Below are 115343 nucleotides of genomic sequence, written 5' to 3' on the forward strand. Positions count from 1 at the left end.
CCGAGCCGCGGGTCGGTCCACGGGATGTTGGAGGCCGCGCGCGCCGCAGTACGCTGGGCCGCTGCCTCGAAAAGCGGGTTGTGGTTGGAGGAATCCGTTTCGCCGGCCCCGGCCCAGTCCTGGTATCTGGACACACTCTCCACGCCCGCGGAGACTATCGCGTGCGCTTCCCCCGATCTGATGGCGTGGAAGGCCATCCGCAGGGTTTGCAGGCTCGAGGCGCAGAAGCGGTTAATGGTGGCTGCAGGCACGCGGTCCAGCCCTGCAAGGACGGCTACCACCCGTGCCATGTTGGATCCGGCCTCGCCGCTGGGTTCGGCGCAGCCCAGCAGGATGTCGTCCAGGCCTTGCCCCTCCCCGGCGGGATCGAAGGCCGGAATTTTCGCGAGTGCAGCCTGCACCATGGCGGTGGCCAGGTCATCCGGACGTTCGTCTTTGAGGGACCCTTTGAAGGCCCGGCCAATAGGGCTTCTGGCAGTGGAAACGATGACAGCCTCAGTCATGGCCCCAGCTTACGCCCGGCATCCGCTGGGACGCCGGGCGATGGCAGCACAGGCTCAGGCCAGGCGAAGGGCTCCGGCGGCCGGGGTGACGGTGAAGATGTCCGGTGCTGTGAAGCCCGCCTCCGCGAAAGAACGCACGACGGCGTCACGCACCTGCTGCTCTTGGCCCACCGGGGTCAACGCGATGGCAGAGCCGCCGAAGCCGCCGCCGGTCATGCGCGCACCGATGGCGCCGTTGGCCCGGGAGATGTCCACGGCGAGGTCGAGTTCCGGGCAGGAGATCTCAAAGTCGTCGCGCATGGAAACATGGCTGGCGTCCAGCAAGGAGCCAATCGCGGCAGGGCCCCGAGCGGCCAGGGTTTCCACCGTCTGGAGGACGCGATCGTTTTCCGTGACGACGTGGCGGACCCGCCGGAGGGTCGTTTCGTCCAGCAGCCCGGAGGCTTCCTCCAAACGGTCCACGCCGACGTCGCGCAGGGCTTTGACGCCCAGAATCTCGGCACCCAACTCACAGGACGCGCGGCGGGAGGCGTAGCCGCCGTCGGCGTGCGAGTGCGACACCTTGGTGTCGATGACCAACAGGACCAGCCCGGACGCTTCTGCGTCGAACGGGACCAGCTCCACGTGCTGGTCGCGGCAGTCAAGGAACACGGCGTGCCCCTTGGCGCCCCGCAAGGACGCGGACTGGTCCATGATGCCGGTGGGTGCGCCAACGAACACGTTTTCGGCGCGCTGGGTTGCCAGCACCAGGTCCTCGGCAGCCAGGCCGGCACCAGTCAACTCATTGAGGGCGGAAATGACGGCGCACTCGATCGCGTGGGAGGAAGACAAGCCTGCCCCCGAGGGGACATCGGAATCGAGCAGAAGGTCGAAGCCGGGCACCTTGATGCCACGTTCTTTCAGCGCCCAAGCCACGCCCAGCGGGTAACGGGACCATCCCTCGCCGGATCCGGATCCGGGTTCGGAGTCCTCGAGATCGGCCTCCACTACGCCGTGCCCACCGAACGTGGACAGCATGCGCACCTTCGAGTCGTCGCGGACCCGCAGTGCCACCTTTGCTGTCTTGTCGATGGCGAAGGGCAGCACAAAGCCTTCGTTGTAATCCGTGTGCTCGCCGATCAGGTTGACGCGGCCAGGTGCCTGCCAGACGCCGTCGGGGGCTGTCCCGAACGTCTCCTGGAAGCGGGCGGCGAGGACGCCGGTATCGGTGGTGGTGGTCATGCTCGTGTGCCTTCCAGGGTCTTGTTCGAAGCCGGCGCTGCGGCGACGTTGCGGAGCCGCTCTGCCACAGCTTCGGGCGTGGTGTCGTTAATGAACGCTCCCATGGCGGCCTCGGAGCCAGCCAGATACTTGAGCTTATCCGCAGCGCGACGGGGTGAGGTCAGCTGCAGGTGCAGCTGGCCGGCCGGGCGAAGGGCGGGATCCAACGGGGCCTGGTGCCAGGCGGAGATGTACGGCATGGGTGTGGGGTAGAGGGCATCGAGCCGCTTCAACAAGTCCAGGTAGACGTGCGAGAGCTCATCCCGTTCTTCACCCGTCAGCGCCGCAAGATCGGGGACGCTGCGATGCGGAACGAGGTGGACCTCCAAGGGCCAACGTGCCGCGAAGGGTACATAGGCGCTGAAGTGCGCGGCCTCAAGGACCATGCGGCTTCCGTCCTCGTGTTCAGCCTTGAGGAGCGAGGCGCCGAGCGTTTCCTTCGCATCGACGTCGTCGTAGTATTTCCGCGCGACCGCGCCGAGCTGGGCTGCGCGCGGAGTCACGTAGGGGTACGCGTAGATTTGGCCGTGCGGGTGGTGCAGGGTGACTCCAATGTCCGCGCCGCGGTTCTCGAAAGGAAACACCTGCTTGATGCCGGGCAGGGCGCTCAATGTTTCAGTCCTTTGTGCCCACGCTTCAATGACCGTACGCGCGCGCGTTTCTCCCAGCTCGGCGAAAGAACCGGTGTGCTGAGGTGTGAAGGCAACTACCTCGCAGCGACCGTAGGCCGCGCCCTTGAGGCTGTGGCCGGAGTGCCCGGGTGCAGGAAGCGGGGGGATATCACCCAAGGCCGGGCCCAAGGAAGGGAAGCGGTTCTCGAACACCACCACGTCATAGTCCGCGGCCGGGATTTCGGAAGGGTTAGCAGCTGTGGTGGGGCAGATGGGGCACTGGTCTGCAGGGGGAAGGTGCGTGCGGGTCTGGCGATGGGCAGCTACCGCTACCCAGTCACCGGACAAAGCGTCATAGCGCACCTCGCCGGGCTCTCCACGGGCGGGAAGCTCGCGGTGGTCCACTAAGGAATCCGGTGTTCGCTCCGGAGTTCCGGGGTCGTCGAAGTAGATCAGCTCTCGGCTGTCCGCGAGGCGGGTGCTGGTGATGCGGCTCATGGGTACATCATTCCACAAGTGACCAAAAACGCATAGTTTCTAACAAAAGCTAACATTCGGCTCTCGGGGGCATCCGACCATGAAGTACGGTATTGCCATGCCTGCCTCCCCTTCGCCTGCCGATACCGCCCACCAGTCCGAGTCCCGCCGCTTCGCCACGGGCCGCCAGTTCGAACTCCGCAGGGAAGACGCGCTCGCCGTCATCACCGAGCTTGCGGCCGGCCTGCGACTCTACTCCCGCGGCGGAGTCCAGTTGACTGAAAGCTACGGAGATGACGACATTCCGCCCGGCGCCACGGGCATCACCTTGGCACCGTGGGCAAACCGGGTGGAGGACGGCACCTGGTACCTGGAAGGGAAAAAGCAGCAACTCGATATCACCGAGGCCTCACGCAACAACGCCAGCCACGGTCTGCTGCGCAATACTGGCTACGCGCTGGTGGACGAGTCCGAGTTTTCCGTAACCCTCGAAGCCACAGTCTTCCCCCAACACGGCTACCCGTTCCTGGTGCGGCACCAGGTGCGCTACGAACTGGATCAAGGCCTGGACCTTCGTGTTTCACAAACGTTGATCAACGACTCCCAAGCCACGGCCCCCTTCGTCTTGGGCGCTCACCCTTACCTGCGCATCGGCGACGTAGCCCCGGAGGACTTGGTCCTCACCACCAAGGCTGCAACCCGGCTGGTAGCGGACGAGCGCCTGATCCCTCGCAGCACCGCTCCCGCGGAGGGTGAATACGACTTCTCCGGTGGCGCCGTCGTGGGCAGCTTGCTGGTGGACGTCGCCCTGACCGATTTGGCGTTCGACGGCGGCATTGCCCGCCATACGCTCACGGCACCGGATGGCCGCAGCGTGAGCCTTGAGCAGGACGAGAGCTGCCAGTTCGTCCACGTCTTTGTCACGGACACTTTCCCGGGCCGTACCAAAGCCGTGGCGATCGAACCCATGACAGGACCGGCCAATGCCTTCAACAGCGGGGATGGCCTCCGTTGGTTGGCGCCTGGCGAGGCATTCACCATGAGCTGGGGAATCACGGCATCGCTCTAGCTCCTTCGTCCCGGAAGAGCCTGGGAATGACACGGAAGTGCTCGGAATCGTCTCGGAAGTGAGAGCCGGTTTCCCATACGGCGCGCCCTACGGAATTATGGGTTCATGACGCCAACACCGGACGCCACAACACGTTCAGACCGCCAAATTGCCGAAGACATCCCCTATGGGGTGCGCATTGCTGCAGCCTGGTCCTGGCGGGCAGGCCTGATCCTGCTCATGATCGGCGCCCTTGTCTGGCTGCTGGGCAAGGTCAGCTTCCTCATCATCCCGGTGATGGTTGCCGCGCTCTTGGCCGGCCTGCTGCACCCGGTAGTGAAGTGGCTGCGCAACCGCAAGATCCCCAACGGGGGAGCAGTTGCCATCACCGTGCTTGGCTTCATTGGCGTGATCGGCGGAGCGCTTGCGCTGGTGGGCAGGCAACTGGTCACCGGCTTTGGTGCGCTCTGGCAGGAGGCGCTGGCCGGCATCCAACAAATCCAGACCTGGTTGGCCGACGGTCCGCTGCACCTCACCGCAGACCAGATTGACCAGTACATTTCCGACGGCGCGGATGCGCTCCAGAACAACAGCAGCAGCATCCTCAGCGGTGCGCTGTCCTTCGGAAGCACCGCCGGCCACTTCGCGGCTGGCCTTGTCCTGGCTTTGTTCATCCTCATCTTCTTCCTCCTGGAGGGGTCACGGATCTGGGCTTTCATGGTCCGGCTCCTGCCCAGGAGCGCACGTCGGGCCACTGATGGTGCCGGACGCCGGGGCTGGACGTCCATGGTCAGCTATGTTCGGATTCAGATGTTCGTGGCGTTTGTGGATGCCGTGGGCATTGGCGTCGGTGCGGCCATCATCCAGGTTCCCTTGGCTCTTCCCCTGGCTGTCCTGGTATTCATCGGCTCGTTCATCCCGGTGGTGGGCGCCCTGGTGACCGGTGCCATCGCAGTGCTGCTCGCCCTGGTGGCCAACGGGCCCATCAACGCGCTGATCATGCTGGCCATCGTTCTGGTGGTCCAACAGCTTGAAAGCCACATCCTGCAGCCGCTGGTGATGGGCAAGGCCGTGGCGCTGCACCCGGTGGCCGTGATCTTGTCCGTTGCCGCGGGTTCGTACCTCGCCGGCATCCCCGGGGCCCTGTTCGCGGTCCCGTTGCTCGCCGTAGTAAACACGGCAGTTCGCTACATTGCGGGCCGGACGTGGGAACATGATGAAGGATTGGGCGGCGTGGAACTCCAGTCGGCAGCCGCTTCGGCGGGGCCGGACGGCGACGCAAACTTCAAGGAGGTCCACCTCCCGCGGCCCGAATCCCGCCTCGGCAAAGGCGTCGCCGGTAAGACCAAGGCTTCGGGGAGCACCTCTGTTGAGGAGCCTGAAGCCGACACCAACAAAGGAGAATAGTCAGTGAATACCCTCGAAACCCTGCCCGTCACGCTGGACGATGTCCTCAAGGCGCAGGAGCTGCTCGAGGGCATTATTACCAAGACTCCTGTGGAGTCGTCCCGTGCGCTGGGCAGCCTCGTGGGCGGCAACGTCTTTTTCAAGTGTGAGAACCTGCAGCGTGCAGGTTCCTTCAAGGTCCGCGGCGCCTATGTTCGTATGGCGCGGTTGACGGACGAAGAAAAGAAACGCGGCGTAGTAGCGGCCTCCGCCGGTAACCACGCCCAAGGCGTGGCAGTGGCTGCCAAGAGCCTGGGCATCAACGCCCGCATCTACATGCCCCTCGGCGTGGCCCTGCCAAAGCTGGCGGCCACCAGGAGCCACGGCGCTGAAGTCGTGCTGCACGGCCATAACGTGGATGAGGCCCTGGCTGAAGCGCAGCGCTACGCCAATGAGACAGGCGCTGTCTTTGTGCACCCCTTTGACAATGTGGATGTTGTTGCGGGGCAGGGCACTATCGGGCTTGAAATCCTGGATCAGATCCCCAACGTGGACACCATCCTCATGGGCGTTGGCGGCGGCGGACTGCTGGCGGGTGTAGCTGTGGCCATCAAGGCCAGGGCCAAGGAACTCGGCCGCGAGATCAGGGTCATCGGCGTGCAGGCAGAAAACGCCGCCGCATACCCTCCTTCCCTCGCTGCTGATGCCTTGGTGCCGCTGAAGAAGGTCTCCACCATGGCTGATGGCATCGCGGTAGGACGTCCCGGGCAGTTGCCCTTCAGCATCATCCGGGAGCTTGTTGACGACGTGGTTACCGTGAGCGAGGATTCGCTCGCCCGGGCGCTGATCTTCCTCCTCGAGCGCGCCAAGATGGTGGTTGAGCCGGCCGGGGCCGTGGGAGTAGCCGCGCTCATGGACGGCAAGATCGAAAACCCGGGGAACACCGCCGTCGTGCTGTCCGGCGGCAACATCGATCCCATGCTGATGCTCAAAGTCATCCAGCGCGGTCTTTCTGCTGCCGGCCGCTTCATGACGGTCCGGATGATGCTGGATGACCGTCCGGGTTCGCTGGCCACCATTGCCCGCATCATCGCTGAAAACGATGCCAACGTCACCGGCCTGGACCACACCCGTTTGGGCGGTTCCATCAGCATGGGTGACGTCTCCATCACTATCAACCTGGAAACCAAAGGCCACGAACACGGCGAGCAGGTTCTCGGTGCACTGCGGGCCGAGGGCTTCCAGCCGATCGTGGTGCACTGACGGAAGGGGCGCCCATGGTGCTTGGAATGCCTGAGGGCTCTAAAGAAGAGGCAAGGGAATCGCTCGCCGGACGGGCGAAAGGCGGGCTGCTCTTCATGGGTGGATTCGTCATCCTGCTCTACGTCATCGAGATCCTCAATACCCTGATGCGCCACGGACTCAATTCGACCTTTGGCCTGCGCCCGCGCTCCATGGACGGCGTGCTGGACATCCTGACGTTTCCGCTGCTGCACGCAAACCTGAACCATCTGCTGTCCAACACCCTGCCGTTGATCATCTTCGGCTTCCTGGTGTTCCTGTCCGGCATCCGGGTGTTCATCACGGCGTTGGCCTTCAGTTGGCTCGGATCGGGGCTTGCGGTGTGGCTGATTGGCGGGGGAGGGGTGACGGTAGGAGCGTCCGGACTGGTGTTTGGGTTCTTCGCCTTCCTGCTGGTCCGGGGATTCTTCAACCGAAACTGGTGGCAGATCCTGCTCTCCGTGGTTCTGTTCATGGCCTACGGCAGCATCCTCTTCGGTGTGCTGCCCACGGTACTTGGCTACGTCTCCTGGCAGGCCCACCTCGGCGGGGCCGTGGGCGGCGTCGTCGCTGCCATCCTGCTCCGTCCCAAGCCCAAACCCACCCCCTAACCCAACTAGGTCGCAGTTCAGGTCGTTCTGAGCGCTGAGAACGACCTGAACTGCTACCCAGTTGGGTGGGCACACGAAAAACGCCGGCCCGCCCCCAAAGGGGTGGACCGGCGTCGTGATGTCAGGCCGGTGAGCCGCTGCTTAGGCGACGTAGGGCTTGGCAGAGACGATCTCCACCGGGATTTCCTTGCCGTTAGGGGCGACGTAGCTCAAGCTGTCGCCTTCCTTGTGGCCGATGATTGCGGCGCCCAAGGGCGACTTTTCACTGAAGACGTCAAGATCGGAATCTCCGGCGATTTCGCGGGAGCCCAGCAGGAACGTCTCTTCATCGCCGGCAATGCGGGCAACAACCAGCATGCCGGGCTCAACGATTCCGTCATCGGCAGGAGCCTCGCCCACCTGGGCATCACGCAGGAGTGCGGTGAGCTGGCGGATGCGGGCCTCGATTTTGCCCTGCTCTTCCTTGGCGGCGTGGTATCCGCCGTTTTCCTTAAGGTCGCCTTCCTGGCGGGCAGCTTCGATCTTCTGGACGATTTCCGCCCGGCCAGCGCCGGAAAGGTGGTCCAGCTCAGCCTGCAAGCGGTCGAAAGCTTCCTGGGTGAGCCAAGCCGCAGTGGCGCTATTGGTGGTAGACACGGATTTCTCCTCTAGATCTGACAATGCAAAAGACCCCGCCGAGTTGGCCACTCGTGAATCTCAGTAACCAACTTAACGGGGTGAAGGTTTCATCCATTGTAGTAAATCCTTTGGACGAACCCAAACCGGTTGAGGCTTAGCTCACATGAAAGTTATTTGCCGCTGTCCACGATCCAGCAGTTGTCCACCACTCCGGAGACAGCCGGGGACTCGGTCCTTAGGACGGTTCGCTGCATGGTGGTGCTGCCGCCGTCGGGATCATCCTGAGGATCGTTGGGCCCGATCTCCACAACCTTCCATCCCACCACCGCGAACTTCGAATCCAAGGCCTTGATGGCACATTTGGCTGTGGCCCCCGGGTACTTTGTGACCTGGTAGTCAACCTCTGCCTGGGTGTCATCCACGGTGCTGTACCCGATGTCCTTGAACGTGACGGGAGCCTGGGCGGAGCCCGTAGCCACATAAGCGGCGAACCCTATTCCCAGGACCAGGGCGACGATGACAATGTTCCGCTTGGTCTTGCGCTTCATGGCGCGCTTTTTACCGCCGTAACGATTGGCTAGGCTGGTGCTTGCCGGTACTTGGGTGGCCGATAGGTCCTCTGAAGTCACCCGTCCAGTTTAGTGCCGATCCCGGCGCCCCATCACCGCCCCCACAGCTCGATCCATGAAAGAGGAGCCGTCACGTGACAGCGTCCAGCAGTTCCGACCAGCAGCTTCGCCTGCTCGCCGTCCATGCCCACCCGGATGATGAGTCCAGCAAGGGGGCAGCAACCATGGCGATGTACGCCGCTGCCGGAGTGGACGTCATGGTTGCCACCTGCACGGACGGCTCGCGGGGCGACATTCAGAACCCCGCCATGGAAGACGCCCCCCATCCCAAACGGGACATGGCAGGCGCCCGCCGCATTGAGATGGCCGACGCGGCGGCTGTTCTGGGAATCCAGCAGCGCTGGCTGGGCTTTGTGGACTCGGGCCTTCCTGAAGGCGACCCCCTTCCGCCGCTGCCGCCAGGCTGCTTCGCCCTGCAGCCGCTTGAGCGCGCCGCTGCGCCCCTGGTCCGGCTGGTCCGTGCTTTCAAGCCGCACGTCATCCTTAGCTATGACGAAAACGGTGGTTACCCGCACCCGGACCACATCATGGCCCACAAGGTTGCGGTGGAAGCTTTTGACGCCGCAGGCGATCCTGAGCGCTATCCCGGCATGGGTGAACCATGGACGCCCAGCAAGCTCTACTATGACCGCGCCTTCAGTCCGGACCGCTTCCGTGCGCTGCATTTTGCGTTGGAAGAGGCCGGGCTGCAGTCCCCGTACGCCGAGCGGCTGGCTGCGTGGTTGGAAACCGATGCGGAAGGTCACACTGCACCCGCGGCGGGGCATCAGACCACCACTCAGGTTGATTGCGGTGAATACTTTGAAGCCCGGGATGACGCACTGCGTGCGCATCGGACCCAGATCGACCCCCTCGGCTTCTTCTTCGCAGTGTCACCGGATCTGCAGCGCACCGCGTGGCCGTGGGAGGACTACACCCTGATCACGTCCAGGGTCCCTTCCGAACTGCCGGAAAAGGACCTGTTCGCGGGGATAAGATAGGAAAGCCGTTAGTTTCTATCGCTCGTAGAAATTAGCGTGCGGCCAGTCGGCTTACCGGCCACGCGCTGCCAGCCGGCACGCATCAGCTCCCACAGAAGGTTTGAAAGTGCATCACTTGATTCTTGCCCTGACCGTCACTCCGTCGCCCGACCCCACGGGCACGCTGCGGCCCGGCCTGTCCGAGGATCAGGTGACGCCCGGTACGTGGGGCTTCGTCCTCACGGCCTTCATCGTGATTCTGACCACGTTCCTGATTGTGGACATGGTTCGCAGGATTCGACGTGTCCGCTACCGCGCGCAGGTGGAGGAAGCGCGCCTGGCTGCTGAAGCCGGCGACGAAGCTGGGGAAGGTCATTCCACTGAAGAGGGAGCCCGCTGAATCTGGCGGGAAGGCGCGGCCTAGCTCAGCACTGCCACCATGATCGCCACGAAGTGCGCGGCAAACGCCAGCACTGTGAAGGCATGGAAGAGCTCATGGAAGCCGAAGTGCTGGACGCTGAAGTTCGGCTTCTTGAGGGCGTAGAACACCGCACCTGCGATATATAGCGCGCCGCCGACGCAGATGAGTATTGCTGCCGGAGCGTTGGCCGTGAAGAACTGGGGCAGGTAGAACAGCGCTCCGCAGCCCAGCGCGATGTACACCGGCACATAAAGCCACCGCGGAGCGTGTGTCCACAGAACCCGGAAGAGAACGCCGACGATGGCTCCGGACCACACCAGCCATAGCAAGGTCACGGCCTGTGGGCGATCCAGCAATGACCATGCCAAGGGTGTGTAGCTGCCGGCAATCACCAGCATGATGTTGGTGTGGTCCAGCCGTTTGAGCAGCATCCTGACCTTGGGTGACCAGTTACCGCGATGATAAACGGCGCTGACTCCAAACAGCAGAAAGCCCGTTACGGCATAAATGGCTGAGGTGATCTTGCGGTCCGGGGTAGGCGCAACAGTCACCAGGACGATCCCTGCCGCGAGTGCAAAAGGAGCGGCGACGGCGTGGATCCAGCCACGCCAGAGGGGCTTGGTTTCGAGGAGCTCAGCCATGGGACAAGAATAACTTACGTTTCGGTAAGTTACCCCTCGGTAACAAATAGTGGGCTGAATTTGACCGGCGACTGCACCGGCCCGGCAGTTCGGGACGGTAGCCTTGGATGTGCGCCGTCGTCGTACAAGCAAGGAAGTCAGGTGAGAGTCCGGTGGAGCTGCCCGGTTTGCTCTATGGCTTCTATGAGCGCAAGCTGCTGCGCTCCCTCAAGCAAGACAGAATCCCGCGCCACATCGGCGTCATGGTGGACGGAAACCGTCGGTGGGCCCGGCAGTTCAATGCCCCCACCAGTCAAGGGCACCAAGCAGGCGCGGACAAGATCCACGAATTCCTCGGCTGGTGCCAGGAACTCGGCGTCAAAGTAGTAACCCTCTACATGCTCTCCACGGACAATATGAGCCGATCCGGCGAAGAACTGGACCTCCTCATGGGCATCATCGCGAACACCATGGACCGGCTCGACGAAGACGTGGACGTTTCCGTTCACGCCATGGGCGCGCCGGAACTCCTGCCTGACTACCTCGCTGAGCGACTCAACAAACTGACTGCCCGCACCCCGATTCACGAAAAAATCCATGTGAACGTGGCCGTGGGCTACGGCGGCCGCCGTGAAATCGTCGACGCCGTCCGGGAACTTCTGCACGACGCCGAGGCCAAAGGGCGCACCATGTCCGAAGTGGCAGATGAACTTTCGGTGGACGACATCTCCAGGTTCCTTTACACCCGTGGCCAGCCCGACCCGGACCTCGTCATCCGCACATCAGGCGAGCAACGGCTCTCAGGCTTCCTCATGTGGCAAAGCGCCTACAGCGAGTTCTACTTCTGCGAAGCCCTCTGGCCTGCCTTCCGAAAAGTTGACTTCCTCCGTGCACTCAGGGACTACGCCGGACGCCAGCGGCGATTCGGCGCGTAAGCGACCTCGGTTAACCAAAATTTAACGATCCGGACATGCGACTTGCCGGGCGCAGATTGCGGAAATGAATGTGCTGAGGATTACGTTAATCCCATCAGCAGGCAAAACCGCCCGCTGATCGGGGAGGCCAGTACATGGAGCGGACTATCGCAACAGTTACATGGGAGGCCACGCCCGGCCTTCCGGCCGAGCCGCTTCACCATTAGGCCGGGCGAACTGCCCGGGGCTGGAGTCGATGTGGCTATTTCTGAGCAACTGCCCGCAATGGTTTCCGACGGGGAAAGTGCAGCTACCTCTCGCACCAAGCGGGTCTCACAAAAAGGGCGGACTGCACCATCCGCTACAGGCCGCAGCTACGTGATTGATACGTCCGTCCTGCTATCCGATCCACACGCACTGTTGCGCTTCGCCGAACACGAGGTGATCGTCCCCATCGTGGTGATCAGCGAACTGGAAGGAAAACGCCACGATCCCGAACTGGGCTACTTCGCCCGAAAAGCCCTGAGGCTCCTGGACGACCTCAGAATCGAACACGGAGGACTGGACCACTCCATCCCCATCGGGAAAGACGGCGGGATGCTCAGGGTGGAAATGAACCACATTTCCCCGGACGTGCTTCCCGCAGGATTCCGTGGCGGCGACAATGACAGCCGCATCCTGGCTGTCGCCAAGAACCTGGCCAACGAAGGCCACAACGTCACCGTCGTGTCCAAAGACCTCCCCATGCGCGTCAAAGCCTCCGCCATGGGGCTCCAAGCAGACGAGTACCGCAACGAACTCGTCAAGGACTCCGGCTGGACCGGCATGGCCGAAGTGGATGCAACCGAAGAGGAAATCACCACCCTCTACGGCCACGAGCCCGCCTTCATCCCCGCAGCTGCAGAACTGCCCGTCAACACCGGCCTTGTTCTCCTCTCCAACCGCGGCTCCGCACTGGGAAGGGTTGGGGCAGACAAGCAAGTCCGGCTCGTCAAGGGCGACCGGGACGTGTTCGGACTCCACGGACGCTCAGCGGAACAACGGCTGGCCATCGACCTCCTCATGGACCCGGCGGTGGGCATCGTCTCCATCGGCGGGCGGGCTGGTACGGGCAAGTCCGCGCTTGCCCTCTGTGCGGGCCTGGAAGCCGTCCTGGAACGCCAGGAACACCGCAAAGTAGTAGTGTTCCGCCCCCTTTACGCAGTGGGCGGCCAGGAACTCGGCTACCTCCCCGGCTCCGAATCGGAAAAAATGAACCCCTGGGCGCAGGCCGTGTTCGACACCCTGGGTGCGCTGGTAAGCCAGGAAGTCGTTGAAGAAGTCATGGATCGGGGCATGCTCGAAGTCCTGCCGCTGACCCACATCCGCGGCCGATCGCTCCACGACGCCTTCGTGATCGTGGACGAAGCACAGTCACTCGAGAAAAACGTCCTCCTCACCGTCATGAGCCGCATCGGACAAAACTCCAAAATCGTCCTCACCCACGACGTCGCCCAGCGCGACAACCTCCGCGTGGGACGGCACGACGGCGTCGCCGCCGTAGTGGAGACCCTCAAGGGCCACCCGCTGTTCGGGCACATCACGCTGACCCGGTCCGAGAGGTCGCCGATTGCTGCCCTGGTGACGGAGTTGCTCGAAGGGGCTGAAATCTAACCCCCATCGACGGGGTGCCCGCCTATGGCGAAGGCCAGGCATCCTCTGCGTGCTAGCTCGTTCCTCGCTTTTGACGCACGCTGCCGGATGACTGGCCTTCGCCTTTCAGCCGCCCGCCGGAAGTTTTTAGATTCCGAGATAGGAGGAAAGGGCTTCGTGGCCTTGGACTTTTAAGGTCCAGTCGGGGCGTTTGAAGGTGGTGGGGGTGAGGCGGACTCTTTGGACCTCTTCCACCTTTTCGCCCCAGCCGTCGCGGAAGATGCCGTTGGGTTCGTAGCCGAGGCTGGTGGACACGCCCAGGGACTGTTGGTTCCAGATGGCGGCCTCGGACTCGGCCACTTCCGCGCCCAGGTAATCGAACGCGTAACTCACGACGGCGGCCCGCATCTCCTTGCCGAAGCCTTGGCCTTGCGCGGACTGCTTGAGCCAGGATCCCGTCCCCACGGTTTTCAGCGTCGTGAAGTTCTTGGCGCCGAGGTCCTGGACGCCCAGAAAGTCGTCGTCGTGCCAGATGGCCAAGAGCAGGGTCCAGGACGCAGGCGTGAAATTCGCCCGGCAGCGCCAGTACCACTGGGCCATATTCGGTGCGAGTTCCTCGTCCGGGAGTTCCGCCCACGGCATGCTGAACGGGCTCTTACCTGGTGGGTGGACGCCGGAACGCGCCGCCGCTACGGCTGACGGGATGTCTTCGTCAAGAACGGGACGGATGGTCAGCCTCGGAGTGCTGAGGCTGAGACCGAACGGGGGCCACATTTCTGCCAGCGATGTCATCGCCGTAGCTTAGCGCGGAACACTCCGATGCTCAGGCGGCGGGGCCGATATCCCACGGGATGTGGCGGCGGACATCGGTGAGATTCATCGACTCTGCCAGGAAAAGGTCATCCAGCATGTACTCGTCCACGGCCAGGATCTTGAGCCAGTGGCCTTTGCCTGAGGAGTCGCCGTCCAGGCTTTGGCTGGCCACGCAAACCCCTGTGCCGGCGTCGACCCTGATCAGTGTCCGGCCCGGGTAGATCAGCGGTTCCTGCGGGTCTGAGGGGAAGTACGTCCGGCTTGGCGTGACGATTGTTTCCAAGGCCACGCGTCCCTCATGGTCCACTTCACGCGGTTGCTCAAGGAAGACAGGGTTTGTATCCGGGAACTCCAACGGGACCGGTGCCTTGCCGGCAAGTTCCACTGGATCGAGTGCGGCGGCGAGGCGACCGTTGCCAAAGGAAGGCTCCCCGTACTCCGCTTCGGGGCGTCGGCGGACCAGACCGGCGTCGTCATATACCGGGGTGACCAAGTGCGCCGGAAGCAGCCACGAACGGCGGGTGGAGCTGACGTAGAGATCATCCCGGGAATCGTTGATGCCGGTGGTGCTGTGCAGAAGCTGGCCGTCCGGGGTCTCGAGGCGGAGTGCACCGGGGCGCCTGAGCCATGCCCGGACGATCGTGGCGCCGGAAGCGGGCCGCTCGAGGTACTCGAAGCGGAGGGTGGTCCACTTCCACGGCGAAGAACGGCAAAGATTGCGGAATGTGGAGGACAAGTCAAAACCTGGTCCACTTGCACTGTATCGCCCCATATCCACAGTTTACCCACGCGTTCAAGCAGGTTCGGTGGCCAAAGTTGGATAGCATCCGAAGGTGATCCGACGACTTTCAGACCTCTGGACCGGCAGCCCGCTGGGCTTTTGGCTGGTGCTGGCAGCCTGCCTGTACTTCGTGGCCATGGCCGTGCGGCTGACAGTGATAGATGTCCGGAGCCACCTGCTGCCTAACCGCATCGTGTTTCCGTCGTATGCGGTGGCCGGTGTTCTTTTGCTGGCTGCCGCGATTGTGGCTTCATTCGGTGAATCGGCCACGGAGCACACGGCTGCGGCTGTGCTCTTTGGGGTACCCGGGCTGGGCGTTGTTGCCGGCGGCGCCGTGCTCTGGTTGTTCTACTTCGTGCTGCGTCTCATCCACCCTCCCGGGATGGGCTTCGGCGATGTGAAACTGGCGGGCGTGTTGGGCCTCTACTTGGGCTATCTGGGGTGGAGCCACGTCTTTGCCGGAACGTTCGCGGCCTTCCTGTTGGGAGGGCTGTGGAGTTTGGGTATCCTGATTGCCCGCCGTGGCACGCTGCGCTCGGCCATCCCGTTTGGCCCCTTCATGCTGGCCGGAGCGGCGGCCGCGATGGCTATGGTGCCCGCATGAAACTTCCGACCAATGCCAACTGCGGCCAAATTGCAACGCTCCGCATATTCTCGGTGTTCACCGGGCTGCGTCATGCTTAGCCCAGCGACTCACACGCAACCATTGAACTGAAGGAAAACTGACCATGGGTGCACCCGATTTCGTGCTCAAATTACGGGAAAAGATCGGCAACGATCCCCTCTGGCTGCCGGCTGTGCGGGGAGTGGTGTTCGATGATGAAGGCAGGGTCTTGTTGGGCCAGCGTGCCGACAATGGTCACTGGACACTCATCACCGGGATGCTTGAGCCGGGGGAGCACCCAGCACCTGGCCTGGTGCGGGAAATCTTTGAGGAAACGGCGGTGGTGGCCGAGACCGAGCGCATCATCGGCGTCGGCGTTGTAGGGCCGGTGACCTTCCCCAACGGCGACGTGTGCGACTTCCTGGATATCACGTTCCGGTGCAGATACATCTCGGGAGAGGCGCAGGTTAATGATGACGAATCCTTGGCCGTCGGGTGGTTCGCGCTGGAGGACCTCCCGGAGATGAGTGCCGGAAACCTTGAAGCCATCAGGCTTGCCACGGAGCCCGAAGGCCCCGTGGCGTACCAGACAGAGGACTAGCGCTACTGACGCCCCGCGTCAGCACGGTCCTTGTCCAAGCCACTTGGCGCCGCCAGATCAGCGTCCAGGCGCGCAGTCTCAAGCCGCTCGGCCTCAAGCCTGTCAGCTTCCTCGCCACCTACGGCCTCACCGCGTGCCACCATGCCGGCGGTATCGGAGAGGGGGATTTGCTTCAAGGTGATGGCCAGGATCAGTGCGATGGCGATGAACGGAACCAGGTACCAGAAGACAGGGGCCAGGGAGTTGGCGTACGCGTTGACGATCGCATCACGCAACTGTTCGGGCATCTGGGCCAAGGCCTGGGGATCCAGCGTGCTGGTGGACTGCGAAGCCTGCTCGGTGGAAGCGCCGGCACCGGTGAAGGCCTCGGTGAGTGACTCGGCCAGTCGGTTGGTGAAGATTGCCCCGAACACGGCCACACCCAGCGATGCACCTACTTCGCGGAAGTAGTTGTTGGTACTGGTGGCCGTACCAATCTGGTCGGCGGGGACCGAGTTCTGCACCACCAGGACGATGACCTGCATGATCAGGCCCAGGCCGGCGCCGAAGATGAAGAGCTGTACGCAGATCACCCAGATGGGGGTGGCTGCCGTCAGGGTGGTCAGCCACAGCATGGCCGCGATGGTCAGAGAGGCACCCAGGATGGGGAACATCTTGTACTTGCCGGTCTTGGAAATGCGGATACCGGAGTAGATGGATGTGCCCATCAGGCCAACCATCATGGGCAGCATCAGCAGTCCGGACTCGGCAGCGGAGGTTCCCGAGGACATCTGCAGGAACGTGGGAACGAAGGCGATGGCTGCGAACATGCCCAGGCCCAGGGTGAAACCGATGGCCGTTGCGTTGATGAAGATCGGGTTCTTGAACAGGCTCAGGGGAATGATGGGGTCCTCTGCGCGCCGTTCGGTCATCACAAAGAGAACCGCAGCCAGGACCATACCTGCGCCAAAGGCCCACGTAAGGGGCGAATCCCAGCCTTCGTCCTCCTTGCCGCCGAAGTCAGTGAAGAAGATGAGGCAGGTGGTGGCAGCGGAGAGGAACAGGACACCAAGGATGTCGATCTTCTTCTCGGCCTTCTTGTTCGGCAGTGTCAGGGTGAACCAGGCAGTGATGAAGGCCGCGATGCCAATGGGGATGTTGATGTAGAAAGCCCATTCCCAAGTGAGGTGATCTACGAAGAATCCACCCAGCAGAGGCCCGGCCACGGCGGACAGGCCAAAGATGGCGCCCAGGGGGCCCATGTACTTGCCGCGCTCCTTGGCTGGAACGATGTCCGCGATGATTGCCTGCGACAAGATCATGAGACCACCGCCGCCCAGGCCCTGGATGGCCCGGAAAATCACAAAGCCCCAGAAATCGGTGGCGAACGCGCAACCCACGGAAGCCAGGGTGAACAGGGCGATGGCCACGAGGAACAGATTGCGGCGCCCCAGGATGTCACCGAATTTGCCGTAAATCGGCATCACGATGGTGGTGGCAAGGAGGTACGCCGTGGTGATCCACGCTTGGTGCTCCACGCCGCCCAACTTGCCCACGATGGTGGGCATGGCGGTGGAGACAATGGTTTGGTCGAGGCTGGACAGGAGCATGCCTGCGATCAGCGCCGAGAAGATGATCCAGATGCGTTTCTGGGTCAGCAGCAGTGGCTCTGCCGCTTTGGATAATGTGCTCATGCGGGGTCCTTCGAGGTTTCAAGGGGGTTGGGGCCCAGCTGGTGGCTCGTGGCCAGCGGTTGGGCGAAGAGTTTGCGTGCGGCGCTGAGGTTCTGCTCCAGAATCCCGCGGTACGGGCGGGTGTTGTCCTCCGAGAAGAATTGCTGGGCTGTCTTCTTGGAGACAGCCCCGAACAACACGGTGGCGGTCATGACTTCGGGGTGATCTGGTTGCAGTCCTTCACGGGCTGCAACCAGTTCCGCGAATTGGCGTTCGCGGGCTTCACCTTCAAGAGTGAGCCGCGCCAGGAGCTGTGGCTCGGCCGTGACGGCTGCAATGAACTGCCTCACCTCGGTGCGGCTGATGGATGAACGCTCCATCAGGGTCACTGTGAGGACATGCAGAGCAGCAAGGAGAGACCCGGAAATGCTGTCCGGCGTCCGGGAAGGATTCTGGTTGAATTCTTCCAGCGCATCCGCCGGCAGCTCGTCGGAAAACGAGCCGATCACGGCGTCTTCCTTGGAATGGAAGTAGTTGAAGAAGGTCCGGCGTGAAATCCCCGCCGCTTCGCAGACCTCCTCAACCGTAAAACCGTTGAGGCCATGCGCAGCGGTCATGGAACGCGCGACGGCGGTAATCGCCGTTCGCGTGGCAGCCCGTTTGCGCTCGCGGAGGCCGCCGTCGATATTTGCACTATTGCTCACAAAGTAAAGTTTTGCACTCTAGCTAAGAAAGTGCAAAAAGATGGCGATGTGCCGTTGCTCATAGTCCGGGTACGACGACGGCCGGTACCTTTCGTGGGAAAGGTACCGGCCGTCGTCGTACTGTGAGTATTAGACCAGAGGTCAGGCCTTGTGGGCCGGGGACGTCATGGTGGTGACGTCCAGGGCCTTATCCAGATCGGCTTCGGAAACCTGGCCTTCGCCTTCACCGACGAAGCCGAGCTTCTCGGTGGCCTGGCGGATGGTCAGGCCCTCCCTGACAGCGATCTTGGCGATCTTTGCCGCGTTTTCGTAACCGATGTACTTGTTCAGCGGCGTCACAATGGACGGGGAAGCCTCGGCCAGGAAGCGGGCACGCTCCACGTTGGCGGTGATGCCATCGATCATCTTGTCGGCCATGACGCGGCTGGTGTTGGCCAGCAGGCGGATGGACTCAAGAAGGTTGGCGGCCATGACGGGGATGCCGACGTTCAGTTCGAAGGCGCCATTGGTGCCGGACCAGGCGATGGCGGTGTCGTTGCCGATCACCTGGGCGCAAACCATGATGGATGCTTCGCAGATGACCGGGTTGACCTTGCCCGGCATGATCGAGGAGCCCGGCTGAAGGTCGGGGATGGCGATTTCGCCGAGACCCGTGTTGGGGCCCGAGCCCATCCAGCGGAGGTCGTTGTTGATCTTCATGAAGGAGATCGCAATGTTACGCAGCTGGCTGGAGCCTTCGATGAGGCCGTCGCGGTTTGCCTGGGCTTCGAAGTGGTCGCGGGCCTCGGTCAGCGGGAGGCCGGTGTCGGCTGCGAGCAGTTCGATGACGCGCTCCGGGAACCCTGCCGGGGTGTTGATGCCCGTGCCCACGGCGGTGCCGCCGAGGGGGACCTCAGCAACGCGGGGGAGTGCTGCGTTGATACGCTCGATGCCGTAACGGACCTGCGCTGCGTAGCCGCCGAATTCCTGGCCCAATGTGACGGGGGTGGCGTCCATGAGGTGCGTGCGGCCGGACTTGACGACGTCCTTGAACTCGGCGGACTTGCGGTCCAAGGATGCTGCCAGGTACTCCAAGGCCGGGATCAGATCGTTGATCAGGGCCGAGGTAGCGGCAACGTGCACGGACGTGGGGAAGACGTCGTTGGAGGACTGTGAGGCGTTCACGTGGTCATTCGGGTGGACAACTTTGTCACTCCCGGCAGCGGCCAGGGCGCGCGATGCGAGCTCTGCGATGACCTCGTTGGTGTTCATGTTGGAGGACGTACCCGAGCCGGTCTGGAAGACGTCAATCGGGAAGTCGCCGTCGTACTTTCCGGTTGCAACCTCATCGGCAGCTGCGGCGATAGCCTCGGCGAGCTCACCATCGAGCACCCCCAGTTCGGCGTTCGCCAGTGCGGCTGCCTTCTTCACGCGGGCCAGGGCCTCGATGTGGGTGCGCTCAAGCGTCTTGCCGGAGATCGGGAAGTTCTCCACAGCACGCTGCGTCTGGGCGCGGTACAGGGCGTTCACGGGGACGCGAACTTCGCCCATCGTGTCATGTTCAATACGGAACTCAGTGGTGGAAGTCATGGGGCTAGCTTATGGCGCTTGGGCGCCGCACAGAAAACCCGAAGGGGAGTGCTACGTGCTCCGGCGCCAGGGCCGGAGCACGGCTTCCTAGAGCTTGCCGATCCCGGAAACGAGGGCCGCGCGGCCTTCATCGAGCTTGTAGGACAGGCCGATGACGGCAACCCGGCCGTCGTCGATGGCGTCCGAAATCACACGGGAGCTGTCAGCAAGACGGGCTGCGGTCTGCTTGACGTGCTCCACCACCATGTCGTTGACGTCGTCCTGGTTGTTGCGCCTCGCCGTCAGGACCGACGGGGTGATGCGCTCCACGAGATCGCGGATGAAGCCCGGAGGCATTTCACCGGTTTCCACAGCGGCCTTGGTAGCCTTCACGGCGCCGCAGCTGTCATGGCCGAGGATCACGATCAAGGGAACTCGGAGTTCGCTGATGCTGTATTCGAGCGAACCCAGGACGGCATCGTCAATGACTTGGCCGGCGGTGCGCACCACGAAGGCGTCACCCAATCCCAGGTCAAAGATGATCTCTGCAGCGAGCCGGGAATCCGAGCAGCCAAAGATCACGGCAAAGGGATTCTGGTTCTCAATAAGGGAAGAGCGTCGCGAAGCGTCCTGGTTGGGGTGCAGGGATTCGCCGGAAACAAAGCGTTCGTTGCCCTCGCGGAGACGGCGCCACGCCAGGGCTGGAGTCAGGTAAGTAGGCACGAGCCTTACTTTACGACGCGGACACCGCAGTCCGTGAAACTGTTGCGCGTTGTGGGGCCTACTTTGCGGGGTTCGGCGGGGTTTTAGCGCGAAGAGCGGGCCCCGCAACGCCCTGCGTTGTGGGGCCTACTGTGCGGAAGGAGTGGCGGTAGCCGGCGGCGCCTGTTCTGCGGACTTCACGACGGCGGCCGCCAGGGTTGCGAACTCATCGAGCTTTGCCGTGCCACTCAGGACGATGGTGGTGCCGCGGTACTCCAAGACCATGCTGCGTTTTTCCTTGCCGGAATCCCTCAGCTCCCACTCCTGGCCGCCCGCGCTGCGGGTACCCGTGACAGGAAGGTTCTCCGTCTGCTGCAAAACCCACGTGGGGTTCGCCTGGTTGGTCTGGGTCAGGCCAATGAAGTTCTCCTTGGGAGTCAGGAAACCGATCTCCCACGTAGGCACGCCGCTTCCCGAGCCGGACTCCCAGCGGGCGTAATTGGGTTTGAATGTGTCGCCCGTATCCGGGGTGACCGGTGTGAATCCTGCCACACCTGTGGCGTTTCGGGCGATGGCCGCGACGTCAACATCAGGCCGGAAACCCTCACCCTTGGGCGCCGGGTTCATCAAAACAATGGGGAGGAAAGCCAGGACACAGACCAGCAGCGCAATGACCATGCCGATGACCGAAGCGTTGGCCCGCTTGGCAGCTTTCGCCGCAATGACGGGTTTATAGGGGGCATCCGTGGCTGCCTGGGCTTGGTTGGGGTTGGCCGCTGCAGCCTCAGATGGGTTATCGGCTGCGGGCTTGTCCTGCGTTTCACTCACCCCTCCATGATCCCTTATCCCGGCAGGGAACACACATCCGCCAACCTCACCGCAGAGATTGGAGGCTGTGGTCATCCAACGACTCCTGGAGCACGTGGCGACTATGATCGTTCATAGAGGAACCCCGGGTTGCCCCGTGCAACCATGTCCGGTCCCGTGAATCGTCACTCGAAGAAGAGGTTCAAGTGTCTCCTGCACCAATGACCCAGCAGTATTCCACGATTTCGCCGTCGCTCGCCGTCGGCATCGACGAACCCGACCGCAACCTTGCGCTTGAACTCGTCCGTGTCACCGAGGCCGCGGCTATTGCCGGTGGCCACTGGGTAGGATTCGGTGACAAAAACAAGGCAGACGGCGCCGCCGTCGACGCCATGCGTTCGTTCCTTCACACCGTCCACTTCAACGGCGTCGTGGTCATCGGTGAAGGCGAAAAAGATGAAGCCCCCATGCTGTTCAACGGCGAGCAGGTTGGTGACGGCACCGGTCCCGAGTGCGACGTCGCCGTCGACCCCATCGACGGAACCCGTCTGACCGCCCTCGGCATCAACAACGCCCTCGCAGTGCTGGCAGTTGCTGAGCGCGGATCCATGTTCGACCCCTCCGCAGTGTTCTACATGGAGAAGCTCGTCACCGGCCCCGAAGCCGCCGACATGGTGGATCTGCGCCTGCCCGTCAAGCAGAACCTGCACCTCATCGCCAAGGCCAAGGGCGTCAAGGTCAACCAGCTCAACGTCATGATCCTGGACCGCGACCGCCACCGCCCCCTCGTGGAAGAAATCCGCGAGGCCGGTGCCCGCACCAAGTTCATCATGGACGGCGACGTCGCAGGCGCCATCGCCGCAGCACGCACCGGCACCGGCGTTGACGCTCTCATGGGCATCGGCGGCACCCCGGAAGGCATCGTTGCAGCCTGTGCCATCAAGTCACTCGGCGGTGTCATCCAAGGCCGCCTGTGGCCGACGTCGGACGAAGAGAAGCAGAAGGCCATCGACGCCGGACACGACCTCGACCGCGTCCTGTCCACCAACGACCTCGTCACCTCGGACAACTGCTACTTCGCAGCAACCGGCATCACCGACGGCGACCTCCTCCACGGCGTGCGTTACCAGAAGGACCGCGTCATGACGCAGTCCATCGTGATGCGCTCCAAGTCCGGGACGGTCCGCTTCGTCGAGGCTGAGCACCACGCATCCAAGTGGGAGACGTACGCGCGCAAGGCGTAACCCCTCCGTTGCTGTCGCGTCTTTGACGCGAAAAGCGCCCCATCGCTCTGCGGCTATCTCCTCGTACCTCGTCGATTTGATGCCGCCCCCGCGATGGGGCGCTTTTCGCTGTCTGGATGCGTTGAGGGCGCCGCTTCCGGCTTCGCGCTGTTAAAGGGTGGGTAGGGCAGAGCGAGGGGTGTTCCGTCATCACTCACTTTGACTTTGGAACCCTGCCGACACGCCGCGAGCCACGGCGTGTCGGGGCGTGGGCGGGCTCAAAGTGGGTGGTGGCGGTACGGGCGTCGGGAGCGGTGGTGAATCAGCGGAGCTTGTCCCGGAGGCTTCTCGCTAGTTGGTAGGCGCCGTAGCGGAGCTTGTTGACCGGGAGGTCCCAGGTGCCGGGGTAGGAGACTTCGCGGCCGCCGAAGGACTTCTTGAAGGCGGTGAAGCCCGCCCATTTGTGGTCCGGCTGGTCCTCGGGAGCGGTGGTGAATCAGCGGAGCTTGTCCCGGAGGCTTCTCGCTAGTTGGTAGGCGCCGTAGCGGAGCTTGTTGACCGGGAGGTCCCAGGTGCCGGGGTAGGAGACTTCGCGGCCGCCGAAGGACTTCTTGAAGGCGGTGAAGCCCGCCCATTTGTGGTCCGGCTGGTCCTCGGGAGCGGTGGTGAATCAGCGGAGCTTGTCCCGGAGGCTTCTCGCTAGTTGGTAGGCGCCGTAGCGGAGCTTGTTGACCGGGAGGTCCCAGGTGCCGGGGTAGGAGACTTCGCGGCCGCCGAAGGACTTCTTGAAGGCGGTGAAGCCCGCCCATTTGTGGTCCGGCTGGTCCTCGGGAGCGGTGGTGAATCAGCGGAGCTTGTCCCGGAGGCTTCTCGCTAGTTGGTAGGCGCCGTAGCGGAGCTTGTTGACCGGGAGGTCCCAGGTGCCGGGGTAGGAGACTTCGCGGCCGCCGAAGGACTTCTTGAAGGCCGTGAAGCCCGCCCATTTGTGGTCCGGCTGGTCCTCGGGAGCCACGCCCCAGAGGTCCACGTGCTTGAGGCCCTTCTCCTTGGCATCGGCCATCAGGGTCACCAAGAGGGGGATGCCGGCGCTGAGCTTGCGGTGGGTGTCGTCCAAGGCCGCGTGGGCGTACACACGGGTGTCCGCGGAGTCGTAGGCGAAAGCAGCGGCGATCGCTTCGCCCTCAAGCTCAGCGATGAACAGTGTGCCTGCGCCCGAGGGGAGCAACGACGCCGCCACTTTCGTGAGGTACTCGTCGCTTTGGGGCTTGAAGCCGTTCCGGGCAGCTGTCAGGTGCAGGAAGTGCAGGAGAATGTTGATGTCCGCCGGATCCTGGGACGCACGGAACGTCACACCCTTTTTGTGGATGTTCCGGTAGAGGTTTCTGTTGGTCGGTTTCATGCCGGCCAGGACGTCCTTGAAGTCTCCTTCAAGATCCACAATCCAGCTCAGCTCAGGTTGCTGGTTGACCGGTGCCGGGCGCAAGCCTCGCGCGCGGAGGAGAGTGCCGGCGTCGGACGCTCCGAAACCTGCCGCGGCAGGCTCCATCCGAACGAAAACCGCACGCTCCTGCTTGGCCAGGGCCACCAACGCCGCAGTGGCGGCGTCGAACGCTTCCACAGACTCGGCCACGGGGCCGTAGGGCGCATAAATGACCTTGCCGGCCGGGTTCTTCTCCTCAATGGCAAGGAAACTCCAGCCGGGTCCGGATTGCTCGTGGACACGGCGTCCCAAGGAGCGCTGGACAGCCGCCCACGCGGGCGTTTGCAGGAAAAACTCCATGGATCAGTTCCCCAGGCCCGTGGTCACTGCGAACGCAACACTGACGTCCGTGGCGCCCTGCACGGGGTGCACATTGACGGGGGCTTCGATGTCCGGGATGAACGCGGCGGCGCCCCGCTCAAGCCGGAGGTCGCTTTTGGGAGAATCGAGCAACACCGAACCGGAAACCACCACGACGACGGCCGGCCCGGATTGTGCCAAGGGCACCGGCTCGGCGCCCGGGCCAAGCTCAATACGCTGGAGCTGGAATTCCTTGAATGGCGGGCGGTACAGTTCCTGCCCGAATTCCGTCCCGCTGAGCTGGACACGCGGCACTCCCAGAGCTTCGAAGCGCACAGTCCGGAGCAGCTCAGGAACGTCCAAGTGTTTGGTGGTGAGGCCCCCGCGCAGCACGTTGTCCGAGGAAGCCATGACCTCCACACCCAAGCCGTGGAGGTAGGCATGGATATTACCGGCCGGCAGATATACAGCCTCGCCGGGCTCCAAGGACAGGTGGTTGAGAAGGAGTGAGATGAGGACGCCGGGATCGCCGGGGAAGGCCTCATTGATGTCCAGCATCGCAGCGAGGACCTCACGGTGCGGTTCCAACGGCGCGCCGGCAGAGAAGACGGCCACTACTTCGTTGATCGCGTCGGAAACCTGGCTTCCGCCCTCGATCAGGCGGCTGAAAGCCGCTTTCAGGGCAGCGGATTCGTCGCGCACAGCAAGGTCCGAAATGACGTTGGTGATCACCGGCGGAACAGCGACGGCAGCGGAATCAAGGGCACGGGCCAAGTGCTCGAAGACTGCTTTTGACCCTGCGGGAGGACGGAAACCACACATAGCCTTGAACGGAGTCAGGGCAAAGATCATCTCCGGCTTGTGGTTATCGTCCCGGTAATTGCGTTCTGCGGCGTCCGCAGGGATGCCGGCAGCGTTCTCGCGGGCAAAGCCCTCCCTCGCCTGGTCCAGGCTCGGGTGCACCTGCAGTGACAGAGGCTGGGCTGCAGCCAGGAGTTTGGTGAGGAACGGCAGCCGGGGACCGAACTCGGCGATGCTTTCCGAGCCCAGGCAGCGCACGGGATCCGCGGCGATCAAGGCGTCCAGTGGCTGAGTCACCCCGTTGGGATGGACGGCTGTGGAGGGGGAGTCCGGGTGGGCTCCGATCCACATTTCGGCCTCGGGACCACCCGGCGCCGGCCGCCCCAGCAACTCGGCGATCGCCGTCGTCGAACCCCACGCATAGGGTCGCAAAACATTCTCAATCTGGTACACGAAACAAAGTCCTTATCGTCGCGCTGAACGTGAGGGCGGAAGGCAGCTTAGAGCGGTGCGCACTGTCCGTTGGTGGCCACAAGGTCCCGGATGCCTTGCTCGTCGCCTTGGGCCTTGAGGCCGTTCAGCAACTCGATGGTGATGGGAGTCCCGTCAGGTGTCGTGGTCACGGGGGTGAAGTCGGCCGACGGCGACGGCAACTGACCTGCCGTTACGGACCCGGCCAGCGGACCCGCAGCCATGACGGCCCCGGTCGCTGCACCGTCATAGGAGACGACGGCGTCACTCGCCTTGGGAGTATTGGAGGACGCCAATGTTTCTTGGACCTTGGAGTGGATCAGGTCAAAGTCCGGCACTGTGGAGAAGGACGCCTCAAAGTCCGGGGGGCCAATAGTGAGGCGCTTGACCGGCTGGTTCTTGGACTTCAAGGCAAGGTCCATGAAGCTGCCCAGCTGGTTGGAGGAAATGTTGGAGTCAACCACCTTGGTGCCGGCGTTGGCGATGTCCTCGAACTTGGTGAGGAGGGTGGCGGGGTCCAACTGCTTGAGCATGGCCTGCTGCACGCACTGCTGGCGCGCAATGCGGGCGTAGTCATCCACGAATTCGCGGGAGCGTCCGTACCAGAGGGCCTGGAAGCCGTTCAGGTGCTGATCACCTGCCGCAATCCAGCCATCAGGCATGCCGTGAATTCCGTTGGCCTCGTCAGTGACAGGGCCACTGATGGGTACCCAGCCTCCGGCTTTGATACGGATCCCGCCCATGGCATCGATGAGTTTGGCGAAGCCGTCCATATCCACCAGGACATATGCCTGGACGGTGATGCCCAAGGTGCCGGAGACAGCTTCGAGCGTGGCCTGCGCACCAGGATCGGCAACTCCCGGGTAGAGGTCCTTGTAATTGTTGGTGACCTCGGTGTTGACGGCGTTGATGAGGCACTCGTCGCCGCAGTTGTAGCCGTCCGGGTAGATCTTGCGCATGGGCGAGCCCTCGCTGAACTGCGCATTCTGAAGGTTGCGGGGGACGGAGATGATGGCACTCTCGCCCGTTTTCGCATCAACGCTGATGACGGAGAGGCTGTCCGGGCGGCGGCCGGTCCGATCGTCTCCGGCGTCGCCGCCCATCATGAGGAAGTTGTACCGCCCGTCCACGGGATCAATGGCGGGACCGGCATTGAAGATGCTGCCGATAGCATTCCGGCTCACGTTCAGGACGTAAGCAAGGTAGCCCAGGGATCCGCTGCCGATGACCGTGCTAACTGCCAGGACCACGGCGATGATGGGGCGCATTCCCGGTGCCAGGAGTGCTGGCCTGATGATCCGCAGAGTATTGAGGAAGAGGAAAGCCCAACCCAAAGCCAGGGCCACCAGGATCACGATGATGAACAACGAGCCCACAGGGTGCGTGGCGAGGCTGAGCAGCAAGCTTCGATTCACCAAAGCAATGAACAGCGTGAGCAGGGCGAGGGCCCAGACCGTGATGGTGACGCGCAAGGCAATGCGGCCAAGTTTGCGGTCGCCGGCAACGATTTGGGCGCTGCCGGGAACAAGCAGGGTGAGGAGGACCAGCACAAAGGCGCGTTTGGTCCGCACCGGAGCGCTGGCGCCGGAGGGATAGCGGACGGGATCAGTCAGGGCGGCGCCGGGCTGACTCGGGGTTTTGTGCATGGTCATCAACCGCTGCCTTCCTAGCGGGGGCTCCGGGCGGATGCGTTGGCGGGGGAGAAGACCTCTTCCACTTTGTGGCGGAGGTTTTCGCCCTTCTTGGTGGCGACGTCGTTCAGTTCCTGCGCGAAGGTGAGGAGGTCCGCGCGGAGCTTGGCCGCGAGTTCATCGGTTCCCGATGCCAGCATGCGAACAGCGAGGAGTCCCGCGTTGCGGGCACCGGCGATGGACACCGTGGCCACGGGAACACCGGCAGGCATCTGCACGATGGACAACAGGGAGTCCATGCCGTCCAAGGTCTTGAGGGGAACCGGGACACCGATGACCGGAAGGGGCGTCACGGAAGCCAGCATGCCGGGGAGGTGGGCTGCACCGCCGGCGCCGGCGATGATGACGCGCAGGCCACGTTCGTGTGCCGTTTGTCCGTATCGGATCATCTCGGTAGGCATGCGGTGGGCTGAGACCACGTCCGCCTCAAAAGGGATGCCGAACTCAGCCAAGGCGTCCGCCGCGGCTTCCATGACGGGCCAATCGGAATCGGAGCCCATCACGAGTCCAACGAGCGGGGCTGTTGTTTCCGAAGTCATACGGTCTCCTCAAGGGTGGTCTGTTCCGGTTTGCGGCCGTCACGAATGATGTTGGCCACCGCGGTAGCGCGCTGGCGGACGGAGTCGACATCGGAAACCGAGCTGCCAACGAGGTTCACGTGGCCAATCTTGCGGCCTGGGCGGACGGACTTGCCGTAGGAGTGCACTTTCGCCGCGGGCTCGAAGGCCAAGGCCATGGGGAAGGCTTTGAAGAGATCCTGGTTGTCGCCGCCCAGGAAGTTCTTCATGACCACTACCGGGGCCAAGGCATCGGTAGCGCCCAACGGAAGGTCCAGGACAGCACGCAGGTGCTGCTCGAACTGGCTGGTGATGGAGCCGTCCTGCGTCCAGTGGCCGGTGTTGTGCGGGCGCATGGCAAGTTCGTTGATGAGGAAGCCCATTCCGACGCCGGGCGTTTCGAAGAGTTCTGCAGCCATGACACCCGTGACGCCGAGCTCGTTGGCAATGCGGAGTGCCGCCTCTTCCGCCGCGGCAGCCACCTCAACGGAAATGTTTTGGGCGGGTGCGATCACTTCGTCGCAAACGCCGTCCACCTGGATGGTGTGCACCACGGGCCAGGCGCGGGATTCGCCACTGGGACGCCGTGCCACAAGGGCCGAGAGTTCGCGGCTGAAATCAACCTTTGCTTCGGCAAGCAGGGGGCTCATGGCCTGGAACCAGTCGGCAGTGTCCAAGGCCTCGTCCGCGGAGTCAACAATCTTGACTCCCTTACCGTCGTAGCCGCCGCGGGGTGTCTTCAGAACCACGGGCCAGCCGATCCTGTCCCCAAAGGCCACCAGCTCATCAACAGTGTTGACCGCTGACCACTCCGGGTTAGGCAGGCCCAGGCGATCAATGGCGGCACGCATCACCAGTTTGTCCTGGGCGTTCACCAAAGCGTCGGGGCCTGGCTGGACGTTGACTCCGGCATCCAGGAGGGCTTGCAAGTGTTCGGTGGGGACGTGCTCGTGATCGAACGTCATGACGTCCAGGCCCTTGGAGAACTCCAGAAGAGCGTCCAAGTCCTTGTAGTCGCCAATAGGTGCAGTGGCCACTGCAGCTACGGCAGAAACGTCCTCACCCTCGGCCAAAACACGGAGTTCGAAGCCCAGGGCGGTAGCGGGCGGAGCCATCATTCGTGCGAGTTGGCCGCCGCCAACTACGCCAATTACTGGAAAAGTCACAAGGTTCAGCCTACCGAACCGGCGGCAGGATCACTGATTCTGCCGCCCCCGGGGACGGTTTTCTCCGGTCCAATGAGCCAGTATCGGGCTTCTCACAGCCCTCTCAAAGGCGGCATAGGGAAATCGGCGCTAAAATGGGTACGGCCCATCGGCCCACTTTTCAACGGCCATGGAGGGTCATGATCACCACACTTGCAGATCGCATCCGCGGACTCGCCTCACTTTTTTGGCGTGAGGTAGCAAAGTTCGGCGCCGTCGGCGGTGTTGCTTTTGTCATCGACTCGGCAGTTTTCATCTGGCTGTTTTCCGGTCCGATGCACGGCAGCGAAGTGTGGGCCAAGGCCATTGCAACCATTGTCGCGAGCATTTTCTCCTGGGTGGCGAACCGGTTCTGGACGTTCCGGCACCGTAAGCAGGCCAACGTTGTTCGTGAGGCCGTGCTTTTTGCCGTCATGAACCTTGTAGGACTTTTGATTGCGTCCGGCTGTGTGTGGTTTGCCAAGTACATCCTGGATCTCAATGACAAGCCTTCGTTGTTCATCGCAGGTAGCGTTGTTGGCCTCATCCTTGGCACCATCTTCCGGTTCTTCGCCTACCGCTTCTGGGTTTTCAACGAAGAACTGGATGCCGAGCCCGAGTTCTCCCACGACCACGAGATCATCGATCTTCACCACAAGACCAAGGCAGATGCCGGGTCCGGCGCCAATCCTGCCACCGGCGAGCTCCCCTCGGTAAAAAACCTCTAGCGCTTAGGGACGGCTGACGCGCTCGTTCTCGAGCAGGTGCTCGGTCACGTCCAGCTCCGGATGTACCAAGACTACGGAGCCGTCCTCTTTCCAGGCACCCAAAGAGGCTGCGAGGCACTGCTCCAAGCCGTCGGCCGCGCGAACCAGCAGGCGGACGCTTGGCTCCTGAGCGGCTGCAAAAACGTCAATGAGTTCTCCGTGGGGGAGTGCCGCGGTTCCACGGACGGCGGGCAAGCCCGCCCCGGGTTCGTTGTGGGCCATAAAGACGTCGCCGTGCGAACGGACTTCAGCCGCGTAGTCCACGACGCCGGATGGCAGCTCTCCCGGCCATCGCATCGCAAGTGCGGCGAGCGGCACGGCGACCACCGCATCGAAGCCGGCCCCCGCGCCGTCGTCGGGCTTGTCTGTTGCCAGAAGATTCGCGGAGGTGGCGTCGAAAACCACCTCCATGCCCAGTTGCCATGCAGCCAAGGCCCAGACGAAGGACTTCCAGTGCGCCGGAAGGTCCAACCGGATGGACATCCCGGGTTCGGCGTCGAGTTCGTCCTGCAGCAGGTTGCTTGTCTTGGCTACCCAGTTGTCCAGCACGCGGCCTGAAAGCTCCACCCGCTCGGAGTCGGGGCCATACCAGGTGAGTCGAGGTGACGTTGAATGACCGGATCGAAGGGCTGTCATCAGGTTCGCTGCCGGGATGCTCATGCGTCCATCTTGCCACGCTGGTTCCGCGGCGTCCTTGGGCTTTGGGCAGTGATTGTGAAATGCGACACACCCCAATATCTCCAGTCGTTGGGGTGCCGGGGGCGTGGCGGTAATTTTCCGCGGAAATTCAATGAAAGTTAACCTGAAGCGATCCGCGGCTTCCATTTCCCGCGGGGACACGCGGCGGCGCGGCAAAAAAGTTGGGCGTGGCGCATCCCACGTTTCTACAGATTCTTGATTATTATCCCGTCGCGGCTTGACTGCCGGGTAGTTACACGCGTGTAATTAGTAATCAACGCCGCTGCACAGATAACCGGAACGTCACCGGGAATCGGAAACACATCCAAGCAGCAGCTGCAAAATCAGGAGGGACGCCATGGGGCAAGCGTTGCGTATCCAGGAAGATGCAGTCGTCGCAGAACATGCGTCGGTGAAATACCGTTCGCGGGAAGTACCGGGGGATTGGTACGTTGACCCGGCGGACCCGGAAGCGGCAGACCGATACAACCAGAATGTGCAGCAGTCTTTGGAGGATCAGGCTACCGCCCTCCTCGCCGCACATGAGGCACTGATTGGTGACCTGCCCGCTGGGCCGGACGAAGATTTGGACGACCCTCCCATGGAGCTGCGTCGCCCCCTCGAAGCACCGGGGCAACCGGTATGGATCGGCCTTCCCCAGGGAGACTTCGATGACGAAGGCGAACTTGGCTGGCAGACTGACGCGCTGTGCGCACAGACCGATCCTGAAGCCTTCTTCCCTGAAAAGGGTGGGTCTACGAGGGATGCCAAGAAGGTCTGCGGAGCGTGCAACGTCCGCTCGCAGTGCTTGGAATATGCTCTCGCCAATGATGAGCGGTTCGGTATTTGGGGCGGACTCTCCGAGCGGGAGCGTCGTCGGCTAAGGAAGCGAGCGGTCTAATTCTCAAGGAAGTGCATGTTACCGCCGTCGTGGTTTCTCACGACGGCGGCAACTATTTGCCCAGAACATTGGCGGCATTGTCGGACCAGACGCGTTCGGCAGATGCCGCCATTGGCGTTGATACAGGCTCCACAGACAACTCGCTTGCATTGCTCAGCGAGGCCCTCGGCCAGAACAATGTGACCTCGTTCCACCATGCAAAGACGGGCTTCGGGGCAGCCGTCCACGCAGGCCTGGAGGCGCTCGCTCCCACAGGAGGTGCAGCAGCTGACAGCAGCGCGAAGATCACTTCTGTCGAATGGATCTGGCTTTTGCATGACGACGCCGCGCCGGCGCCTGATGCGTTGGCAGAACTTCTCCATGCGGTTGAACGCGCGCCCTCTGTAACGGTGGCGGGCTGCAAGCAGCTTGGTTGGGACAACAAGCGGCACCTGGTGGATGTTGGGCTCTCGACGAGCCGCTGGGCTGAACGCCTGACGCTGATCGACGCTGATGAAGTGGATCAAGGGCAATACGATGCCCGGACCGACACCTTTGCCGTGAACTCCGCGGGCATGCTGATCCGCCGCGATGTCTGGGAACTCCTGCAGGGTTTTGACCCCGCACTTCCGGGCAGTGGCGATGACGTCGATTTCTGCTGGCGCAACTGGCTCGCGGGCAATCGCGTGGTCATCGTCCCCAGTGCCCGGATGTTCCATGTGGAACACCGCCCGCATGGTCTGGGCACTTCGTCCGCGGCACGAAAAGCCCAAATCCACCTGCGGCTCAAGAACACCCCCTGGTGGAATGTACCCTTCCAGGCGGTGGGCGCCTTGTTCGGCGCCGTGCTCCGCCTCGTGCTGAGCATTCTGGTCAAAGAACCGGGATATGGCCTTTCACAGTTCTCGGCCACTATCGCTGCCCTTGTCCGGCCCGTTGCCATCGCCAAGGGCCGCCGCGTTGCGGCCAGGACCCGCCGCGTGCACCGCTCAGTGGTTCGTGGACTGCAGACGCCTACGCGGGAGGTACGTGCCAACAGGCGCTCCTTGCTGGAAGCAATCCGCCCCGCCGACGACACTGCTGGCTTCTCCGATCTTCTTGCCCCGGAACCCAGCGGGGATGCTGCCGATGACTTCGCCGCACTAGCCACCAATGAACGCGGCTGGGTGGGTACGGGCGCGGTGGCAGCTGCGCTGGTGGCCCTCGCCGCAGCACTCGTAGGGCTGCTGGGACTGCTCCGCTCAGGCACGGTTGCCGGTGGCGGGCTCCTTCCGCTGTCAGCCTCGCCAGGTGATATTTGGGCCAATGCGTCCACGTGGTGGATCTCCCTGGGCGTTGGTCTGCCCGGACACGGCGATCCGTTCGGCTATGTGCTGTGGCTGCTCTCGCTCTTTGGGGGCGGCGACGCCAACGCTGCGATGGTGTGGCTGCTGATCCTTGCCATGCCGTTGTCCGCGCTGGGTGCGTGGTTCGCATCAGGCGCGCTGACAACCAAACGCCGTTTCCGGTTTGCGGCCGCTTTGGCTTGGTCCGCTGCTCCTGCGCTCCTGATCGCGATCAACGAGGGCCGTGCAGGCGCCTTGGTGGCCCACGTCATGATGCCACTTTTGCTCCTCGCCCTATTGCGCGCCTCAGGATCCGCCGTAGCCCAAGGCCCGGCGTTAGCGGGCAGGCAGCTCAGCCGTCGTCCTGCCCTGATCCTCGGAAAGCCCGGCATCAACGGGACACCATCGTGGACCGCCGCAGCCGCCGCAGGTCTGGCGATGGCCGTGGTGACCGCCTCTGCGCCGTCGTTGTTGGGGCCGGTGGTTGTAGCGGTGGTCCTGGCCGCGGTGGTCCTCGGGCAACGGGGCAAAACACTGTGGTGGTCGCTCCTGCCAACGGTCGCTTTGTTCCTGCCCTATGGAATATCCGTGCTGGACAGGCCGCGCTCCTTGCTCGCCGATCCCGGATTGCCACTGACGTTCGACGCAGCTCCGCTATGGCAGCAGCTGCTCGGCCAACCGTTGGCTTTTAATGTCGACGGCGGTGTAACCGGGTTGGCGGTCTTCGGCGCTGGCCCTGTGCCATGGGCTCTGCTGCTGGCCCTGCTGGTCATCGCACCAGTCCTGGTCCTCGCTGTTGCCGCGTTGTTCCTGCCCGGAAAACGCGCTGCGCTGGCCCGGGTGTTCTGGTTGGTTGCTTTGGCTACGCTTGCGAGCGGTTGGCTGGTGGGCCATGTGGCCACCGGAGTCAACAACAACGTGATCGTAGGCCCGTTTACCGGCCCTGCGGTCTCGGCGTCTGGCATGCTGCTTCTGGGTGCTGCCGTCCTTGGTGCTGAGAAGCTCTTCGCTGCGCCTCGAAAGACACCGAAGGGTTCCCGGCGTCCGCTCCCGCTCAGTCGCGTTGCCTCGACCGTTGCCATGGCGCTCCTGGTTGCGGGCCCCCTTGCAGGCATGGCTGCCTGGGCTGCCCAAAATGTCCTCCAGACCACGCCCACTGCCGGATCAAGTGCTGCGTCCCGGACTGCCGAACAGGCGGCCTCCCTTGGCGCCCGCCGCCACATATGGCCGGTGGAAACGGGAACGTTGCCTGCTACTGCCGTGGATCGCGGACAGGGACCCGAGCGTACGCGAACACTGGTGATCACCAGCGGTGAGGAGGGCGCCTTCTCCTCCTCACTGATGCGCGGAGCCGGTACCACGTTGGACAGCTTGTCAACCATTGCCTCTGCACGGACCATCATCGGTGCACCGGGACGTGAGGAAATCGCTGACGATGATGCTGCCACGGCGTCCCTGCGCCGGGCCGTCGCCACCATCGTGGCGGGTACGGGCGTGGACCCCCGCCCGGATCTTGAACAGCTTGGTGCCGGATTCATCGTCCTGAAGGCAGAAGACAACGCCGCCCAACTGACGGCCAGCAGGATGGACGCCGTCCCTGGACTTGTGGCTGTAGGCCAGACCGACGCCGGGTGGCTGTGGCGGGTGACGCCTCGGAACCAGGAGGCCGCTACGGCCGCCGACACCGCGCACCGGGTTCGCATCCTGGACTCCCAAGGCAACCTTCTGAGTACGCTGCCGTCCGAGGAAGTGTCCGTGGACGCCACTGTGGCAGCGGGGGATGAGGGCCGAAAGATTGTCCTCGCCGAGCGCTCTGATCCCGGGTGGACTGCCTGGTTGGATGGCCGCCAACTGGAGTCCACAACATCCGGCTGGTCGCAGGCCTTCAAGCTGCCGGCCGGCGGGGGTGACCTTGAAATCCGCTACACCAACCCCTGGGCCCTGTGGTTCGGAATATTGCAGGCAGTGGTGATTGGTTTGACGGTCCTGTTGGCCGTGCCGATGCCCGCTCGCCGCAGCCGAACCGGCATGTCGAGGGACGAAGTCTCCCTCCGTAAGGAGTACAGCAGTGTCTGAGGACCAAAAGAACGAGTCCGGCGAAAGCACTGGCGCCCCCGAGCCCAAGAAGCCCCGGAGTTCCGGCAGCCGCAGCTCGAGCAGCCGCAGCTCCAATAAGGGAGTCATCACCGGCGTCCTCTCTGCGGTGGTTATCCTCGCGGCAGGCGGAGGCGCAGTGGCGGCGACGTCAATGGTGCCCCAACCTTCCGGAGGGACCACCATGGACGTCCGCGAAGCCGACGTACCTGCCGGCCGTGCCTTGGGTATTTGTCCAGAACCCGCGAGGCTTGTGAACGGAACCGTCGTGGGTACGGATGCAGACTTCAGTCCGGTGTCCACCACGGCTACCAGTGCACTGAATGCTGTGGTGCTGAGCAACCCGGCTGGAACGGTGCCGGGGAGCAGCGTGGCATCTCTTGGTGGTGGTGCGGTGGCCAAGATCGCAGATTCCCCCACCAGTTCACCGACGCCCACCGTTGGTCCGCCGGTACTAGCAGCCGGCGTCGCATCCATCAGCCCCGTGACTTCGCCCACTGTGGTGGGTGCTGAGGCCGTTGGAAACGAGCAAGCGTCCTTGGCCGGCAACCTGAGCTACTCCGCCACGGACGGCGATCTCCGGGGCCTGGCGTCCACCCAATGCCAGCCACCGGGAAATGACGCTTGGCTGTTGGGCGCAAACACCGCCGTGGGCCGAACTGCTGTTCTGAACGTGAGCAATGCCTCCGAGACCCCAGCCACGGTCAACCTCGAATTGTACGGATACGACGGTCAGATCCAGGCGCCGGGGGCTCGTGGTCTTTTGGTTCCTCCGGGCACTACCCGCTCGGTGAACTTGGCCGGACTCGCGCCAGGCGAATCCCAACTTGCGGTGCACGTGCGCAGTACAGGTGGCCCCGTTGCGGCCACCATCCAGCAGAGTGTGTTGCGTGGAATCGCTGCAGGCGGCGTCGAGTACCTCTCGCCAGGCGCGGGGCCATCGAACCTGCAGGTGATGTCCGGCGTCGACATTCAGGATCCGGCGGGCGTCAAAGCCCTGGCCGCCACGCCAGGTTTCGCGGATGCCGTCCCGGCCCTTCAGATCGCCGTCCCAGGTTCCACTGACGCCGTGGTGCAAGTCAGCCTTTATGGCGCCAACGGGGAGCGCAAGATTCCCAACGGGGGAGTGCTGACGGTCAAAGGCGGGACCGTGGCAACCCTTAACCTCGATGGCGTTCCGGCCGGCAGCTATACCGTCAGGGCCAGCTCGGATGTTTCCTTCCTGGCATCGGCGAGGGTAACCCGCGGTGCCAAAGCGGAAGATGCAACGGATTTTGCGTGGTCGCCGTCGTCGGCCCGTCTCGGTAGCCAGCACTTGGTGGCCGTACCCCGGGAGGGCCAGAGGTTTTTGAGCCTTGGCGTCCCTGAGGGCCGGGGCACGGTCAGCTACGCTCCCGTGACTGCCGACGGAAAAGTGGGCAAGGCCGTTGACGTTGACATGTCCGGAGGGACCACCTCCATGATTGAGCTACCGGAGAAGTCCGGCGGTTCGGTGGTGGCGGGCTACGTGGTTTCTGCTTCGGGTGACCCCGTGTACGGCGCGCTGGTACTGGCCAAGCAGGGGCGCACAGACGTTTCCGTGGTGGCAATTCAGGATGCGGCCGCAGGACTGCAGAAGGTCCCTGTCTCGGTGGGTTACTAGCCGATGCAGATTTATTGGTATCGACGCCGGTAAACCGGGTCAAGCGTCTCAGGAGGCACACCGAGCATCTCGGCCGTGTACTCCACCACCACATCGTGGACGAGGTCCTGGAGTTCCTCCCGGCTGGAAACGCCTTGCGCAACCACCCGACGGTACACCGTGATCATGGGTGCCTCGCCGCGACCACCGGGGGTGTAGGAGCCCAACGGTGCGGCGTTACCCATGGCGACCAGCTGCTCAAGGTTGGGCGGGATTTCGTCCACTGCAAAAAGAACGCCGTCCAGTTGTTTGCCCCACATGTCCTGGAGTCGCTCCGCGGAGTCCAGCACCATGTCATCAAAGCGCTCTGCACGGGTGCGGAATCCGGGGAGATTAGGGAGCATGAGTTCTCCGCGCAGTCCCCGTCCGTGCCGGTTGCGCCGGCGTCGCCGGAATCCCCGCACTTCCGAACCGGCGTGTTCCTGGGCCTGATCGCCATCGGCGTCAGTCCACCGGATAGTGAATCCGGGAACATGTGGCTGTGACTGCATATATCGACTTTAGTCCCGAGGACCCGCCAACGCGACCTCATGTCCTGCACCGCGCCGCGTGGCTTGATACTGCGAAGAGTTGCAGCGTCCATCCTGCGGTGAGTTAGTGAGGCACGGGCGATCAATGCACAATGTCCGTGCCCAATGGCGCTAATCTGGGATGTTGTGGGTGCCATTCGTCAATGTTCAAGATCAGCCTGCCGCCAGTCCGCGGTGGCCACTTTGACGTACGTGTACGCAGAGTCAACCGCAGTGCTGGGGCCTCTGGCCACTTATGCGGAACCACATGCCTATGATCTTTGTTCGCAGCATGCCGAGTCCCTCACGGTTCCGCGGGGCTGGGAAGTCCTGCGTTTGGCCATGCCCACGACGCCGCAGGAGCCAGGCCCGGATGATTTGCTGGCACTTGCCAACGCCGTCCGGGAGGCTGCCTCGGCCACCACCGAGACTCCTGCCCGGCAAAGCCATGCGCAGATGGAGCCGCCCGCCGGTACCGAGGGCACCCGGCGAGGGCATCTGCGTATCCTCCGCGAACCTTCCTGACCCGCCCCTCAGCGCCCGGATTCGCGGGCAGTGGACGCAATTCGTCGTCGGGATCAAAACACATTCTCCGTGCGCGGTAGTCTGGAATCTGCAGATATATCCGCCAGCGGCGCCATGCCGGCGCCACCCAGGGAGCATCATTCATGCCAAAGGTCAGTCCTGAACTGTTGTCCATCCTGCGCTGCCCCGTAACGGGTTCACCGCTGGTCCAAGAGGGCGATGAGTTGGTTTCCACCGATGCCGCTGCGGACGGCGAAAAGCTCCGCTACACCATTGAGGACGGCATCCCGTTGCTCCTGCCACCGGAACTGCTGGCGGCCGCCAACGCGGCAACCTCGGGCCAGCACGATTCCAAGGCCTGACGCGCTTCCTCTCACCACATCCGCACGGTACCCCTAAGGACTTCCATGACTTTTGACTTCAAAGTGGCTGACATCACTCTCGCGGAGGCCGGCCGCCACCAGATCCGTCTTGCCGAGCACGAAATGCCGGGCCTCATGTCGCTCCGCGCGGAGTTCGGTGCCTCGCAGCCGCTCAAGGGTGCACGGATCGCCGGGTCCCTGCACATGACGGTACAAACCGCCGTGCTCATCGAGACCCTCACTGCCTTGGGCGCGGAAGTTCGCTGGGCCTCCTGCAACATCTTCTCCACCCAGGACGAAGCCGCTGCCGCCGTCGTCGTCGGCAAGGGCACCCCGGAGAACCCGCAGGGTGTCCCGGTGTTCGCGTGGAAGGGCGAAACCCTTGAGGAGTACTGGTGGACTGCGGAGCAGATCCTCACCTGGCCCGGCGCTGACGCCAACCCGGAGTTGGGTCCCAACATGATTCTCGACGACGGCGGCGACGCCACGCTGCTGCTGCACAAGGGCGTCGAATTCGAAGCCGCAGGGGCCGTGCCCACCGCCACCGGGGAAGATCCGGAAGAGTACGTCCTCATCCTGGACCTCCTGCGCAGGACCCTTGCCGCTGATCCGCAGAAGTGGACCCGCCTGGCTGCCCGCATCGAAGGTGTCACCGAGGAAACCACCACCGGTGTGCACCGCCTTTACCAGCTCGCGGAGCAGGGCAAGCTGCTGTTCCCGGCCATCAACGTCAACGACTCCGTGACCAAGAGCAAGTTCGATAACAAGTACGGCATCCGGCACTCCCTGCCGGATGGCATCAACAGGGCCACGGACGTCCTCATGGGCGGCAAGGTTGCGGTTGTGTGCGGCTACGGCGACGTCGGCAAGGGCGCCGCTGAAGCGCTGCGCGGTCAGGGCTCACGCGTCATCGTCACCGAGATTGACCCCATTTGTGCGCTCCAGGCTGCGATGGACGGCTACCAGGTGGCCAAGCTGGAGACGGTGCTCGCCCAAGGTGACATCTTCATCACCACCACGGGCAACAAGGACGTCATCATGGCCGAGCACATGCTGGGCATGAAGAACAAAGCAATCGTGGGAAACATCGGCCACTTCGACAACGAGATCGACATCGCCGGGCTGGCCAAGATTCCCGGCGTCAAGAAGGTTGAGATCAAGCCGCAGGTCCACGAGTGGGTGTTCGAGGCAGGCACTGATTCGGAGCGTTCCATCATTGTGCTGTCCGAGGGCAGGTTGCTCAACCTGGGCAACGCTACTGGCCACCCGTCGTTCGTGATGAGCAACTCCTTCGCCAACCAGACCATTGCGCAGATTGAACTCTGGACCAAGAAAGACCAGCCCGCTGGAGAGCGCGAGTACCAGAACCAGGTCTACGTCCTCCCCAAGATCCTTGATGAGAAGGTTGCGCGCCTCCACTTGGATGCTTTGGGCGTTGAGCTGACGGAACTGAGCAAGGATCAGGCTGATTACCTCGATCTTGACGTTGCAGGGCCGTACAAGCCGGAGCACTACCGCTACTAGGCTTCGCTGTTTGCCGGTGCCGGCACTACCCAAATCGATGGCGAAAGGCCGGACGCGCGACCAGCGCGTCCGGCCTTTCGGCTAGAATTGGGTGTTCAGTAATGCTTGCGGGGGACAGGATGACGGGAACCATGACGGAAGTCGCCACACGGAAAAAGGGCAAGATCCTTGCCATCATAGGAGTCTGCGCAGCACTTGTGGTGGGCGGAATCGGCGTGGTCACGGTGCCCGGACTGCTGGCAGGCTCTCCGCAAGGAGCGGCCGTAGCGCCCTCGCCTGCTCCCACTGTGGAGGCCAAACCCGTGGAGTTGGGCATCACCCCGCTGGATGGCGCCGTGGAGTGGAACCCCGTAGTGGGCCCCCAGATCAAGGCGGTCAACGGCACGCTGAAGGATGTCATCCTGACGCCGGTAGGCGGCGGCGAGTCCGTTCAGGGACAGACCAGCCCGGACGGCAGCACCTGGACCACGCTGGAAGTCCTGAAGTTCAAGACACAGTACAGCTTTGCCTTCACCGTAGTGGACACCGCGGGCAAGGAGACCAAGAAGTCCCAGACGTTCACCACGGTTTCGGCCGCCTACGAGGCGGACGCGTCCATTTACCCCCGCAACGGCACCGTAGCGGGCTCCGGGCAGCCCATTGAAATCAACTTCAGCGAGCCCGTTGTAGACAAAGTGGCCATGGAGAAGCGGGTTGCCATCACCGTTTCGTCCGGCCAACCCGTGGCGTGGCACTGGTACTCGGACAAAAAGGTCAGGATCCGTCCTGAGGCCTTCTGGGTTTCCGGCACTACCGTTACCGTGGACATGAAGCTGCTGGGCGTTGACTTTGGCAACAAGATGATCGGCAACGGGGATGTCGTTTCCACGTTTACCACCGGCCCGCAGCGTATTGCCGTAGTGGATGACAAAACCAAGACCATGAATGTTTACTCAGATGGCCAGTTGGTTCACACGGCCCCCGTTTCCTTGGGCGGGGAAGATTGGCTTTCGCCGACCGGGTACGCGGTCATCATGGAGCAGGAACGCCACTCCAACTTCAACGCCGGCACCATTGGGCTCAAACCCGGAGACAAGGGTTACTACCCGCCTCTCGTGGTGGAGTATGCCAACCGACTGACGTGGTCCGGTGTCTATGTGCACCAAGCCCTCGAGGCAGCCTGGAGCTCCATTGGAGTGGCCAATGTCTCCCACGGCTGCGTGGGTCTGCTCCCTGCGGATGCCGCATGGTTCTTCAACAACATGAAGACCGGAGACGTCGTCCAGATCCTCAACACGGGAGCGCCGGCAGTGGAACCGCTGGAAGGCTTCGGGGACTGGAACATCCCCTGGGCGAGCTACGCTCAGCGCTAGGCTTCCTGTTAAGATCGTTGCAGTGATTCTTACCTGCGCGCTTTGACCCCTCTCTCCAGCGCTGACACCACGTCGGCCCTGCTCTTTGTGCTGCCCTCCACGGTGATCACGGGTGTCCCTGAAGGGAACCCGCTCATGGGTTCCCCGGCTCTTTCCCCCGGACCCTTTCTCTTCACCTGGAGCACGCATGACCATTTCACCAAGCCTCAGCCCCGACTGCGGCAACTGTTTTGCCCTGTGCTGTACTGCGCTCGGATTCGCCCGATCCGCTGACTTCGCGATCGACAAGCCTGCCGCTTCGCCGTGCCCGAACATGGCGGACGACTTCTCCTGCACCATCCACCAACGCCTCAGGCCCCGGGGCTTCCGTGGATGCACGGTCTTTGATTGTTTCGGCGCCGGCCAAGTGGTGTCCCAACACACCTTCGCCGGAACCAGTTGGACACAGGACCCGTCCTCCAAGTCCTCGATGTTCGTCGTATTCAAAATAGTCAGGCAACTCCACGAGATGCTCTGGTACCTTGCCGATGCCAGGCAACGGACCTTCGATCCCGAGCTCGCGGCCGCGGCGGAGCAGCTGTCCGAGGCCATAGCCGCCACCGCCCAAGGCGACGCGTCCACGGTCCTGGCCGCCGACGTCGAAACACTCCACGGAGAGGTCCGGGCGCTCCTGATGGAGATCAGCGAAGACGCCCGCGCTTCCTACGGCGCCGACGACCGGCAAACCTTCGACGGCGGCCTCCAGCCAAGTGCCGACCTGATGGGCGCCAACCTTGCGAACCAGCGCCTCTGCGGATCAGATCTCCGTGGCGCATACCTGATCGGAGCAAACCTGAGCGGCAGCGACCTCACCGCCGTGGACCTTCTGGGAGCTGACCTGCGCGGAGCACAACTCCACGGAGCGGATCTCTCCAAGGCGCTTTACCTGACCCAACCCCAGATCAACGCCGCCGAAGGAGACCGCACCACACTCCTACCCCCACAACTCACCAAACCGGATCACTGGTAGTAAAACTTCCCCAGTTAGCGGCTGGTGGACGGCATCCGGCAGCCTGCGTCTAAGCGAAGAATGAGCGAGCAGGCAGAGGATGTCGGCCATCGGCCGATCGCCGGGCCAAGTTTCAGGCTTCAGTGAACGGCAACTTCCTGAGTCGCTCGCCTATGGTGGCGTTCCGCTGTTCGGCTTGGCGCAGTCGGGTGAGTTCGCGGTTGCGCCGTTCCCCGAGGACTGCGCCGATGTAGTCTTCGGGGATGGTGCCGGCCGGCGGGGGAGGGGCCACGTACCGGGCGAGTTCAGATGCGAGCGAGGCCGCCATATTGATGCGCGACGCCGGTGCCATGAGGTAGGCCTGCTGCACGAAAGTTCCGGCTCGCCGGGCGGTGGCATCCGGTACCCTGCCGATGTCCGCCATGGCCACCCATGTTTGCAGGTGGTGCGGGGCCATGGGCATGATGCGGGGTTTTGAGGGAACGCGTTGCCGGAGGGAGTAGGTACCTGCAACGATGTCGCCGAGGCGCTTGGATTTGTCGTTGAAAAGTGCCACGCCGATTGCGAGTCCGCCGAAGGTCATGTAGATCTCCAGGAAGCCGAGGAGCCCGCGGATGAGGGCGTGCCGGAAGCGGATGGACCCGCCGTCGTCGCGGACTATGCGCAGCCCTGTTGCGAGCTTTCCCAGCGAGCGTCCGCGGGTCAGGGTCTCCACAGTGACGGGAACGATGACCACGGAGAACACAACGCTGCTGAGGATCAGCGCTTGGATGGCGGCGTCGTCAAGGTCCCGGGAGGCTGCACTGATGAGGAGGATCAGGAGTATGGCCAGGACCACCTGGGAGATGACATCCAGGATGAGTCCCAGTGCCCGCGCTGCAAAGGAAGCGGGGCGAAGCTCGAGGACCACTGCCTCGCCTGTGATGATTGAACTCATGCCGCCCCCAAGTTTTGCCAATTCCGTGGGCGCTTTGAGTGCCCGCACCAACGAGTCTAGCGGCGGCGGGCTGACCACACGGTGGAGACAGGCGCTAGGGTGGTGCCGTGGACATCGATGCCTTCTCGGCCGTACATGAGGACAAATGGTCCCGGCTTCATTTCCTGGCGCATAAGCGCAGGTTGACGGGTGCCGAGGCGGACGAACTTCTGCGCCTTTACCAGACGGTGTCCGGGCACCTTTCCCTGATCCGTTCCGTGGCGCCGGAGACGGGATTGTCCGCATCCTTGTCTGCAGCTCTGGCCCAGGCACGGACGCGGTTCACCGGGGCCCGCTCGAATTTCATGGAGGATCTGGCGCGGTTTTTCGTCATTTCACTTCCCGCGGCGTTCTTTCGGATCAGGTGGTTGACCCTGTGGTGCGGGGTTGCCTTTGTCCTGGTGGCGGGTGCATATGCTCTGTGGATTGGCACCTCACCGGAGGCGTTGAGGGCGGTGGCCTCCAGTGACGCCAGAGTGCAGCAGTACGTGGAGGAAGACTTCATTGACTACTATTCCGAGAACCCTGCGGCTTCCTTCGCCGGAGCGGTGTGGACAAACAACGCCTGGATCTCCGCCCAGGCCGTCGCCTTCGGCGTCACTGGATTTTGGGTGCCCTACATCCTGTTCTTGAACGCGCAGGGGCTGGGAATCGCGGCGGGGCTCTTCCTTGCAACCGGGAAGATGGACATTTTCTTCAGCTACATCCTTCCGCACGGCCTTATGGAACTCACGGCCGTCTTTATAGCCTGTGCTGCGGGACTCAAGATTTTCTGGGCCATGGTGCGGCCGGGCCCGAGGACGAGGCTGCAGGCTGTGGCCGATGAAGGCCGTTCGCTGATCACCATTGCCATGGGGTTGGTCCTTGTCCTGCTGGTCTCGGGCATCGTGGAAGGCTTTGTCACGCCGAGCCCACTCCCGGTATGGGCCAAGATCACTATTGGCGCGTTGGTTTTGGCTGGCTACTGGGTGTACACCCTGGTCCTTGGCGGGAAGGCAGTCCGCGCGGGCGTCACGGGAGACATGGATGCCAACGACGCCGGATATCGCAGCATCGCAGCGTAGAGCTTACAGTTACGTTTCAATCTGGCCGCAGCCGGGGTGGCACCGCGTGTCTGTGTGAGGCCGGGCGGTAGGCTCGAATGCAGACAAGAGAGCCGGTAGCAAGCAATCGCCGGTGGATGCCTACGGAAGTGAAACCGCTGTGAGCGACAAGAGCCCAAAACCACAAGAACCGGACACGGACGTCCATGAGGACCCCAACGAACCGGCCTTCGACTGGATGAAGCCGAAGACGTCCGGTGGCTCTACCGAGGCCACTCCCGCAGCGAGCACCGGAGCCACGCCTGTGGCAGCAAAATCGGCAGCGACTCCTTCAACTGCGACGCCCGCCAACGGCCAGCCGGAGAGCCGCGCTGACCGCAAAGCTGCTGAGGCCGCTGATACCGGCACTGAAACTCCGTTGTTCGCCGACACCCTTGCGGAGGCGTCCACCACCAAGGCGTCGCCGCACTATTCGGAACCTTTGCCGACGTCGGCTCTTCAGATTCGTCCGCCGGACGACGAAGTGGCGCGACGAAATGCCGAACGAGAGCAGGCAGCAAAAGTGAAGCCGATCGGCCCACGGATTTTCCAGGTGCTGCTGGCTGTTTTCTACCCCGTCATTCTCTTGGTGCTCGCTGTTCGGGCTGTCACCAGTCCGCTGTTCCTGTGGGTGGAATACAACCGTCCGGGTTTCCCCGGCGACGGATATGGCTTCAGCACTGATGACCGCATGACGTACGGTTCGTACGCCGTGGACTACCTCAGCAACTGGGCTGGTCCGCGCTATCTGGGAGGCTTGGTCAACCAGGACGGGGAGAAGCTCTTCACGGACAGCGAAGTCTCCCATATGGCCGACGTGAAGCTGGTCATCCTGTCCTCCTTTGGGGCAGGTCTCCTGCTGATCATCCTCAGCATCATCGCCATCCTGTATCTGCGCAAGCGAAGCAATGGCGGGATCCGGCGAGGTCTGTTTGCCGGTTCAATCGTCACGTTGGTCATCATCATTGGTCTCACAGTCCTGGCTGCCCTGAGCTGGCAGCAGTTCTTCACAGAGTTCCACCGGATCTTCTTTGCCAATGGAACGTGGACCTTCTCGCTGGAAGACACGCTCATCCGGCTCTTCCCGGGCCAGTTCTGGATTGACGCGGGCATCGTGATCGGCGCTCTGGTGTTCTTTGCAGCGACGCTGACGTTCATCTTCACGTGGCCCACCAAGCGGCGTCGTGGCCTTGCGGACAAGCAGGAGGCCGCGGACGAGGATGCAGAGGGTTCGGACGAAACGCCTGAGGATGCCAGCCTGTCCAAGGAACCAACAGACGCTTCACGCTAGTCGAGGCATCGTCCTGCTGGAAGGGCCGCACTTGCGTACTACAGCAGCAGAGGCGGTTTGTGGGACAAAGCGCCTCTGCTCTTTTAGCTGGCTGACGCGGTAAGAAGCCTGATGAGGGTTTCGGGTTTGTCAGCGCTGGCTACGACGGTCTTGCCGTTCTTCATTTCGATATTGATCTCGGGACCGCCGACGAGGTAAGCGACCATGCCGGGCCCCATGTATCGAAATCCGTAGCCGCTGGGACCGGCCGCGTTGTCGGTGGTCACCGTTGCGATGTCATCCCTGGGCAACGTCCGTTTGAAGATGTCGCAGAAGGCGATCATGACGTTGTGCTGGTCGACCTTGACGGTGACTGTCATTAACGCGATGAATGAACCAGCTGTGGTGGTGACCAGCGGTACGAAGAGCACCTCGGGCGTGTTCTTCAGGATGGCCAGAACGAACAGCACAGGGCCGAGCGCAACCATCGCATAACCCACAATCCGCGGTACCAAGGTAGCCCGGACACGTGAATAGTAAAGCGCCGGTGTTGGTAGGCCTGATGGTGTTGCCATGAGTTCCCCCTTGAACGTGTGGTTCGTGAGGGCAACGCTACGGGCCGCACACGGACCCCTAGATAAGGGAACAGCGAATTAGGTGGCGATATGGACCTAATTAGGTGCTGAATTGATAGGGCTAGGTGGTGCTTTAGGGCGGCCTAGGTGGAGCCGCTACTTCTCGTACAGCTTTTCCACTGCCGCTGAGAAGTCGCTGAGCACCGCGGCCCGCTTCAGTTTCAGTGACGGCGTCAGGTGCCCGGACTCGACGCTGAGCTCGGCCGTGATGAAGGCGAACTTCTTGATGGATTCAGCAGCTGAGACGAGCTTGTTGGCCTCGTCCACTGCAGACTGAACGGCTGCCTTCACCCGGTCATCGGACGCGGCTTCCTCGGGGGAGAGGACCCCCACCTTGTTCTCGGCGCACCAGTCCGTGAGCCCCTCAGGGTCCAGGCCGAGCAATGCGGCGACGAACGGCCGGCCATCGCCCACAACCACTGCCTGTCCCACCAAGGGGTGTTCGCGCAGCTTCTCCTCCAAGGGAGCCGGCGCCACGTTCTTGCCTCCGGCGGTTACGAGGAGGTCCTTCTTGCGGCCGGTGATGGTGAGGAAACCGTCGGCGTCGAGTTCGCCCACATCGCCGGTGCGGAAGAACCCGTCAACGAAGGCAGCCCGGGTGGCCTCGTCATTGTTGTGATAGCCCTTGAAGACACCAATGCCCTTGACCAGCACCTCCCCGTCCTGGGCCACTCTGATGGTGGTTCCCGGCAGGGGAATCCCCACGGTGCCGATCCTGGACATGCTGGGTGTATTGACGGTGCAGGGCGCGGTGGTCTCCGTCAACCCATAGCCCTCAAGAACCGGAATGCCCGCTCCGTGGAAAAAGTGGTTATCCCGGAGGCTGAGGGGACTGGCACCGGAAACTGTGTAGCCTACGTCGCCGCCGAACAGTTCCCTTACCTTGGGGTAGAGGAGCTTGTTGAACGTGGAGTGCTTCAGGCCCAGGAGCCAGCCCGGACCTGGCCCCTCGCCACGGGCGGCGAGGTCCACCGCCGTCGAATATTGCACGGCGGTGGCCGAAGCTGCTGTGAAGAGGGCGGACTTACCGCTCATGGCCGCTTTGTGGTTGGCCCCGGCGTAAACCTTCTCGAAAATCCGGGGCACGGCGAGCAGGAAAGTTGGCTTGAAAGATCCCAGGTCTGCCATCAGTCCACTGGCCCCGGCGCTATGACCCAGGGTGATGCCGGCAGTCAGGCAGACAACCTGGACCGCCCGGGCGAGGACGTGCGCCAAGGGCAGGAACATCAGCGTCCGGGCACCTTCCTTCATGAGGAGCTCGGGGAGGAACGGGATGACGTTCCGTGCCACGAGGACAAAGTTGCCGTGGGTGATTTCGCACCCCTTGGGCTTGCCGGTTGTTCCGGAGGTGTAGACGATTGAGGCGACGCTGGCCAGGTTCGCTGCGCTGCGCTGGCGCTCCAGTTCGTTGTCCATGACGCCGATCCCGACGGCGGAGACGCTGGTCAGGTTGGGTGCGTCGCCGTCGTGCTCCATCCGGATGATGGTCACGGGGTCCTCGCCCAGAACGGCGGAGTTCTCCACCAGTGCATGGACGAGATCAGCTTTGCCGGAGTCCTCCACAAAGATGCGCCGGGCTCCCGAATCGGCAAGGATCCATTCGATCTGGCTTGCCGATGACGTCTCATAAATGGGGACGGTGACCCCGCCGGCCATCCAGATGGCGAAGTCCACCAGCGTCCATTCAAAGCTTGAGTGGGACAAAACAGCCACAGGATCGCCGGTGCTGAGCCCGCCCGCGATCAAGCCCTTGGCCAGGGCCGTGACATCGGCAAGGAACCTCGCAGCGGAGACGTTCAGCCAACCGTTCGCCGTCTTGTGCGCGTAAAGATTACCGAACGGATCCTTGTGGCAGCGTTCCAGGAGGAGGTCCGTCACGTTGGAGTTCGGGTCCGCCTCGACCAGAAGTTCCGTGCTTGCTTCCCTCACTGCTTGCCTCCTCCTAGATCCACGACGGCATCCACATTCTCATCCGCCACTCCTGGTAACTGATGACCTCCGCCGTGAGCACCGGATAGAAGAATGCCGTTGCCAGCACCGCCAACACCAGGATGAGGGCCACTATGTAGAGGCCGGATCGTCGCCGCCAGACGGGGTCGCTGCTGCGCCCCAGCACCAACCCCAACACATATGTCAGGCCGAGAACCAGGAACGGTTCGAAGGACACGGCGTAGAAGATGAACATGGTGCGTTCCGGGTACATGAACCACGGAAGGTATCCGGCAGCGACACCCGCAAGGATGGCACCGGCGCGCCAGTCGCGGCGGCCGGCCCACCAGAACAACAGGATCACCAAGGCAATGGTTCCGCCCCACCAGACCACCGGATTTCCCACTGGCAGGATGGCCGAGGAACACGTCTCAACCACGCAGCCGGGAGTGCCCTGTTTGGGGGTCTGGTAGAAAAACGAAGTGGGACGGCCCATGATGAGCCAGGTCCAGGGGCTGGACTCATACGGATGGTCCGAGCTGAGTCCCTGATGGAATTTGTACGCTTCAAGGTGGTAATGCGCCAGCGAGCGTACGGAGTTGGGAAGCCAATCCCAGCCAGGGGCGGGGTTGGTGGCAGCCCACTGCCGGTAGTAGGCGTCCTTCGAGAGGAACCAGCCTGTCCACGTGGCCACGTACGTGACGGCAGCGAGCGGAATGATGGTCACGAATGCGGGGAGGCCGTCCTTGATGATGCCGGCGCTGAACCAGCTCCGGATGCCTGCAATGCGCCGGGCGCTCAGGTCCCACAGCACAGTCATGATCCCGAAGGCAGCCACGAAGAACAGCGCAGACCATTTGGTCCCTACAGCGAGGCCAAGGCAAAGACCTGCAACCAGTCGCCACCACCGCATGCCAAGCCACGGGCCGGCCACCAGCTGGGTGGGTGTTGGGCGGCCTCCTGGCGACGCAGCGGCCTGCGCGGCGAGCCGTGAAGCCAGACGACGGCGGCCGTCGTCGCGGTCCATTAACAAGGCGCCGAAGGCGGCCAGGATCCACAGGGCCAGGAACACGTCCAGCAAGGACGTCCGGGAAAGCACCAGGTGGTGGCCGTCAATGGCCAGCAGGAGACCGGCAACGGCCCCGAGGGTGTGTGAGCGGAACAGCTTCAGTGCGATGAGCGAGACCAGGAAGACCGTCACCGTGCCTGCCAAAGCTGCGCTGAACCGCCAGCCGAAGGGGTTGTCTCCACCGAACAGCCACATCCCGAACGCGATCATCCATTTGCCCACCGGTGGGTGGACAACGTACTCGGGAGTGTTGAGGAGTACATTCGGGTTGCCGGCGATGAAGGAGTCGTTGGCGTTGGCCGGCCAACTGCGTTCATAGCCGCTCACCACATAGGAGTATGCGTCCTTGACGTAGTAGGTTTCGTCGAAAACCAGGCTGTGCGGGGTATCAAGCCGGAAGAAGCGGAGAATGCCGCCCAGGATTGCCGTAAGGGTAGGGATCAGCCAGAACCACAGCCGCAAGGACGCAGGGTAGTCCCGCCAGCTTTGGGTTGCGCCGATCAGACGTTCCTTCAGCGCTTGGACGGTGTACGCCTCGGATGGCCGTGCGATCCAACGGTGCCCTTCCAAACCGCGGCCAGGCGAAACCCGGCCGGTCAAACCGCCGGTGGGCAGCTCACGACCGGGCAGCTCGCGGCCCGGCAGCTCACGACCGGGCAGGAATCCATCGGTGCGGTCATCGGCGGCATCCAGTGGTGTGGCCCCCGTGGAGGCCGCCCTTCGCCGGGCCCGTGACGTGCCCGCGGGTGTCGTTGTGTCCGACTGCCCACTGCCCTCAGCTGCCTCGGTGTCTCCAGGTTCCGGGCTCGCTGGGGACGCTGCCGGCGATCCGGAAGCGGTGGCAGGAACGGGTGACTGGTTCACCCGCCTATGCTACCTTTCCATCCTTGCTGTATCCCTGAACCCCGCGGCTGCATCCTTGAACCCTGCTCGGTATTAGGCTTGACAGGTGGACGAACAACGCGGCACCCCTGACGAAGCTCCCTTCAACGACGACCTGGAAGAGGCTCCTTCTGCTTCAGGCGCGGCCCCCGGCGTGGGCAGGATTGTGCTTGCGGCAACACCCATCGGCAACGTCGGCGACGCTTCAGCGCGTCTGATCGAACTCCTTGGCACCTCTGACATCGTGGCCGCGGAGGACACCCGGCGTTTGCACCGGCTGGTAACAGCCCTCGGTGTCGACGTCACCGGACGCGTCATCAGCTACCACGAGCACAATGAGGTAGCCAAGACTGGTGAGCTGCTGGACCACGTCCGCGCGGGCAAAACCATCCTGATGGTCAGCGACGCCGGAATGCCTGCGGTTTCGGACCCCGGGTTCCGCCTGGTGGAGGGCGCGGTTGCTGCCGGACTAACAGTTACTGCCGTTCCCGGCCCCTCCGCGGTGCTGACGGCGCTGGCGCTGTCAGGTCTGCCGACCGACCGCTTCTGCTTTGAAGGATTCCTGCCGCGAAAGTCGGGGGACCGGAATTCACGTCTGGCAGACCTCTCCGGCGAACGCCGCACCATGGTTTTCTTCGAGGCCCCGCACAGGCTCGAAGTGATGTTGCGGGCGCTGCATGAGCGCTTCGGGGCCGAGCGCCGCGTAGCGGTCTGCCGTGAGCTCACCAAGACCTACGAAGAAGTCATCCGGGGCACCCTGCGTGAACTGCTGGAGTGGGCAGAAAACAACGAGGTCCGCGGGGAGATCGCCGTGGTAGTGGGCGGTGCACCCGAACAGGAACCCGGGAAGCCTGAAGACCACGTCGCCGCGGTCAACGAGCTCATATCCCAAGGCATCCGACTGAAGGAGGCCGTGGCGGCAGTGGCCGAGGAAGCCCGGGTCAGCAAGCGCGAGCTCTACTCGGCGGTGCTCGCAGCGCGGTAACCCCACTGTGCACCTGCACAAATCGGCGGCCGTGAGGCAGTGCGTGAAGGCGTAGACACTGCTTCTCGCGGGGCAGTACCGTGGCAGTAATTCAAGCCACTTCCGGCAACGAACCCCCGTGGTGCAATTCTCCAATGCACCCAAGACGAAGGAGTCGCCATGACTGTCACGGTTGAACGCGAAAGCGAACTGCTGGCTTCCGTCCCTACCGGCCTGCTGATCAACGGTCAGTGGCGTCCGGCTGGTTCCGGAAAGACCTTTGATGTTGAGGACCCGGCAACGGGCAAGGTCCTGCTCACCATCTCCGACGCCGGTGCTGAAGACGGCGCTGCCGCCCTCGACGCCGCTGCTGCCGCGCAGGCCGATTGGGCCCGCACCGCACCGCGCGAACGCGGCGAGATCCTGCGCCGCGCTTTCGAGCTGGTCACCGAGCGTGCCGAAGACTTCGCACTGCTGATGACCCTGGAAATGGGCAAGCCCCTCGCCGAAGCCCGTGGTGAAGTCACCTACGGTGCCGAGTTCCTGCGCTGGTTCTCCGAGGAAGCCGTCCGCGTGTCCGGCCGTTACTCGGCAGCTCCGGATGGCAAGAACCGCCTTCTGGTGCAGAAGAAGCCGGTGGGTCCGTGCCTGCTGATCACCCCGTGGAACTTCCCGCTGGCCATGGCTACCCGCAAGATCGCCCCCGCTGTGGCTGCCGGCTGCACCATGGTCCTCAAGCCCGCCAACCTGACCCCGCTGACCAGCCTGCTGTTCGCCCAGGTCATGCAGGAAGCCGGCCTTCCCGCAGGTGTCCTGAACGTCATCCAGACCTCCACCGCCGGCGCCGTGACGGGCCCGCTGATCAAGGATGACCGTCTCCGTAAGATCTCCTTCACCGGTTCCACCCCGGTGGGCCAGGCCCTGATCCGCGAAGCCGCGGACAAGGTCCTGCGCACCTCCATGGAGCTCGGTGGTAACGCCCCGTTCGTGGTCTTCGAAGACGCCGACCTGGACAAGGCCGTTGAAGGCGCCATCGCCGCGAAGATGCGCAACATGGGCGAGGCCTGCACCGCAGCGAACCGCTTCATTGTGCACGAGTCCATCGCGGACTCCTTCGCGGAGAAGTTCGCCGCCAAGATCGGTGCCCTGACCACCGCCCGCGGTACCGAGCCCGAATCCAAGGTGGGCCCGTTGATCGACGGCAAGGCCCGCGATGGCGTTCACGCCCTGGTGTCCGAAGCTGTAGCAGGAGGTGCCACCGCCGTCACCGGTGGTGCCGCCGTCGAGGGCCCCGGCTACTTCTACCAGCCCACCGTGCTGAAGAACGTTGCCGCCGATGCCCGCATCCTGCAGGAAGAAATCTTCGGACCGGTAGCGCCCATCATCACCTTCTCCACCGAAGATGACGCCGTCCGCCTGGCCAACAACACCGAATACGGCCTGGTTGCCTATGTCTTCACCAAGGACCTCAACCGTGGCCTGCGGATCAGCGAGCGGATCGAGACGGGCATGCTCGGCCTCAACGCCGGCGTGATCTCCAACGCCGCCGCACCGTTCGGTGGCGTCAAGCAGTCCGGCCTGGGCCGCGAAGGCGGTTCCGAAGGCATCGAAGAGTACCTCTACACCCAGTACGTAGGTATCGCGGACCCGTACGCCGACTAGGCAGGACTGGATCCGGTTCGCCGCTCTCGCAACAAGAACGGCTGACAAACACAGGGGCCCGGCCCCGGAACCACAAGTTCCGGCGTCGGGCCCTTTGCTGTCTGTACCCCCATCAGCGGTCCTGAGGCTAGCGACGCTGGGGGAGCAGCCCCTTGAGCCTGCGCCAGGTCGTCGCCATGGCCCGCACTGTCGCCTTGCCCAACCTTCCGACGGCCCGGAACGGGGCGCCGAGTGCGTGGACCCAGCGGCGCATCATGGATGGCGGCAACCAGTCAGCGCGGAAGCGGACCAGCCAGCGGGCGTTGTTGCGCAACGACTCGCGGATGACCGCCACGCGGGTGGCCGCTGCCGGTGCCGAGGCAGCCGAACGGCCGTACCGCTGCCGTTCGAAGTCCGAGGTGAGGGACGCGACTGCCTCATGCGCGGCGTCGTCGAGTCCTCCAGTGAGACCAAGCGCGGAACTGGAGCGCAACCGGGCGGAGAAATGCCGCGGCGTCTCGCTGGGCTTTGACGGTACGCCGTAGTCGGTGGCGAGATCCTGCAACTCCGCCCACGCCAGTTCAGGGGCAGGATCCCTATAGCCGGTGAGTTCGGGATCGTCCGGAGGCTTCTGGTTGAGCCGGCGACGCCGGAGAATCGTTCTGCTCAGCCTCGGCGACCACAGGAAACCGGCAAGCACCAAGACCCCGGCCGCACCGGCACTGATGGCCGGCCACGGGTTCACGGCCGCGGAACCGACGGCGGGCGTCTCCAAGCCGGGGAGCGGCACGGCAGGTGCCGGGGCGGGGGCAGGAGTGGTGAGGACCTCTTTCTCATCGGCATTGGTGCTGAGGTTGCTTGGTACTGAACTCTCCGTAGCGTAATCGGGAGTGAAACCACGGGACGGCGTGGGCTCGAAGGGAACCCAACCCAAGCCCTCGAAATACAACTCAGGCCACGCGTGCGCATCCCGGGCGTCCACCTCATACTCAGGAAAAGAACCCTGCCCCACCAAGGCCACAGACTCGCCCGTGAGTCGGCCGGGCGCGTAACCCACAGCAATCCTGCTGGGGATGCCTTCAGCCCGCGCCATGACCGCCATGGCGGAGGAGAAGTGGACGCAATAGCCGCTCTTCACAGCGAGGAAGTCAGCCAGGACCGAGAGGCCATTGCCGTCATAGCCGTTCTGAACGGGAGCCTGAAGGGAGTAGGTGAACTCGCCCGAACGCAGGTACTTCTGGATGGCCAGCGCCTTGGCGTAGTTGCTGCCAGCGGACGCCGTCACAGTATCGGCCGTTTGCCGCACGATGTCCGGAAGGTTCCCCGGGATCCTCAGAAAGTCTTCTGAAATGCCCTGCGGAACGGCAGTGGCCTGGGACAAGGACTGTGCCGTGATCTTAGGGGCTGCAGAGAAAACCACATACCGTTGCGCACGGGTGGTGGTCTCGGTGCTCATGATGCTCAACGTGGTTGGATCCCAGGTCCACCGTCCGTTCAGGCCGTTCACCGAAGCCGGGGCAAAGGGGGCTGGAAGATAAGGGCTGGAAAACAGGCCCGCATTGACCGAGGTGACTGCGTTGACCACCTCGCCTTGGACCGCATATCCGGTCTCGAGCCTGTCCACGCCCGCCCTGCGCCCGGCTGCTCGATCATCGGGGGCCCAGGTTTCGCCGTCGAAGTTGTCAATGGTCACGGATCTTAGGTACAAGGGAGCGCTGGCACTGGTGGCATACGTGATGCGGCCCGAACCGGTGGGGCTGCGGAGGCTGTTGCCCAGGGTGATCATGGGATTGAGCCCATTGGAAGTTCCCCATGGGCTCAGCCGGGAGCCCTGCGGAAAGGTACCGGTATCGAAGCCGGGAATCACCAGGGGGACGGTCATGGTCAGGGCCAGCGCCAGGCCTCCTGTCACTACCGAGCGCCTGAATTGTCCGGCACCCCGTCCCGAACCGGACTGCAGCCTGGCGTCCGGGGCGAACCAGTGGCTGCACCCGAGGATGAGCAGGTAGCCCACCGCCGCGCCGATGAACCCGGCGATCCCCACGCTTTGGGGTTTGATGGTGGCCGGGACCACCATCACCGCCAGGAGGCCAATGCCGCTGGCGGCCGGCATGGACAACGGAACGGCGAGGGCATCGATCAAGATCACCAGGAGGCCCAGGCAGGCGCACATGACAAAGACGATCCCTGCGTTGGGTGCAACAGGCGCGCTCTCGGACACCACCGTCTCCGCGGCCCGCTTGATAAGGCGTCCGACGGCGGTGAAGGTTCCGCTGGTGGGAATGAATCCCGCCAGGCTTTCCTGACGGCAGAAAATGAAGCTAAGAACACCGGCCAAAGAGGCAAAGGACGCCAGCGTGGCGAGCAGGGGCTGGGCACGGAGCGCCCGGAGCACAGCAAGCGTCAGCGCAACCACCACCACGGTGGTGCTCAGCGGCATGAACCAGGCCCAACCCCGAAGGACGCCATTCAGCGACAAGGCAGCGCCAAGAACAGCCACGGCAATGGATCCCGCCATGGCCCACGGATAGGGCCCGGCTCCCGGGTTTTTCGGGCGGGGTGATGGTCCGGACGGTCGAGGTGCGGACCCGCCGTCGGGTTGGGCCGGCGCGTTGGGGGAGCCGCGGTGGGACGTGGCAGTCATCGGGGCACCGCCGCTCCACGACGGACATCCATGGCCGCATCGGCTGCAGCTACGATCCCGCCCCCATCAAAGGCTGACCAGGCTGCAGTCAAGAGAGTCTTTGAGGTGACAGCGGCCGCTCTCCAGCCTGCCAGGCGCAGAATCTCCAAGACGTCGTCATTGTTCCGTGAAGCATCGGTCACCACCAAGGCGAAGGCATTGGCTCCGTACCCGGCCGCGGGAGCAAGCGCCCGGGCCTCCGCGAGAGTCAGGTTGCCCACCATGGCCAGCAGGGGGCCACGCAGGCGATGCGCCGAAAGTTTGTCCATCAAACGGTCGTTGAAGGGAGAATCCGTGGTCTCTGCTGCTGGAGAGGGGGAGCTTTCTGTGTAGTTTGCGTGCTCGATCCGGTGGTGTTCCGCCCTGATGTGCTTGGGGCCGCTGAGCTCCACGGCAGCCAGTGCCTCGGCGATTGCCTGAAGACCGCCCGCGCCCTGGAACTCCTCAGCATCCGGATCCGTGGCGGACCGCGAACGGTGGAACGCCGGTCCGCCGAATGAGTCAAGGAGCCTCAGGGAGTAATTTCGTTCTGCCAAGTGTGCGGCGATGGACATCGCTGCCGTGACAATCCACTCAAAGTTGGGACTGGTCACCAAATCCGAGTCTTCGTCGCGGCCGCCGAACACGGACCCGTTTCCGGCGGCAAACGCGGAGAACCTCTGGTCAAGGATGAGGGTGGCTTCCGGTGTGGTCACCGACTCTTCCTGACGAACCATGAGCTGGCCATGCCGGGCGGTAGCGGCCCAGTGAACGCGGCGCATAGGGTCACCGTGCCTGTACTCACGGGTCATGATGTCGTCATCGCTGGGATTGGCCCGGATGCGGGTGGCCGTCACGCCATCGTTGCCGCGCGCACCGGCGAGGCCGGTGACGGGAAGTTCGACGGCGGCAGGCGTCACAGTGAGGATGTCGCCGTCGTCAATGGCGTGCCTGCGTAACGACAAGCCGAACGGGTCACTGAACTCAGCCGTGACCGGACCAATCCTGAACTGTCCCCGCTTGCCCGAGCGAAGATGATATTCATAGCGGCTGGTGCCTCCGGACGCTGATCTGGCCGGAAAACGGAAAGCGGGAGGCTCCCCGAAACGAGGAGGCAACTGCTCCTCCATGATGACCTGCCCCGTGGCATACGAAGAACGGGCAACAGCCAGGCGAACAGTGGTGGTGCTTGCGGTCTCCACCGTGGACGGATTGAACTCCCTGTACACCTGGAACTTGGGTTTGAGCACCCTGACACCGGCAAGTGCAACCAAGGGAAGCAGAATCAGCAAAACGGCCAAGGACAGGAGATCGCGCCGGCCCATGACGTAGGCGCACCCCAGCGAGAGCGCCCCGGCTGCCAGGAGACCCCAGCCGCGGTTGGTGAACAAGTGCTTGGGAAGCCGATCCATGAGCGCCATGAGGGCACGTCTCCTAAACGCTGTTCCTGTCCCTGCGCCATGCGCCGGGCGGTTCCTGGGCAACGGGCAGGGAAGCGAAAATGCCCCGGAGAATGCTTTGCGGTGTATCGCCCGAGCTCGCGGCCTTGCGGTCCAGAATGATCCGGTGGGCCAGCACCGACTCTGCCACGTCCACCACGTCATCCGGGAGGACAAAATCCCGGCCATCCAATGCCGCTGTGGCTTTGGCCGCACGCAACAATTGGAGCAAGGACCGTGGGCTCGCACCGAGGCGGAGGCGGGCGCTGTCCCGGGTGGCCCGTCCAATGGCCACCGTGTACTCCTTGATGGCCGTGGAAACGTAGACCTGCTGGACGGTGGCGATCATGGCAGCAACATCGGCGGCCGTCACCACAGGAGTGACCTTCACCAGCGGCGATGACGCCTGGTGGGTTTCCAACATCTCGATCTCGGCATCCTTGTCCGGGTAGCCCATGGAGATTCGCGCCATGAAACGGTCACGCTGGGCTTCAGGGAGCGGATATGTGCCTTCCATTTCGATGGGGTTCTGCGTGGCCACCACCATGAAGGGCGAACCCAGCTGGTACGAGTGGCCGTCCACGGTCACCTGGTGCTCCTCCATGCATTCAAGGAGCGCTGATTGGGTTTTGGCCGAAGCGCGGTTGATTTCATCGCCGATAACAATATTCGCGAACACGGCGCCGGGGCGGAACTCGAATTGCCGGGAAGACTGGTTGTAGATGGACACACCGGTCACATCGGACGGCAGCAAATCCGGGGTGAACTGGATTCGCGACACCGTACAGTCCACACTCCGCGCCAGTGTCTTTGCCAGCAGGGTCTTGCCCACACCCGGGACGTCCTCCAAGAGAAGGTGACCTTGGGCCAGAAGAACAGTCAGAGCAAGCTTTGCCGCATCGGCTTTTCCGTCAATGACCTGATTGATGGAACCCAAGATGCGCTCGCTGGCGTCATGGAACCGCTCCGCGTCCATGACGTGCGGCCTATGCCCGTTGAGTCCCGCGCCATCCCGTGGCAGGGGGCTGTACGCCTCGCCCTGGACGGGAGAGGGTTCAACGGTGACTTGTCGCTTGGACTCCATGAATCGCCCTTCAGCCGTGGCCTAGGCAACAGCAATTTTCGCGTAACGCTGGTGGTGTTGGCCGCTTGTCCGTTCCAGACTACCCAGACAATGGCCGCCGCTGACATAGCGCTCCCGAATTTATGTGACATGTGGAATTCAAGGCGGGCTCGTTTCTCGTTGCCCAAGCAGGACCGCGGTCCGATTAAGGTGGAAGCATGTGCAATTCCCTCGCCCCCGCACCCTACAGGGCGCCAACCGGTGCAACAGAAGAAAAAGAACCGCGGCGGCAATACCCGCCAGCGCCGGAGCCACTCCCCGTAGCGGTCATGGATAACCACACTCACCTGGACTTCAGGCACGGCCTGCTGGAGGTTTCGGTCCGGGATGCGATGGACTCCGCCGAAGCGGTGGGCGTGCAGGGAGCCGTCCAGGTTGGATGCGATCTCGAATCGTCCCGATTCACAGTGCAGGCCGTGGAAGCTGATCCCAGGCTGCTCGGCGCTGTGGCCATCCACCCCAACGATGCCCCCGAATACGCGGCCCGTGGAGAGCTGGAATCCGCGCTCGCCGAGATCGAGGAGCTGGCCGGCCATCCCCGGATCCGGGCCATCGGTGAGACAGGACTGGATTTCTTCCGGACTCATGGCGAGGGACTGGCACATCAGCGGTACTCCTTCCGACGCCACATTGACATCGCGAAACGGCTTGGCCTGACGCTCCAGATTCACGACCGCGACGCCCACGACGACGTCGTGCAGGTGCTGCAGGAAGAGGGTGCTCCGGAAAGGGTGGTCTTCCACTGCTTCTCCGGAGATGAAGAGCTCGCCAGGATCTGCAACCGGAATGGTTGGTACATGTCCTTCGCCGGCACCATGACGTTCAAGAACGCAGGAAATCTCCGTGCCGCCCTGGCCATCGCCGAGCCAAGCAGGATTCTGGTGGAAACGGATTCGCCCTTCCTCACGCCGCATCCCCACCGGGGAAGGCCGAACGCCAGCTACATGGTTCCCTACACGGTCCGGTCCATGGCGGACGTGACAGGAAATGACTTGTCTGAACTTTGTTCGCGATTGGCCGAAAACACTCTGAATGCGTACGGATCTTGGGCTTAAGCGGGCTCATACGACTCCGCCGCCAGGGTCATGCCTGGATACCCGGTATGCATGTTACTTGGTCCGTTTATAACGGATCGGTTACTGTGTTAAACAAATAGCCGGGGTCGGGGAAGGCCTTCGGACGCATGTTCCGGTTCATTCCGGTGCAAACAGTTCAATGTTTTTTGGCGGCGCAGATGCCGGCAGCAAGTGTGGGACCAGGCGTATCGCTTGGCCCCTGCGTTATGCCGTCGGCATTACTTTTGCGCTTTTCCCCGTGCCCGGACGGTCTGAGAGTAATGGGCGATCGTGATCAAGTTCTTCACAACGGATGGCAAGTTCAGCTTCCTCAAAGTAGGTACCCAGTTGCTGGTAGTTGCAGCACTGGTGGTTGGTGTTGTGGCCTTTGTGGGCAACAACAAGACCGTCACCCTCAACGTGGACGGCAAAGTGAGCTCCATCCAGACCTTTGGCGGCACCGTTGACCAAGTGGTCAAGGCAGCCAAAGTCGAGTTGAAGGACGCGGATCGCGTTTCCCCCGCGCTGGACGCGAAGGTCGACAACGGCTCCGTAGTTAACATCAATCTCGCCAAGGCCGTGTCCATCGAGCTCGACGGCGCCCGGAAAACTGTGAACACCACAGCCCCTGACGTTGCTGGACTGGTGAGTGAACTCGGCGTGGCAAGCTCCTCCGAAATCTCCCAGCCCAAGGAAGCCTCCTTGGAAGTGACGGGCTCGTTCGTCTCCATTTCCACTCCCAAGACCATCAGCGTCGTAGCTGACGGCAAGGACACCAGCACCACCACGACGGCGACCGACGTCGCCACCGTGCTCAAGGACACTGGAATCACTGTGGGTACCAACGACCACATCTCCCAGCCCGGCAATGCGCCCATCGTCCAGGACATGGTGATCAAGGTCTCCCGCGTGGACACCAGCAAGACAGCCGAAGCCACAGAAGAAGTTCCCTTCGAAAGCGTCAAGAGCGACAGTGCCGAGCTCTTCAAGGGCGAAGAGAAAGTCACCCAGAAAGGCGTGGCAGGATCCTTGGTCAAGACGTTCAAGCTGGTGCTCGTAGACGGCCGTGAAGCCTCCCGCACCCTCGTATCCAGCAACGTTGCCACGCAGCCGGTGGCCGAGAAGATCAGCGTGGGCACCAAGGCCCGTCCCGTCGCCACTCCCGCACCGAAGGCAGCAGCCGCAGCCCCCGCAGCCAGCGGTCCCACGGGCGCCCCGAACGAAGCCATGTGGGACAGGATCGCGCAGTGCGAATCAGGCGGAAACTGGTCCATCAACACCGGCAACGGGTACTACGGTGGACTGCAGTTCTCCAGCCCCACGTGGCTGGCAAACGGTGGCGGAGCCTACGCTCCCAACGCCAGCCTGGCCAGCAAAGCACAGCAGATTGACATCGCCAACCGCCTCTACGCAAAGAACGGCCTCAGCGACTGGGGCTGCGCCCACGCGGCCTGACTCGGCACAGGCGATACGATACCTAGGTGACTGAACCGAATTCCGAACCCGCCGCCGTCGCGCCTTTGATGGGTGCCACAGATATCCGACGGCTCGCCGAGGAAATCGGTGTACGCCCCACGAAAACCCTGGGGCAGAACTTTGTGATCGACGGCAACACCATTCGCAGGATTGTGTCCGCCGCAAACATCGCCGACGGCGAGACCGTGCTGGAGGTAGGCCCAGGCCTCGGCTCCCTCACGCTCGGCTTGCTGGACGCGGCCAAGGCGGTGGTCGCCGTCGAAATCGACCCCGTGCTTGCGCAAAAGCTGCCGGAGACCGTGCGTGCCTGGCGGCCCGGGGCGGAAGAGAACTTCCACCTGGTGCTCTCCGACGCCATGAAGGTCACCGAACTGCCGCTACCTCCCACCGCTTTGGTGGCCAACCTGCCCTATAACGTGGCCGTGCCGGTGGTGCTTCACCTGCTGCAGCATTTCCCCAGCCTTCAGCACGGCCTGGTCATGGTGCAGGATGAGGTCGCTGACCGCCTTGCCGCCACCCCGGGCTCCAAGATCTACGGTGTCCCGTCGGTCAAGGCCGCTTGGTACGGACACATGCGAAAAGCCGGCGTGATCGGGATGAACGTGTTCTGGCCTGCCCCGAAAATCCACTCCGGCCTGGTGGCCTTCACCCGGCACGAGCCCCCGGTAACGCATGCAACCCGCGAACAGGTCTTCGCCGTCATCGATGCTGCCTTCGCGCAACGGCGCAAGACCCTGCGCGCCGCACTCGCTGGCTGGGCGGGAAGCGCATCCGAAGCTGAGCGGTGCCTTGTAGCCGCCGGTGTTGACCCCACAGCGCGTGGCGAGGTCCTGGACATCAACGCCTACGTCAAGATCGCCGAAGCCCGCCACCCCGTGGACGCATGAACCCGGGCAGCCGTAAACCCAGCAGCCTCCCGTTCGTGGGGGACCGCTTCCATGCCCGCACGGTTCGCGTCAAAGCCCCCGGCAAGGTCAACGTTTCCCTGAGCGTGGGACCGTTGCGCCCGGACGGTTACCACTCTGTTGCCAGCGTGTACCTGGCCGTTTCCCTGTACGAGGAAGTGGCCGCCACCAGCACAGAGGCTGAAGGAATCACCATCAGCATCAGCCCGGACAGCACGCTGGACCTGGACGGAGTGGACATCCCCCTGGACGAGCGTAATCTCGCCTACAAGGCTGCAGCCATCATGGCTGAAATGTCCGAAAAGCCAACGGGTGTGCACTTGGAGATCACCAAACGTGTTCCCGTGGCCGGTGGAATGGGCGGCGGTTCTGCCGATGCCGCAGCCACCCTGTTGGCGTGCGACGCACTCTGGAACAGCGGCCTCTCACGCGAGGAACTCGCGCATCTGGCGGCCGAACTTGGCGCGGACGTTCCGTTTTCGCTCCTGGGCGGCACCGCCGTCGGGCTTGGTGTGGGAGACAAACTCTCGCCCGCACTGGCCAAAGCACAGATGGACTGGGTGCTGGTTTTTGCCGACTATGGTTTGTCCACCCCTGATGTTTTCCGCACGCTGGACGGTCTCAGGGACTCGGAAGCAGTTGAGATTCCTGAACCCGTTGATGTGGACCCCACCATTCTCCAAGCCCTGCGCAACGGAGATCCTGAGACCCTCAGCCGGGTGCTGATCAACGACCTGCAGCGGGCTTCCATTACCCTGGCTCCCGGACTTCGCGACACCATTGGACTGGGTGAAGCGCGCGGCGCGCTGGCCGGGATGGTGTCCGGTTCGGGCCCCACCATCGCGTTGCTGGCCAGGGATTCTGTGTCCGCCAGCGTCCTTGCCGAGGAGTTGACCCACCGCGGTCACACCGCATTGGCTGTTCACGGCCCTGTGCCAGGCGCCCGGATCATCTCCGATACCCTCCTGTAATACGTCTTTAGTACCTCCGCATTCCAGCAGTAGAAAGTAGCACCCATTGGCCCACCTGCTTGGCGGCGAAAACCTCACCGTTTCGTTCGCGACCCGCACTGTCCTCGACGGCGTCACCCTTGGCTTGGAGGACGGCGACCGCATTGGGATGGTGGGCCGCAACGGCGACGGTAAGTCGACCCTCATGCGCCTGCTTGCCCTGCGCTCGACGCCCGACTCCGGACGCGTCACCAAACGCGGTGACGTCAACGTCGGTTACCTGGACCAAGGCGACGTTCTCGACGGCGACCTGACAGTGGGAGCTGCGATCGTCGGCGACCGCGCAGACCACGAATGGGCCGCCAACGCCAAAATCCGCGAAGTCATGGGCGGACTGGTAGGCGACGTTGACTGGCACGCCAACGTCCATGCCCTCTCCGGTGGGCAGAAACGCCGTGTAGCGCTGGCCAAGCTCCTCATCGAAGACCACGACGTCATCATGCTGGACGAACCAACCAACCACCTCGACGTCGAGGGCGTCGCCTGGCTGGCCCGCCACCTGAAAACGCGCTGGCGCGCCAACCAAGGCGCCTTCCTGGTGGTCACCCACGACCGCTGGTTCCTTGACGAAGTCTGCAACTACACCTGGGAAGTCCACGACGCCATGGTGGACATGTTCGACGGCGGGTACGCCGCCTACGTTTTGGCCCGCGCCGAGCGGGACCGGATGGCCTCCGTCGTGGAAAGCAAACGTCAGCAACTGGTCAAGAAGGAATTGGCATGGCTCAGGCGCGGCGCTCCGGCCCGAACCGCCAAACCCAAGTTCCGTATCGAAGCCGCGAACGACCTCATTGCCGACGTGCCGGATCCCCGCGACTCCGTGGCGCTGAGCAAAATGGCTACGGCACGCCTGGGCAAGGACGTGCTGGACCTCGAAAACGTGACGCTGGACTTCCTTGACGGAGCTGAGGGACAGAAGCTGTTCGACAACATTACTCTTCGGCTTGCACCGGGCGAAAGGCTCGGCCTGGTGGGCGTCAACGGGGCCGGAAAGTCCACCCTGCTGAAGCTGCTGAACGGTCAAATCCAGCCCAGCTCAGGCAAGGTCAAACGCGGCAAGACAGTAGTCACCGCCGTGCTCACCCAGGACGTCAAAGAGCTCGACGACGTCTCCGACCTGCGCGTCATCGAGGTCATCGAACGCGAAAAGCGGTCCTTCAACGTGGGCGGCAAGGAATTCACCGCAGGCCAGCTCGTGGAACAACTCGGGTTCACCAAGGAAAAGCAGTGGACCCCTGTTTCGGACCTCTCCGGTGGTGAGCGTCGGCGCCTCCAGCTCCTGCGGCTGCTGGTAGGGGAGCCCAACGTCCTCATGCTCGACGAACCCACCAACGACCTCGATACCGACACCCTTGCCGCCGTCGAAGACGTCCTGGATGGTTGGCCGGGAACGCTGGTGGTGGTCAGCCACGACCGTTACCTGCTGGAGCGTGTCACCGACAACCAAATGGCCTTGCTCGGCGACGGCAAACTCCGTGGCCTGCCCGGCGGCGTGGATCAGTACCTTGAACTGCGTGAAGCCGCACTGGCTTCGGGCGCAGTCCGCAGTGGCCAAAGTGCCCCGACGGCGGCCACGGGTTCCTCCGCGTCAGGTGCCGTTACCTCCGGTGCCAGCGAAGCGGAAAAGCGTGAAGCGCGGAAGGACCTCAACAGGATCGACCGCCAGCTCGGCAAGATCTCCCAGCAGGAAGAAAAGCTCCACACCCAGATGGCTGCGAAGTCCGAATCCGGGGACTTCGACGCTTTAGGGGAGCTCAACGCCAAACTGCGGGAATTGCTTGAGGAAAAAGAGGGCCTGGAGCTGGAATGGCTGGAGGCCGCCGAAACCCTGGGGGAGTAGGGCGGGGCTGGCTACACCGTGCGCGCGCTGGCAGTCGGCACAGCCGCACGCATCCTCCGCGTGCTGGCTCGTTCTTCGCCTTGACGCACGCTTCCGGATGCCTGCCGCCGATTACCAGCGCTCTCTCACATCCCTAGGGTTTCGGGCCAACCCTCGTGCACATCCCTCGGGTTTGGGGCGAACCCTCGTGCACATCCCTCGGGTTTGGGGCGAACCCTCGTGCACATCCCTCGGGTTACTGGGCTGGTTCGTAGCCTATGAGCCAGTGGAGTCCGTGTCGGTCCACTACCCGGCCATCTGATGCGCCCCACGGTTTTGGTGCGAGCGGGTCCACGGTCCGGCCCCCGTCGGCGAGCTTGTCGAACCACTCGTGGAGAACACGTGGTTCGGCTGCTCCCAGCAAAGACAACATGGCGCCTTCCATGGCCACCGATTTTTCGCCACCCGCAGTGTCAGATCCCCCCAGTGAAACCGGCCCACTCAGGACCCCGCGCGATCGCATCGAGCGGCCCGTCAGTCCGGCTGAACTCAGCATAGGTGTACAAGGAAAGTTCCCCGCCGAAAATCTCCGCGTAGAAGCCGAGCGCCTCACGCGCCGTCCCGGGGAAGCTGACATAGAGCTGCGGTGCCGTCATGACTACATCCTACAAATCATCAAGCACGTTGGATGTGAGAGACGGTTGGGCTCAAGGGCGTGGGATGTGAGAGACGGTTGGGCTCAAGCACGTGGGATGTGAGAGACGGTTGGGCTCAAGCACGTGGGATGTGAGAGAGCGTTGTGACGGGCACCCGGCAGCCACACCGCCAATGCGGCCACACCGCGGGAATAGGCCTACTCTTCGCTGCGGAGCCCGGGCTCTTTTTGCAACCCCGTCAGCCCGTTCCACGCCAGGTTCACCAGATGCGCTGCAACGGCCCGCTTGTCCGGAGTGCGGCTGTCGAGCCACCATTGGCCGGTCATGGCCACCATTCCAACGAGCATCTGGGCGTACATGGCTCCATCGGCCGCGCTGAACCCCCTGCGCGCGAACTCGTCGGAGAGCAGGTGTTCCACTCGGGCAGTGACGTGGGAGAGCAGCGTGGAGAAGGCGCCCTCGGGCTGCGAGGGCGGAGCGTCACGCATGAGGATCCGGAATCCGTCCGTGCGGTCTTCGATGTACCCCAAGAGGGCCAGTGCCGCTCTTTCCACCAGCACCCGGGGTTTGGCTTCAGTACTGAGGGCCTCGGTGATGGAGTCCAGGAGAATATGGAACTCAGTCTCCACGACCCGCCGGTAAAGGCCTTCCTTGGATCCGAAGTGCTCGTAGATCACGGGTTTGGAAACACCGGCGGAGGCGGCGATTTCCTCAATGGTGGTGCCGTCCAATCCACGGGCCGCGAAGAGGGCGCGTCCGACGCCGATGAGCTGAGACCTACGCTGCTGACCGGTCATCCGTACCCGCACTGCGGGTACGTTGGTGACGTGCTCCGCGGGCTCGGGCGCGGCCGACGGGCGGGGGAGGTCAGTGCGGTTGCTCACGTGACCATCATGCCCTAATCGGCCTTTGGAGGGGCTGATGCGCAGGCCTGCGGAGGGCGAAAGGGTGAGGCGCGGAGCGAGCTCGGGGCGGTCAAGTCGCGAAGGACGTGGTGGTCATGGCAAACTAGATTCTTGTGTGTGCATCCCGGTGATCCGGGAAACCCTCCGGGCCGCAAGATTCGGGGGACGAAAGCATGCGCGGTCCGCTCTGGTGTAATGGCAGCACCCCGGCCTTTGGAGCCGTGGAGTATAGGTTCGAATCCTATGGGCGGAACGGTCGGAAAATGCGCTCCTTCTCTGTACCTGTAGCGGCTCTCATGGTGCCTGGGTCCATTGTTGGATGGCGGCATTCCGAAGCCGGGTTACCCGGGACATACCGAGCAAGGAGAGCCAGTACGTGAGCCCCGAAACCATCGGTCCCGCGGCGGTGATTGTTCTGGCCGCAGGTGCCGGAACGCGCATGAAGTCGCGGACTCCCAAGATCCTCCACGAAATCGGTGGCCGCTCCATGGTTGGGCACGCACTACTTGCCGCCCGTGCCATCCACCCTCTGAAGCTGGCCTTGGTTGTCCGGCACGAGCGGGACCGTGTGGCCGAGCACGTCTCAGCTCTTGATCCGGAAGCGCTGATTGTTGACCAGGACGAGGTTCCCGGTACCGGCCGCGCAGTGGAAGCTGCGCTCAACGCCTTGGATGCCGACGCCGAGCTTTCCGGCACCGTGGTAGTCACCTACGGCGATGTCCCGCTGCTCACCGGCCAGCTTCTTGGCGAACTGGTGGCAACGCACGAGGCTGAAGGCAACGCTGTTACGGTCCTGACCGCCGTGTTGGACGACGCAACCGGGTACGGCCGTATCCTGCGCGCCGAAGACGGCACCGTCACCGGTATTCGCGAGCATAAGGATGCCAGTGACACCGAGCGCGCCATCCGCGAGGTCAACTCCGGTATCTACGCTTTCGACGCCGCTGTTTTGCGGACCGCACTGACGAAGGTCACCACGGATAACGCGCAGGGCGAGATGTATCTGACTGACGTCCTCGGGTTGGCTCGTGACGCCGGCGGACGGGTGGCCGCCGTCGTGACTGACGACCGTTGGCAGGTTGAGGGTGCCAATGACCGCATCCAGCTGTCCGCGTTGGGTGCCGAACACAACCGCCGCATCATCGAGTCCTGGATGCGCGCAGGGGTAACTGTGGTGGACCCCGCCACCACGTGGATCGACTCCACCGTCACCCTCGAAGAAGACGTCCGCTTGCTGCCCAACACCCAACTGCACGGTGCCACCACTGTGGCGCGCGACGCCGTCGTGGGTCCGGACACCACCCTGACTGACGTCAAGGTGGGTGAGGGCGCCAAGGTGATCCGCACGCACGGCTCCGGCGCCACCATCGGGGCGAAGGCCAGTGTTGGACCGTTCACGTACCTTCGCCCTGGCACGGTCCTTGGCGAGACCGGCAAGATCGGCGCGTTCTACGAAACAAAGAACGTCACCATAGGCCGTGGCTCCAAGCTGTCCCACTTGGGCTACGCCGGCGACGCCGAGATCGGCGAAGACACCAACATCGGTTGCGGCAACATCACCGCCAACTACGACGGCGAGAAGAAGCACCGCACGGTGATCGGCTCGGGCGTCCGCACAGGTTCCAACACGGTCTTCGTGGCTCCTGTGACGGTTGGCGACGGCGCCTACAGCGGCGCCGGTGCCGTCATCCGCAAGGATGTTCCCGCGGGAGCGTTGGCCCTCAGCCTGGCCGCGCAGCGGAACGCTGAAGGTTGGGTCCTGGCCAACCGTCCGGGCACCGACTCCGCAAAGCTGGCTGAGGCCGCGCACGAGTTGACGCCCGCCTCCACATCCTCACAATCCCCGGCAACCACAGAAGAGGGCAAATAGGCATGAGCGAAATTACCGCACACGGCGAGAAGAAACTGATTCTCGCCGCCGGAAGGGCGCATCCGGAGCTGGCGCAGGAAATCGCGAAGGAGCTGGAGACCGAGCTCCTGCCCATCGACGCCTACGACTTCGCCAACGGGGAAATCTACGTCCGTTCGGCTGAAAGCGTGCGAGGCACCGATGCCTTCGTCATCCAGGCCCACCCGGCTCCGTTGAACAACTGGCTGATGGAGCAGTTGATCATGATCGACTCCCTTAAGCGCGCCTCCGCCAAGAGGATCACGGTTGTTTCCCCGTTCTACCCCTACTCCCGCCAGGACAAGAAAGGCCGCGGCCGCGAGCCCATCTCCGCCCGCCTGGTCGCCGACCTTTACAAGACTGCCGGCGCGGACCGCATCATGTCCGTTGATCTGCACACCTCGCAGATCCAGGGCTTCTTCGACGGCCCCGTTGACCACTTGATGGCCATCCCGCTGCTGGCTGACTACATCCGCACCAAGGTGGAAGCCGACAACATCACCGTGGTTTCCCCTGACACCGGCCGCGTCCGGGTTGCAGAGCAGTGGGCCGAGCGCCTGGGCGGTGCCCCGCTCGCTTTCGTCCACAAGAGCCGTGACCTCACCGTGCCGAACCAGGCCGTTTCCAAGACCGTTGTTGGCCAGGTTGAGGGCCGCACCTGCGTCCTGATCGATGACATGATCGACACCGGTGGAACCATTTCCGGCGCCGTCCAGGTCCTGAAGAATGCCGGAGCCAAGGACGTCATCATCGCCTGCACTCACGCCGTCTTCTCCGATCCCGCCGCGCAGCGCCTCGCGGATTCCGGTGCCCGTGAAGTGGTTGTCACCAACACGCTGCCCATTCCGGCAGAGAAGCGCTTCCCGTCGCTGACGGTGTTGTCGATCGCCCCCTTGATCGCGCGCGCCATCCGCGAAGTGTTCGACGACGGTTCGGTCACCAGCCTGTTCGACGGCAAAGCATAACGCCGGACTGCTGATTTTGAGCGGGCCATCCGCCGCCTTTCGGCGTGCGGGTGGCCCGTTTTCTTTGGCCGTTTTCAGAAAGAGCGCAGAGCGCTGCTAAACTCTTGGGGATACCTTGGCGAGGGAGAGCACATCCGGTTCGCATTTTGTGGACCAGGGTTGCGGGTCTCCGTTATCGACTGGGTCTGCATCTCCTTCAACACAGGCGGAACGGCTGCTCTCAGGCCGATCTCAGCCGGGCGTAGAAGGTCTCCAGACCTCCGCCCTTGCTGATACACCAGCCCGGACTTTCCGGGTGCCACAGTAATCAAGGAGTACACATGTCTGAGCAGAAGCTCACCGCAGAACTGCGCACCGAGTTCGGCAAGGGTTTTGCCCGCCGTGCACGCATGGCCGGCCAGATCCCGGCAGTCATTTACGGTCACGGCGCAGAGCCCATCCACATCAACCTGCCGGGCAAGGCCACCACGCTCGCAGTGCGCGTTTCCAACGCCCTCCTGGCAATCGACGTCGACGGCGAGCAGCACCTGACGCTCGTCAAGGACATCCAGCGCGATCCCGTAAAGCAGATCATTGAGCACGTTGACCTGCAGACCGTTAAGGCCGGCGAGAAGGTTACCGTCGATATCGCCATCCACGTTTCCGGCGAAGTTGCTCCGGGTGCTGTTGCCAGCCTCGAAGCCACCACGGTTTCCCTTGAGGCTGAAGCAACCCACGTTCCCACCGCCGTCGAGGTCACCATTGAAGGCCTGAAGGCCGGCGAGAACATCCACGCTTCCGACCTCGTCCTGCCGAAGGGTTCCACCCTGCTCACCGAAGGCGACACTCTGGTGGTCCGCATCGCTGAAGCCGCCAGCTCGGAAGAAGAAGAGACCACGGAAGATGCTGCCGAGTAGTCTTCTGACTGCTTGAGGCTTCCGCCTTCGAGTGGCCGGGCACCCCTTGGGTCCCGGCCACTTTCTTCATTACCGCCCCTGCTTCCTGCTGAATCCAAGCACGCTACCTAGGATGAAACCATGACTGACACCTGGCTGATTGTCGGCCTCGGCAACCCCGGCAGTGAGTACAGCAATAATCGGCACAACATTGGCCAGATGGTGCTGGATGAACTGGCCTCGCGCATGGGTGGGAAGTTCAAGGTCCACAAAGCCCTCGCCCAAGTGGTGGAGGGACGGCTGGGTATCGGGGGTCCCCGTGTGGTGCTGGCCAAGCCCATGACATATATGAACCTCAGCGGCGGACCCGTGGCAGGGCTGTGCAACTTCTTCGACATCGCGCCGGACCACGTCATCGCCGTCCACGACGAGATTGACATTCCTTTTAACACAGTCAAGCTAAAAATCGGCGGCGGCGAGGGCGGTCATAACGGCCTCCGGGACATCTCCAAAGCACTTACCACCAAGGATTACCTGCGCGTCAGAGTAGGGGTGGGCCGGCCGCCGGGACGCATGGAAACGGCCGACTACGTGCTCCGGGATTTTGCCACCGCAGAGAAAAAGGAGTTGCCATTCCTCCTGGACGAGGCCGCTGACGCCGTGGAACTGCTGATGGACCAAGGCCTGCTCGCTGCGCAACAGAAACACCACCCCGCCAAAGCTTGAGCAAATCTTGAGGAAAGACTGATGAAAGACTGACAGTCCCGAGGACCTTTAGGCCTACAAACCAAGGGCGCCCGAAGGTAGTGTGCATGGTACGCAGGTAAGCGGTGGGGGTCTACCGCGAATGTGTAGCTAAGGATGCGGATGTCGTCGGAGTTGCTAAACAGGAGCGGTGGAGGCGCAGCGAGGGCTGCGGCTCCCGATCTGTTGGGCGGCCCAACAGACCGCCAGACGTGGTCACTTCTGGCACGGAGCCACGATCTATCAAAGGCCGGCAAGCACCTCGAATCACCTGATTCCTACGGAGTGGTCCTCACCGGGGAACGGGGAATCGGCAAGTCCGGCCTGGCAAGGGCAGTAGTGTCCTCCCTGGGCCCCAAAGTCCATAGCCTTCAATTGCGCAACACCGTCGCCAGCGGCCAGACCCCTTACGGATGCCTCGGATTCCTGCTGGCCCGCTTGCCATCGACCGCCGTGGGATCGCCCACGGCCATCCTGCACGCGGTGACCAACTTGATCAGGTCAGAAGCCGCGGGCCGGGACACTGTGTTCATCGTGGACAATGCCGGCGGTATGGACCCGATGAGTACGGGCGTTCTTTTGAACCTCATGGCTACCGGCACCGCGAAAGTCATCGCCACCGTTCAACGCGCCAGCGACCTCCCCGCCGATTTTCACCGGCTGGTCCTCGAAGGGGGGCTGGGCGAGGTCCACCTGAACACGCTCAGCGAGGAACAGACCAAACAAGTGTTGGGCTCAGTCCTTGGGCACTACGTTTCATCAACCCTGGTGGGCTCGCTGCATTCCGCCGTGGGGGGCAACCCCATGCTCCTGCATGCACTTCTTGAGGAGCAGCGGCACACGGGCAACCTGGTCCTCAACGATTCCGTCTGGACGCTTCGAGACCGGATCCATCTGGACGGCGCCACGGTAGTGGAGGACTTTGTCCGTTCCAGGCTGGCGCGCGAACCGCAAGCCAGCAGGACCGTCGTCGAAATCCTCTCCTGTGCGCAGCGCGCAACGTTGCTGGATTTGGCAGGGATCTTCGGCACCGAGGTTCTGGTGGACATGGAGGAGTCAGCACTGCTGACTATTGAGAAGACCGGTAAGCACTGGGTCTCGCTCCGGGACCCCTACGTGGGGGAAGTGGTCCGCGGCTGGCTCAGTACCCGCCGTATGCGCGAGCTGCGGCTCATGCTGCACGGTCCCGAAGAGCCCGAACTACAAGCGTTGGCGCCGCAGGATCTCCTGAGCTACGCGGCGTGGATGCACGCTTCCGAAGACGAGCCCGCACCCTCGCCCGCACACGCCCTCGCGGCCGGGCGGGCGGCGCTGGATGACTACGACCCCAACTTTGCCATCCAATGCACCCTGCCTTTGGACCCTCAACACAGTGAATGGGTTCCCGGGCAACGCCTGAAGGCTGCCGCCTACCTCATGCTGGACCTGCCGTTGCATGCGGTCCAAGCCCTGGATGAGGTGTCCGAGTCCCACTTGGCGTCCCTGGAACCGTTGGAGTTCGCGGAGGTCACGGCAGCGAAGTGCCAGGCAATGACGTGGATTGACGGTCGTTCAGGAATGGTGCCAGGGGTGATCGCTGCCGGCCTGGATGCACTCGAAGCCAAAGCCCCGAATTATCCGGTAGAGGTCATGACCAAGGCGCGCAACCGCCTCCAACTCTGTAGCTACGAGTACAAAACCTACACAGGTGAGTACTCGGCAATGATTGAGGATTTGGAAGCCGAACTGGCCAAGGATCCGGCGGAGGACCGTGAACATTGGCTTAAGTCCTCCTTCTTCCTGATCGAGGCACGCTGCATGCTGGGCAGGGAGTTGGAGGCACAACAACTCGCTCGCACCGTTTCACGGCACTTGGGGGACGCGGGCCGCCTTGCACAGTTGGAAGAATCGTTCGCCAAGCATGCATTCCTGGTGCTCCTGTTGTCCGGGCAATGGCGCAAGTGCATCGAACTCATGCGCCGCACGCCCTCGGGGTCCTCGCGGCTTCAATACCGGGGTGCGCTCACTGAACTGGGCGTCGGGCTCGCGTTCGCCTATGCAGGCAAGCCGGCCAGCGCGATTGAACCCCTGCGATCAGCCGTTGCTCAGCTGGAGCTCCGGCCCAGCATGAACATGAACAAAGTTGCCTACGCTGCCACAGCTTTTGCCTACGCTCAATTGGGCAATTCCTTGGAGGCCGGACGGTACCTTGACCTCTACAGGACATGCAGGGGAGTGGGGACGTTCTTCTCCGAATCCGTAGCTGAGTTCTGTGCCGAGATGGCCGGGCGCTGGATGGGGGACCCGGAGGTGAAGCAGCGGCTGCTGGTCCGCGTACGGAACGACATTGACCAGCAGCGGTTCACCACGGCCGGCATCAACCTTTTCGGGGCCACCGTAGAAGGCACGGACGAGGAATACCGGCTGTTGGAAGACATTGCCGGCCGCCGGCAAGGGCCCTTGGCCAAGATCTCCGGTGACCTTGCCCGCGGCGCACTGACGAAGAGCTCCCGCTCCCTGCTCGCGGCAGCTGATGCCGCAGCATCGCTGGACCTGCTGGTAGTTGAAGCCCGATGCGTGGCCATGGCGCTTGATTACGCCAGGGACGCCGGTGAAACCACGGCCGCCCGGACAGCGCAGCTCAGGCTCGAACGGTTGGAGCATTCCGTCCCCGCATTACCCATCCAGCCACGCAGCGACGCGCCGGTATTGACCGAACGTGAACGTCAGATTGCTAAACTCGCGGGAAAGGGTGTCAGCAACCGTGAAATCGCGATGGATATTGGGGTGTCTGTGCGAACTGTAGAAGGCCATCTATACCAGGTGTTCACCAAGCTCGGCGTATCATCTCGGGGCGAGCTCCATGGGCTGCTGTGAATCAAAGCGTGGCACTTCCGTAAGCCTGGCATGGGTTGCCCATGCAGGCTGAGCACCTTGTAGGCCGGGACGCGGAACTGGACCTGGCTATGGAGATTTTGAGGCAGGAAGGCGCCGGTGCCGTGCTTCTGGTTGCCGATCCCGGCATTGGCAAGACCGCCCTGGCAGCCGAAATCGCAGCCCGCCTGGCCGGAGAAATGGTGGTGATGAGGATTCATGGGAGCCCTGCGTTATCCGCCGTTCCGTACGGCGTCCTGGCCCCTTATCTACTGGACCTCCCCGTGGAGCAAGCAACCTCGCCGGTGGCGATCCTTCGCGAGTTCTGGTCCCAGTTCGAGAGACGCCGTGGCGGCGACGGAGCGCGCCTGCTGCTGATCGTGGACGACGCCCACGACCTTGACGAAGGCAGCACCCAGATCCTGGCTGAGCTGGTCACTGCCGGATGGGCCCGCCTGGTAGCCACCAGCAGGCCTCGGCCCGGTTTGCCTGCAGCGTTGCTGCAGCTCTGGTATGACGGACTGGCGGAGCGGTTGGAGCTCCACCCCCTGGACAAGGAAAACGTTACCGAGCTGGCGGAAAAAACCCTCGGGGGAGCGGTCATGACCAGCGCCGCAGGGATCCTGCACACCATGTCCGAAGGTAACCCTTTGCTGCTTCACTGCCTCCTTGAGGACTCGAAGACTGACGGGAACCTGGTCCGCCGGAACGGCGTGTGGCTCCTGACGCGGGCGCTCTCCGGGAGCGGAGAAAGCCTTGCCGAGGTAGTCCGCAACAGGGTCCTCCGGACCAGCGAAGCCGAACGGGAGGCAATGTACGTCATTGCCCTGTCCGAGCCCGTTCCCGCTCCCGTGGTGGACATGCAGGTAGGCAGGGACACCGTGCGGGCACTGATGGACAACCGGCTGGTGATCTCCTCCAACGGGCCCGGAGGGCCCCTGAAGATGTGGCACCCCCTCTACAGCGAGGCGCTGCGGCAGATCGTTTCGCCCGCCCGCAGCCTCCAGATCCGCCAGCGCATGGTGCAGCAATTGCCGGCGGAACCGTTCACGGCGGAGGGCCTGCTGCGCACGGTGAGCTGGGCCCTGGACTGTGGTGACGCCGTCGACGACGAACAGCTGCTGGAAGCAGCTTTCCTTGCCGCGAAGACACACCAGCACCCGCTGGCCATCGCGGCGGCGGACAAGGTCCGCTCGGACGCACTGCTGCCCCGGGCACGCGCCGTCATGGCGCTGGTCAACTACGTCGACGGCGACTACCGCGGTGCCGTCCAGCTGCTGGAAGCAGGCTCCGGGTTCCTGGACGCTGATGCTTCGGTACCCTTGGGCGCGAGCCTCTTGTGGGCAGCTGCGCGGGCCGCCGCGGGCGACTCGCCAGCTGACATTGTGGCCGATGCGTGGACTGCTGCAAAAGCCTTGATGGGCGAGCGGGAGTTGGCTGACCCTGCGCCCCTGACTATCGAAGGGAACGTACGGGCCCTGGAAGTGGCGGCACTCGCCAAGGACGGCCACTACGAGGAACTCCGCGAGAGCTTGGACCGCTTCACCGATGAGTTCGCAAAGGACGGCTGCGATCTTGCGGCACACCGGATGTTCCTGCGTGCCATGCAGTGTGAACTGCTGACGGTGGAAGGTCAGGCCGTCGAGGCAATGGACGCCGGCCGCGAGGCTTTGCTGTTGTTGGACGAGCACCACCAAGAGCATTTGTACCTCAGCGACTTCGTCCTGCTGCGCTACACACTAGCCGCCCTGGAATCCGGAGACTGGGAGGCTGCCGGGACTGGCCTTGACCGCTACGCCGCCGCTTCGGCCAGTGGACTCATCTACTTCGGGGGCGATATTGAGGCGCTCAAAGGCTTGTCATTGCTGCGTCAGGGCCGCTTGGAAAAGGCCGTAGAACTGCTGACGCCGGCCGTCGAAGCCTTGCAGCTTAGCGACCCCCTGCAGCTACGAAGCCTCGGAACCGCGCTGGCGTTTTACGCAGCGGCCAAGTCCGGCAATACCCAGCTGGCCCGGCGGTTGGAAAGTGAGCAGGGCGCCACTGCCGCCGGTGGTGCGTACGTGGAGGCGCTCGCGGAGTTGTTCAGGCTCGCCGGGGAGGAACTTCTCACTACGGGTCAAGGGCTGCAGAAATTGCGCGACCTACCGGAAATACCGGAATCCGGCCATCTGCACCGGCAACCAGGCATTCTGCTGCAGAACCTGGTACTCAGGGCCGAGCTCGGAGACGTGCAAGCCATGGAGTCCCTCCGGGAAACGGCATCGTCCATGGCCGGAAGCTGGGCAACGGGCTGGGCATCCCTGGCGGCGGCACAGCTGAGCGGTGAAGGCCAAGGATTGGTGAACGCAGGTAACCTCCTGGCTGCGACCGGGATGCCCGGACCGGCCGCGGTGGCGTTCGACAAAGCGGCCCTGACTTTTGACGCCGAGGGCAAGCGGCCCGAAGCCCGGCAGGCAGCCGTACTGCGGGATGTCAGCGAGGCCGGCCTGGGCGATGCCCTGGCCCATGACCCACACGCCGAGGCTGATCGGTCCGTGCCGCTGACCCGACGCGAGCAGGACATCGTGGCATTGGCTGTCTCGGGCCTTACCGACCGTCAGATTGCCGAGAAACTCATGGTGTCAGTCCGGACCGTGGAAGGCCACTTGTACCGGAGCTACGCCAAACTGGGTATCCGCAGGCGGGAAGATCTGGGCGCTGCCGTCCGTCCGTGACGCCGGCACCTGAGTACCCGCATAACTGACGCCAAAAACACCCATCCTTGGAACCACGCGGATTTAACCAATCAATGGAGTAATGCGTGGGTGTTTCGTGTCGGGACCAAGTAGTGCCCTGTCAGGGGACTGAGTACAACAGAGTACCGGGGGCGCAAAAGCAGTCGGTTTTTCGAGTACCAACTACTGATGTACGGCAAGTTGCTCCCCGGCAGTATTGATCTTGGAAGAACGGTTCAGCCCCAAGCATCACCGGGATTCCGAAAATCGCATCACCCGCATCGGAGGTCTCTTGAGCCGATGCTCCGGCCACCGACTGGTGGTCCGGCCCTGTACGAAGCCGGCGGCGACAGAGTCTTCTGAGACCGAGACTCTCCCCCCAGCCGCCGCCGGCTTCTAGGCCAGGTACCCCGCCCACCGCGGACCCCGTAAACCCCTCCCGGATCCTGGGACATTGCTAATGGAGTGTGCATGTTGCCGGACCCTTGGCTGGACGAAGACACCGTCGCAGCTGGTCTGAGGCCATCAACATTTCCGGATAGAGCGCAACTCCTGGACCTCATCCTGTCAGCCGTACCGTCCACGACCACCAACGGCATCGTGGTGGTGGGGGAGCGGGGTTCCGGGAAGAGCCACCTTCTGCTCGCTGTCAAAGAAGGACTCCCCAAAACCATGGACGTCCGCACCTTCACCGGAAAACCGGAACGGAGGGCCCTGAATTTCGGGGCTTTGGGTGCCATTTCCGCAGCGGAAGCGGACGAGGCCGTAGCGCCGGGCCTCCACGTCCTCAGGGCCCTGACCAATACTCTGGGGCCGGCCGACTACTTGTACAAGCCACCACGTGGACGACGCCGGAGCAAGCGGCAAGTTCAACCGGCACGGCCGCAGCTGGTCCTGTTGGTGGACGATATCCATTACGTCGATCCGGCCTCCCTGGCGGTCCTGCTGCAACTCATTCCCGGCTTCGGTGCCACCTTGGTTGCCACGGCAGAAAGTCGCCACCCCCTGCCACCAGATCTTTACCAGCTCTGGGAAGACGGTTTTCTGGAGCAGTATTTCCTGCCACCCTTTACGTTCAGTGAGGCACATGCTCTGTGCGAGTCCGTCCTTGGCGGGCAGGTGCAACGACGTGCGAGCAGCCTCCTTGCCGCCCTGAGCGGCTTCAACGTTGGGGTGTTATGCCTCGCCGTCAACGACGCACGCCGCTCCGGTTTCCTGGTCCGTAGTGATGGTTACTGGACCATCGATGTCCGCGCGCACTGTGACTGGCCCGGCGTGGTTGAGCACGTGCGGGCTGAGAACATCTCACGCCCGCCGGAAGAGCGCCAGGCCCTGGAACTCATCGCGCTCTCGGAACCCGTGGCCCTGGAGGTGGTGGAGCACCACTTCGGCCGGAAAGCCGTGGACCATCTCCTCGCGAATCACGACATCAGGGTGCTGCCCGGCCAGCCCCCGCTCCTCCGCACGAGCTCGTGGCTGCGAGGCGAAGGAACCCGGCTGTCCGTACCGCATTCCAGGAGCCTGGCCCTCCGGTTGGGTGTGGAGGAACCCGGGCTGACCACCGAGACGGCGCCCACCATGCTGCGATGGATCACGTGGACCCTGGACTGCGGGCTGACGCTCTCTGATGAACTTCTCCTCGCTGCAGCCCCCGCCGCTGACAGGCCGTCGACCGCCGAACTTGCACTCAGGGCCGCCTCGGCAGTGACCGGTGCCGATCATCGTGACGAAGCCAGGCTGGTCAGAGCACGGGCGTTGATCGCCGAAGGCCACGTCCGTGAAGCAGGCCCGGAACTCCGGCAGTTGGCAAGCACGGGCGGCCCCACCGAAGTGAAGATCGGCGCCGCCCACCGTCTGGTGGCACTGGGTCTGTTGGGCGCCGCACCTGGGGCGACAGAGGGCGCCCCTGGGGAAACGGATCCGGCTGTGGTGGATCCCGCTGTCGCGGATGCTGCCGGGTTGGAGCCTGCCGGGCTGGATCCCGCTGCGCTGATTGTGGAGAACCTGCACGCTGCGGAGCGTCTGCTCCTGTCCGGGGCGGCGTCGGAAGCGTTGCAACGGTCCTCGGCTGCCATGGAAGCCATCAAGGCCAACCCAAGCTTGGACATGTTCCTGCCGGGCGCGCTGCTACGCCACGTGATGGGCCTGCGGTACAACGTGGCTTGGGAACTGGTGGATCCGCTCCTGGGCACTCCCGCCGACTACACCATGCCAGCGCACCTCTCGGTGTGCCTGGACGTGGCACGCGGTTACGTCCAGCTTAGCCAAGGACTCCCACGCGCAGCCCGTGCCACCTTGGAGCCGGTCTTGGCAGAACTGCACGACGCCGGACTGCCGCACGTGCTCGCTCTGGCTGCGGCGCTGCTGGCCTACTCTGAGGCGCTGTGCGGAAACACTCCGCAGGCCATGGCAAGAGTCCGGCAAAGCATAGCTGTGCAAGAAGCTGCGCAGGGATCCGCGCCAGAATTCGCTGACCATTCTGCGGGCAAGGATCCAGCCGATCTGGTGCCCCAGGCTGGTTTGTTGACCCGGCCCGGCTTGTTGACCCAGCTCAGCGCCGTGTACGCCGCGGCCGCCCAGGACCAAGCGGCCGGCACGTCACGTCATCTGGTGGCGCTTGCGGACCACTTACACTCCCAGGGCAGCACCTTGCTGGAAGCAGAGGCGTTCTCCCTCCTGACCTTGAATGTTGCCAGTACCGCCGTCGACGACCCCGCGATCCAGCGCCGCCTCGGCGCGCTGGCAGCAGCTCTGCACGGTCCGGGCGGGGCAGCGCTGGGGACGTTTGCTGCCGCCCTGGTGGACAACGATCCCAAAGCGTTTGAGGCGGCGGGCCGGAGCCTGTCCGCGGACCGGCAGTTTGCCCATGCGGCCCTGTGCTATTCGCGGGCCGCTGCGGGTTACGAGGCCAGGACCCGGGCTGCTGCCAGCCGCCGGGCCTCGGTGCTCCTTGAGAGGCTCCGGAGCGCCTTCGACAGCGGGATCGTTCCACCGCTGGGCTGGGTACCCGGGAGGGCCGGCGGCTGAACGTGCTGAACGTGCTGTACGGCACACCTGCGGCACCGCACGGCAGGGGTCACCGTGGGATAATGAGGAGTCCCTGAAGGATTTCCAAGGAGCGTCCCTTGACTGCCGTATCAACTCCCGCCTCACTGCAACGATCCATGCATGCCATGGACAACGCGGAGGTGTTGCGGATCCGGAATGATTTCCCGGTGCTGGACCAGCTGGTCAACGGTAAACCTCTGATCTACCTTGACTCCGGCGCTACGTCGCAAAACCCGCTCAGCGTCATTGAAGCCGAGCAGGAGTACTACGAGCAACGCAACGCTGCCGTTCACCGTGGCGCCCACCACCTTGCCGTGGAAGCCACGGAGGTCTTTGAGGACGCGCGCCAGACCGTGGCGGACTTCATCGGAGCGCAGTATGAGGAAACCGTGTGGACCTCCAACGCCACGGAGGGCCTCAACCTCATCAGCTACGCCCTGTCCAACGCCGCGTTGTGGGCAGCCCAGGGACGTGGCGGTTCGGCGCTAAAGGAACTCGCGATTGGTCCTGGCGACGAGATCGTGGTCACGGAAATGGAACACCACGCCAACCTCATTCCCTGGCAGGAACTTGCCTTCCGGACCGGTGCCACGCTGAGGTACATCCCCATTGCGGACGATGGCTCCCTGAGGCTGGAGGCAGCGGCGGAGATCGTGGGGGATCGGACTAAACTCCTCGCTTTCAGCCACGCCTCCAACGTCCTGGGCACCATCAACCCCGTAGCTCAGCTCGTTTCCATGGCCCGCCGGGTCGGAGCCTTGGTTGTCTTGGACGCCTGCCAGTCCGTGCCGCACATGGCCGTTGACGTGAAGGGACTGGACGTCGATTTCGCCGTGTTCTCCGGCCACAAGATGTTGGCCCCCACCGGCGTCGGTGTCCTGTACGGGAAGCAGGACCTGCTGGATGTCCTGCCGCCGTTCCTGACGGGCGGGTCCATGATCACCACGGTCACTATGGAACGGGCAGAATACCTGCCCGCACCACAGCGGTTCGAGGCCGGAACCCAGCGCATCTCCCAAGCGGTGGCCCTGGCAACTGCAGTTAATTACCTTACTGAGACCGGCATGGACCGCATCCACGCGTGGGAGTCCACCCTGGGTCAGCGTCTGGTCAAAGGGCTGGAGGGCATTGATGGCATTCGCGTGGTTGGTCCTGCGTCCGGTACCGAACGGATCGGGCTGGCAGCCTTCGACGTCGCCGGTGTCCACGCGCACGACGTCGGCCAGTTCCTGGATGACCGAGGCATCGCCGTTCGCGTGGGCCACCACTGTGCCCAGCCGCTGCACCGCCGCCTGGGCCTGACGGCAACCACCCGTGCCAGCACCTACCTTTACAACACCACGGACGATGTCGACGCTTTCCTCGACGCCGTCTCGGGTGTCCGGGCCTACTTCCAGGCCTGACATGCGGCACCGGCCTTGGCCACGTAGCCGTCAACCACGATTTCCCCAGAAGAGGCACCACGCATCATGAGTCTTGACCAGCTGTACCAGCAGATCATCCTGGACCACTCCAAGCAGCGGCACGGCAGCGGCCTGGCCGAAACGGATGCGCCCGACGGTACGTCCACCGGTCAATCGCACCAGTTGAACCCCGTGTGCGGAGATGAGGTGACCCTGCGGCTTGCCGTCTCCGAGGGAACCGTACGGCAAATCAGTTGGGACGGTGCGGGCTGCTCCATCTCCATGGCCTCGGCCTCCGTGCTCAGCGAACTTGGCGAGGGCATGTCCGTGGAGGAGCTCCACTCGGTCATCGATAATTTCCGGGAGGTGCTCCGGTCCCGCGGAAAAGTGCAGGCAGACCCGGAAATCCTGGGCGATGCCGCAGCCTTTGAAGGTGTTGCCCGTTACGCAGCCCGGGTTAAGTGCGCCATGATTTCCTGGGTGGCGGCCGAGGACGCGCTCAACCAGGCCACCGCGTAGCCGCAACCGGAGCAGCTCCGCCTCAGGCGCGGGCGAAGACGTCAGGTACGCCGTCGCCGTCGTCGTCCCGTTCTTCATCCGCCTGCACCTGACGGTACCGCCGGTTGCGGGCTTTAAGCACGACGGCGGCGAGCAGCGCCGAGATCAGGGAGCCTGCCAGGATGGCCACCTTGGCGTGGCCGTTGTGGGTGGAGCCGGCCCCGAAGCTCAACTCGCCGATCAGCAATGAGACGGTGAAGCCGATCCCGGCCAGCAGCGCCAAGCCGAAGAGGTCGATCCAGGCAATGCTGGAATCCAGGCTCGCGCGGGTGGTTTTGGTGACCAGGAACGTGGTGCCGAAGACGCCCACTGCCTTGCCCACCACCAAGGCCGCAACGATGCCCACGGCCACAGGGTCCGTGAGCGCGGCGCCCATGCCGTCGAGTCCGCCCAAGGCCACGCCGGCTGAGAAGAACGCAAAGACCGGCACTGCAAAGCCTGCCGAGAACGGGCGAAGCTTGTGCTCGAGGTACTCGGCCAGGCCCTCTGCAGGTTCCCCTTTTTTCCCGCTGGCCAGGACCGGAACGGCGAAGCCCAAGAGCACCCCGGCCACGGTGGCGTGAATCCCGGAAGCATGGACAAAGCCCCACGTCGCCAAGGCGAGCGGAACCAGCAGGTACCAGCTGCGGACGCGTTTTTGGACAAGGAAGAAGAAGAGGCCAAGAGGCACCAGGGCCGCGAGCAGCATCAACGGTTGGATGCCGCTGGAGTAGAAGAACGCGATGATGCCAATGGCGATCAGGTCGTCCACCACGGCGAGTGTCAGCAGGAACGTCCGGAGCGCGGCGGGCAGGTGCGTGTTGATGACAGCCAGCACCGCAAGGGCGAAGGCGATGTCCGTGGCAGTGGGGATGGCCCAGCCTCTGAGCGTTTCGCCGGCGGTTCCCAGATTGAAGAGAACGTAGATCAGGGCCGGAACCACCACGCCACCAACAGCAGCGGCCACGGGGACAACGGCTTTGGCGGGTTTACGGAGTTCTCCTGCGACGAATTCGCGTTTGAGTTCAAGCCCTGCCAGGAAGAAGAACACCGCCAGCAGACCGTCCGAGGCCCAGTGGCCCAGGCTCAGCTCAAGATGCCAGGGTTCATAACCGATCTTGACGTCGCGGAGCGCAAAGTAACTGTTCGCTGCAGGGGAGTTCGCCCAGACGAGGGCGACAACTGTGGCTGCCAGGAGGAGGGCTCCGCCAACCGTTTCCGTGCGGAGGATCGCGAGGATCCTGCGGTACTCGGGGTAGCTGGAGCGGGAGAAGACTTTGCTTGCGTGGGAAGAGGTGTTTGGCAGTCTGGGACGGTCAGCCACGAAGGCTCCTTCAAAGGGTGTGCGGGCATTTGCGGGTACTGCAAAAGAACCGCCGACCAGACTTCCCGGCACACCACTGTCCATCTTACCCAACTGGGTAGCAGTTCAGGTCGTTCTGAACGCTCAGAACGACCTGAACTGCTACCCAGTTGGGTGAAACTTAGGCGACCAGGCCCGCGATCCCTATGCCCGCCGTCGCGAGTCCGAGCACCATGGAGATGGTGACCAGCACAACGTGGACCGTGAGGAACTTGGTGGCCTTGCCTGCGGCGTCGCGGGCGCGCGGGTCCTTCATGACCCGTTTGAGGAACTGCGGCCACACCACCAAAGACCAGACGCCGGCAACGATCAGGACAACCGCAAAGATCGCGGGGATCTCCACGCTAGTGGCTTTCGAGCCAGGCCTGAGCCTGCTGGGACTGGATGCCCAAAGCCTTACCCACCATGGGCTCGGCAGCATCGGCGATCTTGCCACCGAGGAACGGGACCGAGGAAGTGACGTTGCCCTCGAGTTCGATCCGGGTGCTGGCACCTTCGGCCACGAGGCGCTGGGCCGCCGTGACGTCAAGCGGAGCGCCGGAGATCTTCAAGGCAATCGTGCTGGACCGTGAACCGTCGGCAGCCGGGGCTTCCCACTTCTCGGTCTGCGTAACCTTCAACGTTTCGCCAACGAACTTGCGGGCGATGTCCGGCAGGCGCGTGGTGGGCAGCGTGCGGACCGTGGTGGTGGTGAAAGCACCGGCGGTGTCGCCGTCAACGGTGAACGATTCCAAGGAGCCGCCCACGTATTCGCTGGTGTGACGCAGGAAATCTTCGTTGACGAAGACTGCGGCTACGCGGTCAACGCTGTGGGGCAGGGTGGTGGATGCACTCAGGGCCATGGGTCCTCCGTGGATGGTTGTGGTGAAGCTTTTTAGCTCCCAACATCCTACGGGGTCTCGGTGGACACCCCTGAACCCTGCTTCCGCTCCGCCTCCTGTAGGTCTATGGCAGCCGCCGAAATGTTCCTGGCCATGGACGGGAAAATGAAGCCGTGGAACGGGTACACGCCCAGCCAGTAGAGCCTCCCTGCAAGACCGCGGGGGAAGAAGATGGCCCGTTGCTTGTAGAGGCTCCCGCTGTCGTCGGGCTCTACCGACAACTCAAGCCAGGCGCCGCCGGGGGCCCGCATCTCCGCCCTGAGGCGCAGGAGGTGCCCGCGGTCGATCGCCTCCACCCGCCACCAATCCACTACCTCGCCCGTATTCAGGGTCTTGGGGTGCCGGCGACCACGCAGAAGCCCCGCCCCGCCCTGCAACTTGTCCAACCAGCCGCGGACCCGCCACGCAAGCGGCAGCGAGTACCAGCCGTTCTTGCCGCCGATGCCCTCAATGATGGTCCACACATATTCGGGCTTGGCTTCGCTGTGGAAGGTCCGCTCGTCCAGGAACACCTTGTAGCCGGCCCAATCGGGGTCGCTCGGAAGAGGGTCTGCGTCAATGCCGGCATTCGCCCACGTGGTCTCCACCTGCACGTCCCTTTCCTTGCCGAGCGCCAAAGCGACGGCACGGCGGTAGGGGGTCAGGCCGCCGTCGGGCTGCGGGAAGTAGGTGTCGACGTCGTGCTCCCGCGACACTGCGTCGTGCTGCAGCGACTGCACCAAGGGCAGGGACATGGACAACGGAATGGGAGTCACCAAGGCCACCCACAGCCCGGCCAGTTTGGGCGCCGGGACGGGAAGGGCGATCACCAGCCGCCGGGGGAGTCCACGCTCCACGGCGTACTGGTTCATCATGTCCTTGTATTTCAGGACGTCCCGTGACCCAATGTCGAAGGAGCGGTTCAGTTTCTCCGGGAGCGCAGCGGCAGCCACGAGGTAGTGGAGCACGTCACGGACTGCGATGGCTTCAACCCGGTTGTTGACCCAACTGGGCGCGGGCATGACGGGCAGGGTTTCGGCCAAGTGCCGGATCATCTCGAACGACGCCGATCCTGAACCGATCACGACGCCGGCCTGGAACACCACGGCATTCACTGGCGATTCCAGGAACACCCGGCCCACTGTCTCGCGGGACCGCATGTGCGTGGAAAGCTCGGTATTCTCCGGGTGCAGCCCGCCCAAGTAGACGATCCTGTCCACACCGGCATCTGCCGCGGCATCGGCCACGAGCCTGGCCATCGCCTCTTCCTTGGCCTCGAAACCGCTCCCTGAGGCCATCGAGTGGACCAGGTAATACAGGACATCGACGCCTTCCAACGCCTCGGTGAGTCCTTCGGCGTCGGACAGGCTGTTTTCAATGATCTCAACGTCGTCATGCCACGGAACATCGGCAATCTTCTGCGGTGTGCGGACCAAGACCTTGACCCGGTGACCGGCTTCAAGGAGCCGGGGGATCAGGCGCCCGCCGATGTAGCCGGTGGCGCCGGTGACCAGCACCGTCTTGGTCTCCTGCGGGGTATTGGAATGCGTAGCTTCCGAAGGCTGCAAAGGAACTCCTGTGGCTGGGGGTAGAGGTAGGCTGGAATGACCCGGCATTCATCTGAATTTCCGGGCATTTGTGTTGCCTGCCCTTGGACCCACCCTAGGAGTTTCTGCCATGAGCCTCAACGGTCTGCGCCGCGCACTGGCGGAGGACAAGACTTTTGCGCGCGTCCGCACGGAGGCGCAGCGGTCCTTCAGTGACCGGAACGCCGACTACCAGATCAGCGCCCCCCAAGGGATGCGCGCGGTGTTGCTCGCCGAAATGGCCGACGCCTTGGCTTCTGGCAGTGTTGAAGATCACAGCGCCCCCGTGGTCCTCGCAGTCACCGCGACCGGCCGTGAAGCCGAGGACCTCACCGCCGCGCTCGCTTCCTACCTCCCCGCAGAATCGGTGGCCACCTTCCCCAGTTGGGAGACGCTCCCGCACGAGCGGCTTTCGCCGCGCTCTGACACTGTGGGGCGACGACTCTCCGTGCTGCGCCGCCTGACGCACCCGGAAAGCTCGACGGCGGCCCCCTTGCGTGTGGTGGTAGCCCCGGTTCGCGCAGTGGTCCAGCCGATTGTGGCGGGCTTGGGTGACTTGGTCCCCGTCACTTTGAGGGTTGGGCAGGAGCGATCCTTCACGGAAGTTGTCAGGGCGCTGTCCGACGCCGCGTATGCCCGCGTTGACATGGTGACGCACCGTGGCGAATTCGCAGTCCGAGGCGGCATCCTTGACGTCTTCCCGCCCACCGAGGACCACCCCATCCGGGTGGAGTTCTTCGGTGACGAAGTAGACCAGATGCGCTGGTTCGCCGTGGCAGACCAACGCTCGCTGTCCGCACCCGGCATCCACCACCCCACTGAACTGCACGCCCCGCCCTGCCGGGAAATTCTCATCACGGCCTCGGTGATGTCCCGTGCGGCCAAGCTCAAAGCAGACATGCCTGCTGCGGCGGACATGCTGGAGAAGATCGCCGGTGGGATCGCCGTTGAAGGCATGGAATCCCTGGCCCCCGTGTTGGTGGACGCCATGGTCCCGTTCGTGGACCAGCTCCCTGCCGGCTCGCTGTCAGTGGTCATCGAACCGGAGAAGGTGCGCACACGCGCGCACGATCTCGCAGCCACTAACGAAGAGTTCCTGGAAGCTGCCTGGTCAACTGCGTCCGACGGCGGCGCGGCGCCCCTTGACCTGTCCTCCCAAGCATCCACCGACCTGCATGCTGCCAGTTTCCGTTCGCTCACCGACACCCGCTCGGCCGCCCTGGAACACGGCGTGTCCTGGTGGTCCATCACATCCCTGGCCTCCGATGAGGACCTGGTCCTGGACATCGATGTGCTCAACATGCGTGCCCGCGAACCTCGTGGCTACCAAGGTGACGTGGCCGAAATGCTGGAGTTCATCGGCTCCCGTGTCCGTGAGCAGTGGCGTGTGGTGGTGGTGACCGATGGTCCCGGGCCCGCGCAGCGTTTGGCTGAGCTGTTCCACGACGCGGAGATTCCCTGTTCCCGTGTTGACTCGCTGGATAAAGAACCCCAGCCGGGCATCATTGAGGTGACCACCGCCGCCGTCGGACGCGGTTTTGTCCTGGACGGCCTCAAACTGGGCCTGCTGACCGAAGCCGACCTGTTGGGCCGTGCCACGGCCAGCTCCACCAAGGACATGCGCCGCATGCCGTCCAAACGGCGCAATGCCGTGGACCCGTTGCAGCTGCATGCCGGCGACTTCGTGGTTCACGAACAGCACGGAATTGGCCGGTTCGTGGAGCTCATCCAGCGCAAAGTGGCCGGTACTTCCTCCTCCGATGCCGGGCTGCGCGAGTACCTGGTGCTGGAGTACGCGCCGTCCAAGCGCGGTGCGCCGGGGGACCGGCTCTTCGTCCCCACCGATCAGCTGGACCAGGTGACACGCTACGTTGGCGGGGACGCTCCTGCTTTGAGCAAGATGGGCGGCGCGGACTGGGCCAGCACCAAGTCCAAGGCGCGTAAAGCTGTCAAGGAAATCGCGGGCGAGCTGATCCGGCTGTACTCCGCCCGTATGGCCTCCCGTGGCCACGCCTTTGCCGCGGACACCCCTTGGCAGCGCGAACTTGAAGAAGCCTTCCCGTACGTTGAGACGCCTGACCAGCTGACCACCATCAACGAGGTCAAAGCGGACATGGAGCGGGAGATCCCCATGGACCGTCTGGTTTCCGGCGACGTTGGCTACGGCAAGACCGAGATCGCCGTCAGGGCAGCCTTCAAAGCGGTCCAAGATGGCAAACAGGTGGCGGTCCTGGTGCCCACCACCCTGCTGGCCCAGCAGCACTACGAAACGTTTACCGAGCGCTTTTCCGGTTTCCCCCTGAGGGTCAAGCCGCTGTCCCGTTTCCAAAGCAGCAAGGAAGCCAAGGAAACAGCTGAGGGCGTCAAGAGCGGAGCCGTGGACGTAGTGATCGGCACCCACCGGCTCCTGTCCAAGGACTTCCAGTTCAAGGACTTGGGCCTGGTGATCGTTGACGAGGAGCAGCGCTTCGGTGTGGAGCACAAGGAAGCGCTCAAGAAAATGCGCACCAACGTGGACGTGCTCGCCATGAGTGCAACGCCGATTCCACGAACCTTGGAAATGTCGTTGACGGGTATCCGCGAAACGTCCACCCTGGCCACACCCCCGGAAGAACGCCATCCCGTACTGACCTACGTGGGTCCGTACACCAACAAGCAGACCTCCGCCGCGATCCGCCGTGAACTCATGCGCGAAGGACAAGTGTTCTTCGTCCACAACCGCGTCTCGTCCATTGAACGCATCGCTGCGCAGATCCGCGAGCTGGTCCCTGAAGCCCGCGTGGAAGTTGCCCACGGGCAGATGTCCGAGAGTCGCCTTGAGAAGATCATCGTGGACTTTTGGGAGAAACGATTCGACGTCCTCGTTTGCACCACCATCATCGAAACCGGCCTGGATATTTCCAATGCCAACACCTTGATTGTGGACGGGGCTGACAAATACGGCCTCTCGCAGCTCCACCAGCTCCGCGGCCGTGTTGGCCGGGGCCGGGAACGAGCCTACGCCTACTTCCTCTACCCCTCGGAGAAACCCTTGGGCGAGGTGGCATTGGAACGCCTCAAAGCTGTGGCAGCCCACAACGAACTTGGTGCCGGCATGCAGTTGGCCATGAAGGACCTGGAGATCCGCGGTGCGGGCAACCTGCTGGGTGGCGAACAATCCGGGCACATCCAGGGCGTGGGCTTCGACCTCTACATCCGTCTGGTGGGCGAGGCTGTTGCCGAATACCGTGGCGAGGCCGAGGAGAAGGCCGCCGAGATGAAAATCGAGCTGCCCGTCAACGCCCACCTGCCGCACGACTACGTACCCGGCGAAAGGTTGCGCCTGGAGGCGTACCGCAAACTGGCGTCCGCCATCACGTACGAGGCCATCGACGAAGTCCTGGCCGAACTCGTGGACCGCTACGGAGAGCCGCCGCTGCCTGCCCAAAACCTCATTGCCGTGGCCCGCTTCCGGGTGGGTGCGCGCGAAGCCGGCCTGTCCGACGTCGCACTCCAAGGCAACTTCATCCGCTTCTCCCCGGCGCAACTGCCCGAGTCCAAAACCATGCGCCTGAACCGCATGTATCCGGGCTCGCAGGTGAAGCCTGCCTTGGACGCGGTGCTGATTCCCAAGCCCAAGACCGCGAGGATCGGCGGACGGGACCTCCAGGACGCGGAGATCCTTCAATGGGCCAACAACGTCATTGAAGCGATTTTCGCTGATGTACCCGTGAAGGCTGGCTAACTGCATGATGGGAGGACATCACGCCGCGTCGGGAGCCGCGGCGTGGATAGCTATTGCCTCAACAGGCCCGTACGCCTTGGGCTGGTACCCCTTGGATTCCACTGGAATTTTGATTGGCGCCATGGCGACGGCGGGAACTGCTTTGGTGGTGGACTGGGACCACCGGCACAGCACCATAGCGAATTCGCTGCCGCCGCTCTCCAATGTGATTGCGGTGGGAATAGAAAAAGCCAGCGGCGGGCACCGGCAGGGGACGCACTCCTTGTTGGGAGCTTCCGCGTTTGTGGTGCTCGCAGCCATGGCGGCCCAGTTCCAGATGGTGACGCCGGTAGGCAAGCTCTCTATCGGCGCCGGGCTGCTGTGCATGTTCATGATCAACCTGGCGGCCAAGGCATTGAACCTCTTCCCGAAGTCAGGCTGGATTACCAACTGGCTGTTCGCGGTGGTGATGGCCGGCTTGGTGACCTGGTTCGCGCCGGACCAGTGGGGCTGGTTGCCGCTGTCCATGCTCACCGGTGTGGTGGTGCATATTGTGGGGGACATGATCACGGTTGGCGGGGTGCCACTCCTATGGCCCATTGTCATCAAGCCACCGAAGTTCCTGCGCAAATCCGTGATCCGGGGAATTTGGCGTCCGAATGGCGCCTTCTCCATCCCCTTGCTGGGACGTGCTGGTTCCCGACGTGAGTGGTTGGTCCTGATACCCGTCAGCGGCTACGCCATGGTGGGCATGGGAGCCGCTGCGTGGACGCTGGCGCAGCAGCACTGGCCTGGTGTTCTGGCCGCTCTGGGCGGGGTAGTACAACTGCCTTAGCGGGACTCTTTTGTCAGCAGCTGGTCGCGTTGTTGGCCACTACATTTCCCGGTGCATCCTCGAGCATCAGGGTGCCGGCCTGGCGGGTGGCGTTGTCCGTCACCACAATGTCCTCCAAATTGCCGTGGAAATTGAGCCAGGGGCCTTGAAGGTTGAAAAATTCGTTGTTTTTGACCGTTACATCGTGAACCGCTGCGGTGCCGCCGTCGTAGTACCCGGTTTTGATGCCGTCGGGCGAATCCCAAAAACGGTTACCGTCCACGGTGATGTTGAAGATTTCATGCGTGCCAACGGCCAATTGCAGGCCGTAGCCGTGAGATCCACCGCGGACGTCATTGTTGCGATACGTCACATCATGAACGGAGGCGCCCAGGGCCTGGGCAACGAGGCCGTCGTCACCATCAGCTCCCTGCCGCTGGTCAACCGTGTTGCCTTCCACCAAGCCGTCATGGGAATCGGTGATGTGAATGCCGTCCAACTGGTCGTAGCGGCCGCTGCTGGTCACCATCGTCCGGCTCTCACGCACGCAGAAATTACTGCTGGCCACCACCGCGATGGAATAAGTGTAGGGATTCCGGGTGGTGACGCCCTCTACCAAGGCGTTGGTGGAGTGACGGACATCCACCAAGTACTCGTGCAGGCGTCCCGGAAGGTTCCCGTCCAGCTGGTCACCACTTTGGTCCGCGGTGAGCTGCGAGATGGTCACGTTCTGTGCGCCGTTGGTGGTGATCAACAGGTGGCCTCCGAGGGGCCCTCAAACTCAAGAAAATCCGGGCCTGCTTTCAGGACGGTCGCGGGCCCGGCTCCCCTGAGGGATACCTTGCTCTTGACCACCAGAGGACGCTCCAAGGTGAAGACACCTTCGGGAAGTTGAACGATCGCTCCGCCGCTCCTGGACGCTGAATCTTTGGCCTGTTGCAAGGATTTGGACGTTTCCCGGGGGTCGAGGCCGCCATCCACCGCCCACTCCCTCACGCTGGTGGCCTTGCTTCCATAGGCATCGCAGGAACCGGGTTCCGCACGCTGCAGCGCATCCGGTTGATCCACGGCGCTCAGCGAACCGCACCCTGCCAGAAGCAGCGTCGCGGCGAGGGAAAGCGGCAACAAAAAGAAATGGCCCAGGCGGGGAGCCCGGGCCATTCAGAGTCATCAGCGGAGCTTAGCTTTCACCGGCGGAGTCAGAGCGACCAAAAATGGTCTGCGGGATCCAGAACGCCAGAGCGAAGAGGCCCAGGCAGACGGCCATCGGCCACGGGTTGTCCAGCGTGAGGAACGACAGCGAGTAAATAGCACCCAGGAAAAGCACCATCATGACCACGAACAGCACAATGCTCTGGACGAGACTGTTCTCTTTTTCAATGGGGGCGCTTGTGGCGTTCTTGGACATTCATTCCTCCTCGGCCCCGTAGGGCTCAAAAATCTCTGACGGCAGCGGAAGCCTTAGTAGGCAGATGAACCCTGTTCACCTTTGACAATGGCAATTCCGGAGCTCGCTCCGATACGTGTTGCACCAGCAGCAATCATAGCCTGTGCATCGGCCAGGGATCGCACGCCGCCGGAGGCCTTGACCCCCAGAACAGGTCCAACGGTCTTGCGCATCAGGGCTACATCTTCTACGGTGGCGCCGCCGCCATTGAATCCGGTGGAGGTCTTGACGAAGTCAGCCCCCGCTTCAACGGCCGCTTCGCAGGCGACGACCTTCTGCTCATCGCTCAGCATGGATGTTTCGATGATCACCTTCAGGATGGCTTCACCGGCGTGGACAACCTCGGACACGGCCCTGATGTCATCCACCAGCGCGCCCTTGTCACTGGCGCGCGCGGAAGCCATGTTGACCACCATGTCGATTTCATCGGCACCGTCCAACACGGCACCGCGGGCCTCAAAGGCCTTGACGTCGCTGGGGGTGGCGCCCAGTGGGAACCCGATCACCGAGCACGTGAGCACACCCGAACCCTTGAGGGCCTTGGTGACAGTCTTGACCCACACCGGGTTCACGCAGACTGACTTGAACTTGTACTCAACGGCCTCCGCGCACACCTTGAGCACGTCAGCCTCGCTGGCCTCCGGCTTCAACAAGGTGTGGTCAATGTAGGAGGCGATATTTGCAGGGGCGACGGCTTCGTTGCTCATGGAATCCTTCCGTGCAGGGCGTGGCCGGCCCGGTGGCCGCAGGGTTGTCACTGCCCGTCAAAGGACCATCTTGCCACATGCGCCGGGGGCCTCTCCGGCCCCCGGGCAGCAGCAGCTCAGGCGGCCAGCAGCGCCTGCTGATCCTCTTTCCCTGCACTGAGGAGCAAGCCCGAGGCGCACAACATTGCAGAGGACTCGGCGGAGAGAAGCAGGCCCAGGCGAAGACCGTCGCAGGATGCGGCATCGCCCACCGCCCAGATTCCCGGGACGGACGTGGCGAGGTCGCGCCCCACTGAAATACCGCCGTCGGGAGCTGTTGTGAGTCCCGCGCTTTCGGCGAGCTCGTTGCGGGCAGTGCGTTCCTCGGCCAGGACCACCAGGTCGCCCTTCATGCTGCTGCCATCTTCGAAGAGGATGCCGGTTGCCGCCAGCGTGGAACCTTGAGTATCGGTGCCGGTCCCAATGAAAGGCACGACGGCGGTGGGGCGGAGGGTTGTGCGGACGGGGCGGACTCCGCGGGCCCGCAACACGGCCTCAGCCTGGCCCGCTGCAGGACCGTTTCCCACCAGGATTCCCAGGGGACGGCGGCCCACCAACCGGGTGAGGTCCTTGACCGCTTCGCCAATGTTTGCTGCGTCGTCGATGGTGGAGTAGCTCAGGCCCGATTCGGCGCCCGCCACCGGAGGAAGGGCCGGGGCCGAGCCGGTGGCAATGACCAGCTGGTCATAGGAGAACTCCATGCCGTCCACGGTGGTGACAATCTTTGCGTCGGCGTCGATGAAGCTGGCCGCCTGCCCGAACCGGACCGAGACCTGGGGGAGTTCAGCGAGTTCCAACAGGGCGTCCGGGCATTCGTCGCGGTTGCTGAGAACTGTGATGCTTCCGTGGAAAGCGCGCTGCCGGGAGTCGGACCCTCCGGCAAGTCGCCGCACCAAAGCCTGGGCCGCTGGACCAGCGCCTGCAATAACGATGTGGAGGGAAGGTGCGGACGGGATGGCGGACATGTTTGGCCCTTTCGCTCATATGACCTGCTGTTGATCATCAGCGTAGGGGGCTGGTTTTTCGCGGGTGTTTCGCCGCTGTTGCCATCTATGGCCGATCCGTAGCCTGGTGTTTACCGGCCGGTAATAACGTGGATCACACTCATGCTCGCGGCGTGGGCAGCATCGTTCTGCCTGGCTGTGGCCTTTTTCCAGAGTCTCAGCGTGCCGCCGGGGCCGTGGTGGCATGATGAGCGCATGAGCCACGTCACATGTGATCTGACCGTTTCCCTGGACGGATTTGTTGCCGGTCCTCATCAAAGCCTGCAGCAGCCCCTGGGGGAGCGGGGCGAAACCCTGCACCGCTGGCAGTTCGAGGAGCGGGAAGCCAACGCCGCCCAAGTGGAGGGGATCCTCGCGGCAGGGGCCTTCATCATGGGCCGCAATATGTTCGCCGGACCGGGCCCCGGGCCTTGGGATGCTGACTGGCGTGGCTGGTGGGACGAGGAGCCGCCCTACCGCGCGCCGGTGTACGTGCTCACCCACCACGTACGTGAGCCTCTGAAAATGCAGGGCGGAACCACGTTCCACTTCGTCAATGACGGCATCGAAGCTGCCCTATCCCAGGCGCAAGCGGCCGCGGGGGCCAAAGATGTCGCAATCGCCGGCGGGGCTGCGACTGCCCGCCAGTTCCTGTCGGCCGGGTTGATCGACGAACTACGCCTTCACATAGCCCCCATCATCCTGGGCGGTGGCGAGCGGCTGCTCGACGGCGTGGGGAACCTGCACCTTGAACCCACCGTCGTCGGTGGCACCGGACTGGTCACGCACGTGACGTACAGGGTGGGCGCTGGCGCGTAACGAATGTCTGTCGTCCGCTGTACACTGAATCAATCGAACATATATTCGAATAAAAGGTGTGTTGTGGGCGTGATAGTTGGCCCCCGCGTGATAGATGCGGGCTTTTCCCTGATGTCAGTGCTGCTGGCACCTCTTCCGGTGGCGGCAGGATATCCCTCGCCGGCGCAGGACTACTTTGATGGCCGGATCGACCTCAATGAGCATCTGATCAAGGACGTCACCAGCACTTTCGTGGTGAGGGTGACGGGTCAATCCATGGAGGGTGCCGGGATCAGTGACGGGGACGAGCTGATCGTCAACCGGGCGCTGGAGCCGAAGGATGGGTCCGTCGTCGTTGCCGTCCTTGACGGTGAGTTGACCATCAAAAGGCTCCGCATCACCCCGTCGGGAGTGGTGCTGCAGGCGGACAATCCCAAGTATCCGGACATACAGGTGCCTGCATTGTCCGAACTGACCATCTGGGGTGTGGCCACAACGTGCCTGCATCACATCTGACCCGCGGTACTGCTGGGGATATGCAATGCCTGGGATCCCGTTGATCACGAACCCGGCCCCTACTATCTTTTAAGTGCGCATATATGCACATATGCACTGACTGGATGGGTGGACGAGGTTTTAATGCTGGTGGTCTTGCGGAACCAGACGTACAGAATGCTCTTCCTGGCGCAAGTGGTGGCCCTGATCGGGACGGGTCTTTTGACTGTCGCGCTGGGCCTCTTGGCGTTTAATCTGGCGGGGAGTGACGCTGGCGCTGTCATGGGAACTGCTCTGACGATCAAGATGCTGGCCTACGTCGGCTTCGCCCCGTTAATCAACGCAGTGGTGGCGCGGTTGCCGACGAAGCCGGTGCTGATCGCCGCGGACGTTGTCAGGGCGGCGATGGCTCTATGCCTGCCTTTCATTACGGAGGGGTGGCAGGTCTATGTAGTGATTTTCGTGCTGCAGTCCGCCTCCGCGACCTTCACCCCGGCATTCCAGTCCCTGATCCCCGCGGTTCTGAAGACGGAGCGTGACTACACCCACGCCCTGTCCTTATCCCGGTTGGCTTACGACATGGAGGCGCTGGTCAGCCCTGCGGTCGCTGCGGTGCTGCTGACGGTGGTCAGCTACAACAACCTCTTTCTGGGCACCGTGTTCGGATTCTTGTTCTCAGCTGGCATGGTCGCAACCACCGTCCTGCCCAAGGTGGCGGGGGACAAGGGGACGGCTGGATCGCTTCTGCAGCGGACCACCCTCGGTGCCCGGATTTTCTGGACGAACCGCAGGCTGCGGTCCTTGCTGTCCTTGAACCTGGTGGCCGCCGCCCCCACCGCGCTGGTGCTGGTCAATTCAGTGGTTTACGTCCGCGAAGTTCTCCACCGGCCAGAGACCGGGCTGGCCCTTGCCCTGGCGTGTTTCGGAGTAGGTTCCATGATGGTGGCCATCACCGCCCCGCGGGTGTTGGAGCGTCTCGGGGACCGCGCCGTGATGCTCACTGGTGCGGCAACGATCCCAGTGGTCTTGGCCGCGGTGACGGCGGTGACCGCATTGGCGGGGACGGAGGCGGGCTGGTGGTGGTTGCTGGGGCTGTGGTTCCTGCTGGGCGCGGGTGACTCAATGATCCTCACCCCGTCGTCACGATTGCTACGGGATGCGTCCACCGAGGCGACCAGGCCGTATGTGTTCACGGCACAGTTCTCACTGTCACACGCCTGCTATCTCCTTGCCTACCCTTTGGCCGGGTGGCTGGGAGCCGCGGCAGGTTTGGGCTGGGCGGCGGCAGCGCTGACAATTCTTGCGATACTAGGCAGTGCAGGAGCTTTCCTGTCCTGGCCCCGGCAAGTCGTCACTGGGGCCGGGGAGGCCGTCGAAAAGGAGCCAAGCGTTGAGCAGCCAACCGGGCAGCCCATTCCCTGACGCTCCTGAAGAGCCATCGTTATTCCATTCGGTCAATCCCGGGCCGGAGCTGCTTGAGAGCGCCGCCGGGACGCTGAGGATGCTGGCCGAGCCGACCCGCCTGCACCTTCTCTGGCAGCTCGCCCAAGGCCCGAAGTCTGTCACTGAACTCGTAGGCGAAGCGCTTGTTCCCCGGACGGTGGTCAGCCAGCACTTGGCTAAACTCCGGCTCAGTGGGCTCGTGGACACTCGCAAGGACGGCCGGCATGTCATCTACTCGCTGCATGACGGCCATCTGCTCCGGCTCATTCAGGAGACCATCAACCACGCCGACCACCAGGTCACCGGCGAGCCCACCCACCATTAACGAGCCTCGAGGCATCCGGCGCTGATCGTTGCCCTGCGCCCCGCTCTTTCGCCCACAGCGCACATACCGCAGGGCACTTCCTGCGCCCCGTAGAATTAAGTGCACTATGGATGACCCTCCTTCACATATGCCCAGGCCCCTCAACCTTCTGACCGGATCACCGGCCACCACGGGAGAGGGGCGCCCGAATGTATGAATGGATCATGCTCGGCATCGGCCTTGTCCTCACGGTCGGCACCGGCTTCTTCGTCGCTTCCGAGTTCGCGCTGGTCAATCTCGACCGCAATGACCTCGAAGCCCGCCAGGCGCGCGGTGAGAAGCGCCTGGGGCCCACCATCAAGGCCCTCAAGATCACCTCGACGCACCTCTCCGGCGCGCAACTGGGCATCACGCTGACCACCCTGCTCACCGGTTACACCTTCGAACCGGCCATCAGCTCGATGCTCCGCGGCCCGCTGCTGTCGGTTGGCCTGCCCGAAGCCATAGTGCCCGGTATCGGGGCGGTGGCTGGTATCTTCCTGGCCACCATCTTTTCCATGGTCATTGGTGAGCTGGTCCCCAAAAACTTCGCCCTCGCCCTTCCGCTGGCCACTGCCAAAGTCGTCGTACCCTTCCAAGCCCTGTTCACCACAGTGTTCAAGCCGGTGATCCTGCTGTTCAACAACACGGCAAACGGCATCATCCGCTCCTTTGGCATCGAACCCAAAGAAGAGCTCTCCGGTGCCCGCAGCGCTGAAGAACTCAGTTCCCTGGTCCGCCGCTCCGCTTTGGAGGGTTCCCTGGACCTTGACCACGCCGTCCTGCTGCACCGCACCCTGCGTTTCTCGGAGCACACCGCAGCTGACGTCATGACGCCCCGGGTCCGGATGGCCGCAGTCAACGCCGATCACTCTGCCGAAGAGATCCTGGCCCTGGCCACGGCCACCGGCTACTCCCGGTTCCCGGTGATCGGCGAAGACCGCGATGACGTCCTGGGTGTACTGCACGTCAAGCAAGCCTTCGCCGTTCCGCTCGATGATCGCGGGGACATCACCGCTCAGGCTCTCATGATCGATCCGTTGCGGGTCCCCGAATCCATGGGCGTCGATACTTTGCTGGGACTCCTCCGCAAACAGGGCCTGCAGGTTGCCATCGTCTCGGACGAACACGGAGGAACGGCCGGAATCGTCACCCTCGAGGACCTGGTGGAAGAGATCGTGGGCGAACTGGAAGACGAACACGACCGGGCGCGCGTGGGCGTGGTCAGGACAGGCCGCTCCATCACCTTTGATGCATCCCTGCGCCCCGATGAACTTCTCGACCGGACAGGAATCGTGGTCCCTGACGGTGAGGAATACGACACCATGGCCGGCTTCATCACCGACCAGTTGGACCGCCTGCCCGAACTTGGCGACGAGGTCATCATCAACGGCGGAAGTTTGCGTGTGGAACGCGTGGTGGGCACGCACGTGGAACGGCTTCGCTTTACCCCTGACGACAGCGGGGAAGCGCCCATGAGTCCCCACGACAGGATTGTTGAGAACCTCACGCAGGAGCTGACCCATGAGTGAATACCTTCCCGGCATCATCTGGCTCGTCGTACTGCTGGTTGTCAATGCGTTCTTCGTCGGTGCCGAATTTGCCGTCATCTCAGCCAGACGGTCCCAGATTGAACCCAAAGCCGAGGCCGGAAGCAAAGCCGCGAAAACCACGCTCTGGGCGATGGAGCACGCCACCCTCATGCTCGCCACAAGCCAGTTGGGCATCACCGTCTGCTCGCTGGTGATCCTGAACGTCTCCGAACCGGCCATCCATCACCTGCTTGAAATCCCTCTGGGACTGACCTCGCTCTCCGGGGAAGCCATCGGCATCATCGCCTTTGTCGCGGCGCTGCTCCTGGTGACTTTCCTGCATGTGGTCATTGGTGAAATGGTCCCGAAGAACATCTCCTTCTCCGTTCCCACCCGCGCCGCGCTGATCCTGGCACCGCCCCTGGTCCTGGTCTCCAAGATCGTCAAGCCTGTCATCGGGACCCTGAACGGGATCGCGAACTCCATCCTGCGCCTCTTCAAAGTCCAGCCGAAGGACGAGGCAACCAGCGCCTACACCCTGGATGAAGTGGCCAACATCGTGGAGCAGTCCACCAGGGACGGGATGCTCAGCGACACCACCGGCGCCCTCACGGCGGCCTTTGAGTTCACTGCCAAAAAAGTGGCGGACGTCGAAGTTCCTATCGGCGATATGGTGCTGCTGCCCGCATCGGCCACTCCGGCAGACATCCAGTCAGCCGTCGCCGAACACGGCTACTCCCGTTACATTCTCACGAATGACGACGGCGACCCATCCGGTTACCTGCACCTCAAAGACGTCATGGACCTGACTTCGGCGGAGAAGTTCACCACGCAGGTGCCTGCAAAGCGCATCCGACGGCTCGCATCCGCTTTCAGCGGCAGCGACCTCGAAGATGCACTGGCGACCATGCGCCGTACAGGTTCCCACGTAGCACGGGTCTTCGACGCCGAAGGTAACACCACCGGCGTGCTTTTCCTCGAGGACATCATTGAAGAACTCGTCGGCGAAGTCCAGGACGCCACCAGCGCCTGACCGCGTGGCCGCATCCCGTCCGCCGTGCTTTTCCACATACGGCGGGCGGGATGTTTTCTTGTCGGACCTCCGCAGTACAGTAGAGGTATTCGAATATATGTTCGAATGTACGGCGTGTCCCGCACCGGAGTTTGGGGTATGCGTGCTATTGCCGAGCCAAGGAGTGGAATGTCCAAGCCAGCGCTCATGCATCGGATGCAGGAAATCGCCCACGTGGACATCAACTGCTTCTACGCCTCGGCAGAGAGGGCCTTCAACCCTTCGCTGGAGGGCAAGCCTCTGATAGTGCTGTCCAACAATGACGGCTGTGCCGTGACCCGATCGCCCGAGGCAAAAAAGCTCGGAATCGGGCTGGGGGAGCCATGGTTCAAACTCGCTCCACGGGCCAAGGAATGGGGATTGATAGCCCTATCGAGCAACTACGAACTGTATGGAGACATCAGCTCGCGTGTCATGGAGCTCCTGGCCCGGTACTCCGCCTGGCAGGAGGTGTACTCCATTGATGAGGCGTTCTTGGGCGTGAAGGGGCAACCCGGGGAGCTGCTGGAATTGGGCCGCACCATCAAGGTTGCCTGCCAACGGCATGTGGGGGTTCCTGTATGCGTAGGGATTGCGCGCACCAAGACTCTCGCCAAGCTGGCCAATAAGTGGGCCAAGCATAATCCGGCCTTCGACGGTGTGTGCCGTTGGGACTCCATTCCCGAGGCCCAGCGCGAAGCACTCATGGCGCGGCTTTCCGTGATCGAGATATGGGGCGTAGCCAGCAGGCTGACACAACGCCTGAATGCGATGGGGATCTTCTCGATCCTGGACCTCATCCAAGCCGACCCTGTGGCATTGCGGGACAAATTCTCCATTGTTATGATGCGCACTGTCTTGGAACTGCAAGGCACGCCCTGCATCCCCATGGAGGAGGAACGAGTCGGGCGGGACCAATTGATCTTCTCCCGCTCTTTCTCCACGCCGATCACCACGGCCGCGGAGCTGCGTCAGGTGCTGAGCGTTTATGGCCAAATGGCCAGTGCCAGGCTCGCCAAGCATGATCTTCAGGCCAAACTGCTGACTGCCTTTGCCGCAACTTCGGTCTACAACCCCAACGACAAATCGTTCCCTACTGTCAACGTCACGTTGCCCATGCCCACTTCGGACCCGGTGCTGCTGACCAAGGCCGCGCACGCGCTGGTCCCCAAAATCCAGGAAGGCGTGAAATACGCCAAGGCAGGGATCATGGTCACTGACCTTCGCCCCAGCGGCAACCAGAAACCCTTGGAAATCTTCGAGAACCGGCACGAGGAACGCGGGATCGGCCCCCTGCTGGAGCAAGTCAGCAAGCGATACGGCCGCGGCTCCATCGGCCTGGGCCACGCTGGCATTAAGGGCGGCCCGGACTGGTCCATGAAACGGGACATGCTCAGCCCCCGCTACACCACCAACTGGGACGAACTTCCCCTAGTGAAGGCGGCCTAGCGTGGCAGGAAACTACTTACGGGAGAACTTAGGCCCGCAGCCGGTAACCCCGCTTCACCACGGTTTCCACAAGCTTGCCGTCTGGAAGCGCAGACCGCAGCCGGCTCACCGTCATGTCCAGCGCGTGCACAGAACCACGCAAGTCCAACAGGTCAGACAGAGCTTCCCTGGACAGGACGGCCCCACCCGCTCCCAGCAGCGCTCGCAGCAGAAGCAGCGGCGCCGGTGCAAGGTCAACCACCTCACCGTTGATCCGCAGGCAGCGTCCTCGGAGCTCAATGGTGGCGCTCCTGGTCTCCAAGCGGCGCACATGGTTCAACGAGAGATGTTCGGTGACCAGCCTGATCAGCGCACCCATGCGGTAGCGGTCCGGGATCAGCGGGCTCAGCCCGGCATCAACCAAAGGCTGCGCAGTGACCGGCCCAACAGCGGCAACCGTCACCGGACCCTTGAGCGCCTCGATGAGTTGACGGTACAAGCCCATTTCGTGGGCGGTGCTCCACATTGCGTCCACAGCGGGTGCACTGGTGAACGTCAGGACGTCCAGATTCCCGCCCACCACTGCCTCGATCAGCCGCGGCAGCTTGTCTTCGCCGTCGGGCTTAACCCAGCGGTACGGCGTGACGGTCAAAACCGTGGCGCCGGACATACGGAGCCGTTCGAGTTGGCGGACATCCGTGTACCCGTGCAGCTGCACGGCCACGGTCTTGCCGCGCACGCCTTCGGCCAGCAGCATGTCCACCAACGTGGCGGTGGTTTCGTCACTGCTGATTCCGACGTCGGCAAGTCCGGCCGCCCGCACGGCACCACGGGCTTTGGGTCCACGAACGAACATGCGGCATGCGGACAGCGTGTCCAGGAGTTGCTCGCCGATGCCGAAGGAGTCCGCAGCCTCACACCAGCGGCGCATTCCGTACGCCGTGGTGGCGATGCAGATATCCGGTTTGGCCGCGATGATAGTGCGTGTGTCCTCGATGAGGACCATGTCCTCCTGCACCGGGGCAATCTTCAAAGCAGGGGCGTGCAACACGCTCGCACCGCGGCGCTCCAGCGCCTCGATGAGGTCGCGGGAACGGCGGTGCGAGGTGACGCCAATGCGGAAACCATCCAGTGGCGCTTCCACAGCTTCGGAAATGTCCGGCGCGGCAGCAGCGTCAGGGATTTCGATGGCACGAGTAACAGTCATGTGTTCTTACCTTCAGGCTTCAAGGAGCGAAGCCGCGAGTCGGCTCAGTTCAGCGGATGCTTCGGCATGGTTCCGGTTGGCTTCAGCAACCCTCACCACCTCGCCGATGACCAGTACGGCCGGGTTGCTGCAGCCAGAGGCTGCCGTTTCGATGGTACCGAGGTCAGCGATGGTGGTGCGCTGTCCCGGGCGGTATCCGCGTTCCACCACGGCCATAGGCATATCCGCCGTCATTCCAGCGCGGCGCAGGCCTGCCGCCAGCTGGGGCAGGGTGCCGATGCCCATGAGCACCACGATCGTCCCGCCCAGGCCTGCGAGGTGGGTGTGTTCCTTCTCCGTCAAAGGGGCGTGGCCGGAAACAACGGTGAACATGTGGCTTACCTCGCGGTGCGTCACAGGGATTCCGGCCGCCGCGGGTACGGAGATGGCACTGGTGACACCGGAGATGACCCTCACCGGGATACCGGCAGCAACACAGGCAGCCACTTCTTCGCCGCCGCGCCCGAACACATAAGGATCGCCACCCTTGAGCCGGACCACGTTCTTGCCCAGCAGTGCAGCCTCCACCATGAGCTTCTCGATGTCCCGCTGAGTCACCTTGTGGAGACCGGGCTGCTTTCCAACATCCACCAGCTCTGCAGACGTCAGCCCGGCCAGCTCCTGGTAGGGAGCGAGGCGGTCATAAAACACCACGTCTGCATCCCTCAGGGCGTCCACGGCACCCACAGTGAGCAGGTCCAGGGCTCCCGGACCTCCACCCACCAAGGTCACATGGCCCTCTGCTCCGGGCGCAGGCTCAAAGGCAACGGGAATCCCGGCCTCACGGCAGCGTTCCACCAGCGGCAACCAGCCGGTCTCGCCGTCGTCCACCACCGCCACCAGAAAGGGACGCTCGGGCAGCTGGCCGTCGCCCGGCACGCCTTCCGGCGTGCTGAGCCTGTACACCTTGGCGCCGGCTCCCTGATAGCGGCGGACTGCTTGGCGGGCAGACTTTTCGGATCCCGTGACAAGGACGTCGCGGCCGGTGAGATCAATGGTGAGCTGCATGGTGAACCCCTAGTTTTCTACGCCGACGGTTTCGCTGCGGACCGGGATGGTGGACGCGATGAGCACGCCACCCTTTTCCTCGTTGGTGGCCGGACGGATCTGGCCGCGCTCCGGTACGAAGGAGATGGACTCGTCCTTCTGGTTGGGGGCGTTGACGAAGGAACGGAAACGGCGGAGGCGCTCCGGGTCCTTCAGGGTCTCGGCCCACTCGTCCTCGTAGGTGTCGATGTGCTTGGCCATGGCCGCCTCAAGCTCTTCGGCGATGCCCAAGGAGTCGTTGACCACTACTTCCTCGACGTGCTTGATGTCGCCATCGAGCTCTTCCTGCCAGCGTGCGGTGCGCTGGAGACGGTCAGCGGTGCGGATGTAGTACATGAGGTAACGGTCGATGTACTTCAGCAGGGTTTCGTCGTCCAGGTCCTTGGCGAGCAGCTTTGCGTGGGCCGGGGTGGCGCCACCATTACCGCCGACGTACAGGTTCCAACCATCAGCGGTGGCAATCACGCCCACGTCCTTACCGCGTGCCTCGGCACATTCGCGGGCGCACCCGGAAACACCCATCTTCAGCTTGTGCGGGCTGCGAAGGCCGCGGTACCTAAGCTCCAGGGCGATGGCCATGGCCACCGAATCCTGAACGCCGAACCGGCACCACGTGGAGCCTACACAGGACTTCACCGTGCGGAGGCTCTTTCCGTAGGCCTGGCCCGATTCGAAGCCAGCGTCCACCAGTTCCTTCCAGATGTCCGGGAGCTGCTCCAGGCGGGCACCGAACATATCAATGCGCTGGCCACCGGTGATCTTTGTGTAGAGGTTGTACTTCTCAGCCACGGCCGCGATGACTCCGAGGCCCTTGGGTGTGATCTCACCGCCGGCAATGCGGGGGACCACCGAGTAGGTGCCATCCTTTTGCATGTTCGCCAAAGCGCGGTCGTTGGTGTCCTGCAGCGAGCCACGTCCGGCGTCCAGTACATAGGCGGAGTGCTGGCTGGCCAGGATGGAGGCGATGGTCGGCTTGCAGATATCGCAGCCCGCCCCCGTGCCGTACTTAGCCATGATCTCTTCAAAGGAGGTCAGTTCAAGGACGCGGATAGCGTCGAAGAGTTCCTGGCGGGACAGGCTGATGTGCTCGCAGAGTGCCTTGGAGACCTCAATGCCGGACTTCTTCAGCTCGCCTTCCATCAGCTTCTTGAGCATGGGTACACACGAACCACATTGAGTGCCGGCGCGGGTGCAGCCCTTCAGCTCGCCAAGCTCCTGCACAGGAGCGTTTCCTTCGCAGGCGCCGCAACCGTTGATGGCGTCGCGGATGGTGCCGGCAGCTACGTTGTTGCAGGAACACAGGATGGCATCGTCAGGAAGCTCGGTCTCAGGAGCCTCCCCACCACCGGCAGCGCTCAGGTAGGCGCCCGGTTCGGCAGACAGTTCGCGGCCCAGAAGCGGGCGCAGGCTCATGTAAGGGGAAGCATCGCCCACGAAGATGCCACCCAGAAGGGTCTTCGCATCATCGGTGGTGACAATCTTCTGGTACACGCCACGGGCGGGGTCGGCGTAGACGATCTCCAGAGAATGCTCCGTCCGGGCAAAGGCGTCACCGAAGCTGGCAACATCAACACCGGACAACTTGAGCTTGGTGGCAGTGTCAAAGCCCGGGAAAGTTGCTTCTCCACCGTGCAGGCGATCGGCAACGATCTCGGCCATGGTGTTGGCCGGAGCCACGAGGCCCAAGCACATGCCTTCAAAGTTAGCCACCTCGCCGATGGCCCAGATGCCATCCACTTCCGTGGCACAGAAATCATTGATGACCACGCCGCCGCGCTGGCCCAGGCTGAAGAGCTGCTCTTCGCCTTCACCTGCCCGGAACAGATCGTCGCGGGGCTTGACGCCGATGGCAACGATTACAAGGTCGGCGTCGATGGTGCGGCCGTCAGCCATGAGGACCCCGGTGACATTGCCGTCGTCGTCAGTAACAACCTCGGAGGGGAAGACGCCGCCGTGGACTTCGAAGCCCTTGGCCTCGATCAGTCGACCCAAGGCTTGCCCCGCGCCTTCGTCCAACTGGGTGTTCATGAGCCAGGGCGAGCCGTTGATCACGATCGGGGTAGCACCCAGCTGCTCGGTGCCCGCCGCGGACTCGAGCCCCAGAAGGCCACCACCGATGGTGACGGCGTTGACCTTGCGGCCCAGCTTTTCCGTCAGCGCGGCAATGGCCTTGTTGATGGCCCATACGTCTTCGAGTGTCCGGTAAACGTGGGTGTGTTCCGCGCCGGGGATCGGCAGTCGGGCTGCATCCGAACCCGATGCGACCACCAGGTGGTCGTATTCGTACTTGTTGCCGGCAGCCGTGAGGACGCTCTTGGCAGCGGAGTCGATTTTGACGGCGCGCTCGCCGGTCTTGAGGGTGAGGGCTTCGTGCTCCCACATGGACGCGTCGCCCAGGGTGAGGTCCACCCCGGTTTCCGTCAGTGCCTTGCTCAGGGCCACACGGTCATAGGGGAGGTGCGCTTCTTCGGTCAGCACCGTAACCTGCCAACCTTCAAGTCCGCGGTTGACCATGGCATCGGCGAAGCGGTGGGCAGCGGGGCCGCCGCCGACGACGACGACGCGGCGCAGGTTCTCTGTACTTGAAGTGTGTCCGGTCACTGGTGGGCCTTTCGCAGATGTTGCAGACGGGTCTGTCGCAACTTGTGGTTCCAGCCTAGGGACGGGCAGTTTCGCTTCAGTTTCCCTTATGTTTCGTGATCTTAACTTCTGCATCACGAACGCATTTCCGGGGGCGTGAGGTCTCTTTTACGCATTGGACACAAACGCGCACCCCTGTTGAAACACCCCCGTCCTAGCGTGGAGGAGTGGCCGCAAGCGTGGCCCGGTCCGGGGGAGTGACGGTGGAAATTGCCAGCACCCGGACACAGCGAGAGGGGCTGAAATGACCGTAATTCTGGACCGTGCCGAAAATCTGACCGCCACCGCCACGTGGCAGCGTGTTTGCCCGGTGGACGAACTCGAAGTTGCCTGGGGCGAAGCTGCGCTCATCGCCGGTCGCCAGGTTGCGCTGTTCCGCACGGCGCCCACCGAAGTTTTCGCTGTGGCTCAGCAGGATCCGGCGACGCTCGCCAACGTGATGGCCCGCGGAATCATCGGCTCCCGCGGAAGCCGGCCCACCATCGCTTCGCCGCTGCACAAAGAGGTCTACGACCTCGAAACCGGGGAATGCTTCACCAACCCCGAACTCAGGCTCGAAGCCTTTGCCACCCGTTTGGTGGATGGCTTCATCGAAGTTGAGCTCTAAGCCTTTTTTACAATCCCAACGCTTCGCGGACGTCCCTGAGAACATCATCCAGGGACGTTCGCGCTGTTTGGCGCGCAGCGTCAAGTTCCGCCGCGGATTCCACGGCCTGGATGACTTCCAGATAGCACTTGAGCTTGGGCTCCGTGCCGCTGGGACGAATGATGACCCGGCTCTGGTCCCGCGTCAGGTACAGCAGACCGTCCGTGGGAGGCAGGGCGTCGCTTCCCTCGGCAAGATCAGTGAAAACTTCGACGGCGGAACCTCCGAACGCTTCCGGCGGGTTGACCCGGAGGCGGTTCATCATGGCGTCCAACAAGCCCAGATCGGCTACGCGGATGCTCAGCTGGTCGCTTGCATGCAGTCCGTGCACCAAATACAGGTCATCAAGGGTGTCAAAGATGGTCTTGCCGTCTGCCTTGGCTGTTGCTGCAAGTTCCGCGATCAGCACTGCCGCTGAAATTCCGTCCTTGTCCCGCACCAGATCCGGTGCCACGCAGTATCCCAAGGCTTCCTCATACCCGTAGGTGAGGCCGGGGACCCGTGAAATCCACTTGAACCCGGTGAGGGTCTCCTCGTGGGCGTATCCTGCTGCAGCGGCAATCCGGGACAGCAGGCGTGAGGAAACGATCGAGTTGGCGAAGACGCCCGTTTGCGGCTCATCTCCGGCGGCGGCCGCCATGCGTGCCACGACGTGCGCACCCAGGAGCGCTCCTACTTCGTCGCCACGCAGCATCCGCCAGGCTCCCGTGGCGGGGTCCAAGGCAGCAACCGCAGCGCGATCGGCGTCGGGATCATTGGCCACAACGATGTCCGCGTCCGAGTCGGCGGCAGCCGCGAGGGCCAGGTCCAGCGCGCCGGGTTCTTCCGGATTGGGGAACGCGACGGTGGGGAAGTCCGGGTCCGGCTCGGCCTGTTCAGCCACCAGGGTGACATCCGTGAAACCTGCGGCGTTCAGGACAGAGACGGCCGTTTCGCCGCCGACACCGTGCATGGGTGTCAGGACGATCTTGAGGTCCCGGGCGGGGAAATGTTCCCGATCCACCAAGCCCGCCATGGCGCCTTCATAATCGGCCGCGATGGAGGTGGGCAGTACGGTCCACCCTTCCTCTGCCAGCACGATCGAATCCAGTGCACCTACAGCCTCGATTTTGGCCGCGATTTCCGCGTCGTACGGGGCCACGATCTGCGAACCACGTCCACTTTCGGAAACTGCATGCCGTCCGAGGTAAACCTTGTAACCGTTGTCTTGCGGGGGGTTGTGGCTCGCGGTGACCATCACCCCGCCGTCGCAGTCCAGTGACCGGACCGCATAGGCGAGCAACGGCGTCGGAAGTGCTGCCGGCATCAAAAAGGTTTCGATGCCCGCTGCCGTAAAGATCGCCGCGGTTTCCTGCGCGAAGATGTCCGAGTTGTAGCGGGCGTCGAAGCCGACGACGGCGCGCGGCCGGGTTCCGGGGGCGGCTGCGGCTACCGTCTCGGTGAGGAATGCGGCGAGGCCTGCCGCCGCCCGGCGGACGACGACGCGGTTCATCCGGTTGGGGCCCGGACCGAGTGCTGCCCGAAGGCCGGCTGTGCCGAATTGCAGGGTGCCGTTGAAGCTGTCGCCCAATTCCTGCGTTGCTCCCGCATCACCGTTTTCGGCGAGCTCGGTCAGCTCGACGAGAGCAGCCGCCGTCGCCGGGTCCGGGTCTTGGGAAGCCCATTGGCGGGCGTCGGTGATGAGCTGTTCAAATGCGGCATCGCTGGATGTCATAGGGACAAAACTATCCTCAATGAGACCTCCGCGGGCAACGAGGGGTGGGATCCCGCCCCTATGAGTGGTCGTAAAGGGTGAGATCCCGCCCCTCGGCAGGCCTTAAAGAGTGCGGGAAGTAACACTGAAATCCGTGTCGCCGTCAATGCTGAACGCAGAGGCCCCCACATGGTCCCAGCCCGGGAAGAACGTCTCCGAAAGAACCGCAGCTCCATCCCCGGCGAAGACTTCCACCGAGGACGAATCCAAGAGAACAGTCAGATGGACCTTGCTCCCGGGAGAGGGCAGGGCCACCTCATGAAAGGGGCTGAACTTCGCGGAGAAATTACGGGTTCCGGCTTGTGAACGGTCCACCCTGACGATGCCTGATTCCTTGGCATAGGAGATGCGCAGTCCGGGGTCGGAGCCGGATGATTGACGGAGGAGAACGCCTGCTTCGCGCGCGGACGTGAGGTCCAGGTCCAGCTCGATCAACTGGGTGCGTCCCTGGAAGTCCTGGCCCAAGTCTGTGGGTGAGGAACCGACGGTGAGGTTTTTGCTCCTCAGCTCACCGGAGCGTTCCATCGTTTCCCGTGCCACGCCGGCTATCGCGGACCGCAACGCATACCGCTTCCCACCCTTGACCAAGGTGAGTTCACGGGGAATTGCCATGGAGCCGCGCCACGGCGTGGTGGGCACATCCTGGGCGTAGTCCCAGTTGCCCATCCACCCCAGGAGGACGGGTTTGCCGCCGGGCGCGCCGGAGATGGAGTTCGCGGCGTAATAGTCGGCGCCGTGGTCCAGCCACTGGGATTCGGTGAGGGGCGCGTCGGGAGCTGCAGCGTTTTCGGCAGTGAAGTGCGTTCCGTCGAATTCGCCCACGAAGTACTGCATGCCCGAGCCGCCCGCAATGCCCCCGGGGTTAATGCTCAGGAGCATCACCCACTTCTTGGCCGTGGAGTCCGCCACGTCCATGTGGATGAGCTCCGGCACTTCCCAGAGGCCTCCCTGGGCGCCAACGCCGGAGAAGTCGCTCAGGAATTCCCAGCGGAGGAGGTCCGTGGACCTGAACAACTTGACCACTTGGGCGTCGGCCACCACGGTGGTCATCACCCAGTAGCGGCCTGGCTCGTACCAGGTGATTTTGGGGTCGCGGAAGTTGTTGTTGGTGGGCGCGAGGTTGAGGACCGGGTTGGCATGGTACTTCTGCCATGAGGTCCCGTTATCAAGACTGAAAGCCACAGATTGGGCTTGCGAGCCTCCGGGCAGCACACCGTTCTTTCCGTAGGCGCTGGTGTAGAGGGCCACCATGGGAGGATTTTCCGCCGAACCGAGTCCCGAGGCGTTGTTCTTGTCCACCACGATGCAGCCGGAGAAAATTTCTTCCTCGGGGCTTGCCTCCATGGCTACGGGCTGCTGCTCCCAGTGGATCAAATCCTGGCTGGTGGAGTGGCCCCAGGACATGTTGCCCCACGAGTTCCCACGGGGGTTGTACTGGTAGAAGGCGTGATAGGTGCCGTCGTGATAAACGAGGCCGTTGGGATCATTGAGCCAGTTCTTCTCCGCCGTCAGGTGAGCTGCGGGCCGCCAGGGATCCGACGGGGACGGGCGGTGGCCGCCCGGGGCGGGGACCGGCGTCGGGCTTTCAGCCTGTGTGCAGGACGTTGCGGTGAAGGTGACCACGACGGCGGCACTTGCGGCCAGCATCTGGCGGCGCGAAAGGTGGGGGTTGGGAAAAGTCATGGGGAAGATCCTGGGGTTGGGGTGGCAGGGGTGCCGGTCCTCGCGGGATCGGTCACCCCTGCCATGGCCTCATGGCCGGGGTGTTCCTGCTTACTTGTAGAGGCCTTCGCCGCCAACACGGACGTTGGTGGGAAGGTAGCCGAACGGCCCAAGGCCGTTATGGCCGAAGCTGCGGTCCACCTGAGTCACTCCGCCCTGAAAGTTCATTTTCACGGTGGGTGACAGGGAGCCGCCGCGGACGCCGTCCACGTTGTCGATGAATGACTGGACGAGCCCACCTGGTTGGACGTAGTGCGAGTACGCCTGGAACTGCCGGCCGTTCTGGCGCGGGTCCGGACCTTCCGGTGCGTTCGCCGGCATGTTCAGGTCCGTGGGGGAGCCCAGGGCCAGGCCGCTGTTGTTGACCGGCTGGTAGTCGGAGCGGACACCGTTGCCGACGAAGCCGTAGACGCCGTCCGGGCCGCGCATTCCATCTGCATACGTGAACTGGTGGCTGATGGTGAACAGGTAGTACTTGTTCTTGCCGTTCTCGTTCTGGATGAAGATCTGCGGACGCTCAGTCTGATCGTTCACGCAATTGGCGGAGAGGATCGGAGGCAGGAAGCTCCACTTGGTGAGGTCCTTGTTGTCCGCGACGGCGAGCCCCACGTTGGCAGTCTGGTACCAGGCGCCGGTGCTGTTGACCTGGGCCAGGGTCTCGGCATTGGGGTCGCCCGGGGCATAGCCGAGGTCTTCCTGCTTGCACTTGTAGGAGCCGCGGGTGCCGCCGGTGTTGCCTTCGAAGACCATGAAAGTCTTGCCCGGATGGGCGGGGTCCGCGAAGGTGTACGGGTCACGGAAAGCGAAGCCGGGGTTCTGCGCTTTGTTCTGGTACAGCTTTCCGTCCGGTTCCAGCAGTTTGGTGTGCTGGAAGCCGTCGAAGGTCACGCCGTCCTTGGTGGCATGGATGGTGCCCAGCGCCTTGGCTATTGCGGCGTCCGGGGCGATACCTCCGCCGCCCGCATTCCGCTCGGCGACGTCGTAAAACGTGGTGGCCGTGTAGAACACGTTGATCTTGTTGCCCTGCATGAGGCGCGTGGAACCTGACCATTCCGTGTTCCCGATGGACGTGTTGTCCAGGAACAGGTGTCCGCCGTAGTTCCATTTGTCCTTGGCGGGATCGGCGTTGGTCTTGCGGAAGAAGTAGCCGATCCTGGCGTTCCAGTGGCGCTGGTCGAAGCCATAGCCGGCGTTCCGGTCGGCAACCAGGGAGAAGATGACGTCCCAGCCCTTGTAGCTGATCTGGTTGGCGTTCTCATCCGTCAGGGACCACGTGTCCCAAACCCAGACGTCGTCGTTCATGGCAGGGAAGTCCTTGGGGATCTCCGGCATGGTGACGTTGGGGCTCATGGAGTTCTGTCCCGGGGCAACGTTGGGGTTGCTCTGGGCCATGATCTGCTTGGCGTCGGCTCGCGTCCACTTGGACGTGAAGTCTGCCGCGGGATCATAGGCCTGCTGCGTGTGGGTGGTCGGCAGCGGGAAGCCGGGCGTGGGTGCCGGCATGGTGCTCGACGGCGGGTCGGCCGGCAGGTTGGCCTGCGCGGCAGGCGTCACCAGCAGGATGCTGCCGGCCACGCCGGCCGCTGCTGCGAGGGCTACTGCCTGTCGCAGCCGGCGGCGCGGCGGTTGAGGGGTTAAGTGCGTGTTCATGCTTGCTCTTCTCGCGGAGTTGGACTTCGTGGAGTGGGGCGCATGCCCTGAACCCTTGGTGGGGTTCTCTACTCAGGCGTCCATCGAGCCGCTCAAGGCGTCACCGAGGGACGCCATTGTTTTCGAGGTGCGGGGGAGCTTTACAGCTGTCCGCCGCGGTGGCTCCGGCACGTCGACTTACCGGGGCACTCTCCACGCTGACACGTGTTAGGTCTCAGATCAAAGGGAGTTTCGTGGGCCTCCAGGGCTACTCCCGAGTACGTGCGCAAGCGCTTACATTGTCAACGTGCGCGCGTGGCATTTTTGGGCAGGACGGGTCAAATGTTTCGACGCACATCAGATTTATCCTGTGCGTTTAATTCCACGACACGGTTGTTAGCGCGCACCTTTAAACTGTGCTGCGGGGTCACTTAAATGACACTGCGGGGCCACCGGTGAGGGTGGCCCCGCAGTGTTGATGGGAAGCAATGCTGATGGGAAGCACTTAGCTGGGAAAGTGCCGCGCTGGTGAAGTCGACTAGAGTTTGGCGATGATTTCGGCCAGAAGCTTGGAGATCCGCTTGCCTGCTGCATGTCCGGCTTCCAGGACTTCCGCGTGGCTCAAAGGGACCGGGCTGATACCGGCTGCCAAGTTGGTTACCAGGGAGATGCCAAAAACTTCCATCCCTGCATGGCGGCCGGCGATTGCCTCCAGCGCCGTGGACATGCCCACCAGGTCGGCCCCGATCCGCTTGGCGTACTGAACCTCTGCCGGTGTCTCGTAGTGAGGGCCTGTGAACTGCGCGTACACGCCTTCCTGCAGCGACGGATCCACGTCGCGGGCGAGGTCTCGGATCCGTGAGGAGTAGAGGTCGGTGAGGTCAACGAACGTTGCGCCTTCAAGAGGCGAGGTAGCAGTGAGGTTGATGTGGTCGCTGATGAGCACGGGGGTGCCCGGGGTCCAGTCCTCATTGAGTCCGCCACAGCCGTTGGTAAGGACCAGTGTCTTGCATCCGGCGGCCGCAGCGGTGCGCACGCCGTGGACTACCGACCGGACACCGCGGCCCTCGTAGTAGTGCGTCCGGGCACCGAGGACCAGGGCCCGCTTGCCCTCCTTGGTGAGGACGGAGCGGATGGTGCCCACGTGGCCCACCACCGCCGGCTTATGGAAACCGGGAACCTCGGATGCGTTCAGGGTGGCGGTGGTTTCCCCGATCAGATCGGCGGCTTCCGCCCACCCGGATCCGAGCACCAGTGCTACGTCATGGGACTCGACGCCGGTCTCCGCGGCGATGAAGTCTGCGGCGGCTTTCGCGGCCTCGAAAGGGTCAGTGTTCATCAGCTCAGTGTTACTCACTGGTACAAGCTACCTTGCAGCTGCTGGACTTTGGTAGGGATGGAGCCTGGGTGAGGTTCGGCTGGGTGGCAACCGGCGGGGCAATGAGTGAGAATTGAGGATTGTGACCACCCAAGTTGACTTCAGTGCCCCCCGTATCGCGATCCTGGGAGGTGGTCCCGGCGGATATGAAGCTGCCATGGTGGCCGCCTCACTCGGCGCGCACGTCACGATCATCGAGCGGGCAGGCCTCGGCGGCTCCGCGGTGCTGACCGACGTCGTGCCTTCCAAAACCCTTATTGCCACCGCCGACCTCATGACGCGCGTTGGTGAGGCGGACGAGCTCGGCGTGAAGTTCGACGGCGACGGTACGGCTTCCAAGCCCCGCGCGGACCTCAAGCACATCAACGATCGCGTGCTGAACCTTGCCCACGGACAGTCCGAGGACATCCGGGCCGGTCTTGAGCGATTGGGCGTGGAGATCGTCATCGGTTCGGGCAAACTTCTGGACAACAACACCATCGAAGTTCTCACCATTGATGGCACCCGCACCATCGATGCCGACGCCATCCTTCTGGCCGTCGGTGCCCACCCGCGTGAACTCCCCACGGCCAAGCCCGACGGCGAACGCATCCTCAACTGGGCCCAGATCTACAACCTGGACGAACTTCCCGAGGAACTTATTGTTGTCGGTTCGGGCGTGACCGGTGCCGAGTTCGCATCCGCGTACAACGGCCTGGGCTCCAAGGTCACCCTGATCTCCAGCCGTGACCAGGTCCTCCCTGGCGAGGACACCGACGCCGCCAAGTTACTTGAAGGCGTTTTCGAGCGTCGCGGCGTCAACGTTCTGTCCAAGTCCCGCGCCAACGCAGTGGAGCGAACGGACGACGGCGTGAAGGTCACCTTGGGTGACGGTTCGGTCGTGACAGGTTCGCACTGCCTCGTGTGTGTGGGTTCCATCCCCAACACTGCCGGCATCGGCCTTGAAGAAGCCGGCGTGACCCTCACGGAGTCCGGGCACATCAAGGTGGACGGTGTTTCCCGCACCACCGCCCCCAACATTTACGCTGCCGGCGACTGCACGGGCGTCTTCGCCCTGGCATCCGTTGCAGCCATGCAGGGCCGCATCGCGATCGCACACTTCATGGGCGATGGGGTGAAGCCGCTGAAGCTCAACCAAGTGGCCTCCAACATCTTTACGTCCCCCGAGATCGCCTCAGTGGGCGTCTCCGAAGCTGACCTCGCGTCCGGCAAGTACCAGGGTGACGTGGTGATGCTGTCCCTGCTCAGCAATGCCCGCGCCAAGATGCGCAACACCAAGGATGGCTTCGTGAAGATCATCGCCCGCAAGGGATCCGGCACCGTGATCGGTGGCGTGGTGGTTGGGCCGAACGCCTCCGAGCTCATCTTCCCGATCTCCGTGGCCGTGACCCAGAAGCTCCACGTGGACGATGTAGCCAGCGCCTTCACGGTGTATCCGTCGCTCACTGGCTCCATCTCGGAGGCTGCGCGGCGCCTGCACGTGCACATGTAGCTTCCCCACCCAGCACAGACGCCCGTTTCGGGGGTTGGCTGCTGATGATGCCGTGCGCACGGCACGTTCAGCAGGGAACCCCCGAAGCGGGCGTTTCTGCTGCCAGGACTTAGCGGATGCCCCTGAATCTGAGCCCCGCTCCCAGCGCCACCAGGCTCAGACAGGCCAGGATGGCCAGGTAGTAGGCAGGAGCTACGTCCTGTCCTGTGATCTCGATCAGGTAGGCCGCGATCATGGGAGTGAAACCACCGAAGGCGGCCACGGAAGCGTTGTAGCTGAAGGACAATCCCGTTGCCCGGGACCGGGCATCGAAGGCATCCGACATGACCGAGGGCAGCGCCCCAAAGTAGGCCGCCTTCAGGCACCCGAGGATGGTCATGGTGGTAGCCAGCACCAGGAATGACCTCCCGGCGGTGAGCCACAGGAACAGCGGAATCACCATCAGCGCGGTCAGTATCGCCGTGGGGATCATGATTCGCAGGCGTCCAAACTTGTCCGAGAGATGTCCCACCACCGGTGTGCCGAAGGTGAGGATGACGCCTGTGATGACCAGGCAGCTAAAGGAAGCCGACGGGTCGAGCCCCAGCTGTTTGATGCCGTAGGTGGGCATGTATTGCAGGATGAAGTTTACGGCCGTGGAGATGGCAAGGGCCCCGGCGGCAATGAAGATCCCCAGTTTTTGAGTCTTGAAAACATCCAGGATGGGGGATGTTGTGGCCCCGGTATCGCCGCTCCGCACGATCGGTGCTTCATCCACATGCTTCCGGATGAAGTAGCCCGCCGGGCCGACCAACAGCCCGAAAATGAACGGGATGCGCCAGCCCCAGTCACTCATGTCTGATGCGGACAGCAAAGAGGTGAGGACGGCGACGAAGATGGCCGCCATGAGCGATCCCAAGCCCTGGCTGGCGAATTGGAAACTCCCCAGAAAGCCCTTGCGCTTGGAGTCCTGGGCGATGAGGAACGATGTCGCGGCCCCAAACTCCCCACCGGCTGAGAATCCCTGGACCAGGCGGGCAAGGATGATGCCGATTGGAGCGAGCATCCCAATCTGGTCGTAGCCGGGCATGAAGGCGATCATCGCGGTGCCGATCACCATCAGGCGGATGGTCAGCATGAGTCCCTTCTTGAGCCCCTTCCGATCGGCGTAGGAGCCGAGGATCAGGCCGCCGAGGGGGCGTATCAGGTAGGAGGCTCCAAAGACGGCAAAGGCTTGGATCAGTTCCACTGCCGGGTTGTCAGCCGGAAAGAAGTTGCGGCCGATGTAGATGGCAAGCAGGGCATAGATACCCATGTCGAACCACTCCAGGGCGTTGCCTACCGTCGCGGCAGCGATCCCTCGCGTAGTGGATTTCCTGGACTGAGGGCGTTCAACGTCGTCGTTGACGCCAACCGGTGCCGGCTGCTGGGCAGGATCGGCGTTGGGTGTTGTTTTCATGGTGTTCCCTCGATGGTAGCTAGTGCCATTCAGGCGTGGGCGGCTGTGAGGTTGTGTGCGGGGACCGGAACCTGGGTTCGGCCTAGATCGTGGAAGAGTCCGCACGCGATCTTCAAGCCTTCGCGTGCGATGGATTCGAGCATGTGTTCGTTGGGAGCGTGCTGGAGGCAGCCGGGGTAGGAGTGCGGGATCCAGAGTGTAGGCAGCCCCAGAATGTCCTCGAACACGTGGTTGGGCAGGGAGCCGCCGATGTTGGGCAGGATCGCCGGTGCCGTGCCCGTGGTCTCCGCGATGGACTGGCTGGCCCACGCAACCCAGGGATTGTCCGGATCCAACCTGCTGGCAGGAAAGACCGTGGTGAGGCGTGCTTTGACCATGCCAAAGCCCATGGCATCCAAATGATCCTGAAGCCGGCTCTCCAAGCTGTTGGTCTCTGTCCCGGTGACGAATCGAAGTTGCAGGATTGCCCGCGCGGTTCCGGGAATGGCATTGACGGGGTTGTCCACGTCTGCGGCTCCGAGGGCCAGGACTTCCAGGGTGTTCCAGCCGTAGACGCGCTCAGCGGCGCTAAGGCTGGCATCGCCCCATCCCTCATCAACGGGCGGGTCTTCGCGGCCGGGCACAACCCGGACATTGGCCAAGGCGCGCCGTACAGAGTCCGGCAGGGACTGCGGGAGCAGCCCGGGGAGCTGAACCCGCCCATGACCGTCCACCAATGTGCCAATGGCCGCGGCCAGGGTGGTTGCGGGGTTCCTGATGAGTCCGCCCCAATTTCCCGAGTGATAGGAACTCGGCCGAAGGGCGGCAGTCAACTCGAAGCTTGCGCCGCCGCGGGCGCCCAGGAAGATCGTTGGAGTATGGGCGTTGAGGCGGGGGCCGTCGGAGGCGATGAAGACGTCAGCGGAGAGCCGGTCCTGATGTGCTGCCGCGAACCCGGCCAGTTTGGGTGAGCCAATCTCTTCGCCGCATTCGAACAGAAATTTGAGGTTGAAGCCAAGCTTGCCCTGGTGGGCGAGCAGTAGCCGGAGGGCGGCCAGATTCAGCAGGTGCTGGCCTTTGTTGTCAGCTGTGCCCCGTCCATACCAGTGACCGTCGTCAACGGAAACTTCCCACGGATTGCGGCCAGCTGCCCACTGTCCCTCATGACCGTCCACAACATCTGCGTGTCCGTAGCAAAGGACCGTGGGGAGCCTGGGGTCTTCCAGCCGGGTGCCCAGCAGGAACGAGTTTTCGCTCCCGTCCCATCTGTCCCAACGCTCCACACTGCACCCCATATCCTGCAACGACCGGGTCAGAATGTCCTCCAGATATGCATTCAATGCATCTCTTCCTTCAGGCCTGCCACTCTCGCTCGGGTAAGCGACCGCTGTGCTCAGCTCCTTGAGAAAGGCTCCAGAGGTGATGTGCTCATCAGCAGCAGCAAGGATTTCAGTGCGAAGGTTCATATTTTGCTTCCTCGAATCGTGGTGGCTAACTCCGACTCTAGATGTGGCCTGACTCACTAACCAGTATTCTTTTCTCAACAAGCTTTGACTTGAATGCAAACCGAAAGGAAGTGTGCGACGTGCAGCTATTGCCAACATCGCTGATCTATTTCCGCGAAGTCGCCGGCACCGGATCCATCACTGAGGCCGCAGAAATCCTCCACGTCTCGCCATCAG

At 63.2% G+C, this 115343-nt stretch carries 97 protein-coding genes, 1 tRNA gene and 4 pseudogenes (2 of these 102 cut by a window edge); 52 read left to right on the forward strand and 50 right to left on the reverse strand.

What is annotated here, in order from left to right:
• The 3 genes in view from AR689_RS03625 to galT are tightly spaced (at most 54 nt apart) and all read right to left on the reverse strand, a layout consistent with a single transcriptional unit that may run on beyond the window.
• Positions 1-503, reverse strand: partial view of an acetyl-CoA C-acetyltransferase gene (locus tag AR689_RS03625; RefSeq protein WP_062066930.1) — the 5' end (the start) only. 733 nt of this gene lie to the left of the window's left edge; the window shows 503 of its 1236 coding nt (coding positions 1-503); it begins with the start codon at positions 501-503; its stop codon lies beyond the left edge, outside the window.
• Between the two features lie 54 nt (positions 504-557).
• Entirely contained in the window at positions 558-1724 is a 1167-nt protein-coding gene (gene galK / locus AR689_RS03630) for a galactokinase (RefSeq protein WP_062066933.1), read from the reverse strand.
• On the reverse strand, positions 1721-2872 hold the full coding sequence (gene galT, locus AR689_RS03635) for a galactose-1-phosphate uridylyltransferase (protein ID WP_062066936.1): 1152 nt from the start codon (positions 2870-2872) through the stop codon (positions 1721-1723). The genes galK and galT overlap by 4 nt, the downstream gene beginning before the upstream one ends.
• A gap of 79 nt (positions 2873-2951) precedes the next feature.
• Between galT and AR689_RS03640 the strand changes: the two genes are divergently transcribed.
• From AR689_RS03640 to AR689_RS03655, 4 genes are all read left to right on the forward strand, one after another.
• Complete coding sequence (locus AR689_RS03640) at positions 2952-3920, forward strand: aldose 1-epimerase family protein (protein ID WP_062066939.1); 969 nt, start codon at positions 2952-2954, stop codon at positions 3918-3920.
• Positions 3921-4025: 105 nt separating this feature from the next.
• Positions 4026-5306 carry an AI-2E family transporter gene (locus tag AR689_RS03645; protein WP_062066943.1) on the forward strand — a complete coding sequence of 427 codons (1281 nt, stop codon included), beginning with the start codon at positions 4026-4028 and terminating at the stop codon, positions 5304-5306.
• A gap of 3 nt (positions 5307-5309) precedes the next feature.
• A complete protein-coding gene (gene ilvA, locus AR689_RS03650; RefSeq protein ID WP_062066946.1) occupies positions 5310-6548 on the forward strand; it encodes a threonine ammonia-lyase in 1239 nt (412 codons plus the stop codon).
• Between the two features lie 14 nt (positions 6549-6562).
• Complete coding sequence (locus AR689_RS03655) at positions 6563-7177, forward strand: rhomboid family intramembrane serine protease (protein ID WP_062066949.1); 615 nt, start codon at positions 6563-6565, stop codon at positions 7175-7177.
• A 141-nt stretch (positions 7178-7318) separates the two neighbouring features.
• Here AR689_RS03655 and greA read toward each other — a convergent pair whose 3' ends face one another.
• The gene (gene greA, locus AR689_RS03660; protein WP_026542824.1) at positions 7319-7813 is read right to left on the reverse strand and encodes a transcription elongation factor GreA; all 495 of its coding nucleotides are present in this window, start codon (positions 7811-7813) and stop codon (positions 7319-7321) included.
• A gap of 152 nt (positions 7814-7965) precedes the next feature.
• Positions 7966-8424 carry a DUF4307 domain-containing protein gene (locus AR689_RS03665; protein WP_062066952.1) on the reverse strand — a complete coding sequence of 153 codons (459 nt, stop codon included), beginning with the start codon at positions 8422-8424 and terminating at the stop codon, positions 7966-7968.
• 74 nt (positions 8425-8498) lie between these two features.
• Between AR689_RS03665 and mca the strand changes: the two genes are divergently transcribed.
• Together mca and AR689_RS03675 are read left to right on the forward strand one after the other, a co-directional pair.
• Positions 8499-9404: a mycothiol conjugate amidase Mca gene (gene mca / locus AR689_RS03670; protein WP_062066955.1), complete on the forward strand. Its 906-nt coding sequence runs from the start codon at positions 8499-8501 to the stop codon at positions 9402-9404.
• Positions 9405-9510: 106 nt separating this feature from the next.
• Complete coding sequence (locus AR689_RS03675) at positions 9511-9783, forward strand: hypothetical protein (RefSeq protein WP_062068567.1); 273 nt, start codon at positions 9511-9513, stop codon at positions 9781-9783.
• 20 nt (positions 9784-9803) lie between these two features.
• Here AR689_RS03675 and trhA read toward each other — a convergent pair whose 3' ends face one another.
• Positions 9804-10445 (reverse strand): PAQR family membrane homeostasis protein TrhA, encoded by a 642-nt coding sequence (gene trhA / locus AR689_RS03680; protein ID WP_062066958.1) that lies wholly within the window; start codon positions 10443-10445, stop codon positions 9804-9806.
• 107 nt (positions 10446-10552) lie between these two features.
• On the opposite strand from trhA, the gene AR689_RS03685 reads away from it, so the two are divergent.
• Positions 10553-11359: an isoprenyl transferase gene (locus AR689_RS03685; RefSeq protein WP_062066962.1), complete on the forward strand. Its 807-nt coding sequence runs from the start codon at positions 10553-10555 to the stop codon at positions 11357-11359.
• 42 nt (positions 11360-11401) lie between these two features.
• Positions 11402-12991, forward strand: coding sequence for an RNA 5'-3' helicase PhoH2 (gene phoH2, locus AR689_RS03690; protein ID WP_156424524.1), 1590 nt, complete (start codon positions 11402-11404; stop codon positions 12989-12991).
• A 126-nt stretch (positions 12992-13117) separates the two neighbouring features.
• Here phoH2 and AR689_RS03695 read toward each other — a convergent pair whose 3' ends face one another.
• Together AR689_RS03695 and AR689_RS03700 are read right to left on the reverse strand one after the other, a co-directional pair.
• Entirely contained in the window at positions 13118-13762 is a 645-nt protein-coding gene (locus tag AR689_RS03695; protein WP_062066969.1) for a GNAT family N-acetyltransferase, read from the reverse strand.
• 31 nt (positions 13763-13793) lie between these two features.
• On the reverse strand, positions 13794-14555 hold the full coding sequence (locus tag AR689_RS03700) for a hypothetical protein (protein WP_062066973.1): 762 nt from the start codon (positions 14553-14555) through the stop codon (positions 13794-13796).
• A 61-nt stretch (positions 14556-14616) separates the two neighbouring features.
• Here AR689_RS03700 and AR689_RS03705 point away from each other — a divergent pair, with 61 nt between their 5' ends.
• Both AR689_RS03705 and AR689_RS03710 read left to right on the forward strand, forming a co-directional pair.
• A complete protein-coding gene (locus AR689_RS03705; protein WP_062066976.1) occupies positions 14617-15168 on the forward strand; it encodes a prepilin peptidase in 552 nt (183 codons plus the stop codon).
• A 124-nt stretch (positions 15169-15292) separates the two neighbouring features.
• Positions 15293-15769 carry an NUDIX hydrolase gene (locus AR689_RS03710; RefSeq protein ID WP_062066979.1) on the forward strand — a complete coding sequence of 159 codons (477 nt, stop codon included), beginning with the start codon at positions 15293-15295 and terminating at the stop codon, positions 15767-15769.
• 2 nt (positions 15770-15771) lie between these two features.
• Here the strand turns inward: AR689_RS03710 and AR689_RS03715 are convergent, their stop codons facing one another.
• The 5 genes from AR689_RS03715 to AR689_RS03735 all read right to left on the reverse strand — a co-directional run bounded on the left by AR689_RS03715 (position 15772) and on the right by AR689_RS03735 (position 21203).
• Positions 15772-17442 carry an MDR family MFS transporter gene (locus AR689_RS03715; protein WP_062066982.1) on the reverse strand — a complete coding sequence of 557 codons (1671 nt, stop codon included), beginning with the start codon at positions 17440-17442 and terminating at the stop codon, positions 15772-15774.
• Positions 17439-18125, reverse strand: a complete 687-nt coding sequence (locus AR689_RS03720) for a TetR/AcrR family transcriptional regulator (RefSeq protein ID WP_062066985.1) — start codon at positions 18123-18125, stop codon at positions 17439-17441. The genes AR689_RS03715 and AR689_RS03720 overlap by 4 nt, the downstream gene beginning before the upstream one ends.
• Before the next feature lie 141 nt (positions 18126-18266).
• A complete protein-coding gene (locus AR689_RS03725; RefSeq protein ID WP_062066987.1) occupies positions 18267-19694 on the reverse strand; it encodes a class II fumarate hydratase in 1428 nt (475 codons plus the stop codon).
• Between the two features lie 87 nt (positions 19695-19781).
• Positions 19782-20396 carry a carbonic anhydrase gene (locus AR689_RS03730; protein ID WP_026542810.1) on the reverse strand — a complete coding sequence of 205 codons (615 nt, stop codon included), beginning with the start codon at positions 20394-20396 and terminating at the stop codon, positions 19782-19784.
• Between the two features lie 126 nt (positions 20397-20522).
• The gene (locus tag AR689_RS03735; RefSeq protein WP_231745432.1) at positions 20523-21203 is read right to left on the reverse strand and encodes a DUF4245 domain-containing protein; all 681 of its coding nucleotides are present in this window, start codon (positions 21201-21203) and stop codon (positions 20523-20525) included.
• Positions 21204-21403: 200 nt separating this feature from the next.
• On the opposite strand from AR689_RS03735, the gene glpX reads away from it, so the two are divergent.
• A complete protein-coding gene (gene glpX / locus AR689_RS03740; protein ID WP_197412802.1) occupies positions 21404-22426 on the forward strand; it encodes a class II fructose-bisphosphatase in 1023 nt (340 codons plus the stop codon).
• 301 nt (positions 22427-22727) lie between these two features.
• Here glpX and AR689_RS22960 read toward each other — a convergent pair.
• The 8 genes and pseudogenes from AR689_RS22960 to AR689_RS03765 form a co-directional block, all read right to left on the reverse strand.
• Positions 22728-22892: pseudogene (locus tag AR689_RS22960) on the reverse strand (peptidoglycan bridge formation glycyltransferase FemA/FemB family protein); the annotation flags it as partial.
• 9 nt (positions 22893-22901) lie between these two features.
• Positions 22902-23066: pseudogene (locus tag AR689_RS22965) on the reverse strand (peptidoglycan bridge formation glycyltransferase FemA/FemB family protein); the annotation flags it as partial.
• Between the two features lie 9 nt (positions 23067-23075).
• Positions 23076-23240: pseudogene (locus tag AR689_RS22970) on the reverse strand (peptidoglycan bridge formation glycyltransferase FemA/FemB family protein); the annotation flags it as partial.
• A gap of 9 nt (positions 23241-23249) precedes the next feature.
• Positions 23250-24185 (reverse strand): lipid II:glycine glycyltransferase FemX, encoded by a 936-nt coding sequence (locus AR689_RS03745; protein ID WP_062066997.1) that lies wholly within the window; start codon positions 24183-24185, stop codon positions 23250-23252.
• A gap of 3 nt (positions 24186-24188) precedes the next feature.
• A complete protein-coding gene (manA, locus tag AR689_RS03750) occupies positions 24189-25439 on the reverse strand; it encodes a mannose-6-phosphate isomerase, class I (protein WP_062067000.1) in 1251 nt (416 codons plus the stop codon).
• Between the two features lie 47 nt (positions 25440-25486).
• Positions 25487-27109 (reverse strand): LCP family protein, encoded by a 1623-nt coding sequence (locus tag AR689_RS03755; RefSeq protein WP_062067003.1) that lies wholly within the window; start codon positions 27107-27109, stop codon positions 25487-25489.
• A 14-nt stretch (positions 27110-27123) separates the two neighbouring features.
• Positions 27124-27687 (reverse strand): 5-(carboxyamino)imidazole ribonucleotide mutase, encoded by a 564-nt coding sequence (purE, locus tag AR689_RS03760; RefSeq protein ID WP_062067006.1) that lies wholly within the window; start codon positions 27685-27687, stop codon positions 27124-27126.
• The gene (locus AR689_RS03765) at positions 27684-28871 is read right to left on the reverse strand and encodes a 5-(carboxyamino)imidazole ribonucleotide synthase (RefSeq protein WP_082697773.1); all 1188 of its coding nucleotides are present in this window, start codon (positions 28869-28871) and stop codon (positions 27684-27686) included. The genes purE and AR689_RS03765 overlap by 4 nt, the downstream gene beginning before the upstream one ends.
• Positions 28872-29050: 179 nt before the next feature.
• Here AR689_RS03765 and AR689_RS03770 point away from each other — a divergent pair, with 179 nt between their 5' ends.
• Entirely contained in the window at positions 29051-29617 is a 567-nt protein-coding gene (locus AR689_RS03770) for a GtrA family protein (protein WP_062067012.1), read from the forward strand.
• A 3-nt stretch (positions 29618-29620) separates the two neighbouring features.
• On the opposite strand, the gene AR689_RS03775 is transcribed toward AR689_RS03770, so the two are convergent.
• Positions 29621-30316 carry a TIGR03089 family protein gene (locus AR689_RS03775; RefSeq protein ID WP_062067015.1) on the reverse strand — a complete coding sequence of 232 codons (696 nt, stop codon included), beginning with the start codon at positions 30314-30316 and terminating at the stop codon, positions 29621-29623.
• A 376-nt stretch (positions 30317-30692) separates the two neighbouring features.
• On the opposite strand from AR689_RS03775, the gene AR689_RS22605 reads away from it, so the two are divergent.
• Genes AR689_RS22605 through AR689_RS03790 form a run of 3 tightly spaced genes read left to right on the forward strand, consistent with a single transcriptional unit; the run spans position 30693 to position 36275 of the window.
• Positions 30693-31235: a WhiB family transcriptional regulator gene (locus AR689_RS22605; RefSeq protein WP_082697775.1), complete on the forward strand. Its 543-nt coding sequence runs from the start codon at positions 30693-30695 to the stop codon at positions 31233-31235.
• Positions 31236-31246: 11 nt separating this feature from the next.
• Complete coding sequence (locus AR689_RS03785) at positions 31247-34615, forward strand: glycosyltransferase family 2 protein (RefSeq protein WP_062067017.1); 3369 nt, start codon at positions 31247-31249, stop codon at positions 34613-34615.
• On the forward strand, positions 34608-36275 hold the full coding sequence (locus tag AR689_RS03790) for a DUF5719 family protein (RefSeq protein ID WP_062067020.1): 1668 nt from the start codon (positions 34608-34610) through the stop codon (positions 36273-36275). Before AR689_RS03785 ends, AR689_RS03790 begins: the two co-directional genes overlap by 8 nt.
• Positions 36276-36286: 11 nt before the next feature.
• On the opposite strand, the gene AR689_RS03795 is transcribed toward AR689_RS03790, so the two are convergent.
• Positions 36287-36805 (reverse strand): metallopeptidase family protein, encoded by a 519-nt coding sequence (locus AR689_RS03795; RefSeq protein ID WP_062067023.1) that lies wholly within the window; start codon positions 36803-36805, stop codon positions 36287-36289.
• A gap of 144 nt (positions 36806-36949) precedes the next feature.
• On the opposite strand from AR689_RS03795, the gene AR689_RS03800 reads away from it, so the two are divergent.
• The 5 genes from AR689_RS03800 to AR689_RS03820 all read left to right on the forward strand — a co-directional run bounded on the left by AR689_RS03800 (position 36950) and on the right by AR689_RS03820 (position 41595).
• Positions 36950-37348 (forward strand): DUF3499 domain-containing protein, encoded by a 399-nt coding sequence (locus AR689_RS03800; RefSeq protein WP_062067026.1) that lies wholly within the window; start codon positions 36950-36952, stop codon positions 37346-37348.
• A 143-nt stretch (positions 37349-37491) separates the two neighbouring features.
• Entirely contained in the window at positions 37492-37710 is a 219-nt protein-coding gene (locus tag AR689_RS03805; RefSeq protein WP_017198664.1) for a Trm112 family protein, read from the forward strand.
• A gap of 45 nt (positions 37711-37755) precedes the next feature.
• Entirely contained in the window at positions 37756-39234 is a 1479-nt protein-coding gene (gene ahcY, locus AR689_RS03810) for an adenosylhomocysteinase (protein ID WP_062067029.1), read from the forward strand.
• Positions 39235-39365: 131 nt separating this feature from the next.
• A complete protein-coding gene (locus AR689_RS03815) occupies positions 39366-40586 on the forward strand; it encodes a L,D-transpeptidase (RefSeq protein WP_231745433.1) in 1221 nt (406 codons plus the stop codon).
• 187 nt (positions 40587-40773) lie between these two features.
• Positions 40774-41595, forward strand: a complete 822-nt coding sequence (locus tag AR689_RS03820; protein WP_062067032.1) for a pentapeptide repeat-containing protein — start codon at positions 40774-40776, stop codon at positions 41593-41595.
• Positions 41596-41707: 112 nt separating this feature from the next.
• On the opposite strand, the gene AR689_RS03825 is transcribed toward AR689_RS03820, so the two are convergent.
• Positions 41708-42511, reverse strand: a complete 804-nt coding sequence (locus AR689_RS03825) for an RDD family protein (RefSeq protein WP_062067035.1) — start codon at positions 42509-42511, stop codon at positions 41708-41710.
• Positions 42512-42618: 107 nt separating this feature from the next.
• On the opposite strand from AR689_RS03825, the gene AR689_RS03830 reads away from it, so the two are divergent.
• Together AR689_RS03830 and AR689_RS03835 are read left to right on the forward strand one after the other, a co-directional pair.
• Positions 42619-43614 (forward strand): stage II sporulation protein M, encoded by a 996-nt coding sequence (locus AR689_RS03830; RefSeq protein WP_082697779.1) that lies wholly within the window; start codon positions 42619-42621, stop codon positions 43612-43614.
• Positions 43615-43753: 139 nt separating this feature from the next.
• On the forward strand, positions 43754-44923 hold the full coding sequence (locus tag AR689_RS03835; protein ID WP_082697829.1) for a TIGR01906 family membrane protein: 1170 nt from the start codon (positions 43754-43756) through the stop codon (positions 44921-44923).
• An 83-nt stretch (positions 44924-45006) separates the two neighbouring features.
• Here AR689_RS03835 and AR689_RS03840 read toward each other — a convergent pair whose 3' ends face one another.
• From AR689_RS03840 to AR689_RS03850, 3 genes are all read right to left on the reverse strand, one after another.
• Complete coding sequence (locus tag AR689_RS03840; protein ID WP_156424525.1) at positions 45007-45477, reverse strand: hypothetical protein; 471 nt, start codon at positions 45475-45477, stop codon at positions 45007-45009.
• A 156-nt stretch (positions 45478-45633) separates the two neighbouring features.
• Positions 45634-47466, reverse strand: a complete 1833-nt coding sequence (locus AR689_RS03845) for an AMP-dependent synthetase/ligase (RefSeq protein WP_062067044.1) — start codon at positions 47464-47466, stop codon at positions 45634-45636.
• A gap of 13 nt (positions 47467-47479) precedes the next feature.
• Complete coding sequence (locus AR689_RS03850) at positions 47480-49150, reverse strand: dolichyl-phosphate-mannose--protein mannosyltransferase (RefSeq protein ID WP_502686009.1); 1671 nt, start codon at positions 49148-49150, stop codon at positions 47480-47482.
• 382 nt (positions 49151-49532) lie between these two features.
• On the opposite strand from AR689_RS03850, the gene rsmI reads away from it, so the two are divergent.
• Together rsmI and AR689_RS03860 are read left to right on the forward strand one after the other, a co-directional pair.
• The gene (rsmI, locus tag AR689_RS03855) at positions 49533-50402 is read left to right on the forward strand and encodes a 16S rRNA (cytidine(1402)-2'-O)-methyltransferase (RefSeq protein ID WP_197412824.1); all 870 of its coding nucleotides are present in this window, start codon (positions 49533-49535) and stop codon (positions 50400-50402) included.
• Positions 50403-50561: 159 nt separating this feature from the next.
• A complete protein-coding gene (locus tag AR689_RS03860; protein WP_062067050.1) occupies positions 50562-52043 on the forward strand; it encodes an NAD-dependent succinate-semialdehyde dehydrogenase in 1482 nt (493 codons plus the stop codon).
• Positions 52044-52170: 127 nt separating this feature from the next.
• On the opposite strand, the gene AR689_RS03865 is transcribed toward AR689_RS03860, so the two are convergent.
• The 3 genes from AR689_RS03865 to AR689_RS03875 are packed head-to-tail and all read right to left on the reverse strand — an operon-like array spanning position 52171 to position 57207.
• Positions 52171-54666 carry a transglutaminase TgpA family protein gene (locus tag AR689_RS03865; protein WP_062067053.1) on the reverse strand — a complete coding sequence of 832 codons (2496 nt, stop codon included), beginning with the start codon at positions 54664-54666 and terminating at the stop codon, positions 52171-52173.
• Complete coding sequence (locus AR689_RS03870) at positions 54663-56105, reverse strand: DUF58 domain-containing protein (RefSeq protein WP_062067056.1); 1443 nt, start codon at positions 56103-56105, stop codon at positions 54663-54665. The genes AR689_RS03865 and AR689_RS03870 overlap by 4 nt, the downstream gene beginning before the upstream one ends.
• A 13-nt stretch (positions 56106-56118) precedes the next feature.
• Entirely contained in the window at positions 56119-57207 is a 1089-nt protein-coding gene (locus AR689_RS03875) for an AAA family ATPase (RefSeq protein ID WP_062067060.1), read from the reverse strand.
• Between the two features lie 197 nt (positions 57208-57404).
• Here AR689_RS03875 and AR689_RS03880 point away from each other — a divergent pair, with 197 nt between their 5' ends.
• The 5 genes from AR689_RS03880 to AR689_RS03900 all read left to right on the forward strand — a co-directional run bounded on the left by AR689_RS03880 (position 57405) and on the right by AR689_RS03900 (position 63532).
• Positions 57405-58301 (forward strand): TatD family hydrolase, encoded by an 897-nt coding sequence (locus AR689_RS03880; protein ID WP_062067063.1) that lies wholly within the window; start codon positions 57405-57407, stop codon positions 58299-58301.
• A 291-nt stretch (positions 58302-58592) separates the two neighbouring features.
• Positions 58593-59756, forward strand: a complete 1164-nt coding sequence (locus AR689_RS03885; protein ID WP_062067066.1) for a resuscitation-promoting factor — start codon at positions 58593-58595, stop codon at positions 59754-59756.
• A gap of 26 nt (positions 59757-59782) precedes the next feature.
• Positions 59783-60664: a 16S rRNA (adenine(1518)-N(6)/adenine(1519)-N(6))-dimethyltransferase RsmA gene (gene rsmA, locus AR689_RS03890; protein WP_062067069.1), complete on the forward strand. Its 882-nt coding sequence runs from the start codon at positions 59783-59785 to the stop codon at positions 60662-60664.
• Positions 60661-61653, forward strand: coding sequence for a 4-(cytidine 5'-diphospho)-2-C-methyl-D-erythritol kinase (locus AR689_RS03895; protein ID WP_062067072.1), 993 nt, complete (start codon positions 60661-60663; stop codon positions 61651-61653). Before rsmA ends, AR689_RS03895 begins: the two co-directional genes overlap by 4 nt.
• A 46-nt stretch (positions 61654-61699) precedes the next feature.
• Positions 61700-63532 (forward strand): ABC-F family ATP-binding cassette domain-containing protein, encoded by a 1833-nt coding sequence (locus AR689_RS03900; RefSeq protein WP_062067073.1) that lies wholly within the window; start codon positions 61700-61702, stop codon positions 63530-63532.
• Positions 63533-63767: 235 nt separating this feature from the next.
• Here the strand turns inward: AR689_RS03900 and AR689_RS03905 are convergent.
• A pseudogene (locus AR689_RS03905) lies at positions 63768-64167 on the reverse strand (VOC family protein).
• Between the two features lie 197 nt (positions 64168-64364).
• The gene (locus AR689_RS03910) at positions 64365-64964 is read right to left on the reverse strand and encodes a TetR/AcrR family transcriptional regulator (RefSeq protein ID WP_062068578.1); all 600 of its coding nucleotides are present in this window, start codon (positions 64962-64964) and stop codon (positions 64365-64367) included.
• 289 nt (positions 64965-65253) lie between these two features.
• Between AR689_RS03910 and AR689_RS03915 the strand changes: the two genes are divergently transcribed.
• The 10 genes from AR689_RS03915 to sufU all read left to right on the forward strand — a co-directional run bounded on the left by AR689_RS03915 (position 65254) and on the right by sufU (position 80081).
• Positions 65254-65325 (forward strand) — tRNA-Gln (locus tag AR689_RS03915).
• 123 nt (positions 65326-65448) lie between these two features.
• Positions 65449-66942, forward strand: coding sequence for a bifunctional UDP-N-acetylglucosamine diphosphorylase/glucosamine-1-phosphate N-acetyltransferase GlmU (gene glmU, locus AR689_RS03920; protein ID WP_062067076.1), 1494 nt, complete (start codon positions 65449-65451; stop codon positions 66940-66942).
• A gap of 2 nt (positions 66943-66944) precedes the next feature.
• Positions 66945-67925 (forward strand): ribose-phosphate diphosphokinase, encoded by a 981-nt coding sequence (locus tag AR689_RS03925; protein WP_011774071.1) that lies wholly within the window; start codon positions 66945-66947, stop codon positions 67923-67925.
• A gap of 320 nt (positions 67926-68245) precedes the next feature.
• Positions 68246-68821, forward strand: a complete 576-nt coding sequence (locus AR689_RS03930; protein ID WP_062067078.1) for a 50S ribosomal protein L25/general stress protein Ctc — start codon at positions 68246-68248, stop codon at positions 68819-68821.
• Positions 68822-68941: 120 nt separating this feature from the next.
• Positions 68942-69526, forward strand: a complete 585-nt coding sequence (gene pth, locus AR689_RS03935; RefSeq protein WP_062067081.1) for an aminoacyl-tRNA hydrolase — start codon at positions 68942-68944, stop codon at positions 69524-69526.
• Positions 69527-69667: 141 nt separating this feature from the next.
• Positions 69668-72400, forward strand: coding sequence for a helix-turn-helix transcriptional regulator (locus tag AR689_RS03940; RefSeq protein WP_062067084.1), 2733 nt, complete (start codon positions 69668-69670; stop codon positions 72398-72400).
• 41 nt (positions 72401-72441) lie between these two features.
• On the forward strand, positions 72442-75111 hold the full coding sequence (locus AR689_RS03945) for an AAA family ATPase (protein ID WP_062067087.1): 2670 nt from the start codon (positions 72442-72444) through the stop codon (positions 75109-75111).
• 471 nt (positions 75112-75582) lie between these two features.
• Positions 75583-78138: an ATP-binding protein gene (locus tag AR689_RS03950; protein ID WP_062067090.1), complete on the forward strand. Its 2556-nt coding sequence runs from the start codon at positions 75583-75585 to the stop codon at positions 78136-78138.
• A 98-nt stretch (positions 78139-78236) separates the two neighbouring features.
• Entirely contained in the window at positions 78237-79562 is a 1326-nt protein-coding gene (locus AR689_RS03955; RefSeq protein WP_156424526.1) for a SufS family cysteine desulfurase, read from the forward strand.
• Positions 79563-79628: 66 nt separating this feature from the next.
• Positions 79629-80081, forward strand: coding sequence for a Fe-S cluster assembly sulfur transfer protein SufU (gene sufU / locus AR689_RS03960; protein WP_062067093.1), 453 nt, complete (start codon positions 79629-79631; stop codon positions 80079-80081).
• 22 nt (positions 80082-80103) lie between these two features.
• Here the strand turns inward: sufU and nhaA are convergent, their stop codons facing one another.
• From nhaA to AR689_RS03980, 4 genes are all read right to left on the reverse strand, one after another.
• A complete protein-coding gene (gene nhaA / locus AR689_RS03965; protein WP_062067096.1) occupies positions 80104-81423 on the reverse strand; it encodes a Na+/H+ antiporter NhaA in 1320 nt (439 codons plus the stop codon).
• A gap of 160 nt (positions 81424-81583) precedes the next feature.
• Entirely contained in the window at positions 81584-81805 is a 222-nt protein-coding gene (locus AR689_RS03970; protein ID WP_062067099.1) for an SCO4848 family membrane protein, read from the reverse strand.
• A 1-nt stretch (position 81806) separates the two neighbouring features.
• Positions 81807-82304 (reverse strand): DUF2505 domain-containing protein, encoded by a 498-nt coding sequence (locus tag AR689_RS03975; RefSeq protein ID WP_062067102.1) that lies wholly within the window; start codon positions 82302-82304, stop codon positions 81807-81809.
• Between the two features lie 47 nt (positions 82305-82351).
• Complete coding sequence (locus AR689_RS03980; protein ID WP_062067104.1) at positions 82352-83890, reverse strand: SDR family oxidoreductase; 1539 nt, start codon at positions 83888-83890, stop codon at positions 82352-82354.
• A 109-nt stretch (positions 83891-83999) separates the two neighbouring features.
• Between AR689_RS03980 and mfd the strand changes: the two genes are divergently transcribed.
• Both mfd and AR689_RS03990 read left to right on the forward strand, forming a co-directional pair.
• Positions 84000-87632: a transcription-repair coupling factor gene (gene mfd, locus AR689_RS03985; protein WP_062067107.1), complete on the forward strand. Its 3633-nt coding sequence runs from the start codon at positions 84000-84002 to the stop codon at positions 87630-87632.
• 4 nt (positions 87633-87636) lie between these two features.
• Positions 87637-88446, forward strand: a complete 810-nt coding sequence (locus tag AR689_RS03990; protein ID WP_024820162.1) for a metal-dependent hydrolase — start codon at positions 87637-87639, stop codon at positions 88444-88446.
• 13 nt (positions 88447-88459) lie between these two features.
• Here AR689_RS03990 and AR689_RS03995 read toward each other — a convergent pair whose 3' ends face one another.
• The 5 genes from AR689_RS03995 to AR689_RS04015 all read right to left on the reverse strand — a co-directional run bounded on the left by AR689_RS03995 (position 88460) and on the right by AR689_RS04015 (position 91583).
• Positions 88460-89179, reverse strand: a complete 720-nt coding sequence (locus tag AR689_RS03995; RefSeq protein ID WP_062067110.1) for a right-handed parallel beta-helix repeat-containing protein — start codon at positions 89177-89179, stop codon at positions 88460-88462.
• Complete coding sequence (locus tag AR689_RS04000; RefSeq protein ID WP_062067113.1) at positions 89176-89586, reverse strand: hypothetical protein; 411 nt, start codon at positions 89584-89586, stop codon at positions 89176-89178. The genes AR689_RS03995 and AR689_RS04000 overlap by 4 nt, the downstream gene beginning before the upstream one ends.
• A 19-nt stretch (positions 89587-89605) precedes the next feature.
• Positions 89606-89833, reverse strand: coding sequence for a hypothetical protein (locus tag AR689_RS04005; protein ID WP_062067116.1), 228 nt, complete (start codon positions 89831-89833; stop codon positions 89606-89608).
• Positions 89834-89886: 53 nt separating this feature from the next.
• Positions 89887-90579, reverse strand: coding sequence for a deoxyribose-phosphate aldolase (gene deoC / locus AR689_RS04010; protein ID WP_062067119.1), 693 nt, complete (start codon positions 90577-90579; stop codon positions 89887-89889).
• 116 nt (positions 90580-90695) lie between these two features.
• Positions 90696-91583 (reverse strand): FAD-dependent oxidoreductase, encoded by an 888-nt coding sequence (locus tag AR689_RS04015; protein WP_062067122.1) that lies wholly within the window; start codon positions 91581-91583, stop codon positions 90696-90698.
• Positions 91584-91817: 234 nt separating this feature from the next.
• Between AR689_RS04015 and AR689_RS04020 the strand changes: the two genes are divergently transcribed.
• From AR689_RS04020 to AR689_RS04050, 7 genes are all read left to right on the forward strand, one after another.
• Positions 91818-92420, forward strand: a complete 603-nt coding sequence (locus AR689_RS04020) for a dihydrofolate reductase family protein (protein WP_062068584.1) — start codon at positions 91818-91820, stop codon at positions 92418-92420.
• Positions 92421-92483: 63 nt separating this feature from the next.
• Positions 92484-92915, forward strand: a complete 432-nt coding sequence (locus AR689_RS04025; protein WP_062067126.1) for a LexA family protein — start codon at positions 92484-92486, stop codon at positions 92913-92915.
• A gap of 123 nt (positions 92916-93038) precedes the next feature.
• Positions 93039-94316: an MFS transporter gene (locus AR689_RS04030; protein ID WP_062068586.1), complete on the forward strand. Its 1278-nt coding sequence runs from the start codon at positions 93039-93041 to the stop codon at positions 94314-94316.
• Complete coding sequence (locus AR689_RS22615) at positions 94285-94662, forward strand: ArsR/SmtB family transcription factor (protein ID WP_082697785.1); 378 nt, start codon at positions 94285-94287, stop codon at positions 94660-94662. The genes AR689_RS04030 and AR689_RS22615 overlap by 32 nt, the downstream gene beginning before the upstream one ends.
• A 188-nt stretch (positions 94663-94850) precedes the next feature.
• Complete coding sequence (locus AR689_RS04040) at positions 94851-96212, forward strand: hemolysin family protein (protein ID WP_062067132.1); 1362 nt, start codon at positions 94851-94853, stop codon at positions 96210-96212.
• Positions 96205-97245 carry a hemolysin family protein gene (locus tag AR689_RS04045; protein ID WP_062067135.1) on the forward strand — a complete coding sequence of 347 codons (1041 nt, stop codon included), beginning with the start codon at positions 96205-96207 and terminating at the stop codon, positions 97243-97245. Before AR689_RS04040 ends, AR689_RS04045 begins: the two co-directional genes overlap by 8 nt.
• Before the next feature lie 168 nt (positions 97246-97413).
• A complete protein-coding gene (locus tag AR689_RS04050) occupies positions 97414-98712 on the forward strand; it encodes a Y-family DNA polymerase (RefSeq protein WP_082697787.1) in 1299 nt (432 codons plus the stop codon).
• Positions 98713-98740: 28 nt separating this feature from the next.
• Here AR689_RS04050 and AR689_RS04055 read toward each other — a convergent pair whose 3' ends face one another.
• Genes AR689_RS04055 through nirB form a run of 3 tightly spaced genes read right to left on the reverse strand, consistent with a single transcriptional unit; the run spans position 98741 to position 103585 of the window.
• Positions 98741-99898 carry a uroporphyrinogen-III synthase gene (locus AR689_RS04055; protein WP_062067138.1) on the reverse strand — a complete coding sequence of 386 codons (1158 nt, stop codon included), beginning with the start codon at positions 99896-99898 and terminating at the stop codon, positions 98741-98743.
• Between the two features lie 12 nt (positions 99899-99910).
• Positions 99911-100945 carry a uroporphyrinogen-III C-methyltransferase gene (gene cobA, locus AR689_RS04060; protein ID WP_062067141.1) on the reverse strand — a complete coding sequence of 345 codons (1035 nt, stop codon included), beginning with the start codon at positions 100943-100945 and terminating at the stop codon, positions 99911-99913.
• A 9-nt stretch (positions 100946-100954) separates the two neighbouring features.
• Entirely contained in the window at positions 100955-103585 is a 2631-nt protein-coding gene (nirB, locus tag AR689_RS04065) for a nitrite reductase large subunit NirB (RefSeq protein WP_062067144.1), read from the reverse strand.
• Positions 103586-103868: 283 nt separating this feature from the next.
• On the opposite strand from nirB, the gene nirD reads away from it, so the two are divergent.
• Positions 103869-104231: a nitrite reductase small subunit NirD gene (nirD, locus tag AR689_RS04070; protein ID WP_062067147.1), complete on the forward strand. Its 363-nt coding sequence runs from the start codon at positions 103869-103871 to the stop codon at positions 104229-104231.
• Between the two features lie 7 nt (positions 104232-104238).
• Here the strand turns inward: nirD and AR689_RS04075 are convergent, their stop codons facing one another.
• From AR689_RS04075 to AR689_RS04085, 3 genes are all read right to left on the reverse strand, one after another.
• Complete coding sequence (locus tag AR689_RS04075) at positions 104239-105984, reverse strand: phospho-sugar mutase (protein ID WP_062067150.1); 1746 nt, start codon at positions 105982-105984, stop codon at positions 104239-104241.
• A gap of 102 nt (positions 105985-106086) precedes the next feature.
• Positions 106087-107706: a glycoside hydrolase family 32 protein gene (locus AR689_RS04080; RefSeq protein ID WP_062067153.1), complete on the reverse strand. Its 1620-nt coding sequence runs from the start codon at positions 107704-107706 to the stop codon at positions 106087-106089.
• Between the two features lie 90 nt (positions 107707-107796).
• Positions 107797-109395, reverse strand: a complete 1599-nt coding sequence (locus AR689_RS04085) for a glycoside hydrolase family 68 protein (protein ID WP_062067156.1) — start codon at positions 109393-109395, stop codon at positions 107797-107799.
• On the opposite strand from AR689_RS04085, the gene AR689_RS04090 reads away from it, so the two are divergent.
• Positions 109394-109606, forward strand: a complete 213-nt coding sequence (locus AR689_RS04090; RefSeq protein ID WP_156424527.1) for a hypothetical protein — start codon at positions 109394-109396, stop codon at positions 109604-109606. The two genes, AR689_RS04085 and AR689_RS04090, sit on opposite strands and share 2 nt — an antisense overlap.
• Positions 109607-109912: 306 nt before the next feature.
• On the opposite strand, the gene AR689_RS04095 is transcribed toward AR689_RS04090, so the two are convergent.
• A complete protein-coding gene (locus tag AR689_RS04095) occupies positions 109913-110713 on the reverse strand; it encodes a purine-nucleoside phosphorylase (protein ID WP_197412803.1) in 801 nt (266 codons plus the stop codon).
• Between the two features lie 121 nt (positions 110714-110834).
• Between AR689_RS04095 and AR689_RS04100 the strand changes: the two genes are divergently transcribed.
• Entirely contained in the window at positions 110835-112244 is a 1410-nt protein-coding gene (locus tag AR689_RS04100) for an NAD(P)H-quinone dehydrogenase (protein ID WP_062068590.1), read from the forward strand.
• A 109-nt stretch (positions 112245-112353) separates the two neighbouring features.
• On the opposite strand, the gene AR689_RS04105 is transcribed toward AR689_RS04100, so the two are convergent.
• Both AR689_RS04105 and AR689_RS04110 read right to left on the reverse strand, forming a co-directional pair.
• Complete coding sequence (locus tag AR689_RS04105; protein ID WP_082697789.1) at positions 112354-113682, reverse strand: MFS transporter; 1329 nt, start codon at positions 113680-113682, stop codon at positions 112354-112356.
• A gap of 29 nt (positions 113683-113711) precedes the next feature.
• A complete protein-coding gene (locus tag AR689_RS04110) occupies positions 113712-115127 on the reverse strand; it encodes a M20 family metallopeptidase (protein ID WP_062067165.1) in 1416 nt (471 codons plus the stop codon).
• 119 nt (positions 115128-115246) lie between these two features.
• Between AR689_RS04110 and AR689_RS04115 the strand changes: the two genes are divergently transcribed.
• Positions 115247-115343 carry the beginning of a LysR family transcriptional regulator gene (locus AR689_RS04115; protein WP_062067182.1) on the forward strand. It continues 800 nt past the right edge of the window, so only the first 97 of its 897 coding nucleotides appear in the window; its start codon is at positions 115247-115249; its stop codon lies beyond the right edge, outside the window.

This window comes from Arthrobacter sp. EpRS71, assembly GCF_001512285.1.
Lineage (GTDB): Bacteria > Actinomycetota > Actinomycetes > Actinomycetales > Micrococcaceae > Arthrobacter.

Coding starts and splice junctions, on each gene's coding strand:
- galK (WP_062066933.1), bottom strand. CDS start 1,724: ATGACCACCACCACCGATACCGGCGTCCTCGCCGCCCGCTTCCAGGAG.
- galT (WP_062066936.1), bottom strand. CDS start 2,872: ATGAGCCGCATCACCAGCACCCGCCTCGCGGACAGCCGAGAGCTGATC.
- AR689_RS03640 (WP_062066939.1), top strand. CDS start 2,952: ATGAAGTACGGTATTGCCATGCCTGCCTCCCCTTCGCCTGCCGATACC.
- AR689_RS03645 (WP_062066943.1), top strand. CDS start 4,026: ATGACGCCAACACCGGACGCCACAACACGTTCAGACCGCCAAATTGCC.
- AR689_RS03655 (WP_062066949.1), top strand. CDS start 6,563: ATGGTGCTTGGAATGCCTGAGGGCTCTAAAGAAGAGGCAAGGGAATCG.
- trhA (WP_062066958.1), bottom strand. CDS start 10,445: ATGGCTGAGCTCCTCGAAACCAAGCCCCTCTGGCGTGGCTGGATCCAC.
- AR689_RS03685 (WP_062066962.1), top strand. CDS start 10,553: ATGTGCGCCGTCGTCGTACAAGCAAGGAAGTCAGGTGAGAGTCCGGTG.
- AR689_RS03695 (WP_062066969.1), bottom strand. CDS start 13,762: ATGACATCGCTGGCAGAAATGTGGCCCCCGTTCGGTCTCAGCCTCAGC.
- AR689_RS03700 (WP_062066973.1), bottom strand. CDS start 14,555: ATGGGGCGATACAGTGCAAGTGGACCAGGTTTTGACTTGTCCTCCACA.
- AR689_RS03710 (WP_062066979.1), top strand. CDS start 15,293: ATGGGTGCACCCGATTTCGTGCTCAAATTACGGGAAAAGATCGGCAAC.
- AR689_RS03715 (WP_062066982.1), bottom strand. CDS start 17,442: ATGAGCACATTATCCAAAGCGGCAGAGCCACTGCTGCTGACCCAGAAA.
- AR689_RS03725 (WP_062066987.1), bottom strand. CDS start 19,694: ATGACTTCCACCACTGAGTTCCGTATTGAACATGACACGATGGGCGAA.
- glpX (WP_197412802.1), top strand. CDS start 21,404: ATGACCCAGCAGTATTCCACGATTTCGCCGTCGCTCGCCGTCGGCATC.
- AR689_RS03745 (WP_062066997.1), bottom strand. CDS start 24,185: ATGGAGTTTTTCCTGCAAACGCCCGCGTGGGCGGCTGTCCAGCGCTCC.
- AR689_RS03755 (WP_062067003.1), bottom strand. CDS start 27,109: ATGACCATGCACAAAACCCCGAGTCAGCCCGGCGCCGCCCTGACTGAT.
- purE (WP_062067006.1), bottom strand. CDS start 27,687: ATGACTTCGGAAACAACAGCCCCGCTCGTTGGACTCGTGATGGGCTCC.
- AR689_RS03770 (WP_062067012.1), top strand. CDS start 29,051: ATGATCACCACACTTGCAGATCGCATCCGCGGACTCGCCTCACTTTTT.
- AR689_RS03775 (WP_062067015.1), bottom strand. CDS start 30,316: ATGAGCATCCCGGCAGCGAACCTGATGACAGCCCTTCGATCCGGTCAT.
- AR689_RS22605 (WP_082697775.1), top strand. CDS start 30,693: ATGGGGCAAGCGTTGCGTATCCAGGAAGATGCAGTCGTCGCAGAACAT.
- AR689_RS03795 (WP_062067023.1), bottom strand. CDS start 36,805: ATGCAGTCACAGCCACATGTTCCCGGATTCACTATCCGGTGGACTGAC.
- AR689_RS03800 (WP_062067026.1), top strand. CDS start 36,950: ATGGCGCTAATCTGGGATGTTGTGGGTGCCATTCGTCAATGTTCAAGA.
- AR689_RS03805 (WP_017198664.1), top strand. CDS start 37,492: ATGCCAAAGGTCAGTCCTGAACTGTTGTCCATCCTGCGCTGCCCCGTA.
- ahcY (WP_062067029.1), top strand. CDS start 37,756: ATGACTTTTGACTTCAAAGTGGCTGACATCACTCTCGCGGAGGCCGGC.
- AR689_RS03815 (WP_231745433.1), top strand. CDS start 39,366: ATGACGGAAGTCGCCACACGGAAAAAGGGCAAGATCCTTGCCATCATA.
- AR689_RS03820 (WP_062067032.1), top strand. CDS start 40,774: ATGACCATTTCACCAAGCCTCAGCCCCGACTGCGGCAACTGTTTTGCC.
- AR689_RS03825 (WP_062067035.1), bottom strand. CDS start 42,511: ATGAGTTCAATCATCACAGGCGAGGCAGTGGTCCTCGAGCTTCGCCCC.
- AR689_RS03840 (WP_156424525.1), bottom strand. CDS start 45,477: ATGGCAACACCATCAGGCCTACCAACACCGGCGCTTTACTATTCACGT.
- AR689_RS03860 (WP_062067050.1), top strand. CDS start 50,562: ATGACTGTCACGGTTGAACGCGAAAGCGAACTGCTGGCTTCCGTCCCT.
- AR689_RS03865 (WP_062067053.1), bottom strand. CDS start 54,666: ATGACTGCCACGTCCCACCGCGGCTCCCCCAACGCGCCGGCCCAACCC.
- AR689_RS03870 (WP_062067056.1), bottom strand. CDS start 56,105: ATGGCGCTCATGGATCGGCTTCCCAAGCACTTGTTCACCAACCGCGGC.
- AR689_RS03875 (WP_062067060.1), bottom strand. CDS start 57,207: ATGGAGTCCAAGCGACAAGTCACCGTTGAACCCTCTCCCGTCCAGGGC.
- AR689_RS03880 (WP_062067063.1), top strand. CDS start 57,405: ATGTGCAATTCCCTCGCCCCCGCACCCTACAGGGCGCCAACCGGTGCA.
- AR689_RS03895 (WP_062067072.1), top strand. CDS start 60,661: ATGAACCCGGGCAGCCGTAAACCCAGCAGCCTCCCGTTCGTGGGGGAC.
- AR689_RS03910 (WP_062068578.1), bottom strand. CDS start 64,964: ATGACCGGTCAGCAGCGTAGGTCTCAGCTCATCGGCGTCGGACGCGCC.
- AR689_RS03925 (WP_011774071.1), top strand. CDS start 66,945: ATGAGCGAAATTACCGCACACGGCGAGAAGAAACTGATTCTCGCCGCC.
- AR689_RS03930 (WP_062067078.1), top strand. CDS start 68,246: ATGTCTGAGCAGAAGCTCACCGCAGAACTGCGCACCGAGTTCGGCAAG.
- pth (WP_062067081.1), top strand. CDS start 68,942: ATGACTGACACCTGGCTGATTGTCGGCCTCGGCAACCCCGGCAGTGAG.
- AR689_RS03940 (WP_062067084.1), top strand. CDS start 69,668: ATGTCGTCGGAGTTGCTAAACAGGAGCGGTGGAGGCGCAGCGAGGGCT.
- AR689_RS03945 (WP_062067087.1), top strand. CDS start 72,442: ATGCAGGCTGAGCACCTTGTAGGCCGGGACGCGGAACTGGACCTGGCT.
- AR689_RS03950 (WP_062067090.1), top strand. CDS start 75,583: ATGTTGCCGGACCCTTGGCTGGACGAAGACACCGTCGCAGCTGGTCTG.
- sufU (WP_062067093.1), top strand. CDS start 79,629: ATGAGTCTTGACCAGCTGTACCAGCAGATCATCCTGGACCACTCCAAG.
- AR689_RS03975 (WP_062067102.1), bottom strand. CDS start 82,304: ATGGCCCTGAGTGCATCCACCACCCTGCCCCACAGCGTTGACCGCGTA.
- mfd (WP_062067107.1), top strand. CDS start 84,000: ATGAGCCTCAACGGTCTGCGCCGCGCACTGGCGGAGGACAAGACTTTT.
- AR689_RS03990 (WP_024820162.1), top strand. CDS start 87,637: ATGATGGGAGGACATCACGCCGCGTCGGGAGCCGCGGCGTGGATAGCT.
- AR689_RS04000 (WP_062067113.1), bottom strand. CDS start 89,586: ATGGCCCGGGCTCCCCGCCTGGGCCATTTCTTTTTGTTGCCGCTTTCC.
- AR689_RS04005 (WP_062067116.1), bottom strand. CDS start 89,833: ATGTCCAAGAACGCCACAAGCGCCCCCATTGAAAAAGAGAACAGTCTC.
- deoC (WP_062067119.1), bottom strand. CDS start 90,579: ATGAGCAACGAAGCCGTCGCCCCTGCAAATATCGCCTCCTACATTGAC.
- AR689_RS04015 (WP_062067122.1), bottom strand. CDS start 91,583: ATGTCCGCCATCCCGTCCGCACCTTCCCTCCACATCGTTATTGCAGGC.
- AR689_RS04020 (WP_062068584.1), top strand. CDS start 91,818: ATGAGCCACGTCACATGTGATCTGACCGTTTCCCTGGACGGATTTGTT.
- AR689_RS04030 (WP_062068586.1), top strand. CDS start 93,039: ATGCTGGTGGTCTTGCGGAACCAGACGTACAGAATGCTCTTCCTGGCG.
- AR689_RS04040 (WP_062067132.1), top strand. CDS start 94,851: ATGTATGAATGGATCATGCTCGGCATCGGCCTTGTCCTCACGGTCGGC.
- AR689_RS04045 (WP_062067135.1), top strand. CDS start 96,205: ATGAGTGAATACCTTCCCGGCATCATCTGGCTCGTCGTACTGCTGGTT.
- AR689_RS04050 (WP_082697787.1), top strand. CDS start 97,414: ATGTCCAAGCCAGCGCTCATGCATCGGATGCAGGAAATCGCCCACGTG.
- AR689_RS04055 (WP_062067138.1), bottom strand. CDS start 99,898: ATGACTGTTACTCGTGCCATCGAAATCCCTGACGCTGCTGCCGCGCCG.
- cobA (WP_062067141.1), bottom strand. CDS start 100,945: ATGCAGCTCACCATTGATCTCACCGGCCGCGACGTCCTTGTCACGGGA.
- nirD (WP_062067147.1), top strand. CDS start 103,869: ATGACCGTAATTCTGGACCGTGCCGAAAATCTGACCGCCACCGCCACG.
- AR689_RS04075 (WP_062067150.1), bottom strand. CDS start 105,984: ATGACATCCAGCGATGCCGCATTTGAACAGCTCATCACCGACGCCCGC.
- AR689_RS04080 (WP_062067153.1), bottom strand. CDS start 107,706: ATGACTTTTCCCAACCCCCACCTTTCGCGCCGCCAGATGCTGGCCGCA.
- AR689_RS04090 (WP_156424527.1), top strand. CDS start 109,394: ATGCTTGCTCTTCTCGCGGAGTTGGACTTCGTGGAGTGGGGCGCATGC.
- AR689_RS04085 (WP_062067156.1), bottom strand. CDS start 109,395: ATGAACACGCACTTAACCCCTCAACCGCCGCGCCGCCGGCTGCGACAG.
- AR689_RS04095 (WP_197412803.1), bottom strand. CDS start 110,713: ATGAACACTGACCCTTTCGAGGCCGCGAAAGCCGCCGCAGACTTCATC.
- AR689_RS04105 (WP_082697789.1), bottom strand. CDS start 113,682: ATGAAAACAACACCCAACGCCGATCCTGCCCAGCAGCCGGCACCGGTT.
- AR689_RS04110 (WP_062067165.1), bottom strand. CDS start 115,127: ATGAACCTTCGCACTGAAATCCTTGCTGCTGCTGATGAGCACATCACC.